Here is a 115,343-nt window from a genome sequence, read left to right on the forward strand (position 1 = left end):
GAAACGCACGAACATGACGCAAGTCCCCAGGCAACAGTTCTGACACTGACTGCCGATGGACGTTTATACGATGGGCTTGGACGTCCATGCCCAGCTTCAAGCATCGGGCAACAGGAGACTCTCGAAATCATGCTGGATGCCCGAAGTCTTGGCGCAGGTGACAAGCCTGAAAAGGAAGCTAAGAACAAGCGCAAGGAAACGCTGCCATTTATGACCCAATCGCTCCACTACGAACTGGTCGAGTTCCTCCCCCGGCAAACTGGGCAATGCCTGCTACGTTACCGCCGCCTTCACTCCCCCAATACCTAAAAAACCACGCCCGAAATTTCGGACGTGGTTTTGAAACTTTATTGGCAAAATTGCCAAGCTCCTGTTACACCGCCGCTTGAGTTGCGGTTCTACGGTATACGGCACCAAGGATTTCACGACACTCGGTCACACTGTATTTGGAAACCACCGTTGCAAGAACAGCATCACCAAACCCTTTACGAAGCAGGTTCATATCATCCACCCACAAGGTGCAATCGGCATCCGTCATCACTTTATGCAAGCCAAGCAACTTGGAAAAAGCATCCAAATTCACCGCTTTGTCATTGCTGCAAGCTTTCTGAATCAAATCGATGTAATCCACTTGAGCAGCGTCTCTGGCGACAGTCACCGTCTCCGGCATCTTACCACTTGGAAGCGTTGCATACTTTTGGGATAGCTCACTGAAAAATGCGGATCCGTCCTGTGGAGCCAAGGCTACCAAGCGCGTTCTGCAGTCGATGGCTTCAGGTTGACCAAACTGGCGACCCCCTGACGCAGGACCTTCTGAAGGGGCCGGAATCGGTTTAGGTTTAACCGGTCCCATCACCGGACCAGGCCCGGAAGCGACCGGACTCACCGGACGCTGCATCATCGATGACTTTGCGGGAGCTGCAACCACTGTCGGTTTAGCCATCTCTGGAGCAGGCTCGTCAGGTGCTGATAAAATGTCCTCATCCGTCGGTCCATCATCCTCTTTCTTGGATCGACGGAAAAATCCCATCAGCGATGAGAAGACACCTCGTTTCGCCGCCACCGGCTCCGGTTGGTCATCCTCAGCCTCAATGTCATCGTCTTCAGACGACGCAACGGGTTCGTCGTTTTCTTCAGGCTCTGCCTCAAGCATTTCGACTGGTTCGGACTCAGCCTCAGCCTCGACGACCTGGTCATCGACATCAGAAATGTCAGCATCCTCTTCAGCCTCCTCATCCTTGAGAACAACGACGCTATCAGAAACCTCCTCATCGGATGCAACGGGCTCATCCGCTTCTGGGGCCTCATCCTTTGCTTCGACCGGTTCAGAGGCCTCTGCCTTGGCGGACTCTTCCTCCTTTTCAGCAAGAGGCTCGTCCTTTTCGTCTTCAGCCGTGATTTCTTCGACTTCATCACGAGCTTCGCCGTCATCGCCCTTCTCACTGACATCATCGGAAACGACTTCCTCATCCACCCCCTCATCGGAGTCTTCTTCCTTCTGGCTTTCGTAAGTGGCAATGGTAACCGCTGCGGTAGAAATCTTATCAGGGTTCAAAGGAAGCGGCTTCGTTGGAACACGAAGATCAACCGGCTTCTCCTCATCATTCATCGTGTCCTTCAGACTCTTCACCGGAGCCTTCAAGGGCACAGGTTGGGTCATTCCACTGAGCAAATCCTCACTGTCCCCCTCATCGTCATCCTCCGTAGCCAAATCCGCTTCCGTGAGCTCAATCGGGCTATCCCAAGGAAAGTCCTCACTCTGAACAGCCTCGGTCCAATCCTCTTCTTCCGCGTCCGTTGTCAGCATAGCGACTTCAAACTCTTCATCAATCAGCGAACTGTCGCTCAAGGTGGCAGCACCGTAAAAACGAACAGCCTGCAATGGCATGCCTCCACGCACCAACTCCTTGGCCATTTCCAAATTCTTCTCAGGCTCAGCTCGATTCCTCTCAATCACGGCATTCAAGAGCCTCATTGAGCGGGTAGGCTGACCTTTGGATACGATCCGAACAGCAAAAACAATCTCCTTATCAACAGGTGGGATTTCAGGTGCATTCCAGACCACTTTCGAAGCCTCACGGAAATACCCCGCCTCGTAGAGGAACCATACTACTTTTTTGCGCATCCCCCAGTCGTCTGGGTTTTGCTCTAGCAGTTTGATTAAAAGTTCCTGTGTGCCATCCAGGCCGTTGATTGAATTCATCATAGATATTGCAGGTTTTGTCTTCGGGATTCTTGTGCATAAGCCCTTCTCTGTCAAACCAGAAACAATGATAATTTTAATATCAAGATTTAGAAAAAGTTTATTTGTTGGAATAAAATTATAAAAGCATTAAAACATTTTCCAGCAACGCGTCTCATTTCAGAAAAATTTAAAAAAATATCAAGTAAACCTCTTCTCAACCAGCTCAGGATTTGCAGCAAAAAGAGATCGTCAACCTCAGGCATCCCGTGTTTAGATTCGGGCGTGGAATACAGAGCGAATACCGCCATTCTGGGAGCCGGCATTAGCGGGCTCTGCACCGCCTATCAATTGAATCAATCCAATCACGACTGCCTGGTCCTTGAATCCAGTTCAGAAGCCGGAGGAGCGCTGAAAAGCACCCAGTCTAATGGTTACCTTGCCGAACACGGCCCCAACAGCCTGCTGGTCAAAGATCAAAGGGTGAACCAACTACTGCACGCAACCGGGCTTCACCCGGAGCAAGGGACATCGGCACAAACGGCCAATGCAGCGGCAAAAAAACGCTACATTGTCCACAACGGCAAGCCTCACGCGATGCCCTCCTCCCCACTTGGAATGTTCAAAACCCCCTTGTTTTCAAGCAAAGGCAAACTTCGCTTCGCTTTGGAGCCCTTCATCGGCAGGTACCGCGGGCTAGAACAAGGACTCGGAGAAGAAAGCTTTGCCGACTTTGTTCGCCGCCGGCTCGGTCCAGACATGCTAGCCAGTGCAGCAGGCCCGTTTGTCAGCGGCATCTACGCAGGAGACCCTGAAAACCTCTCCGTCCGACATGCCTTCCCTCGACTCTGGAACCTGGAACACCACTACGGATCGTTCATCCTTGGAGCTCTGGCCCTGCAATTCAAACTCGGGCCTGTGGGTAAAAACCCGAACCGTCTGAGCCCATCATCCATGATCTCCTTCCGCAATGGCATGCAGCAGCTTCCAAGCGCCATCGCGCAATCACTTCCCCCAGGCCATTTCGAAACAAATTGCCAACTTCAAAACATTCAACAGCATGGAAGCTCTGACTGGGAACTCACGTGGACGGATAACAACAAGCAATGCCAACAAGGGGTTTTCAACAACCTGGTTCTGGCAGTCCCCCACCATCAATTAGCCAAACTGCCCTTACCCGCCGATTTGCTCAAATCACTCTCACCGGTGAGCAGCTTGGCATCTCCACCGGTAACCAGCCTGGTGCTCGGATTCAAACGTGAAGATGTCCGCCACCCGCTTGATGGATTTGGCATGCTCATCAAACAATCCGAAGCCTCCCCCTTGCTCGGCGTTCTTTTCTCATCCAGCATGTTTGATGGTCGGGCCCCGGATCAGCACGTAACCCTCACCTGCATGATGGGCGGCAGCCTCAACCCTCACTTTGCGGAAAACGACGACCAAGTCGTGCTCGACGAACTCAAGCGCCTGCTCGGAGTCGAGGGAGCCCCCAGCTTCAGGCACCGAACATCATGGCAACACGCGATTCCTCAATATTCTCTCGACTACCAAAAGGTAATCGACGCGATCCAGACCTGCGAGAATGATTACCCCGGACTCCACCTCGCCGGGAATTACCGTGGAGGTATCTCGGTCGGTGACTGCATGGTCAATGGCTTGGAACTTGGGCAAACGATTGTCTCCAAATGAGACAGCCCACTGCCAAATCCCTGATATTTCAAGTCATTAAGCAAAAATAGCCCCATAAAACGCAAGTTTTGCCATTGTCTTGATGGGGCAAGCTCTCTAGTTTCCTCCCTAACGTCAATCCTGACAAACCAACAAAGCTATGACAATCACTGCATCCATACTGCAAGGCATCGACTGGACGATCATCGGCGTCTTCTTTGCCATCGTGCTAGGTATCGGCTGGGTCGCCTCGCGAACCGCCGGTAAAAGCTCATCAGAATTCTTCCTCGGAGGTCGGGGCATGCCATGGTGGCTGCTGGGTATCTCCATGGTCGCCTGCACCTTCTCCTGCGACACGCCGAACCTGGTCACCCAATTCGTTCGTGACGATGGTGTGGTCAAAAACTGGGCTTGGTGGGCATTCCTCATCACTGGTATGGTAACGGTCTTTATCTACGCCCAACTCTGGCGCCGATCGAATGTGATGACGGACCTCGAGTTCTACGAACTGCGCTACAGCGGAAAAGGAGCCAGCTTTCTGCGAGGTTTCCGTGCCATCTACCTCGGCGTTTTCTTCAACTGCCTGATCATGGGCTCCGTATCACTCGCAGCGATTAAAATCGGTGGTGTGATGCTGGGAACCGGACCTCTTGTCACTATCGTGGGAGCTTCCGTTTTTGTCGTCATCTACGCCTCACTCGGAGGGATCAAGGGCGTTATTTGGTCGGACTTTTTCCAATACGGGATTGCGATGGCCGGAGCCATCTATGCTGCTTACGTTGCGGTCAACTACGCGGATGCCGATGTGGCAGTCGGTGGCCTCAGCGGACTGCTCGATCACGAAGCGGTCATCCCGAAGCTTGCCATCATGCCGGACTTCAGTAACTGGATGTCCTATATCCCCCTCCTTATCATTCCAGTTGCCGTGCAGTGGTGGGCAGTCTGGTACCCAGGTGCTGAGCCTGGTGGTGGTGGATACATCGCCCAGAAAATGCTCTCGGCGAAAGATGAAAAAAATGCCATCGGAGCCACCATGCTTTTCAACTTCATGCACTATGCCGTGCGCCCATGGCCATGGATTATCGTAGCTCTTGCATCGCTGATCATTTTCCCAAGTCTTGCCGACATCAAGGCTCAGTTCCCGGAGATCGACCCGGTCTACCTGAAGTCTGACATTGCCTACCCTGCGATGCTTGCCAAGATCTTAGGACCTGGTTGGCTCGGAATCGTAGTGGCTTCGCTGATTGCCGCTTATATGTCCACCATCGGAACCCACCTCAACTGGGGATCCTCCTACGTGGTGAACGACTTCTACAAGCGCTTTGTCAAAAAGGACGCCACCGAAAAAGATATGGTTCGCATGGGCCGGGTCTGCACCGTCGGCCTGATGATTTTTGCCGGCACCCTTTCCCTCACCGTGCTTGACTCCGCACAGCAAGGGTTTGAATTCCTCTTCCTTTCCGGTGCGGGAACCGGAGCCATCTACCTGCTTCGCTGGTTCTGGTGGCGTATCAACGCCATGACCGAAATTGTCGCCATGATTGTGGCTTCCGGTATGGCCGTCTGGCTCGTCTTCGGCCCCGGTGATGAAGGCGCTTTGAAATGGTTCATCGACAGCTCTCCTGTTGCCAGCAAAGTTCAAAAAGTTGAAGACCCAGCGCTGCTGGCCTTCATTGACACGGCGAAATCCGAAGGTGAAACATCTCTCGAATCCCTCAATGCAGAGGTTGCCAAAGCAGCCGAAGCCTGGAAGGACACCGATAAAAAAGACGAAGACGCCCGGGCTGCAGCCCATGAAACCTACGCCGTTGCGTATAAACGCAAGGCTGACATCGAGGATGCCCTCAAAGTAGGAGCTCTGACGAATGCCTACATCAAACTCAAGGCGCCCGAAGCTCTGATCGAAGTCAAGCCAGCACCCAAAGCCGACGACGCCAAGGAGCCAAGCGCTGACGAAACAGCAGTCAAAGCCAAAACCGATGCACTCATCGATGGCATCATCGCCAAGGCTGCAGCGAACGAAAAAGTCCAAGCTGCCGCGGCTCCCGCCTGGGCAGGCTCACTTGAAACCTTCAAGATGGACTTCCGCAAGCAACTACTCGAAACCATCAACAAACCTCTCGAGGCCAAAGGCAAAGAGACCAAGGGGCTTTACGCTGCAACGATCAACTTCGGAGGCATCATCAAAGATGACACCGTCTATGTCTATCACCCAGAGGTTGCTGGTCAGACATTCTCGGTCAAACTCATCCTGATGGTGGTGGTTGTCACCATTTCATGGATTCTTGGAACCCTGCTAACCAAGCCCGTATCCAAGGAAGTGCTCTACAAGTTCTACCGCCAGTGCCACCCCGGTGGACCAGGTTGGGCCAAGGTCATCGCCGATGCCAAAGCTGAAGGCGTCGATCTCCAAGGCAAGGATGGCATCGATTGGCAAATGCCTCTCAAACTCCTCTGTGTGTTTGTCGGCTGCGTGGTCATCTACGGTGCACTCTTCAGTGTCGGTAGCTTCATCTATGGAAACATGACTGGAGGTATCATCCTCGGGGTCGTCTCCGTCGCAGGCATCATCTTCCTGATGAAGGCCTTCACCAAGATCAAGACCGACTGATCCATCACAGGCTGATTCAGCCATGATTTTCAACGGCGGAATGCTTCTTGCATTCCGCCGTTTTGCGTTAACCTTGCAGGTATGATCACACGTATCCCCAACTTGCCCGACCATGTTCTTGGATTCAAAGCCACAGGGAAGGTCACCGGAACCGACTACGAAAGCAGTATCATCCCAGCAGTCAATGCCGCCCTCCAGCGCCACAAAAAAATCAGCCTGATCTACCATATCCCCGAACCCTTCGAGGGCTTTGATTTGGCAGCGGCTTGGGATGACACCAAACTCGGGCTGAAACACTTCAACCACTGGAAACGGATCGCCGTCGTCAGCGACATCCCATGGATTCATACGGGAGTCAAAGCCGTCGGATTCTTTTTCCCTTGTGAAATGCGGATATTCGCCGACGCCGATCTGGACGCAGCCACCCAGTGGGCCAGTGAAGCTGAGTCATAAAACTCCCTCCCACTCCCCCGCCTCCGGGATGCATTTATAAACGAGGAGCCATCAATCGATCCATGAGGGTGGAAACAATCTTCGCGCCGTCCTTACCCAGACCATTGTGCTCCCATTCATTGCTAACCCATTGGTAAAAATGAGGGATGTGCAAGGCCGTCTCCCTCGACAACTCGATCGGGACGTACATGTCTTCGTAATACGAAATGGCAGCAATGGGCACCTGATTCTTTGCCAGTTGGTCAAGATCGTATAAACGTCCCCAATCGTCTTTTTGGGCAAGGATTTCCGCACAATCTTTCAATGGTCGGAGATAAACAAAATCCTCCAACATCCACGGACCAATCATCTCCCCGGTAAAATTCAAGCGCGCTCCGGGTCGAATCGAAAAATCAGGAAACTCCTGCCTGACCCTCTCGGCAGCCCATGAGCTCGCATATCCTTCCGCATAGATGGATTCGTGAAGGATGCAGAACACGGGGTTGGTATCAAAGGCGTGCATCTGCTCGACCTCGACCAAAAAATCATACGCCAATTCCATGCCATCTTTCCCCTCAATCCATGCTTTTTCGATCAGGTAATGCAACTGTTCAAAGCCACCGTCACCACCAAGACACAATCCCAATGCCTGAAACCTCCTTGGGCTGAGCCGGCCACCGCTGGGTAAAGTCACTTCGCGGGCTCCCAGATAAGCAACAATGTCTTTCACTCTTTCTTCGTCCTCCGGATAGTGCCGATAGAAGGCTTCATTTTTCTCCAACACCTTCTGATAGGTCAACCGGTAGTTTTCCTCAGCCCGCTGTTTGATTCCGGCCACCCCTCCGGTGATGAGCACTCCGCTCAGTCCTTCGGGATGAAACGAAAGATAAGTCAAAAGGCAAAAGCCGCCGAAAGATTGTCCAATACCTGTCCATGGTTTTTCACGACCCAACAGCGTGTATCGAATCGACTCGGCATCACGCACAATGCTATCGGCCCTGAAATGACTAAGATAATCAGCCTGTTGCTCCGGGGTTTTCCATTGGGCAAGCGATTGGGGCAAGATCCTTGAGCTCAAGCCCGTGCCCCTCTGGTCGAGCAAAAGCAGGCGGTGCGTCTTTAAAACCTCGGCAATCCAACCGCCGTAATCCATGGGGCGGTTCGCAGGAAACCCGGGACCACCTTGAAAAAACACCATCCAGGGCAACGTTTCATCCGAACAACGTTTGCCATCAACCACTTCCCTGGCAAACACTTCGATCTCGGGCGATTGCTCATGGGCATAGTCCAAAGGCACTTGAAAGTAATGATCCCGCATCGCCATTTTCTTGAAATGACGAAACCCGGAGCATCGATGAGGTACAGCTGAAATCTTCATGCCTGCATCCAAGCGCATTCCCTCCGCGTGAAAAGGACAAAGATTCCTTTCCTTACACGATTTGACCGATATCCCGAGTCTCGCTTAACGGAAGGACAAGCGACCGTGCGTCTCAGGACGTTGATCGGAACGAAAGGGACAAGCTCGAATCTCCGGGCCAGAGCCTCACCCTGACCCGTATCTTCGATACCCAACTATTCGCTGGCTGGGTTGCTGTGCTGCATCGATTTCAGCTTCTGAATATCCTCCTCGGTGAGTTTCGGGCGGTCAATGCTGAGGGTTAATTTCTCCAATGTGCCGGTGAACCGAAATGGCGTTTGATAGTCCTGATCAGACACGGGAGATCCGGTATCAGCACCAACGTCGAAACTTTCACACCATTGCATCAACATCGGAATCGTCTTTTCCATCTTCTTTGTAGCCACAACCTTACCGTCAACTTTGAGCGTCCCTGTCCCCCCTCGACCAAGGCCACTGGGGCTTCCGTATTTCAGGGTATCAGCGCCCAAGCCATCATACTGAAAATCAAACTCAAGGGTATGCTTCCCTGCGCTCAATGCTTCTTTCCCTTCCCACCTAACACGCTGCATACCAAACAGGTTGTACACGTAAACGGGCTTTCCTTTCAGCAAATAGAAACCATAACCGGCAAAACGTCCGCCATGCGTCACCATCATACCTTCAGCTCCCCCGTCGGGAATCACCACCTCAGCCTTGATGTTATACGATGAGGCCAGAACGTTTGGAGCATTTCCATTGGGCGTTCCGGTGACTTCTCCAGCATAAGTGAATGACGACCGCCCCGCTGTGAGGTTGGGACGAGGCAGAAGTGAACGGGTAAAGGTGGTGGTATCCATCGGCAATACCTGGTTTTTATCCGCTTCTTCCCAGAAAAGTTTTTCCAGAGCCTTCACCTTGTCCGGATATTGAGCGGCCACATCATTTGACTGCGTCCAATCCTTACTCAGGTCATACAATTCCCACGGCCAGCTGGCGGGGTCATGATTTCCCTTGCCACTGTTATCCCACGGAGTGCGCATTACTTTGGTGCTAAGAATCCAGCCGTCATGATAAATCGCACGATCACCAATCATCTCAAAATACTGGGTCTTATGCTTTGAGGGAGCCTCCGCATTCTTTGTATCGAAGGTGTAAAGCATACTTACACCATCCATGGGTTCCTGTTTGATGCCGTCGATTTCATCAGGCAGCGGAACGCCAACCGCTTCGAGAATCGTTGGCGCAATATCCACAACATGGTGGAACTGATGACGGACTCCCCCCTTCTCCTTGATCACCTTGGGCCAGGAAATCACCGTTCCTTGTTTGGTTCCGCCAAAGTGAGAACAAACCATCTTGGTCCATGAAAATGGAGTGCCAAAGGCCCAGGTCCACCCCACTGACATGTGTGGATAAGTCTGTTCCGAACCCCAGACATCGTAATACTTCATCTGGGCCTCTACAGGCAGATGCAATCCCTGAACCGAAGCCACCTCATTGGGAGTCCCCGTCGGTCCACCTTCGGAGCTGGTACCATTGTCACCCGTGATATAAATAATCAAGGTGTTGTCCAATTTACCCAGATCCTCGACAGCCTGAATGACACGTCCAATTTCATGGTCCGTATACGCCACGTAGGCAGCAAACACATCCGCCTGCTTGATAAATAATTTTTTCTCCAGATCCGACAGTTGATCCCACCGCTTGATTAAATCATTCGGCCATGGCGTCAATTTGGCATCCGCTGGGATAACGCCGAGTTTTTTCTGATTGGCAAAAATCGTTTCGCGTAACTGATGCCATCCCTCATCGAAAAGGTGCATCTTGCTTATTTTGTCAATCCACTCCGGTGTCGGGTGATGAGGAGCGTGGGTCGCACCCGGAGCATAATACACGAAAAACGGTTGATCCGGATTGAGAGCATCCACAGTCTTCATATAACCAATCGCATCATCTGCCATCGCCGTTACAAGATTCCATCCGGGTTTATTTTCATATGGGTAAATATAGGTGGTGTTTCGAACAAGGTTGCCTGGCTGCCATTGACTGGTATCCCCACCCATGAATCCATAAAAATAATCAAAGCCCATACCCAGTGGCCACTGATCAAACGGCCCGATCTTACTGGTAGGCAAATCCGGTGTGTTATGGTTTTTACCGAACCACGAGGTGACATAACCGTGGCCTTTGAGAATGCGCGCCACCGTCGCCTTATCCTTCGTCATCATCCCATTGTATCCGGGATACCCGGTAGACAACTCCGGAATCGTTCCCATCCCCATACGGTGGTGGTTTCGCCCTGAAATAAGCGATGCCCGCGTCGGCGAACAAACGGCCGTGGAATGGAAATGGGTGTATCGCAACCCCTGCTTCGCAATTCTGTCCATAGCCGGTGTCGGAATCACCCCTCCAAACGTGCTGGACACCCCGTAACCGGCATCATCCGTAATGATTAAAAGGATGTTGGGAGCCCCCTCGGGAGCAACCATCCGCGGTGGCCAATAAGGCGTTGAGTCAAGGACATTGCGTTCAATTTCCCCGTCAAATTTCTTATCAGGTGGTGGTGGAAGTTGCTTTCCGTCAATGGTCGTGGTCGAACTTGGGGATCCGGGAGGAGCCACGGCCTCCGCCGAAACAGAAGCAAGGCCTAGCCCCATGGTCGTAGCTCCAGAGATGATATACTTGATTGTTTTGTTCATGGTCAAAGAACTGATTTTTTCAGTCCCTATCAGAATAAGGAATGGAACTGACCCCATCAACGTGAAACCCTATCCAAAAACCGCAGTCTCCCCCCTCCATCATTCACACGTTCACACATTCACACATTCACACGTTCACAGTACCGAAGCCGAAGCCGAAGCGGACAATGCCGCGCCCTCATCACCTTGCAGGGGTCCATCAACATCCAGATCCTCACACCGACGAGCCAAGGTTTGGCCCGCACTTTCTCCGAACATCGTTTGATAGTATGTGGAAAAATGCCCCATATGTGAAAAGCCAGCCTCCAAGGCAAGCTGCTTCACTTTCCCTGGCTCCGGATCAGATTGGAGCAAGGCGTGGTGAACACTCTGCAATCGCTGCAAACGGAGAAAAGCTACCGGCCCGGTTCCAACCATGTCTTTGAACAAGTTCTCGACCCCGCGCTCCGAAAGGTGGGCCGACTTGCAGAGGTCTTCCACAAAAAGAGGCTCCCTAATATGGTCCAGAATATAGTCCCGGGTAGCACAAAACTTTTTATAACGCGTAAGGACCCGACCAAGGCTCTTCACTCCGCCTCGGTGCAAGCCTTCACGCAATGCTGCTAGATAAGTAGGTAATAAAAAGCGGCCCAATTCACGGCAAACAATCTCCTTAACCGACTGCTTGTCGTAGCTCTCAACCGCCCGTCTCATCGCCCCCAACAGCGACCTCAAATGCTCCTGATTGATCCTTCCAACCTCCATACCAAAACCACCCCCAGACAAAAGCTGATCCATTTCGGGAACATACACCTTGAGAGCCTCCCGAAACACATCCTCCCGTACCGTCAGCAGCGCATTAATCGCGCCTGCCGGATTTGTGGCATCCAGCTTTGCCCCCGGAGGAAAAAAGCCCATATAACCCGATACAAAATCGGTTTCAAAATTAAACGAATGCCCTTCTTCCTCACATTCCACCACAAAGCTCATCGTATACGAATCAGAAGGCATCTCACCACGATAAAGCATTGCCGACCCGGCCTTCACCCAGTCCAAGCACATCACGCCGAAATCCACTCTCAGCAATTCGCTGAACGTCGGTTCATGACTGAGCTGGCAGGGTTCGATACAGGCACCTTTGACCACAGAGGCAAAATGCTGAGGATCCTGAAAGACCATTTCAGTCACGAAACATACGTCCGTTTGCATACCTACTGATATCGTCCCCCCCAATAAAGATCAAGGATGTTTACTGCGGATATTGGATACGGTTCAGCTTTGTATCAAAAGACAAATATAACAGAATGATACTCAGCTAAACGGTCCACTCATGGGTGACAGAGCTAAAGGCGACACTCCCGACTCCAGCGACGGAGTGATCGAATTCTGGAGCTCTCATCTTGACGGGGCCCAATCCGAAAGAATCGCCCCTCGAAACCACATTGGCCATCTACACCCCTAGGCTATCAAGGATAGTCCGCCGCCGCTTACACCGACATCTCATCAATCACCCGTAATACAAGCAAACCAACCAGTAAATAAATCGATGAAAAAAACAAGCCTCGCACTCATCAGCCTCGCACCATTGACTGCTCTCGCAGGGGAAGCCATTCAAACAAACAGCAGCACGTATTCCATCCAATCCGAACATTCAGAATGGTACTACCGTGTTGCTCTCTACGGATGGGGCCAATCTCTGGACGGCGACATCGGAGTCATGGGACAAACCGCAGCCGTGGATGTTGATTTTTCAGACTTGGTCGAAGACCTCGAAATCGGCCTAATGGGAGCTGTAGAAATAGGCAAAGGTCGGTGGAGTGTGCTTCTGGACCTCAATTACGCCGACCTCAGCGATGAAATCAGCACGCCAAACTCGAAAATCGATTTCGAACAAGAGCAACTTGTTGGCAATCTGGTGCTCAACTACCAAGCCATCAACAGCGATGTATCCAAGCTCACTCTCTTCGGAGGCATTCGAGGCAACTGGCTCGATGTCAATATGTCCTATACCGGAGGCCCACTCAAAGACAGAACGCTGGATGAAGACAAATCTTGGGCAGACCCGATCATCGGACTCCGCTACCGGCAGGACTTAGGGTCTTCCATCTATTTACGAGCCCTTGGTGACGTCGGAGGTTTTGGAGTTTCCTCTGATTTCACATGGCAAGCCATGGCAGGACTTGGCTGGCAATTCAACCCTTGTGGAGGGCTCTTTCTCGGCTACCGGGCGATCGGAACCGACTATGAAGACGGAGGGTTCACATACGACCTCTCGGCTCACGGCCCAATGATTGGGCTAGAATACAAATTCTGAGCCTTAAGCCTTTACCAGCGACACCCCCTAACCCATTGCCTGCCAGAACCCTTTCGTCTGGCGGGCATCCGGGATAACTTCCACTACGGTCGTCACATCACAGGGTTCCAGATCAAAATCTTCGATCCCGCGAACGCAGATATAGCGCATGCCCCACATCGAAGCCCAGTGTTCAAATCTTGTGTCATGCGCGTTGGTCACCATTTCCTCGACCTCTTCATCCAAAGCCTGAACCTTCGGCAGGCGACCAAAAATGCGCCCTCCTCCGTTATTGATCACCACTAACATCCGCCCCTTGGTTTCAACCTGTGCTAACAAAGCTGGCGCAGATAGATCATACAGAGTGGTTAGATCACCAAACACACCCCAGGCATCCTCCTCATCCGCTGTAGCACCAAGCCAGGTCGAAATCTGACCATCGATGCCATTGGCTCCCCGGTTAGCCCGCACCATTTCGTAAGGAATCTCGCGCTGGGAAAAATCGTTCCATTCCCGGATCGGCAGGCTATTCCCCAGGTATAAACTACGCCCCATCGTTGCCATCACTGACAGCGTTCTCACCATCCCGGGTTCACTCTCAGGAAAGGCCTCCAAATGCTCACCCAGCACACCTCTCCCACGCGCTGCGGTTTTGAGTAGATCCGTCGTATCGCCAACTGAGGAAACTTCTCCGAGCGCTCTCAATGAACGCGGAATATCACCACGGATCACGACACTCTCGCGGGCCAAGCCCGAATGGTCGGTTCGGGTCAAGGAGACCACTTCCACCTCGGGCATGCTTTCAAGATCCCGCCAAAAGCGCCCGACAGGAACCTCACCAATTCTTAAAACCGAAGCAGGTGGATGATTCCGCAACAAACGATCTCCATCCACCAATGAGAGCCTGCCCAAGGCTTCACGCAACCCACTGGTACTATCCGCCAGCACCGGCACGGCCAAATCCTTCAAAAAATGCCAAACCTCTTCCCGGTCCCAAGGTTCCAGACCTCCCAGCATCACCACCATTCCACCCCGCCAGGCATTCCGCATCATCTCCAACACCGGTAACATGTTTAAATTACCGATTGGCTCCCGAATCTCACCGACTCTGACTTTGGAAGTCCGGACGCCCCCCTCTTCACCCCGCTCATCTTCTTCAAGGCAAAGGTTCACATGCCATGGGCCGATACCAGACCATCCGTCAAACATCAGCAACTCATCAGCCCACTCCAAATCCTGGCAGCCTTCGACATAGTCTTCAAAAATACCGACTTGTTCAATCGCTTGAGGAGCGCCCGACCCCCGAAACCTCCGAGGGCGATCAGCAGAAAGCACAACCAAGGGCCGCCCCTGATAATGGGCCTCAATCACGGCTGGAAGTAACTCTGCAACTGCGGTCCCCGAGGTGGTAACCACGGCACAGGCGGCACCACTCTGCATCGTCCGGCCAAGGGCAAAAAATCCTGCCGAACGCTCTTCGAAATGGTTGAACACCCTGATATCTCCGGCATCACCGCTACGTTGAAACTCCGCAAGCGCGGTCACCAGATCGAGATTCCTCGCTCCGGCACAAACAACAAACTCCTGTATTCCGGCAGCCACACATGCTGCTACGGTATCATGAACCCAACCTTGACTCGACATCGTGCCTTAGCTCTAAACCGCAAATCCCAAAAACCAAGCACCAAGATCAACCAAAGTCATTCCGTAACATCCCCAGCGGTCTCTACTCAGCCAAGACCACCGCGTTGGCCGCTGCATAATGCTCGGCATGCGTTAAACTGATCTTGATTTCCTGAATCCCCCTGGACCGGGCAAATGCCTCGCCGTCACCAGATAAAAACACCTCGGGCTCGCCGGAGTCACGTCGCCGGATTTCCATATCCAACCACGCCAAGTCCTTGCCAATCCCCGTCCCCAGAGCTTTGGCAACCGCTTCCTTGGCAGCAAATCGAGCGGCGTAATGAATCGCAGGGTTCTTTTGCCCCTCGCAATACTCACGCTCGGATTCGGTAAAGATTTTCTGTGCAAATCGACTCCCGAACTCAGCCATGGACGATGCAATTCGCTGCACCTCCACCACATCAATCCCTATACCAAATACATTCATGACCTGACTTCGATTATGTTACCCCTGGTATCCGGACATGGCCTCGCGCATTTCCCTGACCGCTTCAGACAAGCCAACACGCACCGATCTCGAGATCAAGGTGTGGCCAATGTTCAGCTCAGCCAAGTGCGGAACCGTCAACAACTCCGGTAAATTCTCCAAATTGATTCCGTGACCGGCATTCACCTGCAAGCCCAAGTCGTGCCCGAGAATGGCAGCCTCTTTCAAGCGTGCCGTCTCCTGCTTGCGCTCATCACCAAAGGCGTTGGCAAAACATCCGGTGTGCAGTTCGATCATTTCCGCCCCTATTCTGGATGAGGCTTCCACCTGCACCGTGTCAGGGTCAATAAACATGCTCACTTTGATCCCATGTTGTTGGAGCGTTTTCACCGTTGGCTCCAAGGAAACAAACAGGCCATCAACATCCAATCCCCCCTCGGTCGTGACCTCCTCGCGGGTTTCGGGGACCAAACAAACAAAATCGGGCTTGAGCCGGCATGCCATATTCACCATCTCCTCGGTGTTGCCCATCTCAAAGTTCAGCGGGAGGTCAATCATCTGACGCACGGCAAAAGCATCCTCCTCCTGCATATGACGGCGATCTCCGCGGACATGCACGGTAATGGAATCAGCCCCGCCTGTCATCGCGTCTTCGGCTCCCTGCACTGGCGAGGGTTCCGCATTCGGAGAATCAATCATACCCGTGAAGCGCGCCTGTCTCAGCGTCGCGATATGGTCAATGTTTACACCTAAAAGCAAGCTCATGCCGAAGCCATAGGTGACGACGCCACCCCTGCCAATCTAAATTTAACACCAGACAAGTTTCCTGTGACAATTTCCCCGTTGCATTTTTAGCCTCAAGCGAGTTAGTTGAAGCCATGAAAGATGCTGTTTCTCTGAGGACTCCCGCCATGCTCTGCGCCATGATCATCTCGCTTACCGGACTCAGTGCTCAAGAAGCGGCACGCCCAAACGTCCCAGACGACCTCATCGATGACCCTCACGTGCGTGAAGAACTCGGCATCAACCAATTCACAGCCCCATCGATCAAACGCATTTTTGATGACCTGGACAAACTAGCGCCACTTCCCACAGAAGAAGTCGCCCACAAAATGCCTGAACGCATGCCACTCAACCGGTCCGATCTCGCCCTCGAAATTGGCTTTCTCATCGCCGACGGCTTCATGGCAGTCCAAGCCGGCCAACTCAATAAAATTGAACCCCTGGCCAAGGAACTCTCGCGCTACGGCCGGGCCCTCGGAGCTGGAGAACGCGTCAACCGACACGCGGCCAGCTTGTTAAAAAGTGCCCGCAACAACGATGTAGAGTCGCTGAAAAACGAACTCTCAGCCACCCAGCGTGATGTCGAAACCGACCTCATCCACCTGCGGGATGTCGACCTCGCCCACCTCATCTCACTGGGAGGTTGGATTCGGGCTCTGGAAGTGGGTTCGCTGGCTGTTGATAAAAAATACACTCAGGAACGAGCAAAAAACCTCTACCGCGAAGATATCACCGACTACTACGAGGGCTCGATAGCATCGCTGGACCCCCGGATCTCAGAGCGTAAAGACATCGCTAACATCCGACTCATCATCATCGAACTTCGCACCGTTATGACGCTCAAAGAAGGTGAGCAACCAAGCGCTGAAGGAGTCAAAAAAATCAACGAACTCGCAAAAAAACTATCCACGCTGGCCCTCTCGAGAGGTCAGTAAGCCTCACACCTCAACATCCTGAACCCACAACCGACCACATTTTTTCATCATGCAACAAAGCATCGCCGTTCTCGGCCTCGGAATCATCGGCTCCCGCAGCGCAGACCAACTCAAGCAATCCGGATTTACTGTCCATACTTGGAACCGGACCCCTCAACATCGCCCAGACTCCTGCGCCGAGGCCCAGGATGCGGTAAAGGGCTCCGATTTCGTTGCCCTCTACCTCAAGGACGGCATCGCCGTCAGAGAGGTCTTCGAATCCATTCGCCCTTCTCTCACGGCAGACCAAACGCTGCTCAACCACTCCACCATCGATCTCGAAACCACCCACTGGCTCGCCGAACAATGCCAAACAATCGGCTGCAGCTTTCTCGACTGTCCATTCACTGGAAGCAAAATGGCGGCAGCCCAAGGGGCTCTGGTCTACTACGTGGGCGGAGATCCTGACGTTTTGGAAAACTCACGCCAAACGCTCGAAGCCACCAGCAAAGAAATCAAATTCCTCGGGCCCGTTGGCAGTGCCACCGTGGTCAAAATCGCAACCAACCTGATCTCGGCATCCACCGTCCAGGCACTCTCGGAAGCGCTGGCCATCACCAATGCCTACGGCATTTCCCCTGACACTCTGACCGATGCCGTTGCCTCCAATGCCTGCGGCTCCGTCCTTGCTGCGATGAAACTCCCGAGCATGGCCGCTGGTGATTTCGCCCCTCATTTCTCCATGGAAAACATGCTCAAGGATAGCAAGTTCGCCATCCAACTCGCTGAAAACAAAGGGATTAACACCCCGGGAATCAAAACCACCTCGCAGGCGATGGAAAATGCATGCAAAAAAGGCAACGCGCAACTTGACTTCTCAGCTCTCTTCAAGGCATATCCAGAAGCGTAATTGCTTTGTGAAACATTTCTCATAGGCAAAACCTTGAGATTCACCTGACGCAGCCTTTATCACGCAGACGCCCCACCCACATTCACCCTATATTATGAATCTATTGCTTGCCTCATCTGACTCCGCATTTCTCGGAGGCCTGACCACCATTCTCAGCATTCTCGGTTCTCTCGGTGTTTTCCTCTACGGAATGAAAGTCATGTCGGAAGGCGTGCAATCCGTCGCAGGTGACAAAATGCGTGTCGCGATGGCGACGATGACCAAAAACCGCTTCAGCGGGATGCTCACCGGACTGGGGACCACCGCCCTGATTCAATCGTCCTCGGCAACCACGGTGCTGGTTGTCAGTTTCGTGAATGCCGGACTCCTCACCCTGGTGGAATCCATCGGCGTCATCATGGGCGCCAACCTCGGAACCACGGTCACAGCGTGGATCATTGCCGTCGTCGGTAAATTCAGCATTGCCAAAGTAGCACTGCCCATCATCGGAGTCGGCCTGCCGCTATTCTTCGTAGGACGCAGCAAAATCAAAAGCTTTGGCGAGGTCTTGATTGGTTTTGGTCTTCTCTTCTTTGGTCTTGGACTACTCAAAAAATCCGTCCCGGACGTTAAAGGAGCCCTCAAATCAGGAGAAACGGGTACCGTGGAAACCATCCAGTGGTTGATTGAAACCATCAACAATACCGGTTTTGGCTCGGTGGTTCTGTTCATGATTGCCGGTGTCATTCTCACGCTGGTGGTCCAATCCTCTTCTGCCGCCATGGCTATCACCATCACCTGCGCCACCCAGGGCTGGCTTGGAGATCTCAACACCACCGAGGGAACCATGATGGCGTTCCAGAACTCAGCCGCCATCGTTCTCGGAGAAAACATCGGAACCACCGTCACCGCTTGGCTGGCATCCATCGGGACCGGAGTAAATGCCAAACGGGCCGCTCGAGCCCACTTCCTCTTTAACGTGATCGGTGTGATCTGGATGCTCGCCTTATTCAAGATTTTCACCCCGCTGGTCTGGGAAATTGCCGACATGCTGCCAGACAGCTTGAAGGAAGTGAAAAAACTCGACGATTCACTCGCCGAGGGAACCTCGGCCGTTGCTTTTGCCAACGCCTCGAAGGTGGCATTCTCAACCGCCATTTTCCACACCATGTTCAACTTGGCGAACATCTTCATGCTGATCTGGTTCGTCCCTCAAATCTCGAACGTCGTCCAAAAATGGGTGAAGGAGAAAAAGACGGATGAAGCAGCCCCTCGCCTGCGCTACATTTCCCAAAACCTTGTCGACCTCGGTGAACTCAACATCGCCGAAGCCGAAACCGCCATCCGTAGGATGTCCAACCTCTGCGTGCATATGTTCAAAGGCTTCGTCGATGTGCTCGACCACCCGAAAGATGACATGTCCGCCGAAGTGACAGCCTTGAAAAAAATCGAGGACGAATCCGACCTCATGATGCAGGATATCACCGAATACCTGGTCCGCTGCTCATCCCGCGACATCGGTAATGCCAATGCTCACAAGATTGCCGGCATGCTGCGCATTACCCAGGAGCTGGAGGAAGGCATCGATTGCATCTACCGACTGGTGAAACTCAACGAGCGTCGCTACAAAAAGGGAAGAACCTTTTCCAAGGAACAAACCGATACTATCCGCGAATTTGCGGGCAACACCCAGCGCTTCATTGAGTTCACCGACAAGCGCCTGCTTTCGCAAATATCCGATGAAGACATGAACCGGGCCGAAGCCATGGAAGACACCTCCGACACCATGCGCAAGAAGTTCAATAAAAATGCCATGAACCGGATGGCCAGCGGTGATGTCCGACTGGAAATGATCAACATCGACATCAACAACCACTTTGAATCGATTGCCAATCACACGCTGAACATCGTTCAGGCAAGCCACTCCATGCACGAGGCCTAAACAAGGAAACGCGTCATGGCACAGGCTCATCAAAGTTAAACTTGAATCTTCCAACTTAGCCCCTAAAGTGCGCCCGCAGCCCCGCATCGGGGCGCCCCAAGCATATGAAAGCCATCCTCGCACTTGAAGACGGACGCACCTTTGAAGGTGAAGCCTTCGGGCATTTCGGAACCACCACCGGAGAAGCCTGTTTCAATACCTCCATGACCGGCTATCAGGAGATCATTACCGATCCCTCCTACCGCGGACAGATCGTCACCATGACCTACCCGCAAATCGGCAACTACGGAGTCAACCCGGAAGATGCCGAGTCCCATTGCCCCCATGTTCGGGGACTGGTTATCGGAGAACTCTCCCCCGTCGCATCAAACTGGCGCTCTCGTCAAAGCTTGGAGGATTACTTCGCCGAACACCACATTATCGGGATCGAAGGCATTGATACCCGGGCATTGACCAAGCACCTCCGCTCCGCCGGAGCGATGCGCTCCTGCCTCAGCACGGAACTCAGCGCCGAAGAGGCGATTCAAGCAGCCAAAGACTCCGCCCCCATGGAAGGATCCGACTTCGTCAAGGAGGTTTCCATTGAAGGGGTTCAAAAATGGGAGGGCGAATCCCGACTGTGGACGATCCCCAACCCCTCAACAGGACAAGAGGGCAATTACATCGAACTTCCCGAGGTCAAATACAACATTGTGGCCTACGACTTTGGCATCAAACGTAATATCCTACGCATGCTTCGCCAGGCTGGCTTTGAAGTGACTCTCGTCAACTCCCGGACACCAGCCGAGGAAGTGCTCGCCATGAAACCCGACGGTGTCTTCCTTTCCAACGGACCTGGAGACCCCGCGGCCCTCGACTACATCCACGCCGAGGTCAAAAAACTGCTCGGCAAAACTCCGATGTTTGGAATCTGCCTCGGACACCAGATTCTCACCCACGCGTTCGGAGGAACCACCTACAAACTCAAGTTTGGTCACCGTGGAGGCAACCAGCCGGTCAAGGACTTGCGCACCGGTAAAATTGCCATCACGGCTCAAAACCACGGCTTCGCCACCGATGGCGACAGCCTGTCGGACAATGTGGAAATCACCCACATCAACCTCAACGACGACACCATCGAAGGATTCCGCCACAAGGAGTTCCCTGCCTTTTCCGTCCAATATCACCCGGAGGCAGCCCCCGGCCCCAATGACGCAACCTATTTCTTCTCAGAATTTGCCGAACTGATCGAAGCATTCCGCTAAGACATTATTTTTCACCAGGGACGCCCGAAGGACAGCGATTCAACACATCGCCCATCGGCTGGTCTCCCTTATTTTCTACAACTAATAACGCATACCATTTTTCATGAACACCATCATCTGCGGTCTCCAATGGGGAGACGAAGGAAAAGGCAAAATTGTCGACTACCTCACTGAAACAGCCGACGTCGTTGCCCGCGGCCAAGGAGGTAATAATGCCGGCCACACCGTGATCGCCAACGATACCAAATACATTCTTCACTTGGTGCCATCCGGCATCCTCTGGGAAGGTAAAAAATGTATTATCGGAAATGGCGTCGTCATGGACCCCGTCGGACTCTGCAAGGAAATCACAAACCTCGAGGAAGCCGGCATCCCCGTCCAACCCGACAAACTTCTCATCTCCGACCGCGCCCATGTCGTTCTCTCCTACCATCGGGAACTCGACGCAGCCCGCGAAGCCGCCCTCGGAAAAAATAAAATCGGCACCACCAAACGCGGAATCGGACCAACCTATGCCGACAAGGCTAACCGGAACGGACTTCGCCTCGCCGACATGCTCTGCGAAGCCACAGCTCGCGAACTCATTGGTATCCGCCTTGCCGAAGCCAACGATACATTGGCCAAGCACGACCTACCCACTTTTACGGTGGATCAGGTTTGGGAAGATGTCGCTCCTGCTATCGAGCGCCTTCGCCCACACGTCACCAACACGATTCCCGCCCTGCACAAGGCATGGAAAGATGGTAAAACCATCCTCTTCGAAGGAGCCCAGGGATCATTCCTTGATGTCGATTTCGGAACCTACCCCTTCGTCACCTCTTCGAACACTACCGCTGGGGGAGCCTGCACAGGTTCAGGTCTCCCGCCTACCGCCATCGAGCGTGTTGTCGGAGTCTGTAAAGCCTACACCACCCGGGTGGGATCTGGCCCGTTCATCACCGAAAACGATGACATCTCCGATTACTTCCACGCCCGCGGCATGGAATTCGGTGCCACCACCGGCCGCCCACGCCGCTGTGGATGGCTCGACATGGTTCTCATCCGCTACGCCTGCATGGTCAACGGTGTAACCGACCTCGCGGTCACGATCCTCGACGGTCTCGACGAACGCGAATCCCTACAAGTCTGTGTTGCTTACGATATCGACGGTGAACGTCACGATTTCCCACCAGCCAACCGTGCTGCATGGGACAAGGCTCAGCCGATCTACGAAGAGCTTCCCGGATGGCAATCTGACACCACCGGAGCCCGCTCATGGGACGACCTCCCGGAAAATGCCAAAGCCTACCTAACCCGACTCGGTGAACTTGCCGGAGCCCCGGTTACCTACATTGGCAACGGCCCCGAGCGCGAGCAGACAATCGTGGTAAGCAAATAAGCAAGCGCCGTTCAACTCTTTCACCAATAGGCCCTATAGCTCATATAGGGCCTGTTTTTTTTTCAAAACCCAATGCCTGCCGACTACCACACCCATACCCCCCTCTGCATGCACGCCGAGGGTGAGCCCGAGCAATTTGTGGCTGCCGCGGTCAGCGCCGGCATCAGCGAATACGGCATCTCCGACCACGCCCCGGCACAACCGGAACCCTTCGACAATTGGCGCATGCTCGAAAGCCAGCTCCCCGACTACTTTGAATGGATTGAACGGGCAAAAGCCGCCGCAAACAATCAGATCCCGATCCGGGCTGGCATGGAATGTGACTGGCTCTCTGGCTGCGAGCCATGGATCGAATCACTCCGCCAACGCTACCCATGGGATTATCTCATCGGGTCGGTTCACTACCTTGATGGTTGGGATTTCGACAACCCCGCATGGCTCGGAAAATGGGCAAAAATCGACATCGAAGACGCCTGGACTCGCTACTGGAAAAGCTATGCAGATATGGCCGAAAGCGGTCTCTTTGATCTCTTGGGTCACCCGGATCTCATCAAAAAATTCGACTACCGCCCTGACGGAGATCTGCGAAAATTCTATGAACCGGTCATCGATGCCATCGCCTCCTCAGGCTGTGCCATCGAAATCAACACCGCCGGCTGGCACAAACCATGTGCCGAAGCCTATCCGGAACCCTCATTCCTCGACCTTGCCTACTCAGCCGGCATCCCTCTGGTTCTATCCTCGGACGCACACGCTCCATCCGAACTCGGCCGCGATTTTGATCGGGCGATTGCTGTAGCCAAACAAGCCGGTTATACGGAAACCCTGCTGTTCAAACAAGGACAACGGAGCTACGAGCCCCTGCCATAACAGCAAGCATCCATCCGCTTTTTTCAGCCCCACACTCGGGCGGCCAAGCCCTGCAAGCGGCTCAGGACGAAAGTTGATCGCGTCTCATCCATCCACCCACGATGAATGCCAGCCCCATGGCGATCATAAAAGTGGAATAGAACTGCCCCTTGGTCATGGCCCCAATCATTGCAGAATCCGGCTCACGGAACACTTCGACAACGATACGGAACACCGCGTAAAACAGGAAAAACATACCGGTTAAAATCCCGTTGGGCAACTTGGGAAACCGAACACGCGTCACAAACAAAATCGCAAACAACACCACGCCTTCCAGCAATGCTTCATACAGCTGTGACGGATGCCTGGCTTGAAGATACGTTCCCAAGGTCTGTTGAAGTTCCGGATTTTCACGCGCCTGCGCCATCAAATAATCATAGCTTTTATCCGAGATCGTAGGGTCAATGGCAGCACAAGCGTCATAGGCCTCTCTCAAACGCTCGGGATCTCCTTTCAGATCCTCGTGCAATGATGAGGGAAACTTCATCGCCCAACCCACCCCATGTGCCACCCGCCCATACAACTCACCGTTGATAAAGTTCGCAAAGCGAACCAAACCAATCCCGATCGGAGCGACCACACACAGTCCATCCCCCACACCCGTCCACGAAACCTTGTTCTTGCGGGCGTACACATAGGTAAAGACCACCAAACCGAGAATCCCGCCGTGACTGGCCATACCTCCGTCCCACACCCGGATAATCATCGCCGGGTCCGCCAACAATTCAGACCACCCGTTTTCCTTCGGGATTTGATAGAAAAGAATATACCCCAGACGTCCACCGAGAAACACGCCAAAAAAAGCAGCATAGGCAATGAAGTCCGCCACCTTGTCCGCAGGTAAAACCCACAGATTGCGTTTCGCCTGCCATCTCAGCAAATAATAACCAAAGACAAAGGCCAGAAGATAACCGAGACCATACCACCTCAATTTGACCGGCCCAAACAGATCAAAAATCACAGGATCCCAATTGTGGATATATGTCGCAAACACGAGCGACAACTCACACTAATCCGTGGCGTGTGACAAGCGGTATCTTGGAAAGAGAGCCAGACTAAAGGTAATCCGTCAGGCTATCGACGGTAGCCCGATCCAACTTCCGGATCAATGCCACAGCCAACTCCACCATGCTCAGATAATCCCTGATATCGATGATCGAATTATGCGAATGGATGTAGCGCGAAGGCACCCCCAGAACAATCGTAGGAACTCCACGGCCTGACAAATGAAAGGCCCTGGCATCAGTCCCGCCGCTGGATCGAAGCGCCAGTTGGTGCCTGATTCCACAATCACGGGCAACGCCAACGCAAAGGTCCACCAAGGCCGGGTTCATAATCGCCGTAGGATCCTGCATCCGAATCTGCACCCCTTCCCCCATCATGCCTTGAGAGGCAGAACGATTAAACCCGGGCGTATCATCAGCCGGTGTCCCCTCCAAAACAATACATACATCCGGTTGGGCTTGGACAGCCGCCGTGGTTGCCCCCCGCACGCCAACCTCCTCCTGAACCGTGCCACAGGCAATCAAGGTGTTAGGACACTCCACCCCCTTCAATTCCTGGCTGGCTTGGATCGCACAGGCCATTCCCACCCGATTATCAAAAGCCTTCGCCATAAATAAATGTTCGTCCGCCATCGGCGAGAATGGGGTGAGAGGAACGATCGGGTCACCAATCCGGATACCGATGGACGCTTCAAGCTCTTTCCGGCTTGCGGCACCGACATCAATAAACATCTGCTCGGCAGGCATCACCCGTTGACGTTCGGACTCGGGTAAAAAATGCGGAGGTTTGGACGAAACCACCCCGAGAATTTTGCGCCCGTCCCTGGTTCTTACTTCCACCCGCTGGGCCAACAAGGTGTGTGACCACCAGCCCCCCAACGTAACAAACTGAATAAACCCGTCAGGCGTGATATTCTGAACCCGGAATGCCACCTCATCCATATGACCGGCCAGTAACACCCGTGGGCCCAACTCCCCTTGTTCACAGAACACCGACCCATTGCCATCCGTACTCAAATCCCCCGCCCCGGCTAGCTCCTGAGCAAAAATCGAACGCACCTCATCTTCAAATCCAGGCGCCCCATGTGCCTCGGTCAACTCCTTTAACAACGCAATGGCTTTCTCTCGCATGCCTGAAGCATTATCAGATCAGAAAGGAACTTCAAACTTGAATGTTTCGACACTCGATCAGACTTGCCAACTCACACGAATTTCGACAGAATCGAGGCGCAGCGAGATTGATATCGCAGCAAAAGCAGACAGCTGTCATTTTGAGCCCCATTTTGCCTACTATCTGCACCAACTTCCAACATCAAACACATCACATGGCCCAAGTCACTGACCTCCATATTTCAAGTAATATCCCTCTCCCGGCTCCAGCCTTGCTTCTCTCTGAAGTTGAGCGCTCCGCCCAGCAAGCAGAATTCATCGCTGAGTCCCGACAGCACATCCGCAACATCCTCAACGGCGAAGACCATCGCATGCTTCTCGTCTGCGGCCCCTGCTCCATTCACGACACCAAAGCCGGTATCGAGTATGCCCAACGGCTCGCGGAACTGGCAGACGAGGTCAAACATCAGATCTATGTGGTTATGAGAGTTTATTATGAAAAACCTCGCACCACCATCGGCTGGAAAGGCTTGATCATGGACCCCAAACTCGACGGCTCCGACAACATCCCCGAGGGACTTCGCCAGGCACGCCACTTCCTTCGTGAAGTCATCGACTGTGGACTCCCCACCGCCACCGAGCTGCTCGACCCGATCACCCCTCAGTACATTGCCGATTTAATCTCATGGTCCGCCGTGGGTGCCCGCACCACTGAAAGCCAAACCCACCGCCAAATGGCATCCGGGCTTTCCATGCCTCTTGGATTCAAAAACACCACCACCGGAGACCTCACAGCCCCGGTGAACGCCATCAAGGCGGCCACCCAAAAACAAACCTTCCTTGGCGTCAGCGAACAAGGTGTCGCCTCAGCCGTCACCACCTCCGGAAACCCGGACTGCCACATCATTCTTCGTGGTGGCGACGACGGACCAAACTACGGAGCCGACGACGTCGCCGTGACGGGCCGACTGCTTAAGCGCAACGGGCTCCAAGCCTCGATCATGGTGGATGCCTCCCACGCAAACTGCGGTAAAAAATATGACCGCATGCCTGCAGTCTTCAGAGAAATCGTTCGTCAACGCTGTGCCGGCAACACCCAATTGATTGGAGCCATGCTCGAAAGCAATCTGGTCGCAGGCAACCAAAGCTTCCCTCAGCCTGTTACAGACCTGACCTACGGACAATCGATCACCGACGAGTGTATCGACTGGGATACCACCCTGCAAATTGTCCGGGAAGCGGCAACAGCCCTGAAACAATCCGGAGTGGTTGGTTAAAGCCAACAAAGCTCCAATAAAAACATAACCAGGGAAAGGCCAGGCCCAGCGAATCGAACCATTCAGCTCGGCACCAGCCTCCCCTGGCGAATGTCTTCGCCCAGCGATGATCCGCCAACACACCTTCGCTGCCATCGATTTTGAATCGGCAGGAGCAGCGCGCGGCAAAACCGACGTCCCGGTTCAAATAGGCATGGCGATGTGGACGACGGACTCCGGCCACCATCGTCCATTTGTTTCCTTTATCCGTGCAGACCGACCGATCACCTGGGCGGCTCAAAAAGTCCACGGCATAGGCAGCGCCGACCTTGCCGATGCTCCGGCATTCATGACCCTGTGGCCTGAAATCAAATCCACGCTGGGCGGAAACGTCGTGGTTGCCCACGGCCACGGCACGGAAAAACGATACCTCAGAGCCTTTCCCGCCCATGGATTCGAACCCTGGGTCGATACCTTGTTACTGGCCCGGGCCGCCTGGCCCGACCTCCCGTCCCATGCCCTCGGAGACCTCTGCAACCACTTCCAACTAAGCTCCAAAGTCTCCGAACTCACCCCTGGAAAAACCTGGCACGACGCCCTCTACGACGCCACAGCCTCTCTCGTGCTGCTTGAATATCTAATCGACACCCTCAAGCTAAGCAACTCACCACTTGACGTCCTGATTCATCCGGACACCTCGGACTGGCACCGTATCCGGAGAACATAAAAGCAGCTTGCCCACGACGGAACAAGCTGCCTAAAAACAATACTTGATCAAAGTATAAACTATCTGCGGCGACGCATAAGAAGAGCCAATCCCGCGAGCCCCATGAACGCTGAAGAGGAAGGCTCAGGAACAACTGTAGCATCTAGAGTGAATCCATTGAGAGACATAATTCTGTTTCTTCTTACACTATCTGTCGTTCCCCCGGTATTGCCAAATTCATTGCCTCCTACCCAAAAACGAACAACCACATCATCCGTTCCATTTGAGGTAAACGGGACAACTGCTTGATTTCCGGTCGATCCATATGTCACATCATCCAAAACGTTAGTAAAGCTGGCACCTCCATTAATACTAAGCTGAACATCGACAACCCCAAACTGGTTGCTCAAATCCTCCAAGGAAAATGTGAAGCTGCCAGTGACCGCAGCAAGACCACCAAAAACCAAGTCCTGATCATCATTTAAAGCCCCGTCAATACTAGCAAAGTCCTTTAAAAAGAGATCCCCACCTCGATCAATCATCCGAAAATTGGTAGCTGCCGAACTTTTGTAAGTCACATCAATACCACTGCCTAGGTCAATTGATGGACCAACATAACCTGCGGAACCACTGGTATAGTTTCGGGTGCCCGGTGCGGTATTATTGGCAAATACAAACCCACCATAACCGACCGCAACATCCCCAACAGAATCACTGAAGTCCACCTTTAGTGTTGCAGCATGAGCACCAGCCAAAGACCCCAGCAAGCCATACAGAATATAATATTTCATTTTCATAACAGCTGAGGTTATATCAAATAAATCGTAAAAGTTCGAGTCAAAAAGCACAGACACTACCCATTTGTTCAAATATGAAACAAATGAGTTTACCCCCCCCCTCAGACTCCGCTCTCAAAATCCGCAGCAGCTTACTCCCCCTGCCACTCACCGTACTTGCGGTATTTTTCGTAGCGTTGCTGAAGTAGTTCTTCCGAACTCAATTGTTCCAACTGTTCAATCTGCTTCAATACGGCATCCCTGAGATTACGGGCAGCCTCCTCGTGGTCGTGATGAGCCCCGCCAATCGGTTCGGGAACCACTTCATCAATCAGACCCAGTTCGCCAAGATCAGGAGCGGAAATCTTCATCGCCTCCGCAGCCTCGGGAGCGTGTTTGCGATGCTTCCACAAAATAGCGGCACATCCCTCCGGGCTGATCACGGAATAATAAGCATTTTCCATCATCAACACCCTGTCGGTCACTCCGATTCCCAGAGCTCCACCAGAACCACCTTCCCCCAACACTACGGTCACAGTCGGAACCTTGAGCGTCATCATCTCCCTTAAATTAAAGGCAATCGCCTCGGCAATATTGCGCTCTTCGGCACCAATACCAGGAAAGGCCCCTGGAGTATCCACCAGCGCGACAACAGGCAAATTGAACTTTTCAGCCAAACGCATCAAACGCATCGATTTCCGATAACCTTCCGGGTGGGCGCTACCAAAGTTTCTCAAAAGGTTTTCCTTGGTGTCACGGCCCTTCTGATGACCGATCACCACCACCTTTTTTCCACCCAACGTCGCAAAACCTCCGGGCATCGCACTATCGTCTCCAATGTGGCGATCTCCATGAAGTTCACAAAAATCCTCAAATACGTGTTCCACGTAATCGAGCATAAACGGGCGATTGGTATGTCTAGCGATCTGCACACGATGCCATGGAGAGAGCTCTTCGTAAATACGCTTTCTCGTCCCTTCCAGCTTTTCTTCCATCCTGGCAATCTCATCGGACATGTCGATGTTCTGGCTGGAGGCCTTTTTCTTTAGCTTGGACAGCTCCTGTTCGAGCTCGGCGACAGGTTTTTCAAAATCGAGAGGTTTCATATAAAAGAAATGGAGTCGTAATTCGGAATTGGGAAAATATCGATCAGCAAGCAAGTCATACTGAGCACTTACATCATGTCTACAATGGGCTTGTTCAATAAAGTATCAATGGCGGATTTCCACATCATTGCCCGGCCGGAGCAACAATGGCAATTCCTCCATATCAGCCTCACTGAGAAAAAAACCTAGCTGCAAATCGTCTTGTTCGCCCTCGAAGAATGCACGAATGGCCAGGGATTTGTCACTGAGAAAAATCACTTTGCTCGTATTCCTGTAAACTTCCGAATGACTCGGATAAACCTTTCCGTCTGCCTGCCCCATGATCGAGCCCACGCTGAGGTGGCGAACGGTCCCCCCCCGCTTATAGGCCACTTTCACAAGCGGGTATTCTTTAATAAACTCACCCTGTCGCCAAACCGTCAAGGTCTTGAGCCGAATGTTAATCACCAGTCGCATATCCAGCGGCATCACCGTCAATTTATCACCGGGGTGTAAGCTACGGTGGTCCGCACGCATCAATTTACTGAGATGAACCAGACTATCCATCGTGGTTTTATTATTTCGAATGATCTTGGTAAAGGTATCACCCCGTTGAACCGTGATCTCACTCTTCCCCTCCCTCCAGTCCGGGTCCAACAAGCGGTCCACATTGATCTCCCCAAGAATCCGTCTCGCCTCGGAGGCGGCTTCCGCAGCGGGATAGTAACTGACGATATACTTCAGCTTTTCCTCCGCTTCAGCCATGGATTCCATCGCCAATAGCTCCCGAGCCCGCTGAAACGCCTTCTCCCCCGGCTCATTATTGGACAAGGCACCTTTTTCAGCCTTCGCCTTGAGTGCCAATTCCGCAGCGCGCTGCTCAGCGATCAAAGCCCCGGGCATGTCACGGACCGAGCCCGTATACTCCTTCATCAAATAAGCCGTAACAAGAACGACCCCAATAACGCCCAGGGCTGCAATTGCTTTGATGAGATGCATGATTCGCATAGGACAATCATAATCAAAATTGTCTAGCAGACCACTCAAAAGCTAGCGAATCATGGAAAAACATCCCTCATCGGGAGAACCTACAGCAATCCCTTACGCTTAAAATCAAACGCATTGATATCCGAGGACTTACCAATCATTTCGATGGCAAATTTTAACAGACTCACCTCCCATGCGTCATCCACTCCCTCCATCACAGCCAACATGGGGTCTCCAGTCTGGCGAACCTCTTCCATCACCCGGTCACGGACAGCCTCCAATGAATCGTGAACCAATTCCTCAGTCACGCGCCCGCGCTTGAACATAAAACCATATTGAAAAAACACGGGTTCCAGGTCGTGCTCGCGCAACCAGTCCAAGTACTCTCCGGCCTTTTCTTGAAAGCCCTCCAGCTCAACATTCCCCCCCATATGGCCAGGGCGGATAATTTGCGGCTTTTGCGCTTCCACCTCCCCCTGACGAACCCGAACCTGACCAACCTGATCCATCGGCTCGCTTAACATCGTAAACTTGAACCGCGTCGAACCAAAGGTATCAATCCGTCTATCCGGCTCACGCAATAGCTGAGCCGTTTCCATGGCATATTGGATACTATCAGGAGAATGGGGCATAAGAAGATGAGCGATATCGAGTAAAGAGAATGTGCAAAACAGGGTAGGCCCGCTAAGAGCCTACCCTGTTTTTAGAAAAAAACCATTCCAAGCTTAATGCCTGGGATGCCTTAAAAGCCGATTAGACTTTTTGTTATTGCCCTTCTGGGCTTAGCCGTTGGCTTTATTGACATACTCAATGATGTCACCAACACTGGTAAGCTTCTCAGCGTCTTCGTCAGGCACTTCAATGCCGAACTCTTCTTCAAAAGCCATGACCAACTCGACGGTATCGAGCGAATCAGCACCGAGGTCTTCGATGAACTTGGCTTCTGGCTTGAGCTGATCGGCACTGACTCCGAGTTGCTCGACGATGATATCTTTTACTTTGGCTTCGATGTTGTCTGACATTTCAGTTAGTTAGGTTGTGGGTTGGTGCGAGACGCTAGCCTCCGCGGATACGCTTGGCAACACTGAAAAACATCAAAATCCCCAAAAATAGTTAAAACAGCTTAAATACTAAGTTCACGCCAACAATCACGATCTTAAAATCGCCATATATAGGATCTTTCAGGGTAATTTTTCACCACATGACATTCATTTTTTCATTTACTCTATACTTTTCTGGTGTATTAGCCCATGTTCCCGCTCCCGCTTGAAAACGGCCCTGTAATATAAGCTACACCTCCCTTTTTCACAGCGCCTACAACCCCGAAGGCTGTCACCGCTCCCTTGTCACTCGACACTGGATTCAGGAACGCCTCAAGCCATCCTCAACCAGGATCAGGCGACAGCATTTAAACAACAACCTTTCTAATATCATGACGACGGAAAAGAAAAACACATCAACCCAGCCACTCGGGCTCCCTGAAGCTCAGGGACTCTATGATCCCGCCAACGAACATGACTCCTGTGGAGTTGGATTCCTCTGCCACCTCAAGGGAAAAAAATCCCACCGCATCGTCAAAGGAGCACTGGAAATGAATGTCAACATGGAGCACCGCGGAGGTTGCGGATGTGACGAAGCCACCGGTGACGGGGCCGGACTTTTCATTCAACTCCCCCACAAATTTTTCAAGACCATCACCACCGAGCTCGATTTCGACTTACCGGAGGAAGGTCAGTATGCCGTAGGCTTCGTCCATCTTTCCCCAGACCAAGAGGAATGCGCCAACGCCATGGCGACCTACGAAAAAATGATCAAAAAAGAAGGTCAAACACTGCTCGGATGGCGTGATGTCCCCACCAACAGTGAAATCCTAGGTAAGGCAGCGCGCGAATGTGAACCCCAGATGAAGCAGGTTTTCATCGCCCGCAACCCGGAAATCACCGACGATCAGGATTTCGAGCGTAAACTTTACGTCCTACGCCGCCGCACAGCCCAAGCCATCCGTTACTGTACGACCAGTGGCGCAGAATATTTCTACACCGTCACCCTGTCTGCTAGAACCATCGTCTACAAAGGCATGCTGACCACTTGGCAACTTAAAGATTATTTCCCCGATCTCCAACATGAAGACGTGGAATCCGCCATGGCATTGGTTCACTCACGCTTCAGCACCAATACCTTCCCTAGTTGGCCACGGGCCCAACCGTTCCGCTACATGTCCCATAACGGGGAGATCAACACCATGCGCGGCAACGCCAACTGGATGCAGGCCCGACAAAAACTCCTCGGCAGCGGCGTCCTCGGTGAAGATCTGGACAAGCTCCTCCCGATTATTCGTGAAGACGGATCGGACTCCGCCATGTTCGATAACTGCCTCGAGTTCCTCGTCCTTTCAGGACGCACACTCCCCGAAGCCATCATGATGATGATTCCCGAACCATGGGAAAACCATCAGCACATGACCGACACCAAAAAGGCGTTTTACGAATACAACGCGACGCTCATGGAGCCCTGGGACGGTCCGGCATCCATCGCCTTCTGTGACGGCATCTCCATCGGTGCCATCCTCGACCGTAACGGTCTTCGCCCATCCCGCTACTACGTCACCAACGACGACCTCGTCATCATGGCATCGGAGGTAGGAGTTCTCGAAGTCGATCCGGCAACGGTCGTCAAAAAAGGACGCCTCGAACCCGGCCGCATGTTCCTCGTCGATACTCAGAAAGGACGCATCGTCGACAACGCAGAGGTCAAAGAAGAGATTGCCAGCAAAAAACCATACGCTGAGTGGTTGGAGAAAAACCGTGTGTTCTTTGCCGAACTCGCAGCCGGTGAGACGGCAGCCACCATCACTGGCCACGACCTGATTCAGCGCAATCGCGCATTTGGCTACACGTTTGAAGACAAGCGCTTCATCCTTGGACCATCGGCAGAAACCGGCAACCAGCCACTTGGTGCGATGGGTAACGATACGCCCATGGCCGTATTGTCCGATCGCCCACAACTGCTCTATAATTACTTCCGCCAGCTGTTCGCCCAGGTGACCAACCCAGCCATCGACCCGATCCGCGAGGAACTCATCACCTCGAGCATCACCTTTGTGGGCTCGGAAAAAGACATCCTGAACCCAGGACCGGACAACTGCCGCATGGTTCGACTCGAAAGCCCAATCATCGACAACCAACAGCTTGCCCGCCTCCGCGACATCGACCTCGACGGATTCAGTGCCGAGACCCTGCCGATTATCTATCGCCCTGAGAAAGTGGACGCCGGATTGGCCGTCGGCCAACTCCCCGGACACGTTGACAACCCACATGTTTCCGACGATGCCGAACAACTTGGCGAAGTCTCAGGGGAAGCCCTCAAGACGGCTCTCGACCAATTGTTCAAAGCTGCCGATACCGCCATCCTGCATGGCGATAACGTGCTGATCCTCTCGGACCGTGGCATGAACAAGAAAAAAGCAGCCATCCCCGCCCTGCTCGCGGTTGCTGGCCTGCACCACCACCTGATCCGAAACGGCACACGCACCAAGGTCTCCATCGTGTTGGAATCCGGTGAACCACGCGAGGTCCACCACTTTGCCGTCCTGCTCGGATACGGAGTGGACGTCGTCAACCCCTACCTTGCCATCGACACCCTGGCCCAGATGACCGAAGAAGGTGAACTGGACATGGACCACGATACCGCCGTGCAAAAATACCTGAAGGCATCGATCAAAGGTGTGATCAAAACCATGTCGAAAATGGGTATCTCCACTGTCGCGAGTTACCGTGGAGCTCAGATCTTCGAATGCATCGGTCTGAACGAAGAAGTCATCGACCAGTATTTCACCCGGACCACATCACGAGTCAAGGGTATCGGACTGGAAACCATTTCCCGGGAGGTCAAACTTCGTCACGACGACGCTTACAAACCACGTGAAACCGAAAACGAAGCCCTCGATGCCGGCGGCGTTTACCAATGGCGTTTCGATGGAGAGAGACACCTCTTCGGACCACAGGCCATTCACCTGCTGCAGCAGTCGACGCGTCTCGGAGACTTCGAAGTCTTCCGTCAATACTCCAAGCTCATTGACGATCAAGCCAAAGGACTTTGCACCCTGCGCGGATTAATGGACTTCAAGTTCGACCCCGCAAAGGAAATCCCGATCGACGAAGTGGAACCAGTGAGTGCCATCGTCAAGCGCTTTAAAACCGGAGCCATGTCCTATGGATCGATTTCCGAGGAAGCCCACGAAGCACTCGCAGTCGCGATGAACCGCCTCGGTGGAAAATCCAATACCGGAGAAGGTGGCGAAGACCCCTACCGCTTCCGTTGGACCAACGACCAGGGAGACTCCAAGAAGAGTGCGATCAAACAGGTGGCCAGCGGCCGCTTCGGGGTGACCAGTCACTATCTGGTGAACTCACGCGAGATCCAGATCAAGATCGCCCAGGGAGCCAAGCCCGGTGAAGGTGGTGAACTTCCAGGTCACAAAGTCCTTCCACAGATTGCCAAAGTGCGCGGAACCACTCCAGGTGTGGGGCTCATCTCCCCACCACCCCACCACGATATTTACTCGATCGAGGACATGGCTGAGTTGATCCACGATTTGAAAAATGCCAACACCGATGCCCGGATCAACGTTAAACTCGTCTCCGAGGTTGGCGTCGGCACCATCGCCGCCGGTGTGGCCAAGGCCAAGGCCGATGTCATCCTGATCGCAGGACACGACGGCGGAACCGGAGCCAGCCCAAGATCATCGATCCAACACGCCGGTTCCCCATGGGAACTCGGCCTCGCGGAAACCAACCAAACACTCCTGCTCAACGACCTGCGAAGCCGGGTGGTTCTCGAAACCGACGGCCAGCTTAAAACCGGTCGTGACGTTGTGATCGGAGCCCTACTTGGAGCCGAAGAGTTTGGATTTGCCACCGCACCTCTGGTCACCTTGGGCTGCATCATGATGCGTGTCTGCCACAAGAACACCTGCCCGGTTGGTATCGCCACCCAGAACACTGACCTGAGGAAGAAGTTCAATGGCGCCGTCGAAAACGTCGTCAACTACATGAACTTCGTCGCCCAGGAAATCCGCGAACTGATGGCCAAACTCGGCTTCCGTTCCATCACCGAAATGGTCGGACGCAGCGACAAACTCGAAATGCGCAAGGCTGTCGATCACTGGAAAGCCCAGGGGCTCGACTACTCGAAGATCCTCTACCGCCCAAAAGTCGGCCCGGAAGTCGGAACCTACGCCCAACAGCAGCAAGATCACCTGCTCGACCGCGCACTCGACAACACCACGATCCTCGAACTCTGCCGCCCTGCCATCGAAAGCTACGAAAAGGTGCATGCCGAACTACCGATCACCAATATCAACCGCGTGGTGGGAACCATCACCGGAGCGGAGATCTCACGCCACCACGGTGCCGCAGGCCTTCCGGAGGATACCATCCACCTGAAGTTCAACGGCAGCGCCGGCCAGAGCCTCGGAGCGTTTTGCCCGAAAGGGATGACCTTCGAACTCGAAGGCGATGCCAACGACTACATCGGCAAAGGTGTTTGCGGAGCAAAAATCATCGTTTACCCACCGAAAAACTCGCTCCCTGAATTCGTCGCCGATGAAAACATCATCGTCGGTAACGTTGCCTTCTACGGGGCCACCAATGGTGAAGCCTACATGGCTGGTATCGCCGGAGAACGCTTCTGCGTCCGAAACTCCGGTGTCCATGCCGTGATCGAAGGCGTCGGTGACCACGCCTGTGAATACATGACTGGAGGATCCGTTACCATCCTTGGTTCCACGGGTCGTAACTTCGGTGCCGGCATGTCCGGTGGAGTCGGCTATATCTATAACGAACATGGAGACTTTGAATCGAAAAACAACGATGCCATGACCAACCTTTACCCACTGATCGAATGTGAAGACAGTGAGATTGAGGAGGTCAAGGCCCGGATCCAAAAACACGTCGACTACACCGGCAGCGTAAAAGGACAACGCATTCTCGACAACTGGGAGAGCGAATCCGCAAAATTCCTCAAGGTTATGCCGGCCGACTATGAACGCGTGCTCAACGCCTTGAAGCGAGCTGAAGAAAGTGGTCTCGAAGGAGACGCCGCCATCCTCGCAGCCTTCGAAGAAAATGCGAAAGTAGGAAACTAACTACTAACACTAAATTTTAACACTAACCAACTTTTATCACCATGGGAAAACCAACCGGATTCTTAGAACACGAACGAGCCACTATCCCGGATCGCCCACCTCTTGAGCGCATCAAGGACTGGAAGGAGATCCACGATCTCCGCTCAGACGACGCCGTCAAAACCCAGGCATCCCGATGCATGGACTGCGGCACCCCTTACTGCCATACCGGACTGATGTTCGGTGGCATGTCCAGCGGCTGCCCAATCAATAACCTGATCCCGGAATTCAACGATCTCGTTTACCGAGGACGCTGGGACGAAGCCCTCGAGCGCCTGCTCAAAACTAACAACTTTCCCGATTTTACGGGCCGCGTTTGCCCCGCCCCCTGCGAAGGAGGATGTGTCCTGGGCTCAATCGAGCCACCGGTCACCATTAAAAATGTCGAATGCACTATCTCCGACAGAGGATGGGAAGATGGACGGATGACACCTAAACCACCTGCTGAACGCACCGGCAAAACCGTCGCGGTTGTCGGCTCAGGCCCAGCCGGACTGGCTGCAGCCGACCAGCTCAACCAGGCTGGACACACCGTCACCGTTTTCGAGCGGGAAGACCGCCCTGGAGGTTTGCTCATGTATGGAATTCCCAACATGAAGCTCGATAAGCAAGAGGTCGTTGATCGCCGGATTGAGCTGATGAAAGCCGAAGGAATTGATTTCAAGTGCAATGTCTTTGTGGCCAAAAACAATGAATGGACACCGAGCCGTCTGCGCAAAGAATTTGATGCTGTGATCCTCTGCTGTGGAGCGACCAAACCTCGCGATCTGGAAATCAAAGGTCGTAAGGCTAAAGGCGTTCACATGGCCATGGATTTCCTGACTGCCAACACCCGTCATCAACTCGACCATCACTTCGACGGAACCAATCCCGAACTCAACGCCACCGGCAAAGACGTCGTGGTCATTGGTGGAGGTGACACCGGAACCGACTGTGTAGGCACCAGCCTTCGCCAAGGCTGCAACAGCGTTTGCCAGCTGGAAATCATGCCCCAACCACCAATGGAGCGGGCAGCCAACAACCCATGGCCCGAATGGCCCAAAGTCTATAAAATGGACTACGGTCAACAAGAAGCTGAAGCCGTGCAAGGTGCCGACCCCCGGAAGTACTTGGTCATGACCAAAGCCATCCTCAAAGACGAGGAAGGGAAGGTCAAAGGCCTTCAGGTGGTCGACATTACTTGGGGCAAAGATGAGCAAGGCCGCTTCGTCCCCGAGGAAACAGAGGGCACGCTGCGGACCATCGACGCCCAGCTTATCCTTCTGGCCATGGGCTTTGTCGGCCCCGAACAAAAGATCATCAACCAGTTCAAACTCGAAACCGATGCGCGTAGCAACGTCAAGGCCGAGCACGAGGTCTACACCACGAATGTAGAAGGTGTGTTCGCTGCCGGTGACATGCGCCGGGGACAGTCACTGGTCGTCTGGGCAATCAACGAAGGCCGCGGTGCCGCACGCGAATGCGACCGCTTCCTGATGGGCAGCACCCAGCTACCGTAAGGCTCTAAGGGAAGACTCCCCGATCACAATCCAAGCCCTCCGCATCATGCATGCCGGGGGGCTTTTTTGTGCCATTGTTACTCCCCCGTTGCTAACACCAATGTTGAGTTGGTATTAGCCCCGCTCCCCAACCATGAAAACAACAATAAACGATGCTTCAGAAAATAAAACGGTCGCTCCTAGACACCAACGCTAATAATCTGAATCTGAATAGACTGATGCTCTGGTGGCTCTCCCCATTCATCCATCAATCCTCGCTAATGATTAACCAGCCCACACAACATGAAACAATTTATCATTCACGCTTTTTCTCTTGCCGCTTTGACCACGGCGCAAGCAGCCATCACTTCGACAAGCAATGGCAACTACACTGATGGGAGCACGTGGGATGGTGGCAACCCACCTACAAATGGAGAAGACTACATCATCCAGCATAATGTGGAACACGCAGCAAACGGAACCTATTCACTCGCGGGAGACAGCGTCACCATCAATTCCGGATACCTCCGGTTCACGGGAAATGCACCAAGCTCGAGTGCCTCCAACATTACAGTCAACAATTTGGCATTAAACGGAGGCCGCCTCGATTTTCGTTCATCCAACCAATACGCAAGAACCATGAATCTGGTCAGTGGCTTCAATGTGTCCACCGACAGCCAAATTCGCATCGGTGACGGAGGAGAACAATTCGTCATGAACGTTAGCCTTCAGGGTAACATCACCGGAAGCGGCAATCTGAACTTTGTATCCAACGGAGGTAACGGAAGTGATGATAAAATGAACCTCAATATCACTTCGGCCAATCTCGGCTATTCCGGAAATTGGAGTATCAACTCAATCGACTCCGGATACGGCTACCTCTATGCCAATTCAGCGAATGCCCTTGGCTCTGGAAGCCTGACTCTCAATACCCGGAGCGCGTTGGTGGCAGGAGCCACGACCAGCTTGGACAGTCTTCAAGGCGTCACGCTCACAACGTCGACATCCATCCTGCAGCTCACCAACGCATGGGTCAACCATGCCGCTAGCCTCAACATGCAAGCGGGAACGCTCGACCTTGCGGATTCTGATTCTATAATCGGGGATTTCAGCATCAATGGCAACAGTCTCGCAGCAGACACTTACGACTCCGCGGCACTCTCTGCGCTCGGATTTGGTGGCAATTTTACAGGAACTGGCACCATCACCGTCATTCCGGAACCCTCTTCCGCCGTGCTCGGAAGCCTCGGTATCTTTGGCATCCTTCTACGCCGCAAACGCTGATCATCTCGAATGGGACGCCATACGGGCGCAACCTTCAGTTCAGAAAAAAGCGCTCTAGCTTCCCTCTCCAGTAGCGGGAACGACCTCCGCGCCATCCACTTTGTCAACCTGGACCTTATCCACTGACGCCTCTTTCTGCTTTGCTGACTCCTTGATGATTCGCCGTTCCTGCTCCTCCGTGTCCTTTTTCCCCTGACTGATGGCAACACCAAGCCAGCGTAACTCATAGGTATTATCCAACGCCACCTTGATCATCATGGTCAAAGGCACCGCCAACAACATACCGACTGGCCCCCAGAGAAAACCCCAAAACAGAACGGATATCACAATCACCACCGTCGACAGACCAAAGCGCCGACCCAGCAATGCCGGCTCCATAAAGTTGCCGAGAAAACCATTAATCACCAGGTAGCCACACGCCACCGCTATCGCATGACGCACATCGTGGGTCAACAACGCCAGCAGCATCGGCGGCACTCCGGCAATAATCGAGCCGACAGCGGGAATGTAGTTCAAGGCAAAAGCGAGCAAGCCCCAGAGTAATGGAAAGTCCAACTCGGCGGCCCAACACAACAAGCCCGCCAACACTCCGGTAGCGATACTGATCAGCGTTTTGATCCCCAGATACTTCTGGATATCGCGGGTAGCGCTGAGCATACGCTGCAAATTCGGACCACGAGCTTCAACAATGGCTTCAAAACGACGGCTGAAAATCCGAGCCTCCCCGAGCATAAAGACCAAAAGGATGAGCACAATAAACGACACCTGGAAGGTATCGAACACCCGAGCAAGCAATGAGGTGATGTTGCCTTTAAAAAAGTCGACAATTTTATCCGCAGTCAGGAACTTCTTGATCTCCTCCTGCGCATTTTCCACCTGCCATTCTTCAAGCTTGGCTCCGGTATCCAGAGCCACCCCATAGAGCTTCCGCCCGTAAGTCTCCAGTCGATCCCCTTCAGACAGGTCATTGATCAGCATGGCCGCGCCTATGATAAAACCGGTCAGAAAAGCAAACACGACCAAGACTGTAATCAGCACCGCAAATATGCGGGGAACCTTGTGCTCACGCAGCCAGTTCATAATAGGAAAGCTCACTGCGGCTAAAAAAAAGGCCAACGAAACCGGAATGAAAAAATTACGCGCCAGATGAAGACCGCTCACGACGACCACCGCCGAGGCAAGTAAGAGCATCGCTTTGTAAGCTTCTACGGGCTTGGTTGTTTCAGGGGACACGAAATAAAAATCAAAAAAGAGGTGTTAGGTAAGTGCATACCCGAATCGGGTTTCAGGCATGAGCAAGGTCTCCCAGTATGCCGTTCGCAGGAGGCACCCAAAAGACATCAATCTAAAGGGTATTTCCATGAACAGCCGACTCACCCGTAGCTCCTTGAAACGAGGGGCGAGCGCCGGAATGGCGGCATCATACGCTTGTTTGACCACTGAGGCAATGGATTCATTCATTTTTCTTAAAATAATTTTCGCTCCTTACAAACGAGCAGCCATGCCGTTTCTTTTTACCCGTTCCATCGGAGCTACAAGCCAAGAATAGATCACCCATAAGCGTATAGCAAGCTTGCCACTTGTGACAAAACTGCCTAGATTCCCTGCATGAAATCTCACGAGGTTCTCAAGGAGGCATTTGAACAAAGCAGCCCTAAATCCATTGCTTCAGAACTGGGGGTCTCCCTCTCGCTTGTCTATAAGTGGGCACAAGATCAATCGGAGCTGGGATCAGGGAGCCGCAACCCCTTGGATCGGATTATCGAGATCTATGACAACACCCGGCACCAAGCCATTATCGAATGGCTCTGCGAACAATGTGACGGTTACTTTGTCAACAACCCTCAACCCCCTAGCGAAGAAGACTACAAGGTGCTTCCAGCCACCCACGAAATTGTCGGCCAGTTTTCCGCGCTCTTACACCGGATTTCCCAAGCGGCATTAGACAACTCCATCACCCCGGACGAAGCTGAAGACATTCGGCACAGCTGGGATTCTTTGAAAAGCTATGCCGAAGGTTTTGTCCGCTGCTGCGAAAAAGGAGACTTCGAACGGATTCCCAAAGAAGAAAACCCAAGGGGCTCCGACCCTTCAGCAAACACCCCTGCACCAAGGACAGCGCTCTACTAATCCACTCACTCTCACCGACCATCCTCCATAGGGCTCGAGCCATGAGTCCTGCCACTTCTGATCTTTATGACAAGTAGTCAATACCACTTCATCCGCAATATTCTGTTCCGCTTCGACGCCGAGGATGTCCATCACTTCACCATGCGCTACATGCGGAGCATGGAACAATTCGGTCTGCTGAAATGTGTCGCAGGGCGTATCCCCAGCTCCAAGCCCGTCGAATGCATGGGACTCACCTTCCCGAATGCCATCGGCCTGGCCGCTGGACTCGATAAACAAGGCAACTGCATCGATGCTCTTGGACGTCTCGGGTTCGGACATATCGAAATAGGAACCATCACCCCGCGCCCGCAACCAGGAAACGACCTGCCCCGATTATTCCGCATCATCAGCGAAGAAGCCATCATCAACCGAATGGGCTTCAACAACGTCGGCATTGAAGAAGGAGCTAACAACGTTGCTGCCTCGAAAAATTTCCGGAAGTCCGGCGGTATCGTTGGCTTCAATATCGGCAAAAATAAAATAACGCCAAATGAGCAAGCGACCGATGACTACCTCGCCTGCCTGCGAGGAGCTTGGGACGTTGCCGACTACGTCACCGTCAACATTTCATCTCCAAACACTCCCGGCCTCCGGGATCTGCAAGCCGCGGAAGAAACAGCCAGACTGATCGAGGCCTTAAAGCAAGAGCAGGAAAAACTAACAACCGATCGAGGTCGGAGGGTTCCGATCGCGCTCAAGGTTGCGCCAGATCTTGAAAACGATAACATTGCTGACCTTGCCAAGGTCTTTCTCGATGGCGGACTCGATTGTCTGATCGCAACCAACACCACGCTGGACCGAAGCAAGGTTGAGGGCTGTGATTTTGCAGACCAGCCGGGAGGACTCTCCGGGGCCCCACTCACCGACCACTCCACGGAAGTCATCGCCGCCTTTCACTCCCATCTGGGTGATCAAATCCCAATCATCGGAGTCGGAGGTATTATGAATGCCGAACACGCTCAAGACAAACTCAAAGCCGGAGCCAAACTCGTCCAAATCTACTCTGGATTCATTTACCACGGACCACCACTGGTCAAATCCATCATCCAAGCCACAGCCTAACCACCCCCAACCTTTTATCTTTCATCATGATTCCTAACATCCTAGCAGAACGTTACGCCTCTCCCGCCATCTCAAAAATCTGGTCCGCAGAAGGCCGCATCATCCTCGAACGAGAGTTCTGGATTGCGGTCATGAAAGCGCAGAAAGAACTCGGTCTCGACATCCCAGCCGAAGCCATTGCTGCCTATGAATCCGTCAAAAACCAAGTGGACTTAGACGCCATCATGGAACGTGAACGGATCACCCGGCACGATGTAAAAGCCCGTATTGAAGAGTTCTGTGACCTGGCTGGCCACGAACACATTCACAAGGGAATGACCTCGCGTGACCTCACCGAAAATGTGGAACAACTCCAGGTCTACCGTTCGCTCCTGGTCATCCGTGACAAAACCGTAGCGACCCTCAATCAGATGAAACAACGGGCAGCTCAATGGCAAGATCTCATGATCACCGCCCGAACCCACAACGTGGCAGCCCAACCCACCACTTTCGGTAAGCGGATTGCCATGAGTGGTGAGGAGCTCCTCAGTGCGCTGGACATGCTCGAACACCTGATTGCGACCTACCCGGTCCGAGGACTCAAAGGAGCGGTTGGCACCCAGATGGACCAACTCTCACTGTTTGACGGAGACGCGGCCAAAGCCTCCCAACTCGAAGCCAAAGTCTGCGCACACTTGGGCATTCCGGTCGTCTTCACCAATGTGGGGCAGGTCTACCCCCGCTCGCTGGACATGCGCACCGTTTCTATTCTCGCTGACATTGCCTCCGGCCCTTCTTCCTTCTGCCGAACCCTACGCTTGATGGCCGGCCATGAAACCGCCAGCGAAGGCTTCGCCAAAGGCCAAACAGGCTCCAGCGCCATGCCCCACAAAATGAACTCACGCTCCTGTGAGCGAGTCAATGGCTTCCATGTCATCCTCAAGGGACACGTCACCATGGCTGGAGGCCTCGCAGGAGACCAGTGGAACGAAGGTGATGTCTCCTGCTCCGTCGTCCGCCGACTGATGCTGCCGGACGCCTTCTTCGCTCTCGACGGGATGTTCGAAACATTCATGACCGTGCTCGGCCAAATGGATGCCTACCCCGCTGTTATCGAAGCTGAAAACAACCACTACCTGCCATTCCTGATGACCACCACCATCATGATGGAAGCAGTCAAAGCCGGCGTGGGCCGGGAAACGGCCCACCGCGTGATCAAACAACATGCTGTCGCTACCGTCAATGATCTGCGTTCTGGACGGATCAAGGAAAACAACCTGCTTGAACGGCTTGCCGACGACCAGGAAATCCCGCTCGGCCACGAAGAACTTGAACGATTACTCAGTGAAGGACGCGAAAATACCGGCACCGCACAACCTCAGGTAAGCCATTTCACCGATAAAGTTCAAAAAATTTCTGAACAGTATCCTGAAGCAGCATCTTACCAACCCGGAGCCATTTTGTAAGCCCCCTGCGCTAAACGCTCACATTTTTAATACCTCATTGCCCCTCCCCGTATGGGATAGGGGCATTTTTGTGTTCATAGCTGTAATTTTAATATAACCAAATCATCAAAACACCTGCATAAAACTGAAAAGCAAAACAATTATAATTTTTCCATTTATTTAGCATTTTTTATGAACATTTCCCACACTCAGGGGTCTATGACAGTGAGGACAGCGTGCAAGACGCGTCGTTCTTATTCATGTAAGGGTGAATTGCAGAACTCAATGCCAATCAGATAAGCGTGTTGGTATTGAAGTCGCAGAAAAACCGTAGGCAAAGCCCCCCTGAGCCTACGGTTTTTTCTGTACCCGTGTTTTGCTTTACCCGTTCTTTTCCGCCCCCCGTTTCTGCCCCCCGTTTCTGCCCCCCGCCCGCTATCTCGGGTGTGAACAAGCTTTCCCAGAGTTGCGTATTGTGTTCCTACTCGGTCGGCACTAGTTTCATCGGACATCACCTTATACCATCTTCATATGGCCATCCCATTAAAAACCAGCCAAGTCATTTGCTTCTACGACATCCAGTACCGCTGGATCAAACGCAGTACGGAACGGGGCGTCGAAGTCAGGGTCGAACTCTGTGAGCACCCCCAGGGCCAGATGCTCATTACCCAATGCCCCCGTGTGTTCCGGGACTCCATGGTCGAAGACATCATTGAACAAGGAAGAGACCTTGGCTGGCAACCGGAAGAAAAAAAAGCAGCGATGCTGACCCGTCTGACCAAACGAGGGCTGGTGGTGATCGAAGACGCAGCAGACCAATAACACTCAATTCCCGAACTCAATTCCTGAATTTCCGTTCACTGAGCACCAACCCAAACCATGCAAATCCATTCCGCCCAGTTTGAAATCAGCGCCCCGGATCTCGACTCATGCCCGGAATCCGACCTCCCCGAATTTGCTTTTATTGGTCGATCGAACGTCGGCAAGTCTTCACTGATCAATACGCTGACCAATAAGCACAACCTAGCCATGGTTTCAGCCAAACCTGGCAAAACCCGCCTGATCAACTTCTTTAGAATCAATCAGAAATGGGACCTCGTCGACCTCCCGGGCTATGGCTATGCAAAAGCATCAGGCCAAACCAGGAACAAATTCAATGTCATGGTCTCGGATTATCTGGTCAAGCGGGACAACCTAAGCTGCGTCTTTGTCCTGATTGATTGCAGACACGAAGCCCAAAAACTCGATCTCGAATTCACGGCATGGCTCATCGAATACCAGATCCCGTTTGTTCTGGTCTTCACCAAGACCGACAAAGTCAAACCTACGATTGTGCAAAAACACATCGATTACTTCAAAAAGGCGATGTCGGAGTTTTGTGACGGCCTTCCCCGAATTTACACCTGCTCTGCAAAAACGGGCACGGGCCGCAAGGAAATCCTGCAATTCATCGATCAGGCTGTCGTCAATTTTTCCCGCTACTAAGCGCGTCCCCACCACAAAAAATGGCAGCCCCGCATCAACGAAGCTGCCACCTGATTCTTCTATCGAGAAGCTTGATTATACCATTCTCCCAGTTAAATTTGCAGAATGGTTTGAGTTTGAGATGATGATTCAGTCAGCAAGCTGAATGGCAAGGGGGCGCTGAATCTTTTAGATTTTACCGTTGTTGCGCGTCGGTTGCATAGCCCGCTATGCGCCTTCCTTGCGCCTAGTTAAAATCGAAAACCTTCAGTGCCATTCGGCCAATTTAACTGATCAAATGGTATTACTCGACAATGCCGTAGGCTGAGAGGGCATCGAGGATTTCCTGACGGGCATTCTCAATCGCAGGAACGGCCGTTCCCGTCAACTGCTCGGCAGTGCTCTTGTAAAGCTCACTCGTTGCCATCAACGCCTCGGTAGGCACTTTGAAGCTGGTGCCTAGCACCTCACGCTCATCCATCCGCTCCTTGTTAAGCAAAACGTCCGCTTCCGGCACGCTGTCGCACAAGAACTTGCGGAACATCTCCTTGGAGTTTTCAACAATCTTGCCATCGGCATAAGCCGGCTTGTCCCAGTAGCGCGAGGAATCCAACGTTCCCACTTCGTCGATGTAAATCATCGAGTAACCGTCTCCGGATGCATTCGGAATATATCCAAACTCAAATTTGGTATCGACCAGCAACTGATCGGCCTGATCCGCCTGATCTGAAATAATCTTGAAGCCTTCGGCTAACAGCTTTTCATAATGATCGACATCCTCGGGGGAATGGAAGGCAAAGGCTTCGTAGTTGTCCAGAATCTGCTGACGAGTCACATTAACATCGTCTTTTTCCGGCACGCCGGGAATCCCCTGCAAAATACCTTTGGTCGAAGGAGTAATGAGCAATTCATCCAGCTTCCCTCCGTTCGTCAATCCCTCAGGCAGTGGAATACCGCAAATATCACGCTCCCCACGTTCATATCCACGCCACATACTTCCTGTGATATACTGACGGGCAATCCCCTCCACCATCACAGGTTTAGCCTTCTGGACAATCCACACCAACGGGTGGGGAGATGCCAGAACGTGATTGCCAGCCAAACCGGCTTTTTCAAATTCTTTGAACCAATGCAATGCCGTTGCATTGAGAGAAGCACCTTTCCCGGGAACTCCCATCAAACCATCTTCACCCTGCCAGATAATCTCGTAGGCCGATATCCGGTCGCTGATGACCATCACAGCCAATTCCGTCCCGGGGGACACATCATATCCCTGCTCTTCAATAATCCGGGCACTATCTTCGGCCGTCAGCCAGTACACGGAACGCACTTTACCGCTGTGAACGCTACCTTCATGCCGAATCGGCAAATCATCTGTCTTTGCAATTGCGAGGTTTGATAAGCTCATAATGTCTTGTTTTTATGGGTTCGTTGTAGAAGAGGCAAAGGCCGGCCTCAAATGCCTGACTAGCGGAATACACGGCTCCATGCCGCAACTCACGGCAGCCTTTGCTTTCTGCGCAAATCCTAGCCAAGCAAAGAACCTTGCCAAGATTAATTCAACACGATTCATGCCATCCAGATCACTTTGACTCGACATTTCTTCATTCAGATTTCAATCTATCCGCATGCGTGAGACAACGGACAAGATCAAGGAATTCCTTCAATTCATTACCCTCCAGTTCATCCAACACCCGGATCAGGCTCAACTACGCGTTGCAGAAGTCGATGAAAACCACATCAGTTTCAGACTCATCGTGGCCCAATCCGATGTCGCCATGCTGATCGGCCGCAATGGTTTTACCGCCAGCGCCATCCGCAATGTCATGAAAGCCGCAGCCGCCAAAGACGGCATCCAGGCCAGCCTGCAAATCCACTCCCACGAAGAAGAGCGACAACGAATCGCAGCCATCGAGGCGAATGAAATCATCGACGGCGGCTCACCGGAGGATTAGACCAGAGGATTAGAATTCTGGAACGCTCCCTCATCGGGCCTGCAAACGCATCAAATGGGCCATCTCTCCCACACGAGATCAGCCACAGCCGTCAGCCAAGATGCTTCAGCCACAAGCTCTGCCAAACGCCCGGCCAAACACGCTGTCTTTCCATTTTCCTCTCAGCCCATTCTGACCTATTGTCGTTATCATGCTCTTCAAGCGACTCTTCAAGCACCTCCGCCTGATCATCCTGATTGCGGTCGGGTTGCTGCTGGGCATCGTCATTGGAGGTATCTACACCCTGAATCAAACCGGGGTAAACGACCAGTGGCGCCACAAAATTGCCATCGAGCTCGAAAACCTCGGCATCATCGCCGACTTCGACAGCTTACGCTATGACCCGACTCGTGGCATGGTCGCCGAAGGAGTCCGCATCTACGCCGACTCAAGCCGAAAAGAAACCGTAGCCCGACTCAAGCACCTCGTGATTGATGTCGATAAAACCAAGCTCATGCGAGGCAAACTGAGGGTCAATAATGTCTCGTTGAAACGGGCCGAGGTTTCCATGCCTATTAACCCCAATGAACCGGACGGCCCGAGAGTGGTGATCAACAAACTTCAAGGGGACCTCTACCTGCCGGATAAAAACACCATCGAAGCTCAAAACGTCAAAGGTATGGTGGCGGGCATCCATCTGGAACTTAAAGCCAACATCTGGGGAAAAAACCTCAGCAAGGAACACGTTCAGACCTCACACCATCAAGAAACACGGATCAACCGCATCAAAGTAATCGCCAAAATCATCCAGGAAATCAGCCGCTGGAGCTGGCCTGAGAATAAACCACCTAAACTCAAAATCTACGTCGAAGGCAATCTCGACAACCCAGATTCATCCCACATCGACTTCGAACTAAGTGCCAGCTCGCTGGAACGAGACGGTGTGATTCTCAGCGATGTCCGGGTCAGAGGCGACTACCACAATAAACTCATCACCCTCGATCAGATTCAATTAGACGATGGATCCGGAAAACTCATCGCAAGAGCTGATTTCCATCCCAATACACGCAAAGGACGCTTTGAAGTCACCCATTGCAAGCTCCACTTGCAAAAACTAACGCGCAAACTGCTTGGACTGAATCCACTGCATGAAGTCACCTTTTCCACGCCGCCACAGATCACTTGCTCCGGCGAAGTCCGACTGGATTCAGAACTCACCCCGCAACTGCAACTCAATGGAAAAATCAACGTCGATCACTTCCACTTCAAAGGGATCCCATATCAAAACCTTGAATCCGAGCTTTCACTGCAAGGAAGCAACCTCTTTCTCACCAACCTGAAAGTCACCCACAGCGATGGTGAAATCCACGGCAGGCTACTACTCAAGGACAACCTGATACGTTATGACGCTCAGGCAACCCTTCCTGTGGAAGCTTACCGACCCTTCATTACCAATCCTAAAATCACCGAAGCGCTCAATAAGGCGTCATTCACAAAGCAGTCGAAAATAGAAATCACCACCACCGGATCTTATTCAAAAGACACACCGGCAGAGCGGATCTGCAGCGGCCATGTTCGACTCCAAAACTTCACCTATAAGGAAGTCCCCATGCGCGACGCCGTCGCGGACTTTGCCTTCGTTCCCGGCAAGAACACCTTCGCCAATATCCGACTCACCTTCGACTACCAAGACTACCCACTGCGTAAAACCTACGGGGGTCCCTCCTCAGGCAGGGTCGACAGCGACCAGGTGGTCATGGATCTCAAGGAGCGAATGGTCCACATCAAAAACATACGAACCACCGCTTGGCCGGCCCCGGTCGTTCGCCTATTTGCAAGCAAGGCAGCCGACCACTGTGAACAATACCGGTTTTTGCGCCCGCCCGGTCTCAGCGCCTCTGGCTCATTCGACCTGAATCAAAACCAAAAACGAACCGACTTCAAGATTGACGTCCATGCCCCCGGATCCACTCATTACCGCTTTCTCGGCGAAACCTTGTCGCTGAAACGGCTTCGCGGCCACGTCCGAATCCGACAGGGAAGAGTCGATGTATCCAACCTTTCCTTCTATACCTTCCAAGGCCCCTGCAAAGGTAAACTCACGGTCCACACCATTGAACGGAAGTATGCAGGAGAACTCCAATGGTCTCGCCTACACCTTAAAGATATCGGCCAGCTCTACCATTTTAAAAATGCCGAACGTGGATTAATCACTGGAAGAATCGATTTCAGTGGGAAACATAAAAACGTCGGCTTTTTCAACGGCAAAGGGTCCATCGCCCTTGAACGAGGCAACCTGTTCTCCATCCCCATGCTCGGCCCCCTGTCACCCGTCATCGGCTCCGTTCTCGGAGATAAGAACCCGACCAATGAGCATGCTGAAAACGCATCATGCACCTTCGCCGTGCGCAACGGCGTAGTCTACTCCGACAACTTTCTCGCCAACACCCGCTCGCTACGTTTCACCGGAGAAGGCAAAATCGACCTGAACAACAAACAGATGGACATGATGGTGCGCATGAACGCTCGCGGTCTATTCAGCTTGATCTCTCTCCCATTGAAACCGTTGATGGGGATGTTCCAGTTCGCAGGAACAGGCAACATTTCCAAACCCCAATGGAAAACCACTATTTTCACCTCACCAAAACGTGGTAAAAAAGATCCGATTTTCCGTCGTCCGCCAAAAGCCAGGGTCATCGGAGAATAGATCAACGTTTGAAGCTTACCCCAGCCTATTTCGATCATTCCTCCCTAGTCTGGCGCTTCCTCAACGCACCCCAAATCATCCCGCCTCCCCCCAGAACAAAAAGAGCCGGAAACCAAAGGGTATACCCTGCAGCCTTCGTGTCGTGTTGCAAAATCCCAGCCTCAGGACGCAGAGGGTCCACCCACACCGTATGGGTCGACCCCATTGGATAGGCCTCTTTCAAATGATTCACCTGCGACTCATCCTTCGTCCACTTCGATCCCCTCGGAGAAAAACGATTGGTCGTCATATCCCGCCCAGCAAACTCGTACCCATACATCAGATTCAATCGGTACTCCCTTGGCGAGCCGGAAATCTGACGTTCCTCGGTCTCTACCCTCAAAACCATGGCTTCCACTTGCGGCCACTCACGAGTTTGTTTCGCCTGCTGGTAACTCCGGAACATCAACCAACCAAACACCGCCCCGACAAGCATCAAACTGACCCCAATCAAACACAAAAACCAAACTCCTGAGCGAGTGCCCTTTTCCTCCTTGTTGCTGTCAGCCATACCCATCACTACGATGAAGTTCAAACGAACGGAACTCAAAACTGTGACAGACTCACCTCGGGTACATCCATCCCCAGGGCTCCTACATCAGGGAGGTTCTGTCGGTGATGCCTGCGGCGCTGACAGAATTGTCAGGTTTTTTAATTTTCAAAGATCATGGTTTGCCCAAAGCCTATCGCTCACCTCTAAAAAAATCCTGTAAATCCGCTTCAATCATGTGAATCATGTCAGCGACACAGGCTGATAGTCGCTAGTCTGCTCTCCCTGTATCCATCCTCTACGAACCACGGTTGACAGCCCCCCTCCGCTTGCCTAAATCTATACTTCAAACCGATCTTCCATCGATTCATCATGAGTTCATCCCAAGAAACATTCAAAGACAGCCGCTATAAAGTCCCCAATCTCGAACGGGCCCTCGTGATGATGGAACACCTGCTGGACCACCCTCTAGGGAGAACCGCCTCCGAGCTCACCGAAGACCTCGGCTTTTCAAAAAACAGCGTCTTCCGTATCACGATGACCTTGCTCAACCACCATTTTCTTATCCGCGATGAAAACAAACGCTTCCGCTTAAGCAAAAAACTTCTCCTCATGGGCTGCCGGAGTTTTGGTGATGCCCGCTTCATCGAACACGCGCTCGACATCATGCGGTCGTGCCGGGATGAAATCAAAGAGTCCGTCTTCATTGGCACCTTGGTCGAAAACGAAGGTGTGGTCATCGAGCAGGTTCTCGGCTCCCACCCGTTTAAATTCACCATCGATATCGGAGCCCGCATGCCCATCCATTGCGCAGCCCCGTGCAAGGCCATCCTCGCCTATATGCCGGCCGTCGAACGATCCTCCATCATCCAGCAGGCATCATTCAAACGCTATAACGAAAACACCATCACTTCAAAAAAAGCGTTCAACCAAGAACTCGAGTCCGTCAAGCAGTCAGGCTACGCCCTCGACCGGGCCGAACAAATCCACGGTGCCCACTGTGTGGCGGCACCCGTTTTCGACCAACACGGCTACCCCATCGCCGCTATCTGGACCACCGGCCCCTCCGATCGCATCCCCGCGGACTACTTCAGCAAGCTCGGAAAAACCATGCGGCACTTTGCCGACAAAATCTCCCACCGAATGGGATTTGAGGCGCTTGAAACCTAGGTTTCAGCAACATTCATCGAGCCACAGCATCCTGCCACCATCAAACACAGGGGGAAATCAGCCCTCAAGAGTTGTCTATATTTCAACTTTTGTTTTTTATGTAAATTTACAACTTTACAGAGCGTATCATAAGTCGTAAGAAAACGACGACATCAACCCTATCATCGATATGGAAACAACCATTAGCAGAAGAGCCTTTGTCGCCAGCGCCCTGAGCGCTGCCGGTGGAGCCATCGTCACCGGATGTAAATCCAGTGAATCTACAACCAGCAACCAGACCACAAGCATGACCAATTCCGACTTCTACAACAACGGAGAATTTGACGCAGACAAAGCCAAGCAAGCGTATTTCGATATGATGAAACGCTTAGGCTGCCCTACCCTCGAGCAATACAAAGGAGACCTTCTCTGGGCCATTGATTTCGGACTGGGCGATTTCGCCTCCGCCGGTATGGGCGGCGTCTTCTGGGCCAATGAAAATCACGAAAAAGGAGGATACCTTGGACATGAAATCTTCCTGCTTCCCGGCCAAATGATTGTTGAGCACGCTCATGTGGCTTGCAGTACCTGCCCACCAAAACGGGAGTCCTGGCTGGTCCGGCACGGATCCGTTTACTCATTCAGTGTTCAGGACGAGCCCAAAGGTTTCCCCGAAGGCTGCGTGATTCCTGAAAGCCAGCGTGACATCGCCACAGTAAACTCCGCCATCCTCGTCAAGGAAGGCGAAGTCGATCACCTCAACAAAGCCGAAGCCAAACACTTCATCATGGCTGGTCCTGAGGGAGCTGTCGTCACCGAGTTTGCCACCTTCCACGACAACGAAGGACTGCGTTTCACCAATCCGAACGTAAAGTTCTAAGCAAGAACACCATCAAACTCTGGGCTGAACACAGAGAATCATCTCCCAACACGGGAAGAACTCTGTGCTCAGCCTCAACAAGAAACAAAAAACAAACCAAACAATAACTATGCAAGAATTCAATCACGTTGGTATTCCTACCACCTTTGAGCGTGAGGGCGAAACCTACCTCGAAGATGCAAAACTCTACATCACCGACTTTGCCAACCACCCATACAAAATCGAATGGCTTCGCTTTGAAGAAGATTCCCCTATGCCGGAAATCTTAAAAACCACGGCACACGTCGCCTATATGGTGGACGACCTTGAAAAAGCCATGGAAGGCAAACAAACGTTGCTCGAACCATTCGAACCCATGGAGGGACTGCGCGTCGCCTTCATCCTCGATGATGGAGCACCCGTCGAATTCATGCAGGAAATCTAACCAACCACATACCCTATCCATTTCATCATGAAAAAATTAATCAATGACCCAGCCAACCTGACAGCTGAACTGCTCGAGGGATACACCTTGGCCTACCCAAACAAAGTCAAACTCGTCAACGAAAAGATCGTTGTTCGGGCAAACGAAAAAGCAGAAGACAAAGTCGCGGTCATCAGCATGGGAGGATCCGGACACGAACCTGCCGTTTCCGGTTTTGTAGGTGACGGCATGTTAGATGCCAGCGTCGTGGGAGATATCTTTGCGGCCCCGGGCGCCCCCAAAGTCTTTGAAGCATTGCAAATGTTCAAACGAGACGCCGGCATTTTACTCGTCGTTCTGAACCACGCCGGTGACGTCATGAGCGCCAATATGGCGATGCAACTGGCGGAGCGTGCCGGAATCAAAGTCAAAATGCTGCTGACCCACGAAGACATCAGTGCAGGCATCGACACCCCGGTCGAAGACAAACGTGGTTTGGCTGGATGCGTTCCCCTTTACAAAGTCGCCGGTGCCGCCGCAGACGAAGGCAAATCCCTCGATGAAGTCTACGAAATAGCCGAGCGCTTCAACCAGCAAATGGCCACGCTCGCCGTTGCTGTCACTAACTGCACCCACCCGCAAACCGGACAGGCTATCTCTAACCTCGCCGACGACGAAATGGAAATCGGCATGGGCCAACACGGTGAAGCCGGCGGAGGCATCTCCAAGATCCTTACTGCTGATGAAACGGCAGAACGTATGGTGCTACCATTGATCGAAGCGACAGGAGCAAGCAGCGGAGACACGGTGCAACTCCTCATCAACGGTGTTGGCGGCTCGACCCTCATGGAAATGAACATCGTCTACCGGAAAGCGCACCAGATCCTCACCGAAAAAGGAATCACGCTTGTCCCAGGCATCGTCGACGAGCTCCTAACGGTTCAAGAGATGGGAGGGTTCCAAATGATCCTCTGTAAACTTGATCCAGATCACGTCACTTACCTCGAGGCTCCAGCCAACGCACCCTACTGGACCACGCAATAACTCAACACCACCCACGGGCAAGGGGCAATCCCCCTTGCCCGTCACTCACACCTGAAGCTCTTCACACCATGACCACTTCCCTTACACTCGATCATCTCAAAGCCATGTTCGCAGCGGGACTCACCGCCGTGACAGAAGCCAAGGAGGAACTCTCCTCGCTCGATGCCGCCACCGGAGACGGAGATCACGGCACCGCCATCTGCCAAGCCATGACGGCCATCTGCAACACGGCTGACAAAGGCACCGACCTCAAGCAATCGCTCAATGACATGGGCTTTGCCGCCATGATGGAATCCTGTGGATCCACCAGCACCTTGATCGGAGCACTCCTTCTCGGGATGAGTGACGGAGTCGATGGCAACGAACTGTCTCCGGCAGCCGTGGCAACCATGTTCAACTCCGGCCTCGCCAATCTCCGCCAGCAAACCAAGGCCGACATCGGTGACAAAACCATGATGGATGCCCTGATCCCCGCCATCACAGCGATCGACACCCATCAGGGATCCGACCTCTCAACGATGTTCAATACGGCAGCCAAAGCAGCAGCCGATGGCCGGGACGCAACCAAAGATATGGTTGCCAAGTTCGGGCGCGCACGCAACTTGGGGGACCGCGTCATCGGCCACACCGACGCAGGAGCAACGTCTATCGCCTTGATCTTCCAAGCGTTCGCTAACAGCCTCGACTAATTTTTATTTTCCAAACCCTACGAACTAACAACCAAATTCAAAAAAACCAACACGACCATGGCAGACTTAGATGACATCAGAGACGGAGACAACTTCGGCCTCAACACCCCGGCAGACACAAGCAGCTTCTACCTCAAAGGTATGAATAGTGCTTCATGGGGAATCAAAAACCGCATGTCCCGTATCTTCAACCGCGAATCAGGCCGCACCGTCATGCTGGCCTTCGACCACGGATTCCTCATGGGACCCACATCCGGACTTGAGCGCATCGACCTCAACATCGCGCCTCTTGCCGAGGAAGCTGACTGCTTGATGGGATGCCGCGGCATGATCCGCACCTGTATTCCCGCAGAAAACACTAAACCCATCTGCCTCCGGACAGACAGCGGAACCACCATCCTCACGGAAATGAACCACAACGTGCTCATCTCCGAAGAAGATGCCATCGGAATGAACGTTTCCGCCATGGCCGCCATGCTCTCCATTGGTGATGCCGACACCGAAGCCACCACCATCGCCAACTTCAGCCGTCTGGTCGATATCGGCAACAAATACGCCATCCCCGTCATGGGCGTCACTGCGGTCGGAAAAGACATGGCCCGCGATGCTCGCTACTTTGGACTCGCGTCTCGCGTCTGTGCCGAGAACGGTGCCAGCATCGTTAAAACCTACTACACCGAAGGCTTTGAAAACGTCGTCGCGGCCTGCCCGGTCCCCGTCGTGATCGCCGGTGGCAAAAAACTCCCCGAACTCGAGGCCCTCGAACTTTGCTACAACGCAATCCAGTGTGGTGCGTCCGGAGTCGACATGGGACGTAACGTCTTCCAATCCGAAGCTCCCCTCGCCATGATGAAAGCGGTCAAAGCCGTCGTTCACAACAATGCGACACCAGCTGAAGCATTCGACCTCTTCAACACGCTGCAGAACGAAGCCTGATGAATCGTTGAAAGGGTCGCTACCCAAAAACGTATCTAAAGGCGGCCGTGTAAACTCTTTTGCACTGCCGCCTCCTACTCTTTCTTCCCCACTCACTCCACAGGGATCTTCCGGATCCGCAAAGTGACTGACTGCAGGCAAAACAACGTTTAGCCGACCATCTTCAGCCGCATCAACAGAACACACACTAACACCGCATCAGAAACCATGAAACCCAGCATCATTGCCAGCGTCATCATTGGATTGAGCACCAGCCTCACGCTGCTGGCAAAACCCCGAGAACTCAACTACGGAACCAAGGAGTCTCTTGAGCTCGCCATCCAGGATTTGATCAACACCCACGGGAAGGCCTATCCCAAAGGTCCAGCATTCTTAAAACGCCTGAAACAAATCAATGACGAAAAGGACCTGGCGAAACTTCGTAAAGAGGCTCTGATGGCCAACCCTGCCATCGATTTCGACCAATTACTCATCATCGAGCGCAGCGTCAACAAACGCTGGCTTCCCGCCAACTGGCAGTGCAACTCCAGCTTGCCTAAAACAGGTCACAACAACAACATTTCCACCCTTTCTCTCAAAGACGGGTCAACCAAACAAATCTTCAAGCCAGAAGGAGGCAAATTTCTCGGCGACCTTGAGCTCCACTTCGACGCCGACAAGATCATGTTCTCCTCCATTGGAGAACACGGCGCGTGGGCGGTATTCGAAATGGATCTAAAAAAAGGAGCCCAACCAGAACAAATCACCCCTCCGATTGCAGACATCGACTGCATGGACCCATGTTATCTTCCAGATGGCAGGATCATCTTTGCGTCAACTTCCGGGTTCCAAGGTGTCCCTTGCGTCGGTGGTAATGATATCGTCGCCAACCTCCACATCCTGGATCCGAAAACCAACAATATTCGCCGGATCTGCTTCGACCAGGAAAACAACTGGAACCCGACAGTCCTACCCAATGGAAAGATTCTTTTCCAACGCTGGGAATATACGGACTCGGCCCACTACTTCAGCCGCCTGCTGATGCACATGAACCCAGACGGAACCAACCAGAAGGAATACTACGGTAGCAACTCCTACTGGCCAAACTCGATGTTCTATGCCCGCCCGATCCCGGGAAGTTCCAATAAATTCATCACCATCGTCACCGGCCACCACGGCGTCGCCCGTGCCGGGGAATTAATTTTATTCGACAACAACAAGGGCCGTCACGAAGCCGATGGCGTGATCCAGCGCATCCCGGGCCGAGGAAAAAAAGTCGAGCCGGTCATCAAGGACCGACTGGTCAATGGATCCTTCCCACTATTCCTCCACCCATACCCGCTCAGTGAAAACCACTTCATCGTTTCCATGAGTCTGGACGGAAAACACTTCGGCATTTACCTCGTCGACACCTTCGACAACATCGTGCCGATCCAAGAAGCGAACAAAAATGCACTCACCGAAGCCATCCCACTGAGGAAGACGGCTAAGCCACCGGTCAAGCCCGACCTCGTCCGCCTCGACCAAAAAGATGCTACCTTCTATATTCAGGATATCTACGCTGGCCCCGGCCTCAAGGACGTGCCCCGTGGAACGGTTAAAACCCTCAAAGTTTACACCTACGAATACGCACCTCGTAAACAAGGTGGCCACTACGCCATCGGCATGGAGGGGCCCTGGGATGTGCGCACCGTGCTCGGCACCGTGCCTGTCAACAAAGACGGATCCGTGATGTTCAAGGCTCCAGCCAACACCCCGATCGGCTTCCTGCCGCTTGACGCCGAAGGCAAGGCCTTGCAAATCATGCGCTCTTGGGCGACGGCCATGCCAGGCGAGGTTGTCTCCTGCGTCGGTTGTCACGAACCACAGAACATGTCACCGACCCCACGCCCAACGATGGCCTCCAAAATGGCACCGAAAAAACTCACCCCATGGCTTGGAACCAAACCACGTGGGTTCAGCTTCCACCGTGAAATCCAACCGGTTCTCGACGAATCCTGCGTTGGCTGCCACACCACGGAACTGGCGAAAAAAGATGGTCGCCCGGACTTCGAAGATATGAAAAAATCCTACTTCGAACTCCACCCCTACGTGCGCCGGAACGGACCCGAAGGTGACTACCACTTGCTCACCCCTCTTGAGTTCCACGCTGACACCAGCGAACTGGTTCAAATCCTCCAGAAGGGACACTACAATGTCAAACTCGGCGAGGAATCATGGGAAAAACTCATCACCTGGATCGATATGAACGTGCCTGAGCACGGAACATGGACCGAAGCTCCAAAAGGCCGAGGATCCAAAACCGAGGAGTTCCTCGGACGCCGTGCCGAGACCCGGAAAAAATACGCCGGTCTCGAGGTCAATCCGGAAGTGGTGCAAAACCCATACACCGAACGCAAAAAGTTCATCGCCCCACCCGAGGTCACCGAAAACAAGACCAAGCCTGAAACATCCAAGCATTGGCCCATCGCCCCAGACAAGGCCCGGGCAATGCAACAAGGAAAAACACCGCTTAGTGTCGATCTCGGCAACGGCTCGAAAATGACCTTTGTCTATATTCCTAAAGGCGAATTCATCAATGCCGAAGGGAAAAAAGAGCTCGTGAAAAAATCCTACTGGATGGCTAACACCGAGGTATCACTCGAACAATACCGTGCATTCCAGAAAGAATACAAAAACGGAGTCTACGACATGCACTACAAGGACCAGGTGGACCGTGGATACTACATGAACGATCCCAAGTTCCCCGTCATCCGGACCAACTGGGATGAAGCCAACGCCTTCTGTGACTGGCTAGGTAAAAAGCTTGGCAAACAAGTCAAACTCCCGAGCTCCAGCCAATGGGAGTGGGCATGCCGCGCTGGTTCGGCCTCCCCGGTCAACTATGGTGAACTCGCCGATGACTTTGGTAAACACGCCAACCTCTCGGACGTCAACATGAAGAAAATGGCGGTCAAGGGAGTCAACCCCAAGCCGATCAAAAACCCACCACCTCATCTCGATTTCATCCCTAAGCGTGATGATGTCAATGACGGTGTTCTTCACCTCGCCAAAGTGGGCAGCTACCAGCCAAACATCTGGGGATTGCATGATATGCACGGTAACGTCGCCGAATGGACCAGCTCCGATTACGCCGATGACAAAAAAACCGTCCTCGGTGGATCATGGAGAGATCGTCCGCACCGTGCAGCTGCCGGATTCAGCCTCGGCTTCCGTCCATGGCAAAAGGTTTACAACGTAGGTTTCCGAGTTATCATCGAAGAATAACGATAGGAAGAGACCATGATGATCCAAACAACCTACGCACAAGCATCCTGCCGCTTTTTACTCCTTCTCAGCATCATGGCCATCCCGGCCATGATGTTGGGCTCGGCAACAGCAGCGCCTCCCAGATCTCCCGCGGATCTGGAGCTCTCGGAAGACAAAGAGACGCTTTACGTCGCCGAACACACAGGAAAAAGTGTCGCGTGGGTTGAAACCAGAACCCGCAAACTCATGAAACGGGTGGCTCTTCCCGCTGAAGTCACCGGCATCACCCGTCATCAACAAAAACTCTACGTCACCAGTAAGGACCAACTCGGTGCCGTCCATGAACTGAACGCCTCGTCGGGGGAAATTCTCCGCACCTTAAAAGTCGGACAAGGTGCCCGCGCCCCTATTGTCAACAGCCAACGCAACGAACTCTACGTCTGCAACTACTTCATGAACACCGTGTCGGTGATCGACATTGACACGTTCAAAGAAAGTAAACGCATTCCCGTGCTGAGAATGCCCAATGCCACTGGCATCACCAAAGACGGACAAACGCTTTATGTTGCCAACCTACTTCCTAACGGAGCAAGCAACGTCGAACACACAGCAGCCAAAGTCAGCTTGATCGACTGCAAAACCCACAAGGTGATCAAGCACATCGAACTTGCAAACGGCAGTAACGCGCTCAGAGACATCACCCTCTCCCCCGACGGACATTTTGTTTTTGTCACCCACTCCCTGGCCCGCTTCTTGGTCCCCACCACCCAACTTGATCGGGGTTGGATCAACACCAATGCTTTCAGCATCATCAACACAAAGACCCAGGAACTCTATGCCACCATCCTGCTGGATGACATCAGTCAGGGCGCAGCCGGCCCATGGGGAATCGATATTTCATCCGACCAAAAACACATCTTCGTGGCCCACTCCGGCACGCACGAAATCAGTGTCATCGACATTCCCGGACTGATCAAAAAAATTGAGGAAACCGAGATCAGGGAAGACCTCGAATACAACCTCTCCATCATGTCGGATATCAGAAAGAGGATCAAAGTGCCTGGAAACGGCCCCAGAGCCATCCTCAGCCACGGCCCCGGCGTTTGGACCGCCCAGTATTTCAGTGACGACCTGACTTATGTGGATCTACGCAAGGGAACGGTCTCACCCAACATCCTGAATTTCCCGATGAACCCGTCGATCAAGATCTCCCAGGCACGCAAAGGGGAAATCATTTTCAACGACGCCACGTACTGTTTCCAACAATGGCTCTCCTGCAATGCCTGCCATACGGAAGAAGCCAGAATGGACGGACTCAACTGGGATTTGCTCAATGACGGCATCGGCAACCCGAAAAATGCCAAAAGCCTGCTCTTCTCCCACGTCACTCCGCCAGCGATGATCACCGGCATTCGCCCCAAGGCGGAAGTGGCAGTTCGCGCCGGTGTCCGCCACATCCAGTTTGCGTCTGCCACCGAAGACCAATACGAAGCACTCGACGCCTACCTGAAATCACTCAAACCAGAACCCAGCCCTTATCTCGTCAATGGTGAGTTAAGCGACGCAGCCAAACGGGGAGAGAAAACTTTCAAATCACCAAGCAAGGGAGCCTGTATCGTTTGCCACAACGGCCCCTATTTCACCGACATGCAAAAGCATGATATGAAGAATGCCGGTCCAGCCGACCGAACCTCCGTTTGGGACACGCCCACCTTGCGCGAAGTCTGGCGCACGGCCCCCTATCTGCACGATGGTCGCTCGGCTACCATTAAAGAGGTGCTGGTCAAAGAAAACCATGGCGGAGCTGCAGACAAGCTCGACAAAAAACAGATCGACGATCTCGTCGAATACGTGCTCAGCCTATAGACAAAAGGACCGGCAATACGATTGCCAGCTGGGTCCTTCTGACAAAACGACCGGATCAGCCTTCTATCAAAACCACACCGTATCGAAGAGCCAACGGTCCATTCATCGCACGGCTATGAATGATAGGTAAGGAATGATAGGTAAGGCTGATTGGCCTCAATCAGCCGCCAGAGCCTCACCATAAACAGGCCTCTCTCAAGGTGCCTTGTTCCAGAGCCGATCAGGCGTGGATCAGCAGAACGGAATCGACGATCTCGCCCTTCTGTCCCATATCGGAGATCACCACCAAGGGTGTTCCATCGCGGACAACGCCCTCATCCTTCAGCATGGCGACGGCCTTGCGCAATAACGAGTCCAGATCATCACCGAAATCGATCTGGCGAGCCGTGACACCACGAGCCAAGACCACCTTTCGACAGGTTGAGGCATTCGCGGCAAAAGCGTGGATATTGGATGTCGGCCGGAACAGAGAGGCTTGAACCGGCATGTAGCCACGGCGGGTAAACACCACCAACTGCGCCTCAGGAATGGAATCCACCAGTTGAATCGCAGACCGCACGGTCTTTTGGCGCTCGGTGCGTAGCACCGCGTCCTTACCATACCCCATACCGCCACTGCGCTCAATCCGGCGCGCAATACGATCCAGAATCTCGACACATTCAATCGGGTACTTGCCGACACTGGTCTCACCACTGAGCATCACGGAATCAGCCTCTTCGAATACAGCATTGGAAACATCCGTCACCTCGGCCCGGGTGGGCAATGGGTTGGAAATCATCGACTCCAACATATGTGTCGCTACGATGACCCGTGTGCCCAATTTTAAACAACGCTGGACAATTTTACGCTGCAAAATCGGCAACTCTTCAATATTAACTTCAATCCCCAAATCTCCACGTGCCACCATAATCACGTCCGCAGCCGCAATGATATCGTCAATGTTGCGAACAGCCTCCTGGTCCTCAATCTTGGCAATAATCTGGGCATCTCCGCCACCTTCAAGCATTGCTGCATGAAGCTCCCGGACATGCGCCGCATCCCGGACAAACGATCCGGCAATGTAGTCAACAGCGCAGTCACATGCGACCGCCAGATCCAAATGATCCTTGCGGGTGAGTGCCGGTAGATTCAAACGAACTCCGGGCAAGTTGATATGGCGGCGACTCCCCATGGTTCCATCGGTCTTCACCTCACAGATGATCCGATCCACATTGACCTCTTTAATCAGCATCAACAGGTTTCCGTTATCCACGATCAGGCGGTCACCCACCGAAACATCGGCCATCAGTCCGACATAGTTCACCGTTGTCGACAACTCCATACTCGGAGCTGCATCCGCTTTGCGAAACTCCACCAAATCCCCCTTGGTCAATACCAGTTCACCATCCACATCACCGGTCCGGATCGAAGGCCCCTGCAAATCACACAGAATAGCCACATGCTCTTCCATTTCAGCTGAAATCCGCCGGATCCGGGCACAGACGTCACGCACCCAATCATGTTTGGCATGACTCATGTTCAGACGGAACACATTGGCTCCAGCCGCAATTAAAGATTCCAACATCGCATCGGAATCGGTGGCAGGGCCCAAAGTGCAGATAATACGGGTCTTTCGGTTGGTGCGCTTCATGCGGCGAACCCTATGAGAAGATCCCTAAATTTCAATTTGGAATTCCCCAATAGCAGATCATACGCCCCATATCACAAAAAATGCGCATTTTTGCAATTTCCTGCACTTCATCACTTGACCAGAACGTCAGGATATGTTCTAAACCGCGCGTCGTTCGACCGACACATCGATTAAGGACCGATGGCTGAGTGGTCGAAAGCGCTCCCCTGCTAAGGGAGTATGCCTCAAAAGGGCATCGAGGGTTCGAATCCCTCTCGGTCCGCCACGACCCCCGCTCAAGATTTCTTGGGCGGGGGTCGTGGCTTTTACAGACGGGAGGGATGAGAACGAAGTTCGAGCGCACAACCGCGCGTGCATCACGCGCAATCTTCCCCCAATCAAAATGCGGAGGAGCATTTTGCCACTTCCGCACAGCCCGCGCGGAGCAAGGGCAATCCCTCTCGGCCCGCCACTTTTTCACTTCCCCAATCTTGGCCAGAGTGGGCAGAACCAACCAAACTCTTTGGGTATAATTGAGTCATTTAACGGTTCACCATGGAAGCCTCAGTCAATATCACACCTAAAATACTCCAACTTATCGCCTCGATTGATGAATTCAAGGGGCACTGGCAGGCTTTTGGGGCTATTGACCGTGATCCGTCTGACACAACACAGAAAAACAGCCACCATTGAGAGTGTGGGCTCATCCACAAGGATAGAAGGCTCCAAAATGTCTGATGCTCAGGTAAAAATCTTGCTGGATAATATTGAAATTGAGAAATTCACTTCCCGTGATGAACAGGAAGTCGCAGGTTATGCCAAGGTCATAGATCTGATCTTTGACTCTCGGGAATTCCTCAATGTAGATGAAAATCACCTGCTCCAGCTTCACTCCACTTTGTTAGCACACTCTACCAAGGAGTAACGTCATCGAGGGGCATACAAAACTCTGGATAACCATGTCGCAGCCTTCGATGCCAATGGTAAGCAGATCGGCATTCTCTTTGAGACTTCACCCCCCTTCGATACCCCTGCCCACACGAAGACACGCCTTGAATGGGAGCTGCAAACTTTCGCGGGAGCTCACCACTCTTTTCCTACTTCAGTCAGGATATGAGTCTGTGCCAGATGCCTCGATTGAGCGGATTATTGAGGAGAATAAAGACAGCTATTACAGAGCATTGAGAATAGCGCAAACGTCATTCCAGACCACACCTGACTGGAACGCTTGGATCGTTTTCTTCCTGCGGACTTTATCAAAACAATGCGAGGTTCTAGCTCGGAAAGTCGAAGACCGTCGCATGCACGAAGGTAAACAGGAAGTCCGTATCTATGATTATGTGGATGATGATGCTCCCATGTTTGCCTCTATGTTCAGAAAACGTCTGAAAGGTTATTCCTCCATGGGTTATGAAATTTACGATCCTGAACAAGAACCTCTTGATCTGAAATAGCCTTATAAATAGAGTAACGCCATGAGCGAGTATCAGTGCTATCAGTGGAAAAAAGTGAGTCAGAGTTTAAGCCCAAAGCAGTATAAGGAAGTATCGAACTTGTCGTCCCATATTTCGGTGACCAGTAACTCAGCCGAGGTGACATATCATTGGGGTGATTTCAAACATGACCCACAAACCGTCCTAACGAGATATTTTGATATTTTCCTCTATGAGGCGAACTGGGGAACTCAGCGAGTGGAATTTAGGTTTGATATAGGGAGTGTTGATGTTGAGCAAATACAGGGTTTTGCGCTTGGTAATCTTCTTGAGGTCAAGCAAACTGAAGATGCTGTTTTCGTAGAGGTGTGGTTTGAAGAAAATTGGATAGAGCCTAGCTATTCATACTACGATCAGTATGAGGATACAGGGGACTGGCGTTTGGAAGCGTTTGAAGCAGTATATCGTCAAATTCAGCAAGGGGATTATCGCGGACTATTTCTTCTCTGGATGAAAGGCTGTGAGATATCTTCCATAGAGAAAAAAGTAGTGGCTCTACCTAGAGGTATGGCAAAGCTGGAGGAGGAGCATCGCATTCTCGCTGATTTTGTCGGAGTAAATGAAGAGTTGATTAAACAAGCGGCAGAACGGAGCCGTCCACTTCCTAGAACGAAAAAGGTTGAGAAGTCGCTGGATCTTCATTTGCCCAAATTGTCCATCGAGAAAAAAGAGGACTATGTGAAGCGACTTCTATCAGAAGATGCTCATTCTGTGCAGAGTGAACTGAAACGTGAACTTAGAAAACTAGGTGGTTATCGACAGTCCAGCTATTTGGGAGGTGATGTTTGCTATGATGATTTGGCGAATGCAGCTAAGCGTGAAGCTCGACTGGAAGCGCAAAGAATGAAAGAGGAAAAGGAGCGCCGCAGGAAAGAATACTTGTTAGAGCTGGGGAACCGTGAAGATGAACTTCTGGATCGCATTCATGAACTAGTTTCTGAGAAAAAGACAAAGTCTTATGAAGAAGCCGTGCTCTTGTTGCGAGGCTTGGAAGACCTTTGGGTATCGCGGGATGACCGCGAATATTTTATTCAAGCCGTGAAATGTATCGCAAACGAATTCCCCCGTTTAACGGGTTTCCGTGGTCGCTTGGAAAAAGCAGGGTGGCTTGAACCTGCGAAGATGACAGTTGTAGCCCAAAATCAGAGAGAACGATGGTTAAAACAAAACCCTTTGGATCAAGAGATTAACTTTAAGTTACTATGAGTGCTGAAATAGACGAATACAGGGAAGACCGGATCACCATGGGAGCTGTAGTGGATGCTTATGGGGCAGAAGAAAGAGCTATGGGCTGGTATTATTATCTTGAGGGGAAATCAGTTTCCCATTCCATGCTTTATGTCTGAGAAGAACATCAACGTTAACACTACGCAAGGACGACGTTTATTCGGTAAAACGGATGGCAGATGTCGAGGATTGCGACCATGACATCTATGTTATGGTCGAGTTTGATGATGACGAGCTTGCGGTGCAGCTCACTCAGCTTGAGCCCATAGGCGAGCTGGATGATGAGTCACGGGAGGCTGTCTGTGATTAGCATTATTGGTGTGAACGCGGCTATCAATTTTAAAACGCTGCTTTGTTTATCATGAAGGGGCGGAAAGAACATCTATCACTAGCATTGAACCAGATGGAACAAGTTACGTTCTGATTTCGACGCCAAAATCCTTTTCAAAGTGTTTCAACTGATCCTCTGGTTTCATGGCGATGATCGTCCTCAACTTGTTTTCAGAGAATCCACGCCAAAAATACGAGAACGAGCTGCAAAGTCAGGTCGCCCATCATAACTTCTTAGCCCTTGTTCAGACCTAGCCTCATACATCATCATTAATATAAACAACTTAGGGCCACCAACCTAACAACCAACAAGGGCTCAACCTAACGGTCAACACGGGCGCTGCCACCACCAACGAGTTTTTCAACTTCCGCAAGGGACGCCATCGTGGTGTCACCCGCTGTGGTCATTGCCAAGGCCCCATGCGCAGCTCCGTATTCAACCGCTTTGGCAGGATCCTGCAACTCCATCAAGCCGTAGATCAGGCCGGACGCAAACGAGTCTCCGCCACCGACGCGGTCGTAGATCTCAAGCGCCGGACGATGGGTCGCTTCATAAAACTCACCATCGTGCCAGAGAATCGCTCCCCAGTCGTTGATACTTGCGGTGACCACATCTCGCAGAGTGGTCGCAACGGCCTTGAAGTTCGGGTACGTTTCCACCACTTGCTTAATCATATGCTTGAAGCTATCCAGCTCAAGTCCGGTCACATTCTCGGAATCGACACCTTCCACCTCGAAACCAAGGCAAGCCGTAAAATCTTCTTCATTGCCGATCATCACATCCACGTAAGGAGCAATGGCACGGTTCACTTCCTGGGCCTTCGCCTTGCCGCCAATGGCATTCCACAGGCTGGGACGATAGTTCAGATCGTAGGAAACACGCACATCATGTTCCTGGGCCTTTTGACATGCCTCAATGGTGAGTTCAGCGGTGCTTTCCGAGAGCGCCGCAAAAATGCCCCCGGTATGAAACCAACGACTTCCCAGCGTGCCAAAAATATGATCCCAGTCGACATCTCCAACCTTCAGCTGGGAAACGGCGGTGTGTGCACGGTCAGAACATCCCTTGGCAGCTCTCATACCAAATCCTCGTTCGGTAAAGTTCAAACCATTCCGTGCGGAGCGACCAATCCCGTCGTCTTCGCGCCATTGAATCAACTGGGAATCAACGCCTCCCTGAAAGATAAGATCCTCCAGAAGGCTGCCAACTTCGTTTCTCACCAGCGAGGTTACGACGCCAGTCCGCAGTCCAAAGCAACGACGCAAGCCCCGGGCCACGTTGTATTCCCCCCCACCTTCCCATGCCTGGAACCGGCGGGTTGTTTTGATTCGACCCTCACCGGGGTCAAGGCGTAACATAACTTCCCCCATCGAAATGGAGTCGAACTGAGTATTGGCTTTTTGTCTGGTTTTCATTCTCTCGATGATCAGGTTAAATCGATTTTGTTAGCTGGATTGTGTTAGTTGGACGGCCTCGCTCGTCAGATGGGCAATGGTTTCAAACTCCCCGCTATTGACGAGCTTGCGATCCACCATCCACGAGCCACCACATGCCAAGACCGAATCCAGGGCCAAATAGGAAGAAATATTTCCGCTGTTAATCCCACCCGTCGGGATAAATTTCATTTCATGATACGGCCCGGCCAAGGCTTTGAGTGTCGGCACCCCTCCAAACGTTTCCGCGGGGAAAAATTTTACGGCCTCCAATCCATATTCCATTGCTCTGGCGATATCAGAGGGAGTTACGACTCCGGGATAAACCGGAAGCCCTAGCTCCAGGCTACGCTTGACCGCGGATTCGTGAAACCCGGGGCAGACAATAAAGTTAGCTCCGTTATCATGTGCAATGTCAACCAGCTCGGCACTGGTTACGGTCCCGGCCCCCACAAGCACATCCCCACGGTCCGATAGCGCCTGCATACATTGCGCGGCTACAGGCGTCCGAAACGTAACCTCGGCTATCGGCAAACCTCCCGAAACCAGGGCATCTGCTAATGGAGAAGCCGACTCCACTGAGTCAAGCACAACGACGGGAACAATACGACGATCTTGGATGGTTGCTTGCGCATTCATGACGGGGGCAACTTGGTGGATTCAAATCTGATTTAAAAGAGTAATCAGCAGCGTTTGTTCACATCTGAAACCGGACACTCACGATCCGAACACATCAAAAAAAACGTCACTACATTGCCCGTGTTGAATTTGATGGGAGAAATTCGCCAACTTTGATTTGCACTCGCTGGCAATGCTTGGACAAAACCGAGGCTGCGGCATCACCGCGATCCTGTGTTAGATCACTTCCCAAACAGCGAGAAATTCACGGGCGTTCTCTGGATCATTAATCAGGCACAAACCTGATTCCACGCCGGCATGGCTGATATCATGCAAGGTCTCTGCATCCATCCCCGACTTGCGCAATATCCGGAACAACCCACCGCTTCCAGGTTTGGATTTTTTTTGCAACTCGAGAGCGACACGCCCCATGGTCATGCGCACATTCAATTCAACCACATGCCGCAATGCCAATGCCCCGTCATCATCGCGGTAGACCATCGCGTCCACCCCGACGGGGCCTCGGTAATCGCCCAACAAACCTGACAGGGCTGCTGGTATTTTATTCCGATACCAATCCATCATCCCAGCATCGGCAAAAAGAAACTTCGCGACATCCGGATCAATTCCCCCGCCCCATTTCGGATAAACCCGGCTGCCCAAAAACCGCCCTGCACGATCATTCTGCATTTCAGTGAGTCCGATTTGACGAACCTGCCCATCCGCGCCCATTTCATACAAGGCAGAAAAATCCATCACTCGGTCGAGCCAGGGTTCCACGAGCACGCCGGCATGTTTGGCCAGACAACGCTTCAACCAGCGCTCAATCTCCGCATCCGAGGTTTCCTTACGAACCCGGAAATGACCGCGCCCGGCACAGGAAAAATTCGATTTGAGCAACAAGTCCCGATCCTGCCTCATGTTCTGAACCGCCAGTAAGGCTGAGTCATATTCAGTAAAAAACGCACCAACATCGTCGTGCAGCCCAAGACATTCGTTTAAGCGCACCCCGGCTTCCTTTGCCAGCCACCAGGCCGGGGCCTCCCTCCTCCATTTCCACTCTCCGGATTCCGAAACGGCATCAGCAAAGGGATCCAAAATCCGTGTAGCATCAGGCGACCACGCCCAGGGTCGGAGACCACCCAATTTTCGCTCCGCCATCGCATCCTCCACCCGCTCAAGCGAAACAATTTCGGGCAAATCGAAACCAAACTGCTTGAGTTTTGCCAAGTGCTGGTTCCCCGGGACGCAGCGCATCAACGACAAATCGTCTCGACGGCACCAGGCGATAGATAGGATTTCCAAATCCTGCTCCATCGCAGACTCCATTTTATTCGGCTGAAACACATCGCCGGTGAGGCTTGCCGCCACCGCTGACTCGGCATTCGGGTTGAACCAATGCACCACCGGCGTCCGCCCTCTCGATTGCTCACAAACTTCCAGATGCGCAATAAAATCGTCATCGAGCCCTGCGAGTCGGCGGCCCTCGACATTGAACGGAGCCATGCCCTTGGCTTTGGCTGGAGCCAAGGGAAAGCTAAGAGATTTTTTAAATGCCTGCCAATCACTATCGCTCTGGTGTTTCCACTTGCGGAACCATTTGACCCCGTGCCCCACATGCCCGATTTCATCCTGATAGATTTTTTCCAGCACCGCAGCCGTTCCCGTATCTCCGACCTGACGAAACAGCCCGGCGTAGTGTTTGGAAAAATCCAGATTCGACTGCTCGAAGGTCAGGTTCAAGCGGGTGACAAAATCCATGGGAGTCTCCATGGGCGCGATGAGTTTCCAAAAGTAATCGTTCACCGGCAAATCACCAAAATGAATCCCACACTCGCGCATCCGGCGCATGTACATCAAGGTGTGCATTTGCTCCTCCCGCATCGCCTCGTAAACGCCCTCCCGATACGCCTTGGGTGCGTCAGGAAACTTTAACAGCACAAGTGCCATCAACTCCGCAGCCATCAATTCATGGTTCGCCAGAAAATGCATCATCACTCCGCGCTCCCGATCGTCATCCATCCGATTCACTCCAGGAAAACTGGCTTTGACCCCTTTCTGGCTGATTCGCAGTGAGTCAGGCCGCCCCGGAGTATCAGGCTCCACAATCGCCATGCCCGGCTCATCGTCGTTGGCCACTTCAGGAGCCAGCGTCAGTTTTTCATCGAGGGAGTCGGCAAATAGAATCCTCTCAGCGGCTTCACGCATCTGCATAGCAGCACGTTCTGAAAGAACACCCGAAGAATCAAGGAGAGAATATGGCGACCCTGGCTGGGCCTAGCCCTCGAGCATGCTCGAAACCACGTGCAAATTGGCAATCCCCCTGGTCGAGAACTCATCCCAGAACCGTTTACTGACAGGCTCCAGCACTTGCTTGCGCTTTTGCTCGGGCAAGGATTGCACATATCCGGTTCCATGTTTGCGATCAAGTTCGCGCTCGGCCAGACGCCCGACCAGTTCTTCCCAAAAGATTTCATTGCGCATCACATCAAAGCTTTGTGCATAAAACGAGCCTTCTTCCTTTTCCTTGCAAAGCCTGAGCCGCTGCCGTTCGGGGTCGAGCTCCACCTCACGCCCCTGGCCGTTGTCCTGCAAGCGCTTCAGCACCTTGTTCAACAAATCATCATAGCGCGCGACACCTGAATCGGCCCCCGGCTGATGGTTCCAGAAAGTGGTCCAACAGGCGAGGGTCAGCATCTCAGAGAGCGTGAGTAGCTCGTCATCAGTGAAGCGCATGTGCATGCGGCAGATGTAAGATAATTGCCGGAAGATGCAAGAGCCAAGAAGCCCCCGATGAACACGACCAGCCCCCCTTCATATCAGGGGAGCGGCAGAAAAGAAACCATGACTCGCACGGTTAACGAGGCACAACAGTCGCAAGCTTGCCTGGAAACAGCTTGATTTCCCGAAGCCCTTTTTCACCGGGCACACGCACCTTCACGGTCTGCACAATCGGCGATTTCAGTGTGGCTTGCCGCAACCTTCCATTTTTCCATTCAATGTCAACGATGACCTCACCCCGGGCACGAAGCCCCTTGACCGAGCCTTTGGGGTAAGCCTTGGGTAAGGCCGGCAACAATGCGATTTCCCCGGCATGACTCTGCAAAAACATTTCGGCCATGCCAGCCGGGATGCCCAGATTTCCATCAATCTGAAATGGAGGGTGCGTTGTCCAAAGGTTGTCGAGGGTGTTGTAAGCCAACAAACCAGCAACACAGCCATGGGCACGCTCAGCTTGGCCGAGCCGGCTCCATAGAGCCGTCCTCCACGCCCAGGTCCAGGACCGGCGACTGTCGCCAACTTCCCCGCGCTTGGTTAATGAAACACGAGCGGCTTCCGCTAGCTTCGGCTGTTGAGCCAAGGTGATTTGGCTCCCTGGATGGACGGCAAACAAGTGACTCGTGTGCCGGTGGTTTCCTTTTTCCAAATCCTTTTCGCCCATCCATTCCATCAACTGCCCCCAACTTCCAATTTTCGGTCCATAGAGTTTGCCTAGGGCCGTCTTCAACCGCTTCTGCAGCTCGGGATCACGGTCCAAGACCTCGGCAGCCTTCAAGGTGCTGCTGAACAGATCCCACATCAATTGCTGGGCATGTGCCGTACCATCCTCATGGGGGCCATGCTCATGGGACCAGGCATTCGGCACCACCAGACTACCATCAGGCAACTCTTTCAGGCGGGGCAGCCAAAACAGACTGACACCCCGCATCCACGGCCAGGCGGATTTTTCAAGAAACGATTCATCCTTGGAAAACTGATAATGCTCCCAGTAATGCTGAGACAACCAAGCAGTTCCTTCGATATTCCAATTCCATCCGGTTCCCCCAAATGGGTTGATGCTCATCCGGGTGACAAATCCCTGGGTATCGCCACCGTAATGCAAGGCCGTGTGCTCCCGGTAAACCGGAACACCCGATGTCAGTAAATCAAACAGAGGACGAGACAATTCAGGTAGGTTGGTGGTTTCCGCCAACCAGTAGTTCATCTGCAAGTTGATGTTCGAATGAAAATCACTGCACCATGCCGGAGCGTTACTGTTACACCAGATCCCCTGCAAGTTCGCCGGCAGGGTCCCCTCACGGGAACTCGAAATCAAGAGGTAACGCCCGTAGTTAAACAACATGGCCTCCAACTCCGGGTCAAGACAAGGGCGGGGCAAGGCTTTCGCTTGATCCCGATATCGCTGGATCCTTTGGTTGATCGGCTTGGAGGCAAGGGCGGCATCACTTTTCCCCAAATCCAGAGAAGCTCGATGATAAAACGAGGTATAATCCTGCTCGTGCTCTGCCAACAAGGCTGGCCACTCTTTACCGGCAGACGCCTTCAAGCGGGGGGCCACTCGATCTGCAGGATCACCCTGCATCCATCCTTTGGCCCGGTCCATCACATAGTTCGTATCCGCAGCTAAAAACAATAATACCTCATCCGCTCCACGCACTTCCACGCCATCAGCCCCCTTCTTAACCACACCACCTTTGGCTCTGACCTGTACGCGAGCTTCATATTGAAGTTGATTCGGTAGTTGCCCACGCAACTTCAGACCACTCCCTGTCACCGAAACGGTTTCCATCCCCTTGTGCGCCCCCTCCAATTTGACAAGACCTCCAATCTGACCCGGCTGATCAGCCGATATCCGCCAGACGATTACCTGCCCCGGTTGGCTGGCAATCGCCTCGCGCTGGAAATTGACACCCCCGCTCTGCCACGATGTGGTATGCACCGCACGGGCAATATCAAGCTGACGCCGGTACCCCGCCGGCACCGACGGCTGAGCAGAGAGAGAGACCCCATCAAGGGAAATCTCAGCCACCTGAAAATGCTCCACACCTTTCCTCGGCGCAAAAACAAATCGGTAATGCCGGTATTTTACCGGACGGTCGAGTTTGAAACCAACCTTCAGCCCCCGTTTAGGCATCGGCGCAACGTCCACCTTTTTATCCAGCATCTTCCACGTTTTTCCATCATCGGAGCCCTCGAACATCCAATGAGCCGGATCGCGTGATGGCACATCATTCGCACTGGTAAAGGAGTAGGCATCAAGGGCCGTTTTTTCTCCTAAATCCACTTGCCAGGCCATCTTGCTCCCATGATGAATCACACACCATTTGCTGCCAAGATTGCCGTCAACCGATTGCGCCACCGTCTCTGACGACGATGAATCGACCGCTTTACGAAAACCCTCAGCTGCCCTGGGAGAGCTCAACTTAACGCCAGCCTTGGCCGAGCGTCCCTGTTCAAAAATTAAAAACCCAAAATTCTGATAGGCTCCAAACACATCCCCCTTGCCCGTTTTATTGTATTTCCCCGCTTTATTTTCGTTCCCCGTCCAGAGAGAGTCGACATTGAACTGCATCACGGCACGGTCCACATCGCCCATCACCACGCCGCCCAATGAGCCATTGCCAATCGGCAATCCCCCATTCTCCCACTTGCTCGCTGGGGAGTCAAAATACAGGACATGATCAGCATCCGAGGCCGACAGCTTTGGGCAGATCATTCCTGTTAAGGCGGCAAGAGCAGCCACGGTCATCGATTCTTTCATGTTCATCATCATGCTTATGTTTGGGTTTGAGTCCTTAGCTGCACCAATCAACAAGGCAGCTAAATCTGATAAAAAATCTGAAGCACATTACGACACAACGCCAGCAATCTTTCCTCAACATGACACCGAAAGAGACAATCGCGCATCACTCGGGCTCTTGTTCTGGCGGGGTCGTATCCCCTCCAGCATTTGGGGCCGTCGGCAACGGAACAGGTGCAAGTAGCCCCCCACTCTGGGGGAGAGCCCCCGTGGGACTCACCCATGATGGGGCCTTGGGAGAAATATCCGTAAACCATGCCAGCACGGAAATGCCAATCAAGCCAATAAAGCCGCCATAGCCAACCGTCATGGCCGTTGACATCCCCACCACCAATGGAGAAAAAAACAAAAGCCCCATCACCATCCAGCTCGGTTTGACTTCGTAATGATGCACCACCAACCGAATCCTCGACCTAGCCAAACCCAAACCCAAAAGAAGATAGCAGACAAACAAAAACAGGGCGTTGATATGATAGATCCAGCCACAGCCACCGCTCCGAAATGCACTTGCCCACAGAACCATGCTCCCGGATATCAGCAGGGAACAGGCATACAAAGCCATGACACCCAATTTTCCGCTCACGCCCTTGAATGCAGAGGCCCCCAAGGTCCCCGCAGATGTCAAGCCAGCAGCAAAAACCAATGACAAAGACAGGATGATATTGCGCCAAGGATCGATGCCGCCGATGAAATAACGAACAATCAAATACGGCAGCAGGGAAAGGAAGGTCAAAATACAGCAGCCCCAGATCACCAAAAATTTTCCCCGAACCACACGCCAGCGGTTTAAGCCGGTCATCTGCAGCAGTTCATGGTTCCCTTCTTCCAGCTCCTGCCCCATCAAAAGCAAGCCCCCCAGAGGCATCACCACAACGCAGACAGCCCACGCCACCATCCAAAACGGCCCGGAATCCATCACCAAGGCCAGATTAAACACCCCGGTCTTCTCAGAATACCTCTCAACATCCCCGAGGTGAAACTCAAAGGCCGTCGCCATCACGGCAAGAAGCTGAATAAAAATAAAGGGAAAAATAAACATTCCACGCCGCAAGCCCTGGCGCAACTCCTTCACGGTCATCGCCCCCATACGATCCAGCCAACCCAATTCAGCAGCATCCATTTCCTTCACGACCCCAAGGCTAAGCTAAGCACATGGATTCTGTCGAAAATTAAATGCACCGATACATCCCTGCCATGCAATCAATCAAAAATGAGCCAACTGGGACTCTCAAGCTTATCGATCACCAGATTTTTCTTCCCTTCCGGTGATTCATCAAAATGCAAGGTCAGCAAAAACGGCAATCCCATTTCATCCCTTAAATCTGCCGGGTTTTTAGCGTTCGACTGCATTAGCGCCAACATATCACGGCACCCTTTTTTGTCTCGTTCCATGTATGCCGTTACCAATTGATCACTATCCTTGTTCTCAAGACGAAACGACTGATACTTCTCATCATCCCGGTGCTGGTAAACATACAGGTCATTCCAACTGGCATACACACGCAACGACACCGGCACTGTCGGTTTCTCAGCTAAAAAACGATCCCAGTTCCATGGATTATAAAAAACATCTGTCTCCCAGTCGACTTTGAAAGAGCCATCCTCCAGAGACTCCACCCACAACTGCTTTTTAAACAAGCCGTCGCTTGGCAGTTCAATCTTCCAAAATGATTTACCAAAAATGGTTTTCGGCACCATCGTCGTCATCGACTCCAACTCCGCAACCTTCATCGAATGCGCCCGACTCTGATACCAATCCTCCATGAATGGTTGCACCCGTTCCGGGTGACGAACAAAAGCCAACTTGGCCTCAACGCTCGAAGCCTGTAAATAACCGGCTACGACCTTCCGCAACTCGAGAATCGCCTCCTTGGATCGGACAAGCTCGATTTCTTCCTTCGACATGGACCGAGCTTCAATCGGAATAATTTTCTGAGGTTCTTCATCAGGTTTTACTACCCACAATCCATATACCAGGGAACTCATACCAGCCCCCCCAATGAGTAAAATCAACAATGACAGCAAGCATAAGACTTTAGGGCTCCACTGCTTCTGCTGGTTCGGATGCTCGCTATCATCGAACAAACTTCCCGCTAAGATACTCTCCTCCACCTCCAACGGTTTTTTGGAGTCCGTATTGATAAGTTTTACATCATCCCCCAACATGGCAAACAAATCCTGACCTTCGGGTTCCGACATGATGATTACTTTAAGCGATGAATGAATCAAGTGGAACATCCCACATCCACAAGCCCATTACAAAATAAAAAAGATCTAAAATGAAACAGAATCACTCCTATTCCCGAGGAAATAGGAGTGATCCAATCAAATCAATCAAGTGCAGTAATTTAGGAACGCCTTCTTCTGAAGATGAAAGCCAAAGAACCAAGCCCGGCCAAGATAAAGGACGAAGGCTCAGGAACTGCATAAATGTAGGTTACCTCGACAATCGCCTCCCCTTCATGGTTAGTCACTTGAAACGTTGCATTACTCGCCCCTGAGGCTCCCCAACTTCCACCGGCATTCACAAAGGCCGTGCGAGTTGAGATCCCATCACCTACGAAATACGCAAGATCGCTGGAAAGAGAACTGGAAGACTCATTACTTTCATAAGCCGAGATGATATCGTCAGACCAGAAATCAACACCTATATTATTGGCAACCCCACCATTGTCTGTAGCTTCCAATGCGATATCCCCAGATGCCTGATCCAAAGAAGCTTCAGCACCAAAAGCGTCATCATTCGTCCCGTTGCTATTCACATCAACATACGCCGAGACATCACCATTCAATGTAACCTGTGCCGTTACAGCACTCTCGGTGTTGTTTTCAATCGTGACGTGAGCACTCTCGCGAGCCGTTACTTTCACCCGAACTTCCGTCAAGGTGCCTAAGGACGAATCAAAACTTGCAAATATTGCGGGAGTATCGGTCAGGGTTGTAATTTCACCAGTCACTGGGTTGGGACTCGCTGTCACGGTGTAACTCGCAGCAGAGGCAACGGAAAGTGACATCGCACTGACCGCAAACATGGGGATCATCTGTTTCATTTTCATAGAATAAATTTGATTAACGTTCTCTCACCAAATGAAATGGAGAGGCCGAAACAGCTACCACCCAACAAACAACAGTCAACACCAATACAAACAATTTCAATTTATTTTTGTTAGCTATCATACAACCCCAAACTCAAACTAACAAAAATACAAAAACTCAGACGTTCACACTTCACAAAGACAAGCTCAACAAAAACACACAAACAACTCAAAACGAACAAGTTACAAAGTAACAAAAGACCAAATCCGAGTTTAACTCACAGCAAACCACCAACAAAAACCACCTCAGAATAAATAATAAAATATATTTTATTAGCTAACAAACTAACAATAAAAGATCTTTTATTATTCTATAAACACGAGCTAACAAACACACACATCAAGCGCAGCCACAGACAACACCTCAACACCTCAACACCTCAACACCTCAACACCTCAACACCTCAACACCTCAACACCTCAACACCTCAACACCTCAACACCTCAACACCTCAACACCTCAACACCTCAACACCTCAACACCTCAACACCTCAACACCTCAACACCCAACAAAAACAAAAGAAAGGGGGCCGCTCCCCTGTAAGCCGGATTCTGTCCACTCCAGACAATCTGGAGCTGGACGGTCATTTATCTTATCCTACCCTGTCCGGAGACAGAGAGAAAACCTCCCTTGCGGGATGGTGCGACTAATACCCGGGGATCCTGATCGGGCGGGCAACCCTTCCCCTGTTATGTCTTGCGCCGCGTGGGGTTTACCGTGCCTCCTCGGTCACCCTTGGAGCGGTGGGCTCTTACCCCACCTTTTCACCCTTACCTCAATCCCGAAGGATCAAGGCGGTTTGTTTTCTGCTGCACTTTCCGTCCGACCAGCTTGAACTGGCCGTCCCCCGCTTTCGCAGGGCACGCTGCCCTATGGTGTCCGGACTTTCCTCGATCAAAATCAGACAAGCTGAGCTGACCGCGACCGTCCGGGGAGCGGCACGCGCAATGTAGGCTCTCGCAGCCATCATGCAAGCCTTGAAATGCCCGTATTTGACAAGCGGCCATCGATATCTATGCTTGAATCTTCATACCAACGACCTAATAAGCACGTCTATGTCCTACCTATTACCAACCTATGCCAATTTCCCTCTCACCCTGGTCCGCGGCGAAGGAACCCGAGTATGGGACGAAAACGGCACAGACTACCTCGATTTTTGTGCCGGTATTGCCACCTGCAGCATTGGCCATTGCCATCCCAGCCTGAGCGAAGCCATCGCCAAGCAGGCCTCCACCTTGATGCACTGTTCAAACCTCTACCAGATCCCGCAGCAAAAGGAACTGGCTCGCACACTGGTGGAAGACTTTGTCCAAACCCCGGGTAAGATCTTTTTCGGTAATTCAGGAGCTGAAGCCAACGACGGTATGATCAAAACCGCCCGTCGCTATGGCCACGCCCGTCCCCAGGCCGATGGTTCCCCCCGCTACGAGGTCATCACCTTCAAGCAATCCTTCCACGGCCGGACCCTCGGCTCGATGGCGGCCACGGCCCAAACCAAGATCCAGCAAGGGTTCGATCCTATGTTACCCGGCTTCCGCTATTGCCCGTTCAACGATCTGGATGCCCTCCGCTCCTGCATCAGTGAAACAACGGTCGGCATCATGCTCGAACCCATCCAGGGTGAAGGTGGCGTCCATGAAGCCCGGCCCGAGTTTCTCCGAGGCCTCGCCGAGCTTTGCCAGCAACATGACCTGCTGCTGATGTTCGATGAAATCCAATGCGGTCTTGGCCGGACCGGCAGCCTGATGGGCTGGCAGGCCATCTGCCCTGAGTTGCAGCCCGACACCATTTCCTGGGCCAAAGGTCTGGGTGGTGGCTTTCCAATCGGGGCATTCTACGTCAGCGACCGCATCATCGATCAGAACGGCACCGAACTATCCTCGCTGATGGGCCCGGGCTCTCACGGGTCCACCTATGGTGGCAACCCACTCGCATGCGCCGCCGCCTTGGCGGTGCTTGAAGAAATTCGGAACTCGCAACTTGCCGATCACGCCAAACAGCAGGAACAACAGATCCGGGACATCATTCTTTCCTGGAACCACCCCGTGATTCTCGAAATCAGAGGAAAAGGTCTGCTTCTCGGCATCGCCCTCGACCCCGAACAGCTCGAGGCACCAACCCTTTGCCAGACCCTCATGAGTGAGGGTCTCCTGACGGTCCCAGCAGGGCCCAACACCCTGCGCCTGCTCCCCCCCCTGAATGTCAGTAGCGAGGAAATCAACGAAGCCCTGAAAATATTGAAAAACACCCTCGATTCGCTCTGTAAAAACTGAATACTGAGCGCTCATTCTCACCTCCCATATCATGACTCATTTTCTTTCCATCGAAGAACTCTCCGCAAAACGCATCAATCGACTGATTGATCTGGCCATTGAACTCAAGGCCGAACGCAAAAACGGAGGCCATAAAAAGCTCCCGCTCAAAGGGCAAACCTGGGCGATGATTTTCACCAAATCATCCACCCGGACCCGCGTTTCTTTCGAGGTCGGAGTGCGAGAGCTCGGGGGCTCGATCATGTTTCTCTCATCGAACGACATCCAACTGGGACGAGGAGAACCGATCAAGGACACCGCCCGCGTTCTCGGTCGCATGGTTCACGGAGCGATCATCCGCACCTTCGACCAGCAGGATGTGGTCGATTTTGCCAACTACTCTGCCATCCCCACCATCAACGCTCTGACCGACGATGCCCACCCCTGCCAAATTCTTGCGGATCTGCTCACCATCAAAGAGCGCCTCGGAGGATGGGAAGGGAAAAAAGTGGCCTTTGTCGGTGACGGATTCAACAACATGTCCCGCTCATGGATGTGGGCTGCCAAAGAACTGGGATTCGAATTGTGCATCGCAGCGCCCCAAGGCTGCCTCCCTACAGAACAATACGTTGAACGTCTTCAAGCACCCAATGTCAGTATCACGACTGACCCTATTGAAGCCGTCAAGGATGCCCAAGTCATCAATACCGATGTCTGGCTATCCATGGGAGAAGAAGGGCAAAAAGAAAAAGAAAAACTTTTTGGAGACTACCAAGTCAACCAGGAACTACTCCAACACGCCTGCGCTTCTCATATCGTCCTCCACTGTCTACCAGCCTATCGGGGCAAGGAAATCACCGAACGTGTGCTCGAAGCTCACGCCGACAGCATTTTCCAACAAGCTGAAAATCGACTCCACGCACAGAAAGCGGTTCTCTGCCGACTCGCTGATGGAGGCCAGACGTTTCGTGGGATGTTCGGCTAATCAGCCCCTCACCGATCTTATCCAAGAGAGGAACGGTAGTGGATTCCTCGCTCGGGTGCAGCCTAGCCCCTACAAGCAATGGATCACACCCGCTACACTCTGATTGAGCGCCTCAAGGATCAAGACGACCAAGCGGCATGGGAGACCTTTACCCAAAACTACGAAGGCTACATCTACACTGTGCTGATCCGTTTGGGCATCCGTGCAGATGACGCCTCGGACCTGCGTCAGGACATATTGCTCAAACTCTGGAAACAATTACCTGAGTTTGAATACCAAGCGGAGAAAGGATCATTCCGTTCCTGGCTCTGCACCGTGATCCGCAACACCGCCTACTCCTATTTTTCTTCTCGAAAAAACGAACAAAAGAGAATCGATAGCTACTTTCAATCACACGATGACAGCCCATCCGGAAGCCCGCAATTAGACCAATTGATGGATCACGAATGGAAAACCTACATCACCAATCGGGCGATGCAGAACCTGCGGGCATCCTTTAACCAACAAAGTATCACGATCTTCGAGCGCTCACTCGATGGTGAAAGCGTCGAATCCTTGGCTCGGGAATTCGAACTTCAGGAAAACACCGTCTACCGGATCAAAAACAGAGTGAAAGAACGCCTCATTGTCCAAATCAACCGCATGAGAAAGGAGCTCGAATAGATCATGAACCGCTCAGTTGCCAATTCGGAGAACAACGACAAACTGCTTCAGTTCTATGATGCCTCACTCAGTCAGGTCGAATTATTGAGTGCCACCCGCTACAGCAATGAGAGGTTTATTGCCGAGGGGGCTATTAAATCAGTGTCCCGCGTCACGGACAATCACTGTTCCCGGGATGTCGCCATGGCCCGCATCAAGGATGATGTCCTGGACCTCGAGCAAGCAATCGACTTCATCCGGGAAATACAGACCACCTCGGGATTTGAACACCCTAACATCATCCGGGTATATGACATGGGGATCACCGAGGGAGCGCCATGGTTCACCATGGAGCTAACCAGCGGAAAAACGCTCAACGATAAGATCCGGGAGGCACCCAGCCTGCCGGAAAAAATGGAGATCTTCATCCAACTCTGCGATGCCATTGCCTACGCCCACCAGCACGATGTCCTCCACCTTGACCTCAAACCCAACAACATCAGCCTCGGCAAACAAGGGCAAATAATGTTAGGCGACTGGGGGCTCGCATCAAGTATCGCCAAACGACCAGTTGACGATTTAGAAAAAAGTCAAACGCAACAAGGCTACATCAAGGGAAGCCCCGGCTTTATGGCGCCCGAAAAAGCCAACCCGGAATACACAAAGCACCCAAGCTCTGATATTTTCGGGCTTGGAGCCATCCTCTACTTCCTACTCACCGGGGAGGCTCCGATCGAGGGGGCCAACCAACAAGAAACCCTCGATCTCACCCGGAAAGGCAAGATCCAAGCTCTCAACCGACCGGAAATCCCAAGCCGACTCACCCCGCTCCTGAGCAAAGCAATGGCGAGCGATCCCGCTGAGCGCTATCACTCCGCTGCCGAACTCAAACGGGAAGCCGAACAGTATCGGGACGGCTTTGCCACTCTGGCTGAGTCAGCCTCCCCCGTCACGTTAGCCGCCTTGTTTTTTAAACGTAACAAAACCACCTGCATCCTAGCACTCAGCTCCATCGTTGCCTTACTGGCATCCACCGCCTATTACATTCACTCCCTGCAAGCCAGTGAACAACGCGCCATCGGAGCTCAAGCTAAAGCCGAACATGCGAACAGCATGACCACTCTGGCTATGGCCGAACTTTTAAACGAACAGGAAGCCCGGCAAAAAGCGAACGAGGAGCTGTCATCGATTTTACAAATCCACAGCGGCTATGAACTCGATCAACTGGATTTCGACAAAGCCCTGCAATCAGCAAAACAATCCGTTGATTCCACCCCCGACAACCCGAACGCCCTCTACACTCTCGGCTTCACTCATTTTGTTCGGCAAGAATTTCGCCTCGCCTCGAACAACCTCAAACAAAGTGGACTGAATAAAGCCGAAACACTCATCAAGCTATCGGATCAATATGCTTCAATCCCAGGACCTTTAAGTGGAAACGAGACCGTTCAACTGATCAAAAAACTCGGCAAGCAGCGAGTCTACATCAGCCTGAGCATGCTACACTATGACGCCAAGATCAAATCCAATAAAGAACACTGTAAACTCATTCATTATTTTCTAAAAAAATACAACAAACCAAGCGGAAGATTTGCCCCTCCGCTCCAGTTTCATTACTCAGAAAAAAACCGCACGGCGAATCTATCAGGCAACCCTGACGGCATTCTTCTTCACTCAAAAAAAACCAACCTAACTCCCCCTGTTCACCTGCTCTCATCCTTACCCGTTCGCGCTCTCATTCTGGATGACACCGTCAGTAACCGCCGGCGAGCGGAGTCCCTCAAAACAAACAGCAAGTGTAAAATCATCTTTGTCAACCCTGACAGCCACCGACGCAAGCAGCCCCCCCGGAAGAAAAAGAACAAAACGTTATAAAAAACGCGCCTCAAGCTTAACGTTCCGCATGCTGGGCATGCACACGGAAGAAATAGGAAGCGTCATCAGCAAGGTCAAGGTCTTCCGTATTAACCGGAGGTGTAGCTTGCAAGCCACTGGTCAATTGCACCCAATGCTTCATGTCCTGGCTTCCCCAAATCTCGTAGCTCACTTTCTCCTCGCTCTTCCAACTCAAGCGATGTTGGTCAGAAGCGATGGACTGAAAAGCAATCACACGCATCGATGAATTCGGATCCGACGGGTCCGTTCCACTATGGTATTCCTGGGCATCGGATTGACCGTCCCCATCCCAGTCACTGTTCGCATGACAGATATCAAGTCCTCCGAAAAAGGAGCGCTCCCAAGAATCCGACATTCCATCCGCATCCAGATCAATCAACGACCGAGTCTCGAAACTTCCACTGGTATGGGTGTTGGTGTTCCCATCAGAATTGCTTGCAAAAATACGATAATAAAGAGGCTGTCCTGGAGTCAGTCCTCCCAAGAGGTAATCGAAATCTCCGACAGGCTGACTTCCAATGGCCGTGTTGTTTTCCCATGCGTTGAGATCATCCCCCATATCCTGGGAACCCCACACCAGAATAATATCAACCTCTTCATCATTCCCGCTATAAAGGACACTCCCCTGGATTCGCGATGAGATTCCATCCACTCCTTCAGGTGCATACTGAGCAATGGCCAGAAGCCCCTGGTAGTCATAAACCAAACCATCTCCAGCCATCGCGGCCCGATTCATTGTTTCCCGTTGTCTGCGGTGTTGGTATTTCTCTTCCCGCCAAAGATCGATTCCCGCCGACATCACATACTCGGCCATGTCCGAACGCGTCACCGACTCCAATCTGGATTTGCCTGCCTGAATCAAGGCGAGCGCCTGGTCATAGGCATCCCCCGTCACGCCACTCAGGCAAGGGCTCGATGCTGGACGGTCAAAGGACACCTGCTCCCCGAGCCCTTTGATGTTTTTCACATTGACTCCGGTCAAACTGATCAAGGTGTTGAGTTCACCATCTGTCAATGGAGAGCGACCACTTTCATTGCCTGGAAAATTACTGGTGTAACGTCCATAGTAAGGCGCATTCAAATCGACCCAAGTGGCCAGTCGCTCAAAATCAGAACCCGAGAGAGATACCCCGTGATGACCCGAGCGAATGGTCTCAATCAATTTGCTCTTATGAGCCCCCCAGGATTTTGCCTGCTGAATGGCTGCAGGTCCGGCCCCGGCGGCCCTGTGTATCCCCACTGGGATCCAGCGAACGATGCCCGGTAAAGTGCCGCGTAGCTTGCATTGAACACAACACCCTTGTCACCGGCTAACAATGGAGAATCTCCACCGTAGTCGTGACACGAAACACAATGGGTATCCAGGACAGGTTGAACATCCGTAATGTAATTAAACACCTTGGCAGCTTCACTCTGCCACCCATTCATCGTATTTGGAGATCTGCGTAAGGCCAGCGGCATCTGGGACCCGGGATAGTGTGGAGCCTGGTCCCGTGATTCGTGGCAGCCGATGCAACCCTGGCTTTCCCCGGGTTGAATGATCGTCCCCGAACGCATGGATTGCAGCATCATCTTATTTTCATCCAATAGCTGGAAAAATACAAAACGATGGGGTGGAACTTCGAAATGAGCCGAGCCGTCATCTTCAACCGGAACAGTCCCCAGAATCCGCTTGGTTTCAAAATTATCCCAGTTGACCGCAGGCCCTTGGAATCCCTGTCCGCCCCAACCTTTCAAGGTAAAAAAACGCTTCTCGGGCGACTCCACCACACGTAACCATTTGACATCACCTCGATTGATCCCCTGCATGTGCGTTCCTTCATACACATCGGCAACGTAAAAGCGTCCAGGGGTATCGTCATATTTCCGAGGAACCGTAACATCATTGGGCTTCGCCCGGGGCACCAGAGGCATCGGGTCAAAACAACCAACGGAACCCGCTCCTTCATCGTGAACCAGCGTGGAGCCACCGGTTTCGGCATCCAGCAAGTAAATGGCCATATGACCTCCACCCACATCGCGGGAACAGAGGAAATACCGCCCTCCACTACCTGTCTCCGGGTCGAGAACCGGAAACGGATCTTCATGTTTCGGATTGACCGACTTAAAAGCGTCAAAGGCCGATGTCACCGCGCCAACACTTCCATTGTTATAAACCTTGTTAATCGCCGAGGCAGGCCAGATTTTCACAACTGCATCCTTGCCGTCCCGGGCCAAACGGTGGTCGATGATAGCAATCGCTCCCCATGGGCGGTCATGGCAGGACCCAAACACACAAACCGTTTGCTGGGTGCCGGGGATCGCATGTCCATCAATAACTCCACCCGGACTGCTGGTATTATTGCCGTAGTAAATTGCATGCCCGGTTCCGTCCGGATCAGTCACCCAGAGCCCCTGGGCATCACCGAAGTTGCGGTCCACATACTCCCAACGGTCATACATGATGCGTCCGTCGGGCATGAGGCTGGGATGCCCTTCATACAAGGTGCTGTTTGCTATTTGCAAAATATTCGATCCATCGGCATTCATCCGGTAAAGGTTATACGATAGGTGCTTGTTGCACATCACATACTTCGGCTCCCGCCCAGAGCTGAACACGATGTCACCATCAGGCATATAAATCGGGTCCAAGTCATCGACATCCGGCATGAATGTCAGCTGACGCAGTCCACTACCATCGCTGCGAATCTCCCAAATATTATATGACTCACTCGTGCTCTTCCTCCATGAAAACAGAATCCGCTCGCCATCAAAATGCACGCAGGGGTCGCGAACCACGCCGTCGGCTCCGGCACTTAGAATCGTGCTGATGCCGCCGGTTGCCGGATCATAAACCTTGAGCGCACTGCTACCCCCTGCGTAACTGCCATTGTTGTATTCGTTAGCCGCCGAAGGAAACATCGTATGCGTGTTATGGTGGTCCGGAGCATACTGCTTGCGCACCACATAGAGAATCTTATGATTCTGGACCATCGCCGGCAACTCCGCCACGGCAACTCCCATACCGCCTCCCAACATGAGGGCGGTTAGCATCGATTGATAGCGTTTACGTATGTTCATAAGGAAAGCAGGTAGGTTACAAGTTCATCTATTTCTTCTTGAGACAGTCCGTCTGTATTCCCATGTCCATGAGTATCCATCACATCCCTGACCGTCGCCGCCCGACCATCGTAAAGGTAGGGAGCGGAACGCCAAAGCTCGACCAGCGACGGCACATCAAAGGCCTTCCCCGTTTCACTCCCTGTTCCGGTTCCGACGTTGTATTTTTTCTGGTCCGTGAAATTCGGACCACTGTGGCAGTTGATGCAACCCGAAGACTGGAAGTGCTGCTTACCACGCAACGCTTTCTCGCTCAACTCACCATCCACCAGATGGGGACTGGGAGTTGGTTTCATCGACTCAAAATAGCGGTCGATCGCTTCAGCATAGGACTCATCCCGATTGACAAACTGGATGTAACGCAAGCCCGCCCGAATCCCCACCGCGGCATCGGCCCGAATACCTGTGACCATAGCCGGAGCGGTATTCCAGGAAGTCACATGACTTTTGCTGTTTTTAGCATTACCAAATCCGTCGTTAAGCAGATCCCAATTCAGGCCGTCACTGCGCCCGTCTGGATGGCAACTCGCGCAACTCTGCCATTTTTGTAAACACAAGGTGGCATCATTGTAATACATCTCCCCTTTTCGAATTTCATCCGCCGGCTTCTTCCAACCAATTGTGACCTCACGCCCGTGGCTTGTCGTTCCCGCCATTTCAGCCACAGCCAGCGAGTCACTGAAATATTCTGCAGCAAATACCTTGCCTGACATAATCGCTATACCGCGAGGACCGTTTCCTCTGAGAGCCACACGCCGACGAATCCCCGCCATCCAGGCAAGGTCCTTACTGGCATCGTCTGAACTTGCCGCCAATTTGGCCTCCATCGCCCCCCGGTCAATCACACTGAGCTCGTGTGTGCCAGCATGTGCGACACAGAGCCATGCACCATCCGGGGAACAAGCCACGCCCCATGGGTTGGCGGCGCCCTCATCCATGTCGTCCAAGAGCACGGTATTCACTCGGGCTTCACTTGCAGGATCAATAACCGACAGGGCGTTCGTATTAATCCACCCCCGTGTCACTTGAGTCGTTGGAATATAGTAGCGGGACAAAACGTGTGTAACATAGAGCGAGCCCCCACCCGGAGCCATTGCCAAGCCCCGCAGGGAATGAGAACCCGTGGGCAAAGCAATCGAGTTCGAAACCGATCGCGTCGAGGTATCAATCACCGAAACATGCCCGGCCACCTGACTCGATGTCGCCGGCCCCACAGCTAACAAATTGGCAACAAACAATTTACCGCCATCCGGCGACAACACTGCGGCATGAGGTTCCCGTTCAACCGGGATGTTCGCCAACAGGGACCCAGCCGACGCATCCAGAACCGAGACCATGTCATTAAACCGATTACACACATACAACCGCGAGCCATCCGGACTCAGGCAGGGAGACATCGGCGTATGCCCGACCGGCCATGAATATAAAACCTCATAACTTGCGGTATCGACCACATGAATCTTCCCTGCACTACCACCGGCTGCCACATACAAGCGTGAACCTGAAACATTCAAACACATCCCATTCGGAGCATCCGGCAGTGCGATATTCCTCAACAAACGCTCCGTAACGGCATCCACCACGACGACCTTCTTCGCCCCATTGGCGGCAACATAAAGTAATCCGGCCGAAGCATCGGCAAGGACATCTACGGGAGAAAGATGCTGACCATCATCCGATAAAATCACTCCTTCAACGGGTTCGCTTGGCACCTCAACTCCGGGCACAGGAGAAAAACTCAAAGAAAAAATTTCATCAATTTCCTCATCTCCATCACCGTTAACCCAGACTGAGATCACTGCCGTCGTCTGCCCGGCCGGGATTGTCACTTGCCCCGACACCGGAGTAAAATCCTGGGCGTCCGTTGTGATATGACCAAGGTCATAATCCAAGGTAATATCCTCATCCAAGGCGTAAGAAAGCGTCAATAAAAATTGAATTTCAGTCAGCCCTGTCGCCCCTTCGATTTCCTGGCCACCCGAAATCGTGACTTGTGGAAGGCGGGGCGTAAATGACTGCACATCACTCCAATCGCTCCCCTTGGCATTTACGGCATGGTAACGGAAATAATAAGTGCTCCCAACCGCCAATGCGCTCACTCCCTCTTCCAGAACGGACTCACCCAGCACCCCGAGATCTCGTTGATCATCCCAATCCTGCAACGCTTCACCGGCGTCTTCATCCCCCCAACACAACCAGACCCGAGTTGAATGGCCACCATCGTAAACCAACTCACCAGGCAAATTCGCCGTTGAACTTTTTATATCCGTCGCCCCCCTACTCGTCACCACTGGGAATACAGGCTGAAGATCAAAAGCAAAACCCGTGATCGAAAAATGATTACTCGCATTCACTGCCACCCGGACCTCACCAGCAGCATCCGACACCACATCCCATACGGCATAAGCAAGCCGGGACGTCTGCGTGAATACGTAATCGGGAACCATCGACGTCTCCCCCGAAGCATCACGTACCGACATCCCCCACGATGCCAACTTTCCGTCACCATCGGCAAACATAACCGTCAGTCGATACGCCTGATGGGCTGAGCCCTTGAGCGTGAACACTTCTCCCGAAGCCTGATTCTCAACCAATAGGGGAACGTTTTCCAATGCATTCCCATTCGCTGGATTTTCCAGCATCCCGAAATTACCATTACCCGACCACATGGCCTTGGCATTACCTGCAACATCCGAGATAAATGAAGGCAGAGCCAGCTCATGGTCGGAAGACACATCCTTGCCAAACAAGGAAGAAACATCATAGCCGGCGTCGTAGGTTCCATCCGCACGCTTCAGGCCATAGATGAGATAGCCCTCCGTTCCATACTCACCATCCAGCTCTAACTGAGCCTGCGTTCTCCACTGCGAGTTGGCAACCGAATCCACCCCGACAAAGGTGGCCGCTACCGCCTGACCTAACGACAGACATGCACACAACGCTTTCAATAACTTTTTCATGGGATCTGACTTACTTACTATTCAGGCAGTCTGGTCAACCAATACGCTCGGAAGGAAACGGATGCCGACAATTTAAACGGTTGAAACTTCTTTAACGAGGTGAAAAAAATCCACACCCGGCGCAAATCCGGATGCGGATAACACACACATTTGACATGAAGCTGAAATCCCCCACTTATTTGCGGCGGCGGAGAATCAAAGCCAGCCCTCCAATGCCAACAAGCGCTGAAGATGAAGGTTCGGGAACCGCGGTCAACACCAGCCCCTGGATCGTCGGATTCCCGCCGCTGAGAGTGATGACAAATTCGCCATTTTGATCAGCCGTGAAACCATCAAATGAAAGCACCGCATCATTATCCCAGCCGTCCTCTCTCCTGCGCCAACCGTCCCCATCGGTCGTTGCACTAGGTCCCACGCTGCCATCAGCAAACAAGCCGTTAACCTGGATGTCGATCGTATTCGCTCCCGTGCCCGTTTTAAAAGAATCAATCACATCAATATCCCAAGCCGAACCTGGATCAAACCCTTTCAAAACGAAGGACATGGTTCCTACCCCATCTCTAAAATACCAAGAGTCGACCACCGTTTGCGGCACGGTGCCGCCCCAACCGGCATTGAGTGTAGAATTTCCATCCCGGCCACTGACACCTGCAGCTCGCATCGTGATAGCAGTCTCGTTGCCATTCGTGTCCTGTACGCCGCCTAGATCCACACCTCCGCCTACACGGCCGAAAATGTTCCACACATTGCCATCTGACAATGTGCTCTGGTCAAGCCCCCCGTCTCCGTCCAAAAGTCCTAAGGGCCCAATATCGAAAGCGATGGTTGCTGCGGTGGCGGTGCCAGCGAAACTGACAGTTATTGCGGACAACGCCGCGATCATTTGTTTGTTCATATTTTTATTTGTTAGATTAAGGGTGCTTTACGAACACCCGGACATACGAAGCAGTTTATTGAATACGGAACGAAATGATGCCGATCCATCAGCAAAGCATTAAACACCGAAATTCTGAAACCGAGTTCTAATTAGCAAACCAAAAACTGGAAATCAACAAAAAACTCACTAAATTTAAAACAAAGTCACACATAACAAACTCCAGACCAAACCCAAGTATCCGGACTTCCAAATTTATTTCTCTTTGCTGGGGAATCCTGAGAGCTATTTCACCCGTTTCGTTTGCACCTTGGACATGGTCAGTACTCCATGGGAGTCAGCCCCTTGATCACCGTAGGCTTTCACATGCAGGACATAACGAGCCCCTTTGCGAGGAGTAAACGCTGGGATCGTGTATCGGTTTCTCTTGTGGGTCGAACCAGCCACCCCCTTGTGCCGATCCTCGGACAGCACGCGATCGTTCTCGAGCAGGGCCACCGACTCGATACGCAGAGCATGGGCTCCACGCTTGTATTGGAACACGATATGGATGTCGGATGATTGCCCCGCTTCGATCAGTTTGGTCATGTCATAACTTAGCTCGCTGATCTGACTGTCAGACTTCAAGCCTTCCGGCTTCCACTCTCCAATCGGTTTCGCATTCTCCCACCAGTAGTTCACGCCGAGAGCATCAAGCCGTTTGCGATGGCTAACAGACATACGTTGATAAAAGTCATCCCATTTCCTCAATGCCTGAGGTGTCCAGCCTACTTCAGCAAGGGCAGCGGCCCGCGGCCAGGTCTGCAAATCCAGCAACCAATTTTCGTGGATGAATACAGTCCAGACGTTTGCCTGGACTCCGATAATATGTGACGCCTCTTGGTCGTTCAAAGACTTCGGCACCGGTTGGTAGGAGTAGACGCGATCGAGCGGTTTATGACCCGGCCAGTGAGGTGGCTCCAGCGGACTGTGTGATTGTCCGTGGTCGAGGTAAATGTATGTTTGCGGGGACATCACGACATCATGCCCCATTTTCGCGGCCTTGATTCCTCCATGCTCCCCCTGCCACGACATCACCGTGGCATTTTTTGCCAATCCTCCCTCGAGGATCTCATCCCAGCCGATCATGCGCCGGTTCTTTTGCGTAATATAATGATCAAGTTGCTGGATAAACCAACTCTGCAGCTCGTGTTCATTGGCGAGCCCATTGGTTTTCATATGCTTCTGGCATTGAGAGCAACGCTTCCAATGAGACTTGTTCACCTCATCCCCACCAATATGAATGAACTTCGAAGGGAAGAGCTCCATCACCTCGTCGAGAATGTTCCTGCAAACCTTCAGTGTCTCATCCTTGCCTACACAGAGCACATCCGTTCCCTTGACGTTCGGAAACTTCTGAGCAACCGCGGGGTAAGTAAAAAAATGAGAAACCTCTTGGGGTTTGCCCAGACAGCCGAGCTGAGGATAAGCAGCGACCATCGCAAAACAATGCCCCGGCATATCAATCTCCGGAACAATCGTGATCATTCTCTCCTTGGCATAGGCAATCACCTCCTTAATCTCAGCCTGAGTGTAGAAGCCTCCATATCGCCGGTTTTTTCCTTTCTCCGGATATCCTGGCTGCATCCTCCAGGCTCCCTTTTTCGTTAGTTCAGGATATTTTTTCGATTCAAACCTCCAGCCATGACTGTCGGTGAGATGCCAATGAAACACATTCAATTTATGCACGGCCATCAAATCGATGAATCGCTTCACCTCCTCCACCGTCTGAAAATGGCGGGACGAGTCCAGCATTAAACCACGCCAAGCAAAACGCGGAGTATCTTCCACCAGCATCTGGGGCACGGTGAGAGATTTCCATTCCTTACCCGGGTCATAGACATTCTGCTGAATCGCCTGCAGCAAGGTCTGGCAGGCATAAAACACACCAGCTTCACTGCGTGCTTTGACCTCAATGCCCTGAGCATTCACCTCGAGAGTGTAGGCTTCCCGCTTGGGAAGCTTGGCATCCTTACTGACTTTCACGATCGCACTGGCTCCCTTTTTTAAGTCCAAGGTCGAATGTGCAGACAATCTGGCCAGCCCCAGTTCCAGCGCAGGCACCCACTCCTCGGGACATTGGTAAATCACTTCCCCACTCAGAGAGTAGCTCCCCTGCCGGATTTCAATCGAAGCAGGGAGCGGAACAATTCCGGCCTCACCCGAGGTGCTAGTAAAAAGAACCCATGAGGCAACACAGATCGTGATGCTGGAGAACGTGATCGGATGAAGCAGTGAGATAAACGACGAAAATAGGCGTGATGACAACATAACTAAGGACGTTCGGAGACTAGTAATCTGAGAAACTGGCGGCTGGACAACGACGCAGAAGAATACAGCGATCGCACCGTCACTATTTCACCCACTCCGCCACGAACAATCGCTTCGGGGGCCAGATGCTCAGCGGCGGGAGACCAGTTCACCAGATCATCACTCCATTGCACAATATAGTTGAGATGAGTCATCCCGGCTGGCCGCTGGTACTGTAAGGCCGGGTAATCACTTCCCAAATGTTCGACATAGGTTAGATGAGGCAATGCCTCCAACCCATTAGACACCTCAGCGGGATCCTGGCCTAGGGCATGCTCGAGCAATTCATCCAGCCCGTCCTTGTCACCGTCAGTGCTAGTATCCGATCCGGGAGGAACCCCCTGGACATCACGCTGCCACAGCTCTACAGGCGTCAATGACTGTGCAATACTCTCACTGAAGGTCAACATCCCAACCCCGTTGGCATTGGTCACCCAGTGATCGCCTGAGGATTCCAGCTTATGCGATTTAAATCCAAGACGCGTAGCATTGGCAGGAGCTGGCCCGGACAGATTCAATAGCAAGGTATGCCCATCCACCGTCACGCCCGTCACTGATGGCGATGCAATGGCCGTGCCATCAGCTTGTTCCAACTGGAAATACTGAGCCACACCAGCGTCCGCCAACAAGGTGTCTCCGGTTTGCAGCATCATCACCGTGAGTTCCGACTTTGCATCATTAGAGAATGCCACCTTGCGCGGGTTCGGAGCATCCACGTTGCTCACCCCGGTCACCCCATAAAGATCCCTGTCCATCGCCCGTGCAATCTGATCCCCCATCGTCTGATATCCATTGAGGTAATCGTAATGACAAAAATCTCCGTCGAGCTGGCCACTGATTGCATTGTAGGAAAAAACCGAGAAACGCGCATGTTCATCCGCCCATCGGCGCTGGTAATCCCGCAAGCGGGTATCCTCGGGGACTACCCAATCATAACACTTCGGTCGGATTTGAATCGCATAGTGATGGGTGATTTGAAAATCCTGCTGCCAATCGTCATACAAAGAAGCAAAGGCTGCATTGTATCCCTCGGGTGTCTGCGATCCTCCCACCTTACCATGGATGATGCCGTCGTCGGTCTCCCCCTGGCAAAAAACCAGTCCCCGAATCGTCCCCTCCACTCCGGCCTGCCGGCACTTCCAAAGCAAGCGACCGTAGTTCGTTTTCAAATCACTCGCTTTACTGTCGTTCCGTTGAAAAAAGGAAAGCTGCTTTCCTCCGTGAGCCCCACTGATCACGGCGACGGGGACCTGGTGTTGTTCTATCAATCTGGCTCCGATCCGAGCTGCCAGTTGCCCAATATGCCCTCGGGAACGATCATCGTCCGCATTGTCCACATCCTCGTCGGCAATGGCGTAATGCCATGACGGATCGGCCACCGTATAGGCAGCTCGCAGAGCTTCTTCATTCGATGATTCGCCAAATTGAAAAATCGGATTGGTTCCATAAGAACGCAAAAAAGGCCCCAGGTTTTCGTTGGCCGATCCATTCCAGCTCCGGGCATACGCATTGCTTTGCCCCTGCAACAAATACACGTCGCCAGCAACGAGATTGTTAGCGACATGCACCAAGACCTCTTCCGTTCCCTTGCGCAGGAAAACAGCCAAACGATACTGGGCCAATTCGGGAAGAATCGTCGGGCTGAGATGAAAACTGGCGCGTCCTTCCGAGTAAGCCAAAGGAACCGATACATCACTGCCATCCACCACGCCATTGCGATAGCGTCGAATAAACACGGAATCATACCCGGCTTCGAGCACCTCACCCGACACCGGCACGTTCACCGGATCGAGGTTTGCAGAAGTCCTTGGATATAGCTGCAAATCCTGCGGACACACGGAGAATTCAACCTTCGGTAATTCATAACAAAAGGCAGCACGATGGTGACATTGAATTTCCGCGCGCGGGAGCAAACGATTATAAGCCGCAAAACCTAACACAACATCCGCACCGTCCTGTCCCAACGGCTCTCCCCTAACACTGGCAAGGAGAGCCGTGGAAGATGAGAACGTGTAGGCCCGGTTCAGCACACCCACCAACTCACCATTAAGAAAGAGGTGACTGAAGCTGTCATCGGCATGCACTTGCAGCACCAAATGGTGAATTCCTCCATAAGGTGACGACACACTGGTTCCATAAAGAGGGGTGAACTGGTGATCCCCTCCCCAGGTCAGGCCCATGCGCCCCGACTGGTTCCATTGCTCAACTCGAAGACTGGCACCGGGCTCACTCAACAAAATCGCCGAGGCCTGAGAAAGGTCCTCCGCGCGAATCAAAAACTCATAACTCGCCTCCCCCGAGATCCCGGACAAGTCGACTGATTGCCCGGCATTTTGTGGGACCGCGGCAAAATGAGTCACGGCAGCCGTTGTCCCCCTTGAAACTTCTTCTTGCCACGCAGACAAATCCACATCAGGAACTCCGGCGTTGAAATGAGCTGAGTTATCTCCTTTAACATATCGATCGATGTATGGCTGCAAGGCCGCAGCCCAGGCCGTGTAGCCTGCATTGTTAGGATGAACATTATCACCCACATGCATACTGGCATCATAGGCCTCATTGGGAGACGACGGATCGATGAAAAAATCATTGGTGTCGAAGTAGTGCAAATACGGATTCGTATCACGCTCAAAGGCAGCTTGCACAATGGCATTGGCCTCAGTCACAGCGATTCGCTCAGGGTCGGCATGGTTCGCCCCTCGCAAGATCCCCTGACAAACGATGTGAGCCTGAGGGTAGAGGGCCTGCAAACGCTGCACGACCATCAACACACCATCGGCAATTTCTTGCGACGATTGCGCTCCACCCGGATTGAAGACCAACTCCCCACCAAGCAAGATCCCTTCACGGTTGTTCGTTCCGATCATGACGACAAACATCTTGGGTTTTCCAATACCATCGAGCTGACCGTTCTCAATTCGCCACAGCAGGTTCTGGGTCTGGTCTCCGGACATACCGGCATTCACCGCGCTGTATTGATCATAGTTGGATGCCGCCCAAGTGGCGCTACCGCGGCTAAACGTTTGCGTCCGCCCGCCAACACTGCCCCAGGCCATGGTAACGGAGTCACCGAGAAATACAATTTCGGCCTCTTGTGTGGGTGCCGTTCCCCGTGATCGCTCGAATGCCTCGTTCCAAGTTTCACTCGTATCCACCGTATTCCATCCGAAGGTTCCCGCCCTGCCGCTGATATTTTGATAGTCGGGGCGCGCAGGAATTGTCGACCGCCTGACCGGAATATTCAAATGACGGAGGTAATCCGGACCCGACGGAAGCTCGGCATCCACCAAAGGTTTCAATACGGAAAACCATTTTTCATAACCCGCCGTGCTCAGGTGCAACTGGTCGCTATCGTAGAGCTGGGTTTGGATACCCCCGCTACCATCCGAGAAGTGTGGATAGAGATCCACATACTCAACATGTTCCTGGGAGGAGGCCCAGAGTGCCACATCCGCGTTCACATTCTCCACCAAGCTGTTCGACACCGGATCCGAACCATTCAAATGACGAGGAAGCAAACTATGCAAAAGAATGCTTGTCCCCGGGCTCCATGCCTTCAGGTCATTCACCACGGCCTTGATGCCGGCCACGGTGTCGAGTTGGTTCTCAGCATCCGTCAAGGCCGTTGGAGAGGAACCACTGCCTAGGGCGTTCTGGTGCAGGTTGTTGGTTCCGATCATCAACGAAATCACTCTTGGCTTCGATCCTGCCCCATACAAGCCATTCGCAATCTGCCAGCGCACGTTTTGAGTGACCTGCCCGGCAATACCGTAATTCGCCGGCTTGTAGCGCGAGGTCCAGACCGACTCATACGTCGGCTTGTGCGGGGAATCGATCAAGACCCTGGGGCCGGTCGCATTCGAAAGCTCAGTGCACATCAGATCCGTCAAGGAGTCACCAACAAATAAAACGCCCGACTTGGAAGCCCCACGTTCAGCAATCTGGTCATGACGATGCTGCCAGTATTTTTTCACCGTCCCACCTGGGCCAAGCTGGGTATCCACCCCCACCCAGACGACAGGTTCCACCAATTGCTCCGAATTGCTTACCGATCCAGACGCTTCGAATGTCAAACTGGCGTCATCAATAACAAAGACACCATTCGTGTTGCCTGCCCCGGATTGCAGACGGACTTGCACGTTGCCATTTTCCGATCCGCTCGATGTGTATCCGAGCGAGAACTCCACCAGATCATCACCCGGACTTAACGATGTTAGACTTCGGCTAGTGAGCACGGTTCCAGATCCATCCAGGATCGCCATCGTTAGTTGGTTCGTCGCGGTAAAATTGGAACTCTGACCAATCTTAACCTTGAATGTGTAATCTCCCGACCCCGAGGAAGCAAAGCTGACACCGACATCCTGCTGAATCACCCCATTCGCACTCAACCACATACCAGCCGAGCCAAGCAAGGGGCCGGTCTGGACGGCTGCCGAATCACAATAGGCCTGGTTCACCCGCGCCACCGACCACTGAGAACTCGACCGGTCAATCGTCCAGGGCGAGACCTCCGTTGTCCGGTTGTAGTTGTATCCATTGAAGCTGGTGTCGGCAGCCGACTCAAAACTTCCATTCGTCAAAAGATTCTGCCCCATGCCTGACGAGGCACCCAGCAGCAAAGCCAAAACGGTCAATTTCATAAGTCTCGTATATTTTTACCCTCCATCATGGAAGGTCTTACATCCACTCACCTTCGCTCCACCACCGTGGCTATCGAAGTCTTTTTTCCTCATGGCACCCCCTCAAAATCAGTAGGCCGTTTGGACAAAACGACCAAAAAACAGGATCAAAAAGCCGGATCCGTAGAAGCTCCGAATCCGGCTTGATTGTTACAAAATCCAAGGCACCCCTCTCCATACACAAAAAGGGGAACCTTTGAATCTTTACCAAATCCTTACTTACGACGACGCAGGATCAGCGCTAAACCTCCAAGTCCGAGCAAGGCCGCAGAAGCTGGTTCGGGAACGGCGGTGAAGCCAATGCGCGCATTATCTACGACATAAACACCAGACAGATCATCTGCCCCCGAAGTAATCACAACACCAACATTTCCACTTTCGGTTCCGTCAGCTGTGTAACTTACAGAGAAATCTGACAGATCATCTCCTGGGTTCAAGGTCGTGATCACATTCGAGTTCAAGACAGCTCCGGCGCCTCCATCAGCAACCAAGGCAATCGTAATTGAATCCACTCCTGTAAAGTTAGAACTCTGTCCCATTGACAGAGTAAACAGATAGTCCCCAGCACCTTCGGAGGCAAAGCTAGTACCCGTGTCCTGGCTCAAAGAACCGCCAACTCCACTGATCCACATCCCGGCACCGCCGTTCAATGGTCCGGTCTGCACACTCGCATCATCACAGTATGCCTGATTGATACGGGCGACATCCCATAGCGAACCAGGGCGACCGATTGTCCAACCGTCAACGGTTGTTGTCCGGTTGTAATTGAAGCCATTATAGGTATCATCGGTAGCGGTTTCAAAACTACCATTGGTTAATGATACCGCCGCGTTCACTGACATCATGCCGGAAAGCACCATGCAGCAAGCGGTGATTGTATATTTCAGTTTCATCTTATTATTCGTATTGTATTCGTGATGTTGATTTGCATCGATCCATGGATTCACCAACAGATAAAATCGACGATGCACCTGAGTATGTAGGAAAATCCAGCGGTTGAGACAAGTGGTTCGCCCCCGTAACCTCTGGGTACAAGTTATTCAACTGCACAAGCAAACCTCACCCTCTCGCCATCCGAGGGCCCCTCATTCCTCGCCACAGGCAAAAAAATCCGACATCCATGATTTTACGGCTTTTTCTTTCCCTTTACCCAGCGTAGAAATCCGCCGAACATGAGCAAGGACAGCAAGATGCCAGAAAAACTCGATTTTATCCGCGATATCATCGCCAAGGATTTGGCCAGTGGGAAACACGAAACCGTGATCACCCGCTTCCCACCGGAGCCGAACGGCTACCTCCATATCGGCCACGCCAAATCCATCTGCTTCAATTTCGGCATCGCCCAGGAAAACCAAGGCGTCGATGCCCGCTGTCACCTGCGATTCGACGACACCAACCCGGAAAAAGAAGAAAGCGAATACGTCGAAAGCATCAAAAACGATGTGCGCTGGCTCGGATTCGATTGGGGAAGCGAAAGCGCGCCCGACGAGCACCTCTACTTTGCCAGCAACTACTTCGATTTTTTCTACGACTACGCCGTGCACCTGATCAAGGAAGGCAAGGCCTACGTCGATGAGCAGTCACCCGAGGAAATGAAAGCCAACCGGGGCGACGTCAACACTCCGGGAACCCCATCCCCCTTCCGTGATCGCCCGGCCGAAGAAAGCCTGGCGCAATTGGAAAAAATGAAAGCCGGCGACTACGACGACGGCTCCATGGTGCTGCGTGCAAAAATCGACCTCAGCTCGTCGAACATGAACATGCGCGATCCCGTAATCTACCGGATCATGCACGCCACTCACCACAATACCGGTGACGACTGGTGCATCTATCCGATGTACGACTTTGCGCACCCGCTCGAAGATGCGCTCGAACACATCACCCATTCGCTCTGCACCCTCGAATTTGAAAATCATCGCCCGCTCTACGATTGGTTTATCGAGAACTGTCCGGTTCCTGCGACCCCACGCCAGATTGAGTTCTCCCGCCTGAACCTGAGCTACACCATCATGAGCAAGCGCAAGCTCCTGCAACTCGTCAACGACGGCCACGTCAGTGGCTGGGATGACCCCCGTCTGCTCACCGTTTCCGGCATGCGCCGTCGCGGCTACCAGCCAGCAGCCATCCGTAGCTTCTGCAAACGGGTCGGGATCACCAAAGTCAACAGCGTGACCGACATGTCGATTCTCGAGGACGAAATCCGCAATGAGCTCAACCAGTCGGCTGAGCGACGCATGGCCGTACTCGACCCGCTGAAAGTCACCATCACCAACTGGCCAAGCGACGAGCATGTCGAACAAGTCGAGGCCCCAAACAACCCAGCCGATGAACAGGCTGGAACCCGCCAGGTGAGCCTGGGCAAACAGCTTTGGATTGAACGAGACGACTTCATGGAAGACCCGCCGAAGAAGTTTTTCCGCCTCGGCCCTGGCCGCTCGGTCAGACTTCGTGGTGGCTATATCATCACCTGCACCGGATACGAAAAAAATGACGCCGGTGAAGTCACCGAAGTCTTGTGCGAGTTTATCCCGGGAACCATCGGCCAAAACCCACCGGAGGGCATCAAGTGCCGAGCCGCGATCCACTGGGTGGATGCAGCAACAGCCGTCGATGCCGAGATCCGTCTCTACGACCGACTCTTCACTGCCGAGAATCCGGACGGCGAAGAAGGAGGCTTTCTCAGCTGCCTGAATCAGGACTCTCTGAACATCATCAAACACGCCAAGCTCGAAGCTAACCTGAACGATGCCCAACCCGGCGACGTCTACCAGTTTGAGCGGGTTGGCTATTTCTGCGCCGAGCTCAAGGATCACATCCCGGGCGAGCAAGCAGTTTTTAACCGTACCGTCGCCCTACGCGACTCCTGGGGGAAAAAGAAATAGCGAGCGGCTTGAGCACGACATAGAGCCCATGTGCCTGCCACATGGGCAGGCGCGAGATCGTTCAAGATGAGGCCCCTGGCAGCAGATCCGCGAACACAAATCCTTCTCTCTCGACCACCTCACCCAAGTGAAAGGGAACGGGCTTTTCATACATCGGCCCGTCGAAGGAGAAGCTGTGAAACTCCCCATTCTCACCACAGGGGTCCATACCATCAGGGAGTTGACTGAGAAAATCGGCATCATATTCCTTGCCTGCCAACTCCACAGGAACTTGCTTCGGATCAACACAGGTAATCATCGCCCGCAAGCCCGACGCCAGCATTTCTTGGGAAAGCTCTTTGGTATCCAGCCCCCAGATCGGAAACATCGGCTGAATGCCTGAGCCCTCGAGTTGTTTCTCGCGATATTGACGTACATCTTCCAGATAGAGGTCCCCAAAAGCCATGTATTCCACGCCACGCTCGAGACATCTGGAAACGAAGTCCCCCATCCGCTCTTCGTAGTCTTCATTCGTGCATGGGTAAGGAATCGGGATCAATTCCAGTGGCAAACCGGCACTTTGAGCCTGAGCTTGCACCAACTCATTCCGAACCGCGTGCATCGCCACCCGGTCAAAGGCTTCATTGACCGTGGTAAACAGCCCCAATAGCTCCACCTCGGGGTCCTGCTTCAAAACATGCAAGGCCCAGGCACAATCTTTGCCGCTGCTCCATGATAGTAATACACGCTTTTTCATCAATCGTTCTGCTGTGTGAATGAGTTCGTTACCCTCGTTTAAATCCGGCTTTCAGTTCGGCCAGGCTGGTGGCCTTTAACGATAAGGCAAGAAAAGCATAGGCAATCAAGCCCAGTCCCACCAAGAGACCCAATGCCACACACTGCTGCCAAAAGGCAGCCTCCAGCCACCCACCGACCAGTTGCAAACCAAACCAGACGATCACCCCCATAGCCATACTGGCAGCCAATATCCTCACACATCGCTGCCAAAATTCCCTCCCGGGGTGAACCAAGCCGCGCAAGCCCCTCGCTAACAAGGCCACATTCACCCAGGCCGAAACGGAAGTCGCAATCGCTATACCAACGTGCCCAAGAGGCCCGAACAACAGCAAGCTGACCACGATATTCACAACCACGGTCACCGCAGCCATCATCATCGGCGACTTGGTGTTTTCCCGGGCAAAATAGCCAGGCTGTAGCACCTTGATCAGCACATAGCCGGGAAGCCCGAGAGCAAACCCGCGCAATGCCAACCCGGACTGAATGGCATCATCCGGAGTAAACTCACCACGCTGAAAAAGCACCGAGATGATCGGAACCGGAATCACCAACATCGCCACCGCAGCAGGTAAAGTAATCAAAAGCCCTAACTCCATGCCCCGCACCATACTGTCCGATGCCCCTTTCGCATCATCCCGGCGAACCAAACGCGTCACCTCAGGTAGCAACACCACCCCGAGAGCAATCCCAATCATCCCCAAGGGAAGTTGATAAACCCGGTCCGAATAATACAGCCAGGAAATCGCGCCCTGCTGGAAGGAGGCGATAATCCCTCCGACCAGTAAGTTGATCTGTTGGATGCCGGCAGCCAGAATACCCGGCCCCATCAACAGGAACAGACGCTTGATCGAGCCATCCAGAACCGGCTTGTGCACCTTGATCTGGTAACCATTGCGCCGACACGCACCGTAAAGCATGACAAATTGCAGCACCCCGGCCACCGCCACACACCAGGCACAAACGTGCGCCGGAAGTTCAGACTTCATCGCCCCGACAAAAATACCCAAGCCCGCGATAAAGACCACATTCAGTAAAATCGGAGCCGCCGCCGGCACCCCAAAAATTCGGAAGGTATTAAGAACGCCACTCAGGTGAGCCACCAAGGCCATAAACAACAGATAACTGAAGGTGATCTGGGACAAGCGGACCGTAAGCTGAAAAGTATCCGGGTGATTGCGAAACATCCGAATCTCGCCAGCAGCGGGATCCGCGCCCGGCACGCGGACAAGCTCCCCCTCGAACCAACCAAACCCATGGTCTGATGGCAAGCGGAGGTGCACAATACCATCGCCAGTAACCTTCCAAACACCAGCATCCGAGGCAAAGCCTTCGATCGACGGGTGAGGATCACGCTTCTGACGTTTCGCCCGTTTGGCTTCCTGCAAATCATAAGCATGCGCCACCTGCTCAATCTCCCAAGCTCCGCCGCGCTCACCCGCGCCAATAAACCGAGGCACCTTCGATGGCTTTTCTTCAATATACCTCAGGTTTTCAAAGCGAACCGCACCCTCAGATCCCTTCGGCACCTGAAAATAAACATCCCTCATGCCGTCCACCCGCAACTGGAACGACTCCCGTTCCGGAGTCTCCACCGCCGATACCGGCATCTCGACTTTCGCCTTAAATCCAGGAACCACCACTCCCATGATCTGGGACATGAAGGGGATGGCCACCACCGTGACCACCACAAGCATCACGAGCAGAGTCGAAAAGGCATTCGAAGCAAAAGCCATCGCTGGCTCCTCGCCCTCTTTTTCCAACCTCCGGCCAAACATCGGCACAAAGGCCGCATTAAAAGCACCTTCGCCAAAAATCCGCCGAAACAAGTTGGGGAAACGAAACGCCGAGAAAAAAGCATCACCAAGCAGACCCGAACCAAGATAGCGGGCAATCAGAATGTCCCGCAAAAAACCAAGCACCCGGCTAATAGCGGTAAAACCGGATACTTGCATCAAGGATTTCAACATGGGCACGCTCAGCTTAATTCACCACTAGCTCCGGGTTTGGTCGCCACCCGCCCCGGACTGAGAGCCATAAGAAGCGCGGCGAAGCCGGTCCATGATCGCCACGCCCAGACCGGTTTCAGACACCGGCTCGGCAATGATTTCATCCACCCCGGATTCATCCAATTGCCTCAACACAAAGAAAAAACGCACCGCGGCCTCAGCCAGTTTGCCATTTCCTGGAGAAAGCTCCTCCACCACATCCCAGGCATGAGCCTGAATAAAACCCGCCTTCTCCGACCCACAATAACTCAGCAAGGCGTAACGCTTGCCAGCCTCAGGTTTGAATTCCGCCGCATTTCGAAGCACCCGAAGCGGGGTCCTCGGAGCATAATGCGCTGCCAACTGCCCGGGAACCTCCGGCGCTTGCTGCGTCGCCTCTGGATTCGCCTGGGCCCGATCTTTTCTGGAGAGCCGCCGTTTGGGGCGCTCCACCTTGCCAAATCGCTGCAACATCTCCTTGGTTACAGGCCCCGCACGCAAGAGGTGCAACACCGGTCGCTTTTCACCAGCCTCAGGCCGGATAATCGTACTCTCCAAGCCCTCGCGGCACGCCCCGCCATCAACAATCGCCGGGATCCTCCCGCCAAGCTCTTTTTCCACAGCCGACGCCGAGGTCGGACTGATACGACCAAACCGGTTGGCACTCGGTGCCGCAATCGGTCTCCCCAAGCCTCTGACTACGGCCTTCATGATCGGGTGACCACTCATCCGGACCGCCACCGTGGGCAAGCCGCTGGTCACGATATCCGGCACGCAGGATTTTTTTGGTAAAACCAAGGTCAAGGGACCAGGCCAAAAAGCCTTCATCAGCTTTTGCACCACCGTCTCCAATTCTTCCGGAACATCCGCCACCTCTGCCACCTGCTCATACGAGCCGACATGCACGATCAGCGGGTCAAATTCAGGGCGTTCCTTCGCAGCAAACACCTTGGCCACGGCATCCGCATTCAAAGCATCCGCTCCCAGCCCATAAACCGTCTCCGTAGGCAAGGCCACAACCTCTCCTGAATGCAGCAAGTCTACCACCTGCTGAACCACCTTTTTTTGCTTCGACGGATCAGAAGCATCAATCACACACGTCTCGTTCACGCGCAAGCCCTAGCCTACCCAACGAAAAATGAGAAGCGAAATAGCTTCCGCCCCGGGTTTTAAGCCATTCCCTACCACTAGCTTCTCCACGCCTTCTCGAATCTCCCATTTACACATTTACGGATTGGCATTCCCCGGCACCAGCACTAGCATCCCGCCTACACCATCATGACACCTCTCTGGATACCACCACTGCTTGCCTTTCTTATCGGCTCCATCCCCTTCGGGTTGATTATCGCCAAATCCAAAGGCATCAACATCCGCGAACACGGTTCCGGCAATATCGGCGCCACCAATGTTCTGCGCGTCGTCGGAAAAAAATACGGCATCACCTGCCTCATCCTCGATCTCCTCAAGGGCCTGATCCCCACCATGGCTGGTATCAGCCTGATTACCTATGCAGGTGCCAGCGGAGCCATGGGCCTCAGCTTCCTCAGCCCCCTCGCCCATGAAACCACCCAGGGGCAAGCTCAAGCACTCCACATCCTGACAGCTCTCGCCACCATCCTTGGCCACAACTACTCGCCATGGATTGCCTTCAAAGGAGGAAAAGGCATCGCAACCTCGGCCGGAGCCCTGATCGCCCTGATGCCGGCTGGCGTGCTCATTCTCATCCTCGTTTGGGTCGCGCTGTTCTACGCCACCAAATACGTGTCCGTTGCCAGCATCGGAGCAGCCCTCAGCCTGCCGTTCATCACCTTGTTCGGTTCGTGGTTCCACGGTAAATTTCCTGACGGAAACTGGAACAAGCCACTCTTCATCTTCTCCATCGTGATCGCCCTGCTCGCCACCTGGCGGCACCGCTCGAACATCAAAAACCTTCTCAATGGCACCGAACACCGCTTTGAGAAAAAAAAGAAGTAAACCAGCCCTCTCACCTCTATCTCAGCCATGATATCCACTGAAAAAGTCGCCATCCTCGGTTCCGGCTCTTGGGGCACAGCCCTCGGAACCCTGCTCGCCCACACCTTCCAGCAGGTCACCATGATCGGACTCGAAACCGATGTCGCCGAAGACATCAACACCCGACACCGCAACGAGCGTTATCTGCCGGGCCTCAGCTTGCAGAACAATATTCAGGCCAGCACCGAGCTCACATCCACTCTGGATGCATCCCTCATCCTCTTTGTCATCCCCACATCGGGAATGCGCAAAGCCGTCGAAGCTCTGGCCGCTCATCCGGTCCCCCAAGACACCGTGCTCATGTCCTGCTCCAAAGGTATCGAACACGACACCGGGACGCGCATGAGCGAAATCATCCGCGAGCATTTCCCCAACAACCCACTCGCCGTTCTCTCCGGCCCCAACCACGCAGAGGAAGTCTCCCTTGCCCTGACATCCTGCGCAGTCATTGGTTCCAAAGACGAGCAGCTATCAGCCGACCTTCAGTCCATCTTCTCCACCCCTTTCTTCCGCAGCTACACCAGCGATGACATGGCTGGCATGGAACTCGGCGGAGCTATCAAAAACGTCTTCGCTCTGGCTGCAGGCATCGCATCCGGACTTAAACTCGGTGATAACGCCATCGCAGCCCTCGTCACCCGCGGTCTGGCCGAAATGACCCGACTCGGAACCGCCCTGGGAGGACAAGCCGAAACCTTCATGGGGCTCTCCGGCATCGGAGACCTCATGGTGACTTGCTACTCGTCCCACTCACGTAACAACCGGGTGGGCAAGGCCCTCGGCGAAGGCCAACAACTCGATGACATCATTGCCAACCTCGGCATGGTCGCCGAAGGCGTGCCCAATACCAAATCCATCTACCGGGCCGCCCGCAATGCAGGAGTGCGCACCCCACTGATCGATGCCGTTTATTCCATCCTCTACGAAAACCGTTCGGCTAGCTCCGTCCTCAAAGAACTCCTCTCCCTGGACATGCGCAAAGAAACCGACTAAGCGCCCACCCGTTGAAGCTGATGCGCCGGCGACTGATTGAGGCCAATCAGCCCTACCTGCAATCCGCCACCTCACCCGATCAAGCAATCACCGATGAATTCATCATCCGTCAAAACTCTCGCCGAGGGAAGCTACCTCGGACTCTACTCCCGAGACACATGGGAGTTCGCAGCACGCCCGAACTCCACCGGAGTCGTCGGCATCCTCCCCATCACCGATGACCGCCAATTGGTCCTGGTCGAACAATACCGCTTCCCCATGGACGCAACCGTAATCGAAATCCCGGCAGGTCTCGTTGGCGATGAACCTGAATTTGTGGATGAATCCCTAGCCGAAACCGCAGGCCGTGAACTGCTTGAGGAAACCGGATACCGCGCAGGAAGCGTCACCCACCTGCTCAGTTCCCCCACCTCAGCAGGAATGACCTCGGAAACCACCCACTTCTATGCCGCCACCCAACTGGTTCGCGAACATAGCGGCGGCGGAACCGAACACGAAGACATCACGGTTCACCACGTCCCCTTTGACCAGATCAGCAACTGGTTGGCGGAACAAGAGGCCTCGGACATGCTTATCGATTTCAAAATTCACGCCTGCATCTGCCTCGCCCAACAAAAGGGAATCCTGTAAGCAGTCGCTCCACCCCATCAAGCATGAACTCCCAGTCATCACCCCGGTTCGGCGGTATTGCCCGACTCTACGGAGAACCCGCCCTCGAGCAATTTCAACAAGCCCGTGTCTGCGTCGTCGGCATCGGAGGAGTCGGGTCGTGGTCCGTCGAATCTCTGGCTCGCTCAGGAGTTGGCCACATCACCATGATCGATCTCGACGAGATCTGCATCACCAATATCAACCGCCAACTCCACGCCATGGATGGCGAAATCGGCCGACAAAAAACAGCCGCCATGGCCAAACGCGTCGAGGCGATCAACCCCGACTGTCAAATCCACTGTCTGGAAACTTTCTTCAGCGAACGTAATGCCGATGAAATCCTCGACAGTGGATTCGATTTCGTCATCGACGCCATCGACCACGTGCGGGCAAAATGCCTCCTGCTCGCGGGGTGCCACCAGCGCCAGATTCCAGTCGTCGCTTGCGGAGGCGCCGGAGGGCTGACCGACCCCACCCAAATCAAAATCGACGATCTCTCTCGCTCCTACAACGACGCCCTGCTCAATCAGGTGCGCAAAAACCTGCGCAGCAATTACGGATTCCCGGCCGGTGGAGATCCCCAAAAAAAGATCAAAGCCAAAAAGTTTGGTATCCCCTGCGTTTTTTCTCCCGAATCCCCGGTCTTTCCCCAGTGTGACGGCAGCGTGTCCATCAATCGTCCAAGCTCAGGGGAAAAACAAGGAAACCGACTCAACTGCGCCTCCGGCTTTGGCAGCATCACCCACATGACTGCCACCGTCGGGCTGTTTGCGACCTCACAATGCCTGAAAACCCTGGCTACACCCAAGGCATAATCGCCAGCGGGGCAAACTCGACCTTTAAGGCGAAACATGGCATAAAATCTGCTACATGGTGATTGCCAAGAGCTCTCGCCCTCCCTAGATTGCCTTTGTTCTCGCAGCAGCAACGAGAGCCAACCACCCGCAATGGCAAGTTCAGGAATCCAGCATGGCATGCAGCAAGGCATGTCCCAACAGCAAACTTTGTCGCCCCAGATGCGGCAAAGCCTGGAGATCCTACAAGCGAATACACTGGAGCTGAGCCAACTACTGCATCAGGTTGCTGAGATGAACCCCACCCTGGAAATTCAGGAAGACTCGGAGCACCTCGAGGAAATCACTCCGCCGGATGCCGAACACGATTACGAGAACCTTTCCGAATTTGATGATACCTGGCGCGAAGAACAAATCCTCACCCACGGCACCCATCAAGCCAGCGCCGACGACGAAGAACGCCGGGAGTTTCTCTACAACTCGATTGTTGCCCCCCTGACCCTGCAACAACACCTTTTAGACCAACTCAACCGGGCTGGAGTAGGAGAAGAAAAACAGGCCGCCGCCGAATACCTGATCGGCTGCATCAACGACCGAGGGTTTCTGGATGATCCCCTCGAAACCCTGGCCCCCTTATCCACGTTCACGCTGAAAGAGCTACGCTCTGCCCAAAGCCTGCTTCAAGGCTTTGACCCTGCGGGTGTGGCTGTGGAAAACCTGACCGAATCCCTCCTACTCCAACTGCAACTCCTCGGCCGGGGAGGCTCCTTGGAAAGCCGCATCGTCGACCAGTATCTCAACAAACTCGCGCGGCGCAAATTGGGCGACATCGCCCGGGAACTCGGGGTCTCTCAGGAAGCCGTTATCCGGGCAGCAGAACGCATCGCCTTACTCAACCCCGACCCCGGTGCCGCCTTCGATGCCACCTCCAACCCACATGTCACTCCCGACCTGGAACTCAAGCAAGACAGCGATGGCCACTTCTACGCACAACTCACCGGGGACCACTTGCCAAAACTCAGCATCAGCAATCACTACAAAGACCTTCTCGCCAAGCTCAACAGCGACCCGAAGGCCCGCAAGTACCTCCGCGATCATATCCACGAAGGACGCCAGATCATTAGCGCAGTTAGCCAGCGCCAGGAAACCCTACTCAAAATTGGTACGGAAATCATCAAGCGCCAAACAGACTTCCTTGCCCACGGCCGAAGTAAACTTCGCCCGATGACGATGCACGACATTGCAGAAAGCATCGGCGTGCATGCCGCTACCATCTCCCGGGCCGTCGCAGGCAAGTATATCCTTACCCCCCATGGTTTGATTGAACTGCGCTCATTTTTCACCTCCGGCTACACCACTCAGGAGGGACAGGAAATCTCCAACACCGGAGTGAGAGAAGCCATCCAACAACTCGTCACCAACGAAGACCCAGCCAAACCGATGTCGGACACAGCGGTCGAAAAACATCTTCACAGCAAAGGCATCAAAGTCGCCCGCAGAACCATCGCCAAGTACCGCGACCAGCTGGGGATTCTACCGTCGCACCTGCGCAAACGGCATAGTTAGACCTACATTACTCAATCACCACCCGGAAACCGACGTTGTATACTTTCTGATAGTCTGGATAGGCCAAGCGGAAACTGGACGTTGCACGGTGTGGTCGATCCCTCCAGGAACCACCACGCACAACACGCAAGGGTCCCTTATCCGCATCGCCTCCTTTACCCGCAATCAATGGATACGGCTGGTAAACCGAACGCGTCCACTCAGCTACATTGCCATGCATATCGTAGAGTCCCCACGGGTTCGCTTGATACTGCTTTGGCTCCCTGGCAAGAAACCCTCCGTCGTCGATTTCAGCCACATAAGGGACATGGGCTTCATAACGATTGGGATTAGGCATAATCACCGTTTCAAAATACCGGTATTTTCCTTTCGCGGTATCATCAACGTAGTCTTCAAGACTCTTGTCCGCCAAGTTCGCAAAAGTTGAAAAGTCTGCTCCGGTATCCCCATAGGAAAACGGTGTCCCCTGGCCGGCCCGGCATGCCCATTCCCACTGAACTTCGCTGGGAAGCTTGACTTGTTTTCCTGTTTTCTTCGCCAACCAATCACAGAACTCCATCGCTTGCTTCCAACTCACCCTGACGGCAGGCAAGGCATCACCATTGACATCATAACAAGGCTGACCGAACTGATATCCATGACGGTCTTCAGCCCGACTATGATGAGCGTCGTCGAACTGCCGCATCTGGGCATTAGTGATCTCAGCCTCGGCCATCCAAAACCCTCGCTTGATCTCCTGTTTATGCATGGGTAGTTCATCCATCCCACCGGCGGCCGACCCCATGGTGTAATGCCCGGCCGGAATGTAGACCAATCGAATCGACTGCCCACCTCCAAGATCCAGAGTGATCGGCTGTTTTTGTTCTTTGCCGACCTGACTCGCAAATTCGAGAGTGCCCGCCATTCGCAAATCCCTCACTTTTTTCTGGTCGGGAACCACACGCTTCGGCACATCCTTCGGCATGGTGGGATTGGTATGACCGAAGGGTTTGCGGTACTTGGAATATTTCTCGGCCAACTCATTGGAACGCTTCATGCCGACCTCGACAGCCTTCGCTACAGGCAGCCCCTTCACAACATCCATCCGGTTGCCATGGTAGGGGGTATTGAGATCAATCCACTGATAGATTGTCCGCCACTCCTTCTCACTCAAACTCACTCCATGATGCCCCTTTTTCAACATTTGCACCAACTCCGTGCTATCCGCACTGAACTCCTTTGCCGTCAGCAGCGCCATATCACTTTCAATCCCCGGCCCCCGGGCCATCCGGAACAATTGAAAATAACCCTCGGAAAAACGTCCACCATAGCTAGGGTGAGCCGACCCGGAATAGCGAACCCGCCAATCCTTGAGTAGATCCGCTCCCAGATAAGGAATTGCCTTCTTTTGATAGTCATGACGCTGGGTCACATAACGACCATCAGCAGGTTGACCATCGTGGCACCCCATGCAGTGCCGGTCCACAATCGGCTGCACCTTGGCCGGATAACTAAAGTTTTCCACTTTTGCTAACCAGGCATCCAATGCCAGAGGATCGGACTTCGAAGCTTCCGTCATCTTAGGCAACGGACTCTCGTGAGAGCTCTCATGGCATCCGACACAGGACACCCTCTCACCCGGCTGACCGATAAACCACGAACGCATCAACTGCAACGCCTGGCCATCCTTATCCAAGGGCAAGAGAAAGATCGGCGTATTCGCGGGGATCGTAAAATGCACCGACCCGTCCGCATTCACAGGAACGGTTCCCAGAACCTTTTTGATATCCCAGGGGCCGTCCATCCCCAAGGTGCCCAACAAGCCACCGCTTCCCTTACCCGGATAAGGTGAACTCGGAGAAAACTCATAAGAACAAACCTGAAGCTCTTTAACCTCTCCACGAGGAACCCCCTTCAAACCCGGCCCGTGATAGATATCCTGAATATAAACGCTGGCGGTGTTTTTACTCTCATTCACACGCTCAGCAAGCACCGGCGGCGTAGGTGACTTTTTCAGAGGAATCGGCTCAAAAAAACCATAGCCCTCTTGTTCCATCAGTAAGGTCCGGTTGTCAAAAATATCGACCAGGTAAATCCCCCACAAGGCCTCGGGTGAGGGCTTCATCGATACCAGAAAATACTTACCCGCACCCTTGTTACTTCCCGATTGAGCCAATGGATAGGGTTGGGTGATTTGCGGCCATATCCCGTCAGCCAGTCGATCCCGAATAATTGGTTCCACTTTTTTGCCATAGCCGGGGACCTCCTGCACAACGCCATCCGCCTCATGCTCTCCCAAGTTCGGATCCACAATCAACATTCTACCGGTCCGGGAGTTACCATGGTGACCTGTCGCAATACCGACCACCTTGCTCGCATGCCCAGGAATCGGGCGCGCGTAAAAAAAGGATGTTGGAAAATAGGAATTGGTGAACAGATAGGACTTCTGGCTCGTTCCATCCGGGTTCATGCTCATCAAAATCCTGGAATTGGAATGCGGAAGGTCACTGTATTCCCACCGCAGATAGAGCACCCGACCATCGTTGTGAACCGTAGGGCACCATGAACTGTCCTGGTCAAAGGAAAGCTGCCGAATCTTCCCCTGCTCCGGAGACAGCCGGTAAATGCTCGACATCCTCGGTTTACCATCGATGCACGGCATCCCACAAAACGAAGCCGTTGAAGTGAAGATGATATCCCCGTCCGGCAAGTAACAGGAATCAAAATGATCCACATCCTTGCCATCCGCATCAGGCGTCAATTGGCTCAGACCTTTCCCATCGACCCCCACTTCATAGAGACGAAACGCACCACTGGCATTCACCGAAGAAAACATAATTTTGTCCGCATCAAAATGCAGATCCAGATCACTGATCAAGCGATTTTTGTCATGCTGATAGACCATACGGTAAGAACGATCACCATCGATTTTACGAACCCCTTCTAAGACCCCAATCTCACTAGGCAGGTTCTTTTTGGCATTCCACATCGAAGAGAAATTTCCTGCGGTCATGCCAATACCCGCCCCCATCGACGTCCTGTCTCGCGGAGTCGGCAGACTCCGGCGAACCAACAACACATTCTCAAAATCAAGTGCCGGGTTACTCAACAAAGCCCTTCGTTGCAACAACGCCAGAGACTTCTTTCCCTCCTCTGTCTTCCCGATGCTTCGCACCGCACTCAACTGCGCGAGATATTTCTCACCATCATAGACGTTTCCATGCTCGGCCTCCATATCCTCAATCGCACGCTGCAGAGACAGCAACTGCTCATCCCAAGTCTGAACCTTGATCACCTCCTTAAACGGCACCGATGTCCGGACCCGAGGCAAGGGCTTGGTTTTTTCAGACTCCGCAGCATCCAGCCCCCCCAAGCCAGGCACGCACAACACGCCACACACAAGTGTCAAAGCCTTCATGTCAAACAGACTTTCCCTAATCACAGGTAAATCAAGCATCATATTGACCTATAATACAGGTTGAGGAGGTGAGACTTTTCATCAAAATGACGCTTTATAACATCCCGCAAACAATCTTATGACAGTCTGATTCACCATCAGCTTAAGATCCACCTTGCCTAAATATCCCAGACGTTTAGTATTCTACTCAGTCGTGTTCACTTCCCGCTCCATGGTACTGCTGCTCATCATCTGCTGCAGTTTTTCTTCTTGCTCCTTCCGGCCCGCCATTGATTCCACCACGGGTGAAGTCACCTCCCGCGCAGCAAGCTCGGTGATCCGGACCCATGGTGACTGGCAATTCAACCGGATTAAGAAACGCAAAAAAATCAGCCATGACCCTCGCTACACCGAACCAGTCGAGCGTGTCGCCAAGCGTTTAAAACAAGTCATCGACATGCCTGACGCCGAATGGGAGTTTGTCATTTTCGAAGACCGCTCGGCCAACGCCTTCGCCCTGTCGGGAGGAAAAGTGGGCATCAATACGGGCCTGTTTAAAATCGTGGATAACGACGCCCTTCTGGCGGCCGTCCTCGGCCATGAGATCTCCCATGCAACGGCCAACCACTCCGAACTCAGAATGTACCGCACGCTGGGAGCCATTGCCCTCGGCGCCGCTCTCTACGCGGTGCTCGAAAACAACGACGTCGAAAACCCGGGCTACGCCGTCACGGGGTATGCCCTCGCTACCTATTTAATCGACACCCTGCCGTTCTCCAGAAAACAAGAATACGAAAGCGACAAAATCGGAGCCATCTACATGGCCAAAGCGGGTTACGACCCACGACAAGCCGTGGAACTCTGGAAAAAACTCGACGCATACCACAGTCAGAAAAACAAGACACCTCAACCGGAATACCTCCGCACTCACCCGCTGGACCAATCCCGCATCCGGGCACTCGAGGAATTCATGCCCGTAGCCATGCAACACTACAAACGAGCCAAACCAGCACCCTGAGCCAACGCATGAATCCGAGCCCAAGGCATAAGCCTCAGGAATAAATTCGACGCAAAAGCACTCTCACCTGAGTAATCCCCACAAAACCATGCAACGATTCATCACCTTCACCTTGCCTCTCGCACTGATCGGCGGCATTCTCGTTTTCCTCGTCGGAAGCCAAGCCACCTGCTCCCAAGAATCCATGCAAGACAAACAACCCGCCACCCTACCCGCCACCCTACCCGCCGTCCCCGAAGGATACGAAACCGCCACCTTCGCCGCCGGTTGTTACTGGTGCGTAGAGGCCGTATACCAACGGCTCGACGGAGTCCACGCCGCGACCTCGGGCTTCATCGGAGGTCACGTCGAAAACCCGGGCTACGAAGCCGTCTGCAACGGTACCACCGGACACGCCGAAGCCGTGCAACTCATCTACAATCCGAAAAAAATCTCCTACGCCACCCTACTCGACTGGTTCTGGCGCTTACACGACCCCACCCAACTCAACCGCCAGGGGGCCGACGTCGGGACCCAGTACCGCTCCGCCATTTTCTACCATAACGAAAGCCAGAAAAAAGAAGCTGCCGCCTCACGCGACAAAGCCCAGGAAAGTTTCGCCAAACCCATCGTCACCGAAATCACCAAAGCGGGAACTTTCTACACGGCGAAGGTCTCCCACCAAGATTATTACAAAATCAACGGCAACAAAAACCCCTACTGCAAAGCCGTCATCGCACCCAAACTCAAAAAACTCAAATTGGACCGCTAATACCAGCTAATACCAGCGAACACCATTTGAGAGACTTGATTGTCGGAATGGCGGTGTTCATTTGACCCTGAGTTCAGGGCATGACCAGGGAATGACCAGGGAATGCTGCGAGCTACATGACTGAGGCATGCGTCCTCTCCCTTAATGCGCCTGCCAATCAAGCTCATGCCATAACATCGTTTCTCCTTCAAAAATGAAGCGACCAAAAAACTTCCGCCCCGCTAACATACCAGCCAGCCAGCACCGATCATCTTCCCACATTCGGTCGTAGGGAATCTGATCTAAATCCGTCCACAAAGGAATTGCCTCCTCGGTGGCCGTAGGCACCCCTTCGTATCTGGTCGCCATAAAGACATGGCAATGAATGTCCGGTATATCCGACATCGCAAAACACAACTCCCCCATCTTCACCGGATCGAGGGGCGTGATGTGCAACTCTTCCTGACACTCCCTGACAACACACTGCTCAGGCGTCTCCCCCGGGTCAATTTTACCGCCGGGACCATTCACCTTCCCCTTACCAATCCCCCGAAGTTTTTCGATCAATAACACCTTACCTTCCTGAACCACAAACATCAGTGTGGCTGGCATTTCCCCATGCCAATGCTGCCAATCAACCTCCCTTATTGCCATGACCATTTTCTAATCCATCCCCCGAAAATGAAAAGTAGAAAACCAAGTACTGACACGCGAAAACGCACAACAGCACAACACGCCGCAGAATAAACAAGACGATGGCTGCTGTGCTCAGGTATTCGAAATGCGTAGTTGTTGAGACCGTTACCGAGGGAGTTTCCTTGGAAGTCGGATTTTGCCCTAGTCCCAGCGCTGGAATGTATTCTTGAGGCAGACAAAGCCCCCCACGAATCAGCACAGCCCGACATTCCCGCCACTCAAATGCCATAGAATGGCCTCACTTGACATTCACGATTCACGTACAGCCTCAGGCTCTAATTTTAGGACATCCCTTAGGGCTCATGGCGAGGCCATGATACGGCTTGAGCACTCTGGATCAGAACATCCGTATGCTCACGCCAAGATCCAAACAACTGTATTAGGAAAAACCCATTTAATATTTGCCTATTTCGCTAAATGAACAAATATCAGATATGGACGCGACGCAAGCACACCCGATCCCCTGCCGGAAAAGCATTGAGCGACAGGCTGAAACCTTGAAAGCGCTGGCCCATCCGGCAAGGCTGGCCATTGTCCACGCGTTGGCATCCGGGCCGGTTTGCGCCTGTGATCTCGCCGAGCATGCGGAAAGCTCGCCCCCAACGACCTCGCGCCACCTGACGGTGCTTCGCCACGCTGGCATCATTTCCCAAGAGCGCCGGGGACAGCAGATTTTTTACGAGCTGAAGCGACCGTGCGTCCTGACCTTTATTGAATGCTGCAACGACTGATCCCAAGCTTTGGCTGACCACGTAAACGATATGTCTTTTTCCGATCATCGACAGGAGTGGCGCTGGGCCACGGGTATGACTCTCATTTTCCTAGCCGCCTGGTGGCTGCCAGTGGACAGCGTCCGATTTCAGTCAGGGATCGATGAAGCCATGCAACTCACCCAGTGGTATGCTCGGGAGCATGTGGTTTACTGCCTTCTCCCCGCCTTTTTCATTGCAGGAGCTATTGCCAGCTTCATCCGTCAGGGATCCGTGATGAAGTACCTCAGTGCGGAGGCACACCGTGTCACGAGCTACCTGGTGGCCTCGGTCTCGGGCACGATCCTAGCCGTTTGTTCCTGCACCGTACTTCCACTCTTTGCCGGTATCTACCGCATGGGGTCAGGGTTGGGACCGGCAACGAGTTTTTTGTATGCGGGTCCTGCCATCAGCGCACTGGCCATCGTGATGAGTTCCAAGGTCCTCGGCATTGAAATGGGACTGGCCAGAAGTCTGGGAGCCATCGTTTTCAGTCTGTTAATCGGACTCTGCATGGCTACCATCTTTAAAAAAGAAGAACAGGAACGGCAGCAAGCGGCAGCCATGCAATGGCCGGAAGAGGAAAATGAGCGCCCGCTTTGGCAGACACTCACCTTTCTCGGCACCCAGATCAGCATTCTCATCTTTGCCAACTGGGGGCCATCCGACCACTCCGCCTTCGCCCTCATTTACGATTGGAAATGGTGGATCGTTTCCGTCTCAGCCCTGGCGTTGGCTGTGATCCTTGGTCTTTGCTTTGATCGCTCATGGCTCAAAATAAGCACGACAGCCGTAGCGGTGGTTCTCATCTCCATTCTATCCGGCACGCTGGCAGCTTTCTCCGTGGGACTACTCGGCTTGACCTGGATCATTGCCGGAACTGATGGAGAAACCGGAGAGTGGTGGCGACAGAGCTGGAGTTTCACCAAGCTTGTCATGCCCCTGCTGCTTGCCGGTGTCTTTGTCACCGGATTGTTAGTTGGTCGCCCTGGACATGAAGCATGGATCCCGAACGACTGGATCAATCAAGCGCTGGGCGGAGACGGCTTGCTCCCGGTCTTTTACGCCTCCTTTGCCGGGTCCTTGATGTATTTTGCCACCCTAACGGAAATACCTATTGTCGAAGCACTGCAAGGAGCGGGCATGGGCAATGGGGCCGCCCTCGCTCTCCTGCTGGCCGGCCCGGCACTCAGCCTGCCCAACATGCTGGTCATCCGATC

The 115,343-nt window shown here is 52.9% G+C and carries 87 protein-coding genes, 1 tRNA gene, 1 other RNA gene and 2 pseudogenes (2 of these 91 only partly in view); 51 read left to right on the plus strand and 40 right to left on the minus strand.

Annotated features, from left to right (window positions below; genetic code table 11):
• On the plus strand, positions 1-309 hold the 3' portion of the coding sequence (locus HW115_RS03470) for a hypothetical protein (protein ID WP_178931169.1). It extends 3 nt beyond the left edge of the window; 309 of the gene's 312 nt are visible here — the last part of the coding sequence; its start codon lies off the left edge, out of view; it ends in the stop codon at positions 307-309.
• 64 nt (positions 310-373) lie between these two features.
• Here HW115_RS03470 and HW115_RS03475 read toward each other — a convergent pair whose 3' ends face one another.
• Positions 374-2,206: a hypothetical protein gene (locus tag HW115_RS03475; protein ID WP_178931170.1), complete on the minus strand. Its 1,833-nt coding sequence runs from the start codon at positions 2,204-2,206 to the stop codon at positions 374-376.
• 261 nt (positions 2,207-2,467) lie between these two features.
• On the opposite strand from HW115_RS03475, the gene hemG reads away from it, so the two are divergent.
• The 3 genes and pseudogenes from hemG to HW115_RS03490 all read left to right on the plus strand — a co-directional run bounded on the left by hemG (position 2,468) and on the right by HW115_RS03490 (position 6,914).
• On the plus strand, positions 2,468-3,871 hold the full coding sequence (gene hemG, locus HW115_RS03480) for a protoporphyrinogen oxidase (protein ID WP_178931171.1): 1,404 nt from the start codon (positions 2,468-2,470) through the stop codon (positions 3,869-3,871).
• Positions 3,872-4,010: 139 nt separating this feature from the next.
• Positions 4,011-5,423 (plus strand): annotated as a pseudogene (locus HW115_RS20165) (sodium:solute symporter family protein); the annotation flags it as partial.
• Between the two features lie 1,119 nt (positions 5,424-6,542).
• A complete protein-coding gene (locus HW115_RS03490; protein WP_178931173.1) occupies positions 6,543-6,914 on the plus strand; it encodes a SpoIIAA family protein in 372 nt (123 codons plus the stop codon).
• Positions 6,915-6,948: 34 nt separating this feature from the next.
• On the opposite strand, the gene HW115_RS03495 is transcribed toward HW115_RS03490, so the two are convergent.
• The 3 genes from HW115_RS03495 to HW115_RS03505 form a co-directional block, all read right to left on the minus strand.
• The gene (locus HW115_RS03495; protein ID WP_227021243.1) at positions 6,949-8,271 is read right to left on the minus strand and encodes an alpha/beta fold hydrolase; all 1,323 of its coding nucleotides are present in this window, start codon (positions 8,269-8,271) and stop codon (positions 6,949-6,951) included.
• A 194-nt stretch (positions 8,272-8,465) separates the two neighbouring features.
• The gene (locus tag HW115_RS03500) at positions 8,466-10,970 is read right to left on the minus strand and encodes an arylsulfatase (RefSeq protein WP_178931174.1); all 2,505 of its coding nucleotides are present in this window, start codon (positions 10,968-10,970) and stop codon (positions 8,466-8,468) included.
• Between the two features lie 135 nt (positions 10,971-11,105).
• On the minus strand, positions 11,106-12,158 hold the full coding sequence (locus tag HW115_RS03505) for a helix-turn-helix domain-containing protein (RefSeq protein ID WP_178931175.1): 1,053 nt from the start codon (positions 12,156-12,158) through the stop codon (positions 11,106-11,108).
• Between the two features lie 337 nt (positions 12,159-12,495).
• On the opposite strand from HW115_RS03505, the gene HW115_RS03510 reads away from it, so the two are divergent.
• Entirely contained in the window at positions 12,496-13,263 is a 768-nt protein-coding gene (locus HW115_RS03510) for an outer membrane beta-barrel protein (protein WP_178931176.1), read from the plus strand.
• Positions 13,264-13,290: 27 nt separating this feature from the next.
• On the opposite strand, the gene menD is transcribed toward HW115_RS03510, so the two are convergent.
• The 3 genes from menD to HW115_RS03525 all read right to left on the minus strand — a co-directional run bounded on the left by menD (position 13,291) and on the right by HW115_RS03525 (position 16,117).
• Complete coding sequence (menD, locus tag HW115_RS03515) at positions 13,291-14,886, minus strand: 2-succinyl-5-enolpyruvyl-6-hydroxy-3-cyclohexene-1-carboxylic-acid synthase (protein ID WP_178931177.1); 1,596 nt, start codon at positions 14,884-14,886, stop codon at positions 13,291-13,293.
• A gap of 82 nt (positions 14,887-14,968) precedes the next feature.
• Positions 14,969-15,352 (minus strand): holo-ACP synthase, encoded by a 384-nt coding sequence (gene acpS / locus HW115_RS03520; protein WP_178931178.1) that lies wholly within the window; start codon positions 15,350-15,352, stop codon positions 14,969-14,971.
• 18 nt (positions 15,353-15,370) lie between these two features.
• Complete coding sequence (locus tag HW115_RS03525; protein WP_178931179.1) at positions 15,371-16,117, minus strand: pyridoxine 5'-phosphate synthase; 747 nt, start codon at positions 16,115-16,117, stop codon at positions 15,371-15,373.
• 113 nt (positions 16,118-16,230) lie between these two features.
• On the opposite strand from HW115_RS03525, the gene HW115_RS03530 reads away from it, so the two are divergent.
• The 6 genes from HW115_RS03530 to HW115_RS03555 all read left to right on the plus strand — a co-directional run bounded on the left by HW115_RS03530 (position 16,231) and on the right by HW115_RS03555 (position 23,372).
• Positions 16,231-17,070, plus strand: coding sequence for a hypothetical protein (locus tag HW115_RS03530; protein WP_178931180.1), 840 nt, complete (start codon positions 16,231-16,233; stop codon positions 17,068-17,070).
• Positions 17,071-17,119: 49 nt separating this feature from the next.
• A complete protein-coding gene (locus tag HW115_RS03535; protein ID WP_178931181.1) occupies positions 17,120-17,959 on the plus strand; it encodes an NAD(P)-dependent oxidoreductase in 840 nt (279 codons plus the stop codon).
• A 94-nt stretch (positions 17,960-18,053) separates the two neighbouring features.
• Positions 18,054-19,880: a Na/Pi cotransporter family protein gene (locus tag HW115_RS03540; protein WP_178931182.1), complete on the plus strand. Its 1,827-nt coding sequence runs from the start codon at positions 18,054-18,056 to the stop codon at positions 19,878-19,880.
• Between the two features lie 104 nt (positions 19,881-19,984).
• Positions 19,985-21,124 (plus strand): glutamine-hydrolyzing carbamoyl-phosphate synthase small subunit, encoded by a 1,140-nt coding sequence (gene carA, locus HW115_RS03545; RefSeq protein ID WP_178931183.1) that lies wholly within the window; start codon positions 19,985-19,987, stop codon positions 21,122-21,124.
• Between the two features lie 103 nt (positions 21,125-21,227).
• Positions 21,228-22,502: an adenylosuccinate synthase gene (locus HW115_RS03550; RefSeq protein WP_178931184.1), complete on the plus strand. Its 1,275-nt coding sequence runs from the start codon at positions 21,228-21,230 to the stop codon at positions 22,500-22,502.
• Positions 22,503-22,574: 72 nt separating this feature from the next.
• A complete protein-coding gene (locus HW115_RS03555) occupies positions 22,575-23,372 on the plus strand; it encodes a histidinol-phosphatase (RefSeq protein ID WP_178931185.1) in 798 nt (265 codons plus the stop codon).
• Between the two features lie 61 nt (positions 23,373-23,433).
• Here HW115_RS03555 and lgt read toward each other — a convergent pair whose 3' ends face one another.
• Positions 23,434-24,405, minus strand: a complete 972-nt coding sequence (gene lgt / locus HW115_RS03560) for a prolipoprotein diacylglyceryl transferase (protein ID WP_178931186.1) — start codon at positions 24,403-24,405, stop codon at positions 23,434-23,436.
• Positions 24,406-24,466: 61 nt separating this feature from the next.
• Positions 24,467-25,546 (minus strand): M42 family metallopeptidase, encoded by a 1,080-nt coding sequence (locus HW115_RS03565; protein ID WP_178931187.1) that lies wholly within the window; start codon positions 25,544-25,546, stop codon positions 24,467-24,469.
• Between the two features lie 194 nt (positions 25,547-25,740).
• Between HW115_RS03565 and HW115_RS03570 the strand changes: the two genes are divergently transcribed.
• Positions 25,741-26,802 (plus strand): 3-deoxy-7-phosphoheptulonate synthase, encoded by a 1,062-nt coding sequence (locus tag HW115_RS03570; RefSeq protein WP_178931188.1) that lies wholly within the window; start codon positions 25,741-25,743, stop codon positions 26,800-26,802.
• 106 nt (positions 26,803-26,908) lie between these two features.
• Positions 26,909-27,508, plus strand: coding sequence for a 3'-5' exonuclease (locus HW115_RS03575; protein WP_178931189.1), 600 nt, complete (start codon positions 26,909-26,911; stop codon positions 27,506-27,508).
• Positions 27,509-27,567: 59 nt separating this feature from the next.
• On the opposite strand, the gene HW115_RS19700 is transcribed toward HW115_RS03575, so the two are convergent.
• The 5 genes from HW115_RS19700 to acpP form a co-directional block, all read right to left on the minus strand.
• Positions 27,568-28,284 carry a PEP-CTERM sorting domain-containing protein gene (locus tag HW115_RS19700; protein WP_227021245.1) on the minus strand — a complete coding sequence of 239 codons (717 nt, stop codon included), beginning with the start codon at positions 28,282-28,284 and terminating at the stop codon, positions 27,568-27,570.
• A 131-nt stretch (positions 28,285-28,415) separates the two neighbouring features.
• Entirely contained in the window at positions 28,416-29,369 is a 954-nt protein-coding gene (locus HW115_RS03585; RefSeq protein WP_178931190.1) for an acetyl-CoA carboxylase carboxyltransferase subunit alpha, read from the minus strand.
• A gap of 105 nt (positions 29,370-29,474) precedes the next feature.
• Entirely contained in the window at positions 29,475-30,347 is an 873-nt protein-coding gene (locus HW115_RS03590; protein WP_178931191.1) for a LysM peptidoglycan-binding domain-containing protein, read from the minus strand.
• An 89-nt stretch (positions 30,348-30,436) separates the two neighbouring features.
• Positions 30,437-30,967, minus strand: a complete 531-nt coding sequence (locus HW115_RS03595) for a hypothetical protein (protein WP_178931192.1) — start codon at positions 30,965-30,967, stop codon at positions 30,437-30,439.
• A gap of 150 nt (positions 30,968-31,117) precedes the next feature.
• Complete coding sequence (acpP, locus tag HW115_RS03600; protein WP_178931193.1) at positions 31,118-31,357, minus strand: acyl carrier protein; 240 nt, start codon at positions 31,355-31,357, stop codon at positions 31,118-31,120.
• 410 nt (positions 31,358-31,767) lie between these two features.
• On the opposite strand from acpP, the gene gltB reads away from it, so the two are divergent.
• From gltB to HW115_RS03615, 3 genes are all read left to right on the plus strand, one after another.
• On the plus strand, positions 31,768-36,480 hold the full coding sequence (gltB, locus tag HW115_RS03605; protein WP_178931194.1) for a glutamate synthase large subunit: 4,713 nt from the start codon (positions 31,768-31,770) through the stop codon (positions 36,478-36,480).
• Between the two features lie 41 nt (positions 36,481-36,521).
• Entirely contained in the window at positions 36,522-38,018 is a 1,497-nt protein-coding gene (locus HW115_RS03610) for a glutamate synthase subunit beta (protein WP_178931195.1), read from the plus strand.
• Between the two features lie 282 nt (positions 38,019-38,300).
• Complete coding sequence (locus HW115_RS03615) at positions 38,301-39,281, plus strand: PEP-CTERM sorting domain-containing protein (protein ID WP_178931196.1); 981 nt, start codon at positions 38,301-38,303, stop codon at positions 39,279-39,281.
• A gap of 54 nt (positions 39,282-39,335) precedes the next feature.
• Here the strand turns inward: HW115_RS03615 and HW115_RS03620 are convergent, their stop codons facing one another.
• Complete coding sequence (locus HW115_RS03620) at positions 39,336-40,514, minus strand: AI-2E family transporter (RefSeq protein WP_178931197.1); 1,179 nt, start codon at positions 40,512-40,514, stop codon at positions 39,336-39,338.
• A gap of 24 nt (positions 40,515-40,538) precedes the next feature.
• Entirely contained in the window at positions 40,539-40,742 is a 204-nt protein-coding gene (locus HW115_RS03625; RefSeq protein WP_178931198.1) for a hypothetical protein, read from the minus strand.
• Between the two features lie 147 nt (positions 40,743-40,889).
• Between HW115_RS03625 and HW115_RS03630 the strand changes: the two genes are divergently transcribed.
• From HW115_RS03630 to yihA, 5 genes are all read left to right on the plus strand, one after another.
• Complete coding sequence (locus tag HW115_RS03630) at positions 40,890-41,411, plus strand: phage regulatory CII family protein (protein ID WP_178931199.1); 522 nt, start codon at positions 40,890-40,892, stop codon at positions 41,409-41,411.
• A gap of 66 nt (positions 41,412-41,477) precedes the next feature.
• Entirely contained in the window at positions 41,478-42,515 is a 1,038-nt protein-coding gene (locus tag HW115_RS03635; protein ID WP_178931200.1) for a quinone-dependent dihydroorotate dehydrogenase, read from the plus strand.
• 26 nt (positions 42,516-42,541) lie between these two features.
• Positions 42,542-43,960 carry an adenylosuccinate lyase gene (gene purB / locus HW115_RS03640; RefSeq protein WP_178931201.1) on the plus strand — a complete coding sequence of 473 codons (1,419 nt, stop codon included), beginning with the start codon at positions 42,542-42,544 and terminating at the stop codon, positions 43,958-43,960.
• A gap of 510 nt (positions 43,961-44,470) precedes the next feature.
• The gene (locus HW115_RS03645; RefSeq protein ID WP_178931202.1) at positions 44,471-44,761 is read left to right on the plus strand and encodes a hypothetical protein; all 291 of its coding nucleotides are present in this window, start codon (positions 44,471-44,473) and stop codon (positions 44,759-44,761) included.
• Between the two features lie 57 nt (positions 44,762-44,818).
• Complete coding sequence (gene yihA / locus HW115_RS03650; protein ID WP_178931203.1) at positions 44,819-45,424, plus strand: ribosome biogenesis GTP-binding protein YihA/YsxC; 606 nt, start codon at positions 44,819-44,821, stop codon at positions 45,422-45,424.
• A gap of 283 nt (positions 45,425-45,707) precedes the next feature.
• On the opposite strand, the gene purC is transcribed toward yihA, so the two are convergent.
• Positions 45,708-46,811: a phosphoribosylaminoimidazolesuccinocarboxamide synthase gene (purC, locus tag HW115_RS03655; protein ID WP_178931204.1), complete on the minus strand. Its 1,104-nt coding sequence runs from the start codon at positions 46,809-46,811 to the stop codon at positions 45,708-45,710.
• Positions 46,812-47,031: 220 nt separating this feature from the next.
• Here purC and HW115_RS03660 point away from each other — a divergent pair, with 220 nt between their 5' ends.
• A complete protein-coding gene (locus HW115_RS03660; RefSeq protein ID WP_178931205.1) occupies positions 47,032-47,358 on the plus strand; it encodes a KH domain-containing protein in 327 nt (108 codons plus the stop codon).
• Positions 47,359-47,548: 190 nt separating this feature from the next.
• Positions 47,549-50,044, plus strand: a complete 2,496-nt coding sequence (locus HW115_RS03665; RefSeq protein ID WP_178931206.1) for an AsmA-like C-terminal region-containing protein — start codon at positions 47,549-47,551, stop codon at positions 50,042-50,044.
• A gap of 34 nt (positions 50,045-50,078) precedes the next feature.
• On the opposite strand, the gene HW115_RS03670 is transcribed toward HW115_RS03665, so the two are convergent.
• A complete protein-coding gene (locus tag HW115_RS03670; protein ID WP_178931207.1) occupies positions 50,079-50,594 on the minus strand; it encodes a DUF3592 domain-containing protein in 516 nt (171 codons plus the stop codon).
• A gap of 351 nt (positions 50,595-50,945) precedes the next feature.
• On the opposite strand from HW115_RS03670, the gene HW115_RS03675 reads away from it, so the two are divergent.
• From HW115_RS03675 to HW115_RS03710, 8 genes are all read left to right on the plus strand, one after another.
• Positions 50,946-51,743, plus strand: coding sequence for an IclR family transcriptional regulator (locus HW115_RS03675; protein WP_178931208.1), 798 nt, complete (start codon positions 50,946-50,948; stop codon positions 51,741-51,743).
• A gap of 169 nt (positions 51,744-51,912) precedes the next feature.
• Positions 51,913-52,602 (plus strand): cupin domain-containing protein, encoded by a 690-nt coding sequence (locus tag HW115_RS03680; RefSeq protein ID WP_178931209.1) that lies wholly within the window; start codon positions 51,913-51,915, stop codon positions 52,600-52,602.
• A 109-nt stretch (positions 52,603-52,711) separates the two neighbouring features.
• Complete coding sequence (locus HW115_RS03685) at positions 52,712-53,026, plus strand: VOC family protein (RefSeq protein ID WP_178931210.1); 315 nt, start codon at positions 52,712-52,714, stop codon at positions 53,024-53,026.
• A 15-nt stretch (positions 53,027-53,041) separates the two neighbouring features.
• Positions 53,042-54,049: a dihydroxyacetone kinase subunit DhaK gene (locus tag HW115_RS03690; RefSeq protein ID WP_425498131.1), complete on the plus strand. Its 1,008-nt coding sequence runs from the start codon at positions 53,042-53,044 to the stop codon at positions 54,047-54,049.
• 68 nt (positions 54,050-54,117) lie between these two features.
• Positions 54,118-54,738 (plus strand): DAK2 domain-containing protein, encoded by a 621-nt coding sequence (locus tag HW115_RS03695; RefSeq protein ID WP_178931212.1) that lies wholly within the window; start codon positions 54,118-54,120, stop codon positions 54,736-54,738.
• Positions 54,739-54,795: 57 nt separating this feature from the next.
• Positions 54,796-55,674 carry a 3-hydroxy-5-phosphonooxypentane-2,4-dione thiolase gene (gene lsrF, locus HW115_RS03700; RefSeq protein ID WP_178931213.1) on the plus strand — a complete coding sequence of 293 codons (879 nt, stop codon included), beginning with the start codon at positions 54,796-54,798 and terminating at the stop codon, positions 55,672-55,674.
• A 207-nt stretch (positions 55,675-55,881) separates the two neighbouring features.
• Entirely contained in the window at positions 55,882-58,920 is a 3,039-nt protein-coding gene (locus HW115_RS03705; RefSeq protein ID WP_178931214.1) for an SUMF1/EgtB/PvdO family nonheme iron enzyme, read from the plus strand.
• Positions 58,921-58,935: 15 nt separating this feature from the next.
• Positions 58,936-60,768 carry a YVTN family beta-propeller repeat protein gene (locus tag HW115_RS03710; RefSeq protein ID WP_178931215.1) on the plus strand — a complete coding sequence of 611 codons (1,833 nt, stop codon included), beginning with the start codon at positions 58,936-58,938 and terminating at the stop codon, positions 60,766-60,768.
• Between the two features lie 220 nt (positions 60,769-60,988).
• On the opposite strand, the gene pyk is transcribed toward HW115_RS03710, so the two are convergent.
• Positions 60,989-62,398: a pyruvate kinase gene (gene pyk / locus HW115_RS03715; protein WP_178931216.1), complete on the minus strand. Its 1,410-nt coding sequence runs from the start codon at positions 62,396-62,398 to the stop codon at positions 60,989-60,991.
• Positions 62,399-62,572: 174 nt separating this feature from the next.
• On the opposite strand from pyk, the gene HW115_RS03720 reads away from it, so the two are divergent.
• The 5 genes and pseudogenes from HW115_RS03720 (at position 62,573) to HW115_RS20170 (ending at position 65,407) form a co-directional block, all read left to right on the plus strand.
• Positions 62,573-62,663, plus strand: a tRNA-Ser gene (locus HW115_RS03720).
• A 366-nt stretch (positions 62,664-63,029) separates the two neighbouring features.
• A complete protein-coding gene (locus tag HW115_RS03725; protein WP_178931217.1) occupies positions 63,030-63,302 on the plus strand; it encodes a Fic family protein in 273 nt (90 codons plus the stop codon).
• 196 nt (positions 63,303-63,498) lie between these two features.
• Positions 63,499-63,831, plus strand: a complete 333-nt coding sequence (locus HW115_RS03730) for a Fic family protein (RefSeq protein ID WP_178931218.1) — start codon at positions 63,499-63,501, stop codon at positions 63,829-63,831.
• A 21-nt stretch (positions 63,832-63,852) separates the two neighbouring features.
• A complete protein-coding gene (locus tag HW115_RS03735; protein WP_178931219.1) occupies positions 63,853-65,076 on the plus strand; it encodes a hypothetical protein in 1,224 nt (407 codons plus the stop codon).
• An 80-nt stretch (positions 65,077-65,156) separates the two neighbouring features.
• Positions 65,157-65,407 (plus strand): annotated as a pseudogene (locus tag HW115_RS20170) (calcium-binding protein).
• A gap of 341 nt (positions 65,408-65,748) precedes the next feature.
• Here the strand turns inward: HW115_RS20170 and HW115_RS03750 are convergent.
• The 9 genes from HW115_RS03750 to rnpB form a co-directional block, all read right to left on the minus strand.
• Positions 65,749-66,852: a PfkB family carbohydrate kinase gene (locus HW115_RS03750; protein WP_425498132.1), complete on the minus strand. Its 1,104-nt coding sequence runs from the start codon at positions 66,850-66,852 to the stop codon at positions 65,749-65,751.
• A 21-nt stretch (positions 66,853-66,873) separates the two neighbouring features.
• A complete protein-coding gene (eda, locus tag HW115_RS03755; RefSeq protein WP_178931222.1) occupies positions 66,874-67,500 on the minus strand; it encodes a bifunctional 4-hydroxy-2-oxoglutarate aldolase/2-dehydro-3-deoxy-phosphogluconate aldolase in 627 nt (208 codons plus the stop codon).
• A gap of 216 nt (positions 67,501-67,716) precedes the next feature.
• Complete coding sequence (locus HW115_RS03760) at positions 67,717-69,693, minus strand: DUF455 family protein (RefSeq protein ID WP_178931223.1); 1,977 nt, start codon at positions 69,691-69,693, stop codon at positions 67,717-67,719.
• A 63-nt stretch (positions 69,694-69,756) separates the two neighbouring features.
• Entirely contained in the window at positions 69,757-70,215 is a 459-nt protein-coding gene (locus HW115_RS03765; protein ID WP_227021246.1) for a hypothetical protein, read from the minus strand.
• Between the two features lie 121 nt (positions 70,216-70,336).
• Entirely contained in the window at positions 70,337-73,033 is a 2,697-nt protein-coding gene (locus HW115_RS03770) for a glycosyl hydrolase family 95 catalytic domain-containing protein (RefSeq protein WP_178931225.1), read from the minus strand.
• Positions 73,034-73,166: 133 nt separating this feature from the next.
• Positions 73,167-74,180, minus strand: coding sequence for an ABC transporter permease (locus HW115_RS03775; RefSeq protein ID WP_227021247.1), 1,014 nt, complete (start codon positions 74,178-74,180; stop codon positions 73,167-73,169).
• 80 nt (positions 74,181-74,260) lie between these two features.
• A complete protein-coding gene (locus tag HW115_RS03780; RefSeq protein WP_178931227.1) occupies positions 74,261-75,259 on the minus strand; it encodes a hypothetical protein in 999 nt (332 codons plus the stop codon).
• A 149-nt stretch (positions 75,260-75,408) separates the two neighbouring features.
• Positions 75,409-76,110, minus strand: a complete 702-nt coding sequence (locus HW115_RS03785; protein ID WP_178931228.1) for a choice-of-anchor E domain-containing protein — start codon at positions 76,108-76,110, stop codon at positions 75,409-75,411.
• A gap of 571 nt (positions 76,111-76,681) precedes the next feature.
• Positions 76,682-77,097, minus strand: an RNA gene (gene rnpB, locus HW115_RS03790) — RNase P RNA component class A.
• Between the two features lie 115 nt (positions 77,098-77,212).
• Here rnpB and HW115_RS03795 point away from each other — a divergent pair.
• The 4 genes from HW115_RS03795 to HW115_RS03810 all read left to right on the plus strand — a co-directional run bounded on the left by HW115_RS03795 (position 77,213) and on the right by HW115_RS03810 (position 81,911).
• The gene (locus HW115_RS03795; protein ID WP_178931229.1) at positions 77,213-78,430 is read left to right on the plus strand and encodes an aspartate aminotransferase family protein; all 1,218 of its coding nucleotides are present in this window, start codon (positions 77,213-77,215) and stop codon (positions 78,428-78,430) included.
• Between the two features lie 31 nt (positions 78,431-78,461).
• On the plus strand, positions 78,462-79,394 hold the full coding sequence (gene argF, locus HW115_RS03800) for an ornithine carbamoyltransferase (RefSeq protein ID WP_178931230.1): 933 nt from the start codon (positions 78,462-78,464) through the stop codon (positions 79,392-79,394).
• A gap of 78 nt (positions 79,395-79,472) precedes the next feature.
• The gene (locus HW115_RS03805; RefSeq protein WP_178931231.1) at positions 79,473-80,057 is read left to right on the plus strand and encodes an RNA polymerase sigma factor; all 585 of its coding nucleotides are present in this window, start codon (positions 79,473-79,475) and stop codon (positions 80,055-80,057) included.
• Positions 80,058-80,060: 3 nt separating this feature from the next.
• On the plus strand, positions 80,061-81,911 hold the full coding sequence (locus tag HW115_RS03810; protein ID WP_178931232.1) for a serine/threonine-protein kinase: 1,851 nt from the start codon (positions 80,061-80,063) through the stop codon (positions 81,909-81,911).
• A 16-nt stretch (positions 81,912-81,927) separates the two neighbouring features.
• Here the strand turns inward: HW115_RS03810 and HW115_RS03815 are convergent, their stop codons facing one another.
• The 6 genes from HW115_RS03815 to HW115_RS03840 form a co-directional block, all read right to left on the minus strand.
• Entirely contained in the window at positions 81,928-83,094 is a 1,167-nt protein-coding gene (locus tag HW115_RS03815) for a hypothetical protein (protein WP_178931233.1), read from the minus strand.
• The gene (locus HW115_RS03820; protein WP_178931234.1) at positions 83,091-84,992 is read right to left on the minus strand and encodes an HzsA-related protein; all 1,902 of its coding nucleotides are present in this window, start codon (positions 84,990-84,992) and stop codon (positions 83,091-83,093) included. Before HW115_RS03820 ends, HW115_RS03815 begins: the two co-directional genes overlap by 4 nt.
• Positions 84,989-87,991 (minus strand): c-type cytochrome, encoded by a 3,003-nt coding sequence (locus HW115_RS03825; protein ID WP_178931235.1) that lies wholly within the window; start codon positions 87,989-87,991, stop codon positions 84,989-84,991. The genes HW115_RS03820 and HW115_RS03825 overlap by 4 nt, the downstream gene beginning before the upstream one ends.
• Positions 87,992-88,166: 175 nt before the next feature.
• On the minus strand, positions 88,167-88,886 hold the full coding sequence (locus tag HW115_RS19705; protein WP_227021248.1) for a PEP-CTERM sorting domain-containing protein: 720 nt from the start codon (positions 88,884-88,886) through the stop codon (positions 88,167-88,169).
• A 264-nt stretch (positions 88,887-89,150) separates the two neighbouring features.
• Positions 89,151-91,175, minus strand: a complete 2,025-nt coding sequence (locus HW115_RS03835; protein WP_178931236.1) for a beta-N-acetylhexosaminidase — start codon at positions 91,173-91,175, stop codon at positions 89,151-89,153.
• Positions 91,176-91,177: 2 nt separating this feature from the next.
• Positions 91,178-95,854: a GDSL-type esterase/lipase family protein gene (locus HW115_RS03840; protein ID WP_178931237.1), complete on the minus strand. Its 4,677-nt coding sequence runs from the start codon at positions 95,852-95,854 to the stop codon at positions 91,178-91,180.
• Between the two features lie 27 nt (positions 95,855-95,881).
• Here HW115_RS03840 and HW115_RS03845 point away from each other — a divergent pair, with 27 nt between their 5' ends.
• On the plus strand, positions 95,882-96,040 hold the full coding sequence (locus HW115_RS03845) for a hypothetical protein (RefSeq protein ID WP_178931238.1): 159 nt from the start codon (positions 95,882-95,884) through the stop codon (positions 96,038-96,040).
• Positions 96,041-96,108: 68 nt separating this feature from the next.
• On the opposite strand, the gene HW115_RS03850 is transcribed toward HW115_RS03845, so the two are convergent.
• A complete protein-coding gene (locus HW115_RS03850; protein WP_178931239.1) occupies positions 96,109-96,786 on the minus strand; it encodes a PEP-CTERM sorting domain-containing protein in 678 nt (225 codons plus the stop codon).
• Between the two features lie 279 nt (positions 96,787-97,065).
• On the opposite strand from HW115_RS03850, the gene HW115_RS03855 reads away from it, so the two are divergent.
• The gene (locus tag HW115_RS03855) at positions 97,066-98,775 is read left to right on the plus strand and encodes a glutamine--tRNA ligase/YqeY domain fusion protein (RefSeq protein ID WP_178931240.1); all 1,710 of its coding nucleotides are present in this window, start codon (positions 97,066-97,068) and stop codon (positions 98,773-98,775) included.
• Between the two features lie 61 nt (positions 98,776-98,836).
• On the opposite strand, the gene HW115_RS03860 is transcribed toward HW115_RS03855, so the two are convergent.
• From HW115_RS03860 to HW115_RS03870, 3 genes are read right to left on the minus strand one after another with little or no spacing between them, the layout of a single operon-like run.
• Positions 98,837-99,514 carry an adenine nucleotide alpha hydrolase gene (locus tag HW115_RS03860; protein WP_178931241.1) on the minus strand — a complete coding sequence of 226 codons (678 nt, stop codon included), beginning with the start codon at positions 99,512-99,514 and terminating at the stop codon, positions 98,837-98,839.
• 25 nt (positions 99,515-99,539) lie between these two features.
• Positions 99,540-101,519, minus strand: a complete 1,980-nt coding sequence (gene murJ, locus HW115_RS03865) for a murein biosynthesis integral membrane protein MurJ (protein WP_178931242.1) — start codon at positions 101,517-101,519, stop codon at positions 99,540-99,542.
• Between the two features lie 24 nt (positions 101,520-101,543).
• A complete protein-coding gene (locus HW115_RS03870; protein ID WP_178931243.1) occupies positions 101,544-102,647 on the minus strand; it encodes an L-threonylcarbamoyladenylate synthase in 1,104 nt (367 codons plus the stop codon).
• Between the two features lie 168 nt (positions 102,648-102,815).
• Here HW115_RS03870 and plsY point away from each other — a divergent pair, with 168 nt between their 5' ends.
• The 5 genes from plsY to rpoN all read left to right on the plus strand — a co-directional run bounded on the left by plsY (position 102,816) and on the right by rpoN (position 107,554).
• Positions 102,816-103,511 (plus strand): glycerol-3-phosphate 1-O-acyltransferase PlsY, encoded by a 696-nt coding sequence (plsY, locus tag HW115_RS03875; protein WP_178931244.1) that lies wholly within the window; start codon positions 102,816-102,818, stop codon positions 103,509-103,511.
• Positions 103,512-103,538: 27 nt separating this feature from the next.
• Positions 103,539-104,543 carry an NAD(P)H-dependent glycerol-3-phosphate dehydrogenase gene (locus HW115_RS03880; protein WP_178931245.1) on the plus strand — a complete coding sequence of 335 codons (1,005 nt, stop codon included), beginning with the start codon at positions 103,539-103,541 and terminating at the stop codon, positions 104,541-104,543.
• Positions 104,544-104,636: 93 nt separating this feature from the next.
• Positions 104,637-105,173, plus strand: a complete 537-nt coding sequence (locus HW115_RS03885) for an NUDIX hydrolase (protein WP_178931246.1) — start codon at positions 104,637-104,639, stop codon at positions 105,171-105,173.
• A 23-nt stretch (positions 105,174-105,196) separates the two neighbouring features.
• Positions 105,197-106,009 (plus strand): tRNA threonylcarbamoyladenosine dehydratase, encoded by an 813-nt coding sequence (locus HW115_RS03890; RefSeq protein ID WP_178931247.1) that lies wholly within the window; start codon positions 105,197-105,199, stop codon positions 106,007-106,009.
• Positions 106,010-106,141: 132 nt separating this feature from the next.
• The gene (gene rpoN, locus HW115_RS03895) at positions 106,142-107,554 is read left to right on the plus strand and encodes an RNA polymerase factor sigma-54 (RefSeq protein ID WP_178931248.1); all 1,413 of its coding nucleotides are present in this window, start codon (positions 106,142-106,144) and stop codon (positions 107,552-107,554) included.
• A gap of 7 nt (positions 107,555-107,561) precedes the next feature.
• Here rpoN and HW115_RS03900 read toward each other — a convergent pair whose 3' ends face one another.
• Positions 107,562-110,951, minus strand: a complete 3,390-nt coding sequence (locus tag HW115_RS03900; protein ID WP_178931249.1) for an SUMF1/EgtB/PvdO family nonheme iron enzyme — start codon at positions 110,949-110,951, stop codon at positions 107,562-107,564.
• Between the two features lie 211 nt (positions 110,952-111,162).
• Here HW115_RS03900 and HW115_RS03905 point away from each other — a divergent pair, with 211 nt between their 5' ends.
• Positions 111,163-111,948 carry a M48 family metallopeptidase gene (locus HW115_RS03905; protein WP_178931250.1) on the plus strand — a complete coding sequence of 262 codons (786 nt, stop codon included), beginning with the start codon at positions 111,163-111,165 and terminating at the stop codon, positions 111,946-111,948.
• Positions 111,949-112,036: 88 nt separating this feature from the next.
• Positions 112,037-112,699 (plus strand): peptide-methionine (S)-S-oxide reductase MsrA, encoded by a 663-nt coding sequence (msrA, locus tag HW115_RS03910; RefSeq protein WP_178931251.1) that lies wholly within the window; start codon positions 112,037-112,039, stop codon positions 112,697-112,699.
• Positions 112,700-112,840: 141 nt separating this feature from the next.
• On the opposite strand, the gene HW115_RS03915 is transcribed toward msrA, so the two are convergent.
• Entirely contained in the window at positions 112,841-113,332 is a 492-nt protein-coding gene (locus HW115_RS03915) for an 8-oxo-dGTP diphosphatase (RefSeq protein ID WP_227021250.1), read from the minus strand.
• A gap of 476 nt (positions 113,333-113,808) precedes the next feature.
• Here HW115_RS03915 and HW115_RS03920 point away from each other — a divergent pair, with 476 nt between their 5' ends.
• Positions 113,809-114,105 (plus strand): ArsR/SmtB family transcription factor, encoded by a 297-nt coding sequence (locus HW115_RS03920; protein ID WP_178931253.1) that lies wholly within the window; start codon positions 113,809-113,811, stop codon positions 114,103-114,105.
• Between the two features lie 30 nt (positions 114,106-114,135).
• Positions 114,136-115,343, plus strand: partial view of a permease gene (locus tag HW115_RS03925; protein ID WP_178931254.1) — the 5' portion only. It continues 94 nt past the right edge of the window; the window shows 1,208 of its 1,302 coding nt (coding positions 1-1,208); its start codon is at positions 114,136-114,138; the stop codon falls past the right edge of the window.

Source organism: Oceaniferula marina, assembly GCF_013391475.1.
Lineage (GTDB): Bacteria > Verrucomicrobiota > Verrucomicrobiia > Verrucomicrobiales > Akkermansiaceae > Oceaniferula > Oceaniferula marina.

Coding starts and splice junctions, on each gene's coding strand:
- HW115_RS03695 (WP_178931212.1), top strand. CDS start 54,118: ATGACCACTTCCCTTACACTCGATCATCTCAAAGCCATGTTCGCAGCG.
- HW115_RS03565 (WP_178931187.1), bottom strand. CDS start 25,546: ATGCGAGAGAAAGCCATTGCGTTGTTAAAGGAGTTGACCGAGGCACAT.
- HW115_RS03590 (WP_178931191.1), bottom strand. CDS start 30,347: ATGCATCTCATCAAAGCAATTGCAGCCCTGGGCGTTATTGGGGTCGTT.
- HW115_RS03645 (WP_178931202.1), top strand. CDS start 44,471: ATGGCCATCCCATTAAAAACCAGCCAAGTCATTTGCTTCTACGACATC.
- HW115_RS03915 (WP_227021250.1), bottom strand. CDS start 113,332: ATGGCAATAAGGGAGGTTGATTGGCAGCATTGGCATGGGGAAATGCCA.
- msrA (WP_178931251.1), top strand. CDS start 112,037: ATGCAACGATTCATCACCTTCACCTTGCCTCTCGCACTGATCGGCGGC.
- rpoN (WP_178931248.1), top strand. CDS start 106,142: ATGGCAAGTTCAGGAATCCAGCATGGCATGCAGCAAGGCATGTCCCAA.
- HW115_RS03595 (WP_178931192.1), bottom strand. CDS start 30,967: ATGCCCCATTCTCCTGATAGTATCCAATATGCCATGGAAACGGCTCAG.
- murJ (WP_178931242.1), bottom strand. CDS start 101,519: ATGTTGAAATCCTTGATGCAAGTATCCGGTTTTACCGCTATTAGCCGG.
- HW115_RS03850 (WP_178931239.1), bottom strand. CDS start 96,786: ATGAAACTGAAATATACAATCACCGCTTGCTGCATGGTGCTTTCCGGC.
- HW115_RS03510 (WP_178931176.1), top strand. CDS start 12,496: ATGAAAAAAACAAGCCTCGCACTCATCAGCCTCGCACCATTGACTGCT.
- lsrF (WP_178931213.1), top strand. CDS start 54,796: ATGGCAGACTTAGATGACATCAGAGACGGAGACAACTTCGGCCTCAAC.
- acpS (WP_178931178.1), bottom strand. CDS start 15,352: ATGAATGTATTTGGTATAGGGATTGATGTGGTGGAGGTGCAGCGAATT.
- HW115_RS03880 (WP_178931245.1), top strand. CDS start 103,539: ATGATATCCACTGAAAAAGTCGCCATCCTCGGTTCCGGCTCTTGGGGC.
- yihA (WP_178931203.1), top strand. CDS start 44,819: ATGCAAATCCATTCCGCCCAGTTTGAAATCAGCGCCCCGGATCTCGAC.
- HW115_RS03535 (WP_178931181.1), top strand. CDS start 17,120: ATGCAACAAAGCATCGCCGTTCTCGGCCTCGGAATCATCGGCTCCCGC.
- HW115_RS03785 (WP_178931228.1), bottom strand. CDS start 76,110: ATGAAACAGATGATCCCCATGTTTGCGGTCAGTGCGATGTCACTTTCC.
- HW115_RS19705 (WP_227021248.1), bottom strand. CDS start 88,886: ATGAACAAACAAATGATCGCGGCGTTGTCCGCAATAACTGTCAGTTTC.
- HW115_RS03890 (WP_178931247.1), top strand. CDS start 105,197: ATGAACTCCCAGTCATCACCCCGGTTCGGCGGTATTGCCCGACTCTAC.
- HW115_RS03675 (WP_178931208.1), top strand. CDS start 50,946: ATGAGTTCATCCCAAGAAACATTCAAAGACAGCCGCTATAAAGTCCCC.
- HW115_RS03625 (WP_178931198.1), bottom strand. CDS start 40,742: ATGAATGAATCCATTGCCTCAGTGGTCAAACAAGCGTATGATGCCGCC.
- HW115_RS03575 (WP_178931189.1), top strand. CDS start 26,909: ATGATCCGCCAACACACCTTCGCTGCCATCGATTTTGAATCGGCAGGA.
- HW115_RS03555 (WP_178931185.1), top strand. CDS start 22,575: ATGCCTGCCGACTACCACACCCATACCCCCCTCTGCATGCACGCCGAG.
- HW115_RS03825 (WP_178931235.1), bottom strand. CDS start 87,991: ATGAAAAAGTTATTGAAAGCGTTGTGTGCATGTCTGTCGTTAGGTCAG.
- acpP (WP_178931193.1), bottom strand. CDS start 31,357: ATGTCAGACAACATCGAAGCCAAAGTAAAAGATATCATCGTCGAGCAA.
- purC (WP_178931204.1), bottom strand. CDS start 46,811: ATGAGCTTATCAAACCTCGCAATTGCAAAGACAGATGATTTGCCGATT.
- carA (WP_178931183.1), top strand. CDS start 19,985: ATGAAAGCCATCCTCGCACTTGAAGACGGACGCACCTTTGAAGGTGAA.
- HW115_RS03500 (WP_178931174.1), bottom strand. CDS start 10,970: ATGAACAAAACAATCAAGTATATCATCTCTGGAGCTACGACCATGGGG.
- HW115_RS03490 (WP_178931173.1), top strand. CDS start 6,543: ATGATCACACGTATCCCCAACTTGCCCGACCATGTTCTTGGATTCAAA.
- HW115_RS03585 (WP_178931190.1), bottom strand. CDS start 29,369: ATGAAACCTCTCGATTTTGAAAAACCTGTCGCCGAGCTCGAACAGGAG.
- HW115_RS03680 (WP_178931209.1), top strand. CDS start 51,913: ATGGAAACAACCATTAGCAGAAGAGCCTTTGTCGCCAGCGCCCTGAGC.
- HW115_RS19700 (WP_227021245.1), bottom strand. CDS start 28,284: ATGAAAATGAAATATTATATTCTGTATGGCTTGCTGGGGTCTTTGGCT.
- HW115_RS03770 (WP_178931225.1), bottom strand. CDS start 73,033: ATGATGATGAACATGAAAGAATCGATGACCGTGGCTGCTCTTGCCGCC.
- HW115_RS03885 (WP_178931246.1), top strand. CDS start 104,637: ATGAATTCATCATCCGTCAAAACTCTCGCCGAGGGAAGCTACCTCGGA.
- HW115_RS03550 (WP_178931184.1), top strand. CDS start 21,228: ATGAACACCATCATCTGCGGTCTCCAATGGGGAGACGAAGGAAAAGGC.
- HW115_RS03505 (WP_178931175.1), bottom strand. CDS start 12,158: ATGCAAACGGACGTATGTTTCGTGACTGAAATGGTCTTTCAGGATCCT.
- HW115_RS03670 (WP_178931207.1), bottom strand. CDS start 50,594: ATGGCTGACAGCAACAAGGAGGAAAAGGGCACTCGCTCAGGAGTTTGG.
- HW115_RS03660 (WP_178931205.1), top strand. CDS start 47,032: ATGCGTGAGACAACGGACAAGATCAAGGAATTCCTTCAATTCATTACC.
- HW115_RS03760 (WP_178931223.1), bottom strand. CDS start 69,693: ATGCAGATGCGTGAAGCCGCTGAGAGGATTCTATTTGCCGACTCCCTC.
- HW115_RS03765 (WP_227021246.1), bottom strand. CDS start 70,215: ATGCGCTTCACTGATGACGAGCTACTCACGCTCTCTGAGATGCTGACC.
- HW115_RS03570 (WP_178931188.1), top strand. CDS start 25,741: ATGGCCCAAGTCACTGACCTCCATATTTCAAGTAATATCCCTCTCCCG.
- HW115_RS03610 (WP_178931195.1), top strand. CDS start 36,522: ATGGGAAAACCAACCGGATTCTTAGAACACGAACGAGCCACTATCCCG.
- argF (WP_178931230.1), top strand. CDS start 78,462: ATGACTCATTTTCTTTCCATCGAAGAACTCTCCGCAAAACGCATCAAT.
- HW115_RS03475 (WP_178931170.1), bottom strand. CDS start 2,206: ATGATGAATTCAATCAACGGCCTGGATGGCACACAGGAACTTTTAATC.
- HW115_RS03780 (WP_178931227.1), bottom strand. CDS start 75,259: ATGTCGGAACCCGAAGGTCAGGATTTGTTTGCCATGTTGGGGGATGAT.
- purB (WP_178931201.1), top strand. CDS start 42,542: ATGATTCCTAACATCCTAGCAGAACGTTACGCCTCTCCCGCCATCTCA.
- HW115_RS03855 (WP_178931240.1), top strand. CDS start 97,066: ATGAGCAAGGACAGCAAGATGCCAGAAAAACTCGATTTTATCCGCGAT.
- eda (WP_178931222.1), bottom strand. CDS start 67,500: ATGAATGCGCAAGCAACCATCCAAGATCGTCGTATTGTTCCCGTCGTT.
- HW115_RS03530 (WP_178931180.1), top strand. CDS start 16,231: ATGAAAGATGCTGTTTCTCTGAGGACTCCCGCCATGCTCTGCGCCATG.
- HW115_RS03900 (WP_178931249.1), bottom strand. CDS start 110,951: ATGAAGGCTTTGACACTTGTGTGTGGCGTGTTGTGCGTGCCTGGCTTG.
- HW115_RS03840 (WP_178931237.1), bottom strand. CDS start 95,854: ATGAAATTGACCGTTTTGGCTTTGCTGCTGGGTGCCTCGTCAGGCATG.
- pyk (WP_178931216.1), bottom strand. CDS start 62,398: ATGAAGCGCACCAACCGAAAGACCCGTATTATCTGCACTTTGGGCCCT.
- HW115_RS03805 (WP_178931231.1), top strand. CDS start 79,473: ATGGATCACACCCGCTACACTCTGATTGAGCGCCTCAAGGATCAAGAC.
- HW115_RS03820 (WP_178931234.1), bottom strand. CDS start 84,992: ATGAACATACGTAAACGCTATCAATCGATGCTAACCGCCCTCATGTTG.
- HW115_RS03540 (WP_178931182.1), top strand. CDS start 18,054: ATGAATCTATTGCTTGCCTCATCTGACTCCGCATTTCTCGGAGGCCTG.
- HW115_RS03775 (WP_227021247.1), bottom strand. CDS start 74,180: ATGGATGCTGCTGAATTGGGTTGGCTGGATCGTATGGGGGCGATGACC.
- HW115_RS03795 (WP_178931229.1), top strand. CDS start 77,213: ATGTCCTACCTATTACCAACCTATGCCAATTTCCCTCTCACCCTGGTC.
- HW115_RS03635 (WP_178931200.1), top strand. CDS start 41,478: ATGACAAGTAGTCAATACCACTTCATCCGCAATATTCTGTTCCGCTTC.
- HW115_RS03495 (WP_227021243.1), bottom strand. CDS start 8,271: ATGAAGATTTCAGCTGTACCTCATCGATGCTCCGGGTTTCGTCATTTC.
- HW115_RS03525 (WP_178931179.1), bottom strand. CDS start 16,117: ATGAGCTTGCTTTTAGGTGTAAACATTGACCATATCGCGACGCTGAGA.
- HW115_RS03845 (WP_178931238.1), top strand. CDS start 95,882: ATGGAAGGTCTTACATCCACTCACCTTCGCTCCACCACCGTGGCTATC.
- menD (WP_178931177.1), bottom strand. CDS start 14,886: ATGTCGAGTCAAGGTTGGGTTCATGATACCGTAGCAGCATGTGTGGCT.
- HW115_RS03905 (WP_178931250.1), top strand. CDS start 111,163: ATGGTACTGCTGCTCATCATCTGCTGCAGTTTTTCTTCTTGCTCCTTC.
- HW115_RS03735 (WP_178931219.1), top strand. CDS start 63,853: ATGAGCGAGTATCAGTGCTATCAGTGGAAAAAAGTGAGTCAGAGTTTA.
- HW115_RS03835 (WP_178931236.1), bottom strand. CDS start 91,175: ATGTTGTCATCACGCCTATTTTCGTCGTTTATCTCACTGCTTCATCCG.
- HW115_RS03705 (WP_178931214.1), top strand. CDS start 55,882: ATGAAACCCAGCATCATTGCCAGCGTCATCATTGGATTGAGCACCAGC.
- gltB (WP_178931194.1), top strand. CDS start 31,768: ATGACGACGGAAAAGAAAAACACATCAACCCAGCCACTCGGGCTCCCT.
- HW115_RS03615 (WP_178931196.1), top strand. CDS start 38,301: ATGAAACAATTTATCATTCACGCTTTTTCTCTTGCCGCTTTGACCACG.
- HW115_RS03810 (WP_178931232.1), top strand. CDS start 80,061: ATGAACCGCTCAGTTGCCAATTCGGAGAACAACGACAAACTGCTTCAG.
- HW115_RS03710 (WP_178931215.1), top strand. CDS start 58,936: ATGATGATCCAAACAACCTACGCACAAGCATCCTGCCGCTTTTTACTC.
- HW115_RS03920 (WP_178931253.1), top strand. CDS start 113,809: ATGGACGCGACGCAAGCACACCCGATCCCCTGCCGGAAAAGCATTGAG.
- HW115_RS03685 (WP_178931210.1), top strand. CDS start 52,712: ATGCAAGAATTCAATCACGTTGGTATTCCTACCACCTTTGAGCGTGAG.
- HW115_RS03665 (WP_178931206.1), top strand. CDS start 47,549: ATGCTCTTCAAGCGACTCTTCAAGCACCTCCGCCTGATCATCCTGATT.
- plsY (WP_178931244.1), top strand. CDS start 102,816: ATGACACCTCTCTGGATACCACCACTGCTTGCCTTTCTTATCGGCTCC.
- HW115_RS03630 (WP_178931199.1), top strand. CDS start 40,890: ATGAAATCTCACGAGGTTCTCAAGGAGGCATTTGAACAAAGCAGCCCT.